The sequence below is a fragment of the Achromobacter sp. ACM03 genome (assembly GCF_014851665.1).
Classification (GTDB): Bacteria; Pseudomonadota; Gammaproteobacteria; order Burkholderiales; family Burkholderiaceae_B; genus Achromobacter; species Achromobacter aegrifaciens.
Genome location: NZ_JACVAD010000009.1, coordinates 1 through 111290, shown reverse-complemented (window position 1 = coordinate 111290; position 111290 = coordinate 1). Strand labels below are relative to the sequence as shown.

105 protein-coding genes, 1 pseudogene and 2 riboswitches (1 of these 108 running past the window's edge) are annotated in these 111290 nt (G+C 67.2%); of the genes and pseudogenes, 59 read left to right on the top strand and 47 right to left on the bottom strand.

All coding sequences use genetic code 11. The features are described from left to right. The 4 genes from uvrC to IB257_RS28125 form a co-directional block, all read left to right on the top strand. Positions 1-1751 carry the 3' portion of an excinuclease ABC subunit UvrC gene (uvrC, locus tag IB257_RS28140; RefSeq protein ID WP_054452880.1) on the top strand. Its footprint begins 76 nt before the window's first position, so 1751 of the gene's 1827 nt are visible here — the last part of the coding sequence; its start codon lies off the left edge, out of view; the stop codon is at positions 1749-1751. 177 nt (positions 1752-1928) lie between these two features. After that, positions 1929-2501, top strand: a complete 573-nt coding sequence (pgsA, locus tag IB257_RS28135; protein ID WP_119449989.1) for a CDP-diacylglycerol--glycerol-3-phosphate 3-phosphatidyltransferase — start codon at positions 1929-1931, stop codon at positions 2499-2501. 201 nt (positions 2502-2702) lie between these two features. Then, the gene (locus IB257_RS28130; RefSeq protein WP_054452878.1) at positions 2703-4007 is read left to right on the top strand and encodes an MFS transporter; all 1305 of its coding nucleotides are present in this window, start codon (positions 2703-2705) and stop codon (positions 4005-4007) included. A gap of 111 nt (positions 4008-4118) precedes the next feature. After that, positions 4119-5120 carry a cytochrome-c peroxidase gene (locus IB257_RS28125; RefSeq protein ID WP_054452876.1) on the top strand — a complete coding sequence of 334 codons (1002 nt, stop codon included), beginning with the start codon at positions 4119-4121 and terminating at the stop codon, positions 5118-5120. 15 nt (positions 5121-5135) lie between these two features. Here the strand turns inward: IB257_RS28125 and queF are convergent, their stop codons facing one another. Then, the gene (gene queF, locus IB257_RS28120; protein WP_192493161.1) at positions 5136-5960 is read right to left on the bottom strand and encodes an NADPH-dependent 7-cyano-7-deazaguanine reductase QueF; all 825 of its coding nucleotides are present in this window, start codon (positions 5958-5960) and stop codon (positions 5136-5138) included. A gap of 324 nt (positions 5961-6284) precedes the next feature. Between queF and aceA the strand changes: the two genes are divergently transcribed. Further along, complete coding sequence (aceA, locus tag IB257_RS28115; RefSeq protein ID WP_042794353.1) at positions 6285-7604, top strand: isocitrate lyase; 1320 nt, start codon at positions 6285-6287, stop codon at positions 7602-7604. A gap of 73 nt (positions 7605-7677) precedes the next feature. Here aceA and IB257_RS28110 read toward each other — a convergent pair whose 3' ends face one another. The 5 genes from IB257_RS28110 to IB257_RS28090 all read right to left on the bottom strand — a co-directional run bounded on the left by IB257_RS28110 (position 7678) and on the right by IB257_RS28090 (position 20189). Then, on the bottom strand, positions 7678-12327 hold the full coding sequence (locus IB257_RS28110) for a hypothetical protein (protein ID WP_192493160.1): 4650 nt from the start codon (positions 12325-12327) through the stop codon (positions 7678-7680). A 9-nt stretch (positions 12328-12336) separates the two neighbouring features. Next, positions 12337-16509, bottom strand: a complete 4173-nt coding sequence (locus tag IB257_RS28105) for a hypothetical protein (RefSeq protein ID WP_192493159.1) — start codon at positions 16507-16509, stop codon at positions 12337-12339. A 376-nt stretch (positions 16510-16885) separates the two neighbouring features. Continuing rightward, entirely contained in the window at positions 16886-18322 is a 1437-nt protein-coding gene (gene bioD / locus IB257_RS28100) for a dethiobiotin synthase (RefSeq protein WP_192493158.1), read from the bottom strand. Further along, complete coding sequence (locus tag IB257_RS28095; RefSeq protein ID WP_225589269.1) at positions 18319-18975, bottom strand: alpha/beta fold hydrolase; 657 nt, start codon at positions 18973-18975, stop codon at positions 18319-18321. Before IB257_RS28095 ends, bioD begins: the two co-directional genes overlap by 4 nt. Positions 18976-19001: 26 nt before the next feature. Further along, positions 19002-20189 (bottom strand): aminotransferase class I/II-fold pyridoxal phosphate-dependent enzyme, encoded by a 1188-nt coding sequence (locus tag IB257_RS28090; RefSeq protein WP_192493157.1) that lies wholly within the window; start codon positions 20187-20189, stop codon positions 19002-19004. Between the two features lie 146 nt (positions 20190-20335). Between IB257_RS28090 and IB257_RS28085 the strand changes: the two genes are divergently transcribed. The 10 genes from IB257_RS28085 (at position 20336) to IB257_RS28040 (ending at position 28392) form a co-directional block, all read left to right on the top strand. Beyond that, positions 20336-21604, top strand: a complete 1269-nt coding sequence (locus IB257_RS28085) for an adenosylmethionine--8-amino-7-oxononanoate transaminase (protein ID WP_175163155.1) — start codon at positions 20336-20338, stop codon at positions 21602-21604. A 98-nt stretch (positions 21605-21702) separates the two neighbouring features. Continuing rightward, the gene (locus IB257_RS28080) at positions 21703-22677 is read left to right on the top strand and encodes a hypothetical protein (protein WP_119449982.1); all 975 of its coding nucleotides are present in this window, start codon (positions 21703-21705) and stop codon (positions 22675-22677) included. Beyond that, entirely contained in the window at positions 22674-22835 is a 162-nt protein-coding gene (gene ccoS, locus IB257_RS28075; RefSeq protein WP_042794347.1) for a cbb3-type cytochrome oxidase assembly protein CcoS, read from the top strand. Before IB257_RS28080 ends, ccoS begins: the two co-directional genes overlap by 4 nt. Positions 22836-22984: 149 nt before the next feature. Further along, the gene (gene ccoN / locus IB257_RS28070) at positions 22985-24472 is read left to right on the top strand and encodes a cytochrome-c oxidase, cbb3-type subunit I (protein ID WP_054452861.1); all 1488 of its coding nucleotides are present in this window, start codon (positions 22985-22987) and stop codon (positions 24470-24472) included. A gap of 10 nt (positions 24473-24482) precedes the next feature. Then, positions 24483-25217 (top strand): cytochrome-c oxidase, cbb3-type subunit II, encoded by a 735-nt coding sequence (gene ccoO, locus IB257_RS28065; RefSeq protein WP_054453668.1) that lies wholly within the window; start codon positions 24483-24485, stop codon positions 25215-25217. Between the two features lie 2 nt (positions 25218-25219). Further along, the gene (locus IB257_RS28060; RefSeq protein ID WP_054452859.1) at positions 25220-25396 is read left to right on the top strand and encodes a cytochrome oxidase; all 177 of its coding nucleotides are present in this window, start codon (positions 25220-25222) and stop codon (positions 25394-25396) included. Then, positions 25393-26343: a cytochrome-c oxidase, cbb3-type subunit III gene (ccoP, locus tag IB257_RS28055; RefSeq protein WP_054452857.1), complete on the top strand. Its 951-nt coding sequence runs from the start codon at positions 25393-25395 to the stop codon at positions 26341-26343. Before IB257_RS28060 ends, ccoP begins: the two co-directional genes overlap by 4 nt. Before the next feature lie 76 nt (positions 26344-26419). After that, positions 26420-27910 (top strand): cytochrome c oxidase accessory protein CcoG, encoded by a 1491-nt coding sequence (ccoG, locus tag IB257_RS28050; RefSeq protein WP_054452855.1) that lies wholly within the window; start codon positions 26420-26422, stop codon positions 27908-27910. A 20-nt stretch (positions 27911-27930) separates the two neighbouring features. After that, the gene (locus IB257_RS28045; protein WP_054452853.1) at positions 27931-28140 is read left to right on the top strand and encodes a FixH family protein; all 210 of its coding nucleotides are present in this window, start codon (positions 27931-27933) and stop codon (positions 28138-28140) included. Positions 28141-28155: 15 nt separating this feature from the next. Then, positions 28156-28392 carry a hypothetical protein gene (locus IB257_RS28040; RefSeq protein ID WP_054452851.1) on the top strand — a complete coding sequence of 79 codons (237 nt, stop codon included), beginning with the start codon at positions 28156-28158 and terminating at the stop codon, positions 28390-28392. A 46-nt stretch (positions 28393-28438) separates the two neighbouring features. On the opposite strand, the gene IB257_RS28035 is transcribed toward IB257_RS28040, so the two are convergent. Both IB257_RS28035 and IB257_RS28030 read right to left on the bottom strand, forming a co-directional pair. After that, positions 28439-28780 (bottom strand): zinc ribbon domain-containing protein YjdM, encoded by a 342-nt coding sequence (locus IB257_RS28035; protein ID WP_119449981.1) that lies wholly within the window; start codon positions 28778-28780, stop codon positions 28439-28441. Between the two features lie 109 nt (positions 28781-28889). Then, complete coding sequence (locus IB257_RS28030) at positions 28890-29822, bottom strand: LysR family transcriptional regulator (protein ID WP_192493156.1); 933 nt, start codon at positions 29820-29822, stop codon at positions 28890-28892. Positions 29823-29948: 126 nt separating this feature from the next. On the opposite strand from IB257_RS28030, the gene IB257_RS28025 reads away from it, so the two are divergent. From IB257_RS28025 to IB257_RS28000, 6 genes are all read left to right on the top strand, one after another. Further along, complete coding sequence (locus IB257_RS28025) at positions 29949-30923, top strand: tripartite tricarboxylate transporter substrate binding protein (protein WP_119449980.1); 975 nt, start codon at positions 29949-29951, stop codon at positions 30921-30923. A 7-nt stretch (positions 30924-30930) separates the two neighbouring features. Further along, complete coding sequence (locus IB257_RS28020; protein ID WP_192493155.1) at positions 30931-31965, top strand: 4-hydroxythreonine-4-phosphate dehydrogenase PdxA; 1035 nt, start codon at positions 30931-30933, stop codon at positions 31963-31965. Between the two features lie 45 nt (positions 31966-32010). After that, complete coding sequence (locus IB257_RS28015; protein WP_118932506.1) at positions 32011-33183, top strand: L-rhamnonate dehydratase; 1173 nt, start codon at positions 32011-32013, stop codon at positions 33181-33183. Positions 33184-33185: 2 nt separating this feature from the next. Continuing rightward, positions 33186-34115: a dihydrodipicolinate synthase family protein gene (locus tag IB257_RS28010; RefSeq protein WP_054453666.1), complete on the top strand. Its 930-nt coding sequence runs from the start codon at positions 33186-33188 to the stop codon at positions 34113-34115. A 104-nt stretch (positions 34116-34219) separates the two neighbouring features. Next, positions 34220-35143 carry an ABC transporter ATP-binding protein gene (locus tag IB257_RS28005; protein ID WP_054452839.1) on the top strand — a complete coding sequence of 308 codons (924 nt, stop codon included), beginning with the start codon at positions 34220-34222 and terminating at the stop codon, positions 35141-35143. After that, a complete protein-coding gene (locus IB257_RS28000) occupies positions 35140-35901 on the top strand; it encodes an ABC transporter permease (protein WP_042794334.1) in 762 nt (253 codons plus the stop codon). The genes IB257_RS28005 and IB257_RS28000 overlap by 4 nt, the downstream gene beginning before the upstream one ends. Positions 35902-35926: 25 nt before the next feature. On the opposite strand, the gene IB257_RS27995 is transcribed toward IB257_RS28000, so the two are convergent. The 3 genes from IB257_RS27995 to IB257_RS27985 all read right to left on the bottom strand — a co-directional run bounded on the left by IB257_RS27995 (position 35927) and on the right by IB257_RS27985 (position 37843). Beyond that, on the bottom strand, positions 35927-36625 hold the full coding sequence (locus IB257_RS27995; RefSeq protein WP_054452837.1) for a glutathione S-transferase family protein: 699 nt from the start codon (positions 36623-36625) through the stop codon (positions 35927-35929). An 89-nt stretch (positions 36626-36714) separates the two neighbouring features. Then, entirely contained in the window at positions 36715-37266 is a 552-nt protein-coding gene (locus IB257_RS27990; protein ID WP_370540135.1) for an N-acetyltransferase family protein, read from the bottom strand. A gap of 82 nt (positions 37267-37348) precedes the next feature. Further along, positions 37349-37843: a DUF2938 domain-containing protein gene (locus IB257_RS27985; protein WP_175214104.1), complete on the bottom strand. Its 495-nt coding sequence runs from the start codon at positions 37841-37843 to the stop codon at positions 37349-37351. Between the two features lie 80 nt (positions 37844-37923). Here IB257_RS27985 and IB257_RS27980 point away from each other — a divergent pair, with 80 nt between their 5' ends. Next, positions 37924-38364 carry a helix-turn-helix domain-containing protein gene (locus IB257_RS27980; protein ID WP_192493154.1) on the top strand — a complete coding sequence of 147 codons (441 nt, stop codon included), beginning with the start codon at positions 37924-37926 and terminating at the stop codon, positions 38362-38364. Between the two features lie 40 nt (positions 38365-38404). Here the strand turns inward: IB257_RS27980 and IB257_RS27975 are convergent, their stop codons facing one another. Together IB257_RS27975 and IB257_RS27970 are read right to left on the bottom strand one after the other, a co-directional pair. Then, positions 38405-38818: a DUF4168 domain-containing protein gene (locus IB257_RS27975; protein WP_119449975.1), complete on the bottom strand. Its 414-nt coding sequence runs from the start codon at positions 38816-38818 to the stop codon at positions 38405-38407. Positions 38819-39027: 209 nt separating this feature from the next. Next, the gene (locus IB257_RS27970) at positions 39028-39840 is read right to left on the bottom strand and encodes a sulfite exporter TauE/SafE family protein (protein ID WP_175163143.1); all 813 of its coding nucleotides are present in this window, start codon (positions 39838-39840) and stop codon (positions 39028-39030) included. Between the two features lie 151 nt (positions 39841-39991). Between IB257_RS27970 and IB257_RS27965 the strand changes: the two genes are divergently transcribed. Next, positions 39992-40759 carry a helix-turn-helix domain-containing protein gene (locus tag IB257_RS27965; RefSeq protein ID WP_119449973.1) on the top strand — a complete coding sequence of 256 codons (768 nt, stop codon included), beginning with the start codon at positions 39992-39994 and terminating at the stop codon, positions 40757-40759. Between the two features lie 63 nt (positions 40760-40822). Further along, complete coding sequence (locus IB257_RS27960) at positions 40823-42010, top strand: NAD(P)/FAD-dependent oxidoreductase (RefSeq protein WP_054452821.1); 1188 nt, start codon at positions 40823-40825, stop codon at positions 42008-42010. Positions 42011-42028: 18 nt separating this feature from the next. On the opposite strand, the gene IB257_RS27955 is transcribed toward IB257_RS27960, so the two are convergent. After that, on the bottom strand, positions 42029-42673 hold the full coding sequence (locus tag IB257_RS27955) for a hemolysin III family protein (protein ID WP_119449971.1): 645 nt from the start codon (positions 42671-42673) through the stop codon (positions 42029-42031). Positions 42674-42882: 209 nt separating this feature from the next. Here IB257_RS27955 and IB257_RS27950 point away from each other — a divergent pair, with 209 nt between their 5' ends. Next, positions 42883-43965, top strand: coding sequence for a PHB depolymerase family esterase (locus IB257_RS27950; protein WP_192493153.1), 1083 nt, complete (start codon positions 42883-42885; stop codon positions 43963-43965). A 113-nt stretch (positions 43966-44078) separates the two neighbouring features. Beyond that, a complete protein-coding gene (locus tag IB257_RS27945) occupies positions 44079-44600 on the top strand; it encodes a DUF1993 family protein (protein WP_119449970.1) in 522 nt (173 codons plus the stop codon). Here IB257_RS27945 and IB257_RS27940 read toward each other — a convergent pair. Both IB257_RS27940 and IB257_RS27935 read right to left on the bottom strand, forming a co-directional pair. Continuing rightward, a complete protein-coding gene (locus tag IB257_RS27940) occupies positions 44597-45100 on the bottom strand; it encodes a VOC family protein (RefSeq protein ID WP_125470560.1) in 504 nt (167 codons plus the stop codon). The two genes, IB257_RS27945 and IB257_RS27940, sit on opposite strands and share 4 nt — an antisense overlap. A 51-nt stretch (positions 45101-45151) precedes the next feature. Next, complete coding sequence (locus tag IB257_RS27935) at positions 45152-45508, bottom strand: DUF1428 domain-containing protein (protein WP_175214102.1); 357 nt, start codon at positions 45506-45508, stop codon at positions 45152-45154. Between the two features lie 170 nt (positions 45509-45678). Here IB257_RS27935 and IB257_RS27930 point away from each other — a divergent pair, with 170 nt between their 5' ends. Then, the gene (locus tag IB257_RS27930; RefSeq protein WP_054452809.1) at positions 45679-46659 is read left to right on the top strand and encodes a GlxA family transcriptional regulator; all 981 of its coding nucleotides are present in this window, start codon (positions 45679-45681) and stop codon (positions 46657-46659) included. A gap of 64 nt (positions 46660-46723) precedes the next feature. Here the strand turns inward: IB257_RS27930 and IB257_RS27925 are convergent, their stop codons facing one another. Further along, a complete protein-coding gene (locus IB257_RS27925) occupies positions 46724-47278 on the bottom strand; it encodes a hypothetical protein (RefSeq protein ID WP_054452807.1) in 555 nt (184 codons plus the stop codon). Between the two features lie 360 nt (positions 47279-47638). Here IB257_RS27925 and IB257_RS27920 point away from each other — a divergent pair, with 360 nt between their 5' ends. After that, entirely contained in the window at positions 47639-48118 is a 480-nt protein-coding gene (locus IB257_RS27920) for a thioesterase family protein (protein WP_119449968.1), read from the top strand. Positions 48119-48145: 27 nt separating this feature from the next. Here IB257_RS27920 and IB257_RS27915 read toward each other — a convergent pair whose 3' ends face one another. Both IB257_RS27915 and IB257_RS27910 read right to left on the bottom strand, forming a co-directional pair. Then, positions 48146-49021: a TauD/TfdA family dioxygenase gene (locus tag IB257_RS27915; RefSeq protein ID WP_192493152.1), complete on the bottom strand. Its 876-nt coding sequence runs from the start codon at positions 49019-49021 to the stop codon at positions 48146-48148. 14 nt (positions 49022-49035) lie between these two features. Beyond that, complete coding sequence (locus IB257_RS27910; protein WP_192493151.1) at positions 49036-50004, bottom strand: tripartite tricarboxylate transporter substrate binding protein; 969 nt, start codon at positions 50002-50004, stop codon at positions 49036-49038. 94 nt (positions 50005-50098) lie between these two features. Between IB257_RS27910 and IB257_RS27905 the strand changes: the two genes are divergently transcribed. Continuing rightward, positions 50099-50746 (top strand): IclR family transcriptional regulator, encoded by a 648-nt coding sequence (locus IB257_RS27905; RefSeq protein WP_225589268.1) that lies wholly within the window; start codon positions 50099-50101, stop codon positions 50744-50746. Positions 50747-50761: 15 nt separating this feature from the next. Here IB257_RS27905 and IB257_RS27900 read toward each other — a convergent pair whose 3' ends face one another. Continuing rightward, positions 50762-51166, bottom strand: coding sequence for a RidA family protein (locus IB257_RS27900; protein ID WP_054452797.1), 405 nt, complete (start codon positions 51164-51166; stop codon positions 50762-50764). A 140-nt stretch (positions 51167-51306) separates the two neighbouring features. Here IB257_RS27900 and IB257_RS27895 point away from each other — a divergent pair, with 140 nt between their 5' ends. Beyond that, positions 51307-52227, top strand: coding sequence for a LysR family transcriptional regulator (locus IB257_RS27895; protein WP_192493150.1), 921 nt, complete (start codon positions 51307-51309; stop codon positions 52225-52227). Positions 52228-52261: 34 nt separating this feature from the next. On the opposite strand, the gene IB257_RS27890 is transcribed toward IB257_RS27895, so the two are convergent. Next, complete coding sequence (locus IB257_RS27890; protein WP_192493149.1) at positions 52262-53977, bottom strand: amidohydrolase family protein; 1716 nt, start codon at positions 53975-53977, stop codon at positions 52262-52264. Positions 53978-54005: 28 nt separating this feature from the next. Further along, the gene (locus IB257_RS27885) at positions 54006-55016 is read right to left on the bottom strand and encodes a tripartite tricarboxylate transporter substrate binding protein (protein ID WP_192493148.1); all 1011 of its coding nucleotides are present in this window, start codon (positions 55014-55016) and stop codon (positions 54006-54008) included. Between the two features lie 160 nt (positions 55017-55176). Here IB257_RS27885 and IB257_RS27880 point away from each other — a divergent pair, with 160 nt between their 5' ends. Next, positions 55177-56133 carry a LysR family transcriptional regulator gene (locus IB257_RS27880; RefSeq protein WP_054452788.1) on the top strand — a complete coding sequence of 319 codons (957 nt, stop codon included), beginning with the start codon at positions 55177-55179 and terminating at the stop codon, positions 56131-56133. Between the two features lie 38 nt (positions 56134-56171). Here IB257_RS27880 and IB257_RS27875 read toward each other — a convergent pair whose 3' ends face one another. Further along, positions 56172-56627, bottom strand: a complete 456-nt coding sequence (locus tag IB257_RS27875; RefSeq protein ID WP_192493147.1) for a DUF1801 domain-containing protein — start codon at positions 56625-56627, stop codon at positions 56172-56174. A 125-nt stretch (positions 56628-56752) separates the two neighbouring features. On the opposite strand from IB257_RS27875, the gene IB257_RS27870 reads away from it, so the two are divergent. Continuing rightward, the gene (locus IB257_RS27870; protein WP_119449963.1) at positions 56753-57337 is read left to right on the top strand and encodes a cyclopropane-fatty-acyl-phospholipid synthase family protein; all 585 of its coding nucleotides are present in this window, start codon (positions 56753-56755) and stop codon (positions 57335-57337) included. A gap of 19 nt (positions 57338-57356) precedes the next feature. Here IB257_RS27870 and IB257_RS27865 read toward each other — a convergent pair whose 3' ends face one another. From IB257_RS27865 to ppk2 (IB257_RS27855), 3 genes are all read right to left on the bottom strand, one after another. Continuing rightward, on the bottom strand, positions 57357-57803 hold the full coding sequence (locus tag IB257_RS27865; protein WP_054452782.1) for an SRPBCC family protein: 447 nt from the start codon (positions 57801-57803) through the stop codon (positions 57357-57359). Between the two features lie 133 nt (positions 57804-57936). Then, positions 57937-58191 (bottom strand): hypothetical protein, encoded by a 255-nt coding sequence (locus IB257_RS27860; RefSeq protein ID WP_054452780.1) that lies wholly within the window; start codon positions 58189-58191, stop codon positions 57937-57939. A gap of 43 nt (positions 58192-58234) precedes the next feature. Continuing rightward, positions 58235-59056, bottom strand: a complete 822-nt coding sequence (ppk2, locus tag IB257_RS27855) for a polyphosphate kinase 2 (protein WP_119449962.1) — start codon at positions 59054-59056, stop codon at positions 58235-58237. A gap of 246 nt (positions 59057-59302) precedes the next feature. Here ppk2 (IB257_RS27855) and IB257_RS27850 point away from each other — a divergent pair, with 246 nt between their 5' ends. From IB257_RS27850 to nadB, 7 genes are all read left to right on the top strand, one after another. Continuing rightward, positions 59303-60850 carry an efflux transporter outer membrane subunit gene (locus IB257_RS27850; RefSeq protein WP_054452776.1) on the top strand — a complete coding sequence of 516 codons (1548 nt, stop codon included), beginning with the start codon at positions 59303-59305 and terminating at the stop codon, positions 60848-60850. Further along, entirely contained in the window at positions 60843-61952 is a 1110-nt protein-coding gene (locus IB257_RS27845) for an HlyD family secretion protein (protein WP_175181812.1), read from the top strand. The genes IB257_RS27850 and IB257_RS27845 overlap by 8 nt, the downstream gene beginning before the upstream one ends. Continuing rightward, the gene (locus IB257_RS27840; RefSeq protein ID WP_054452772.1) at positions 61942-63000 is read left to right on the top strand and encodes a DUF2955 domain-containing protein; all 1059 of its coding nucleotides are present in this window, start codon (positions 61942-61944) and stop codon (positions 62998-63000) included. The genes IB257_RS27845 and IB257_RS27840 overlap by 11 nt, the downstream gene beginning before the upstream one ends. 13 nt (positions 63001-63013) lie before the next feature. Beyond that, entirely contained in the window at positions 63014-63511 is a 498-nt protein-coding gene (locus IB257_RS27835; protein WP_119449960.1) for a transporter suffix domain-containing protein, read from the top strand. A gap of 93 nt (positions 63512-63604) precedes the next feature. Beyond that, positions 63605-64393 (top strand): PhzF family phenazine biosynthesis protein, encoded by a 789-nt coding sequence (locus IB257_RS27830; RefSeq protein WP_175163126.1) that lies wholly within the window; start codon positions 63605-63607, stop codon positions 64391-64393. 144 nt (positions 64394-64537) lie between these two features. Beyond that, positions 64538-65677, top strand: a complete 1140-nt coding sequence (gene nadA, locus IB257_RS27825) for a quinolinate synthase NadA (RefSeq protein ID WP_125470548.1) — start codon at positions 64538-64540, stop codon at positions 65675-65677. 20 nt (positions 65678-65697) lie between these two features. After that, the gene (nadB, locus tag IB257_RS27820) at positions 65698-67260 is read left to right on the top strand and encodes an L-aspartate oxidase (protein WP_175163122.1); all 1563 of its coding nucleotides are present in this window, start codon (positions 65698-65700) and stop codon (positions 67258-67260) included. A 34-nt stretch (positions 67261-67294) separates the two neighbouring features. Here nadB and IB257_RS27815 read toward each other — a convergent pair whose 3' ends face one another. Next, positions 67295-68149, bottom strand: coding sequence for a helix-turn-helix domain-containing protein (locus tag IB257_RS27815; protein ID WP_054452761.1), 855 nt, complete (start codon positions 68147-68149; stop codon positions 67295-67297). Positions 68150-68406: 257 nt separating this feature from the next. On the opposite strand from IB257_RS27815, the gene IB257_RS27810 reads away from it, so the two are divergent. Further along, entirely contained in the window at positions 68407-69189 is a 783-nt protein-coding gene (locus IB257_RS27810; protein ID WP_192493146.1) for an alpha/beta fold hydrolase, read from the top strand. 66 nt (positions 69190-69255) lie between these two features. Next, positions 69256-70566 carry an amidohydrolase family protein gene (locus IB257_RS27805; RefSeq protein ID WP_192493145.1) on the top strand — a complete coding sequence of 437 codons (1311 nt, stop codon included), beginning with the start codon at positions 69256-69258 and terminating at the stop codon, positions 70564-70566. A gap of 37 nt (positions 70567-70603) precedes the next feature. Here IB257_RS27805 and IB257_RS27800 read toward each other — a convergent pair whose 3' ends face one another. Then, positions 70604-71833, bottom strand: coding sequence for a D-amino acid dehydrogenase (locus IB257_RS27800; protein WP_192493144.1), 1230 nt, complete (start codon positions 71831-71833; stop codon positions 70604-70606). Between the two features lie 44 nt (positions 71834-71877). Then, a riboswitch (glycine riboswitch) is annotated at positions 71878-71969 on the bottom strand. A 1-nt stretch (position 71970) separates the two neighbouring features. After that, a riboswitch (glycine riboswitch) is annotated at positions 71971-72062 on the bottom strand. A gap of 128 nt (positions 72063-72190) precedes the next feature. On the opposite strand from IB257_RS27800, the gene ampC reads away from it, so the two are divergent. After that, entirely contained in the window at positions 72191-73351 is a 1161-nt protein-coding gene (ampC, locus tag IB257_RS27795) for a class C beta-lactamase (RefSeq protein WP_370540134.1), read from the top strand. A 5-nt stretch (positions 73352-73356) separates the two neighbouring features. Here ampC and IB257_RS27790 read toward each other — a convergent pair whose 3' ends face one another. The 3 genes from IB257_RS27790 to IB257_RS27780 all read right to left on the bottom strand — a co-directional run bounded on the left by IB257_RS27790 (position 73357) and on the right by IB257_RS27780 (position 76593). Continuing rightward, positions 73357-74352: a 3-hydroxybutyryl-CoA dehydrogenase gene (locus tag IB257_RS27790; protein ID WP_370540133.1), complete on the bottom strand. Its 996-nt coding sequence runs from the start codon at positions 74350-74352 to the stop codon at positions 73357-73359. A gap of 16 nt (positions 74353-74368) precedes the next feature. Next, complete coding sequence (locus IB257_RS27785; RefSeq protein WP_192493142.1) at positions 74369-75466, bottom strand: NAD/NADP-dependent octopine/nopaline dehydrogenase family protein; 1098 nt, start codon at positions 75464-75466, stop codon at positions 74369-74371. Between the two features lie 116 nt (positions 75467-75582). After that, positions 75583-76593 (bottom strand): AraC family transcriptional regulator, encoded by a 1011-nt coding sequence (locus IB257_RS27780; RefSeq protein WP_225589267.1) that lies wholly within the window; start codon positions 76591-76593, stop codon positions 75583-75585. Between the two features lie 122 nt (positions 76594-76715). On the opposite strand from IB257_RS27780, the gene IB257_RS27775 reads away from it, so the two are divergent. The 7 genes from IB257_RS27775 (at position 76716) to IB257_RS27745 (ending at position 83539) form a co-directional block, all read left to right on the top strand. Beyond that, on the top strand, positions 76716-78092 hold the full coding sequence (locus IB257_RS27775; protein ID WP_082400869.1) for an MFS transporter: 1377 nt from the start codon (positions 76716-76718) through the stop codon (positions 78090-78092). Positions 78093-78229: 137 nt separating this feature from the next. Further along, complete coding sequence (locus tag IB257_RS27770; protein WP_192493141.1) at positions 78230-79045, top strand: DUF2242 domain-containing protein; 816 nt, start codon at positions 78230-78232, stop codon at positions 79043-79045. A gap of 93 nt (positions 79046-79138) precedes the next feature. Further along, positions 79139-79564 carry a CopD family protein gene (locus IB257_RS27765; protein ID WP_054453660.1) on the top strand — a complete coding sequence of 142 codons (426 nt, stop codon included), beginning with the start codon at positions 79139-79141 and terminating at the stop codon, positions 79562-79564. A gap of 155 nt (positions 79565-79719) precedes the next feature. Continuing rightward, the gene (locus IB257_RS27760; protein WP_054452716.1) at positions 79720-80535 is read left to right on the top strand and encodes a MetQ/NlpA family ABC transporter substrate-binding protein; all 816 of its coding nucleotides are present in this window, start codon (positions 79720-79722) and stop codon (positions 80533-80535) included. 15 nt (positions 80536-80550) lie between these two features. Next, the gene (locus tag IB257_RS27755) at positions 80551-81657 is read left to right on the top strand and encodes a methionine ABC transporter ATP-binding protein (protein WP_054452714.1); all 1107 of its coding nucleotides are present in this window, start codon (positions 80551-80553) and stop codon (positions 81655-81657) included. Then, positions 81638-82294, top strand: coding sequence for a methionine ABC transporter permease (locus IB257_RS27750; protein ID WP_054452712.1), 657 nt, complete (start codon positions 81638-81640; stop codon positions 82292-82294). The genes IB257_RS27755 and IB257_RS27750 overlap by 20 nt, the downstream gene beginning before the upstream one ends. 54 nt (positions 82295-82348) lie before the next feature. Further along, the gene (locus IB257_RS27745; protein WP_119449947.1) at positions 82349-83539 is read left to right on the top strand and encodes a PLP-dependent aspartate aminotransferase family protein; all 1191 of its coding nucleotides are present in this window, start codon (positions 82349-82351) and stop codon (positions 83537-83539) included. On the opposite strand, the gene IB257_RS27740 is transcribed toward IB257_RS27745, so the two are convergent. After that, positions 83514-83975, bottom strand: coding sequence for a hypothetical protein (locus IB257_RS27740; RefSeq protein ID WP_054452708.1), 462 nt, complete (start codon positions 83973-83975; stop codon positions 83514-83516). The genes IB257_RS27745 and IB257_RS27740 overlap by 26 nt on opposite strands. Positions 83976-84162: 187 nt before the next feature. On the opposite strand from IB257_RS27740, the gene ppk2 (IB257_RS27735) reads away from it, so the two are divergent. Next, the gene (gene ppk2, locus IB257_RS27735; RefSeq protein ID WP_054452704.1) at positions 84163-85395 is read left to right on the top strand and encodes a polyphosphate kinase 2; all 1233 of its coding nucleotides are present in this window, start codon (positions 84163-84165) and stop codon (positions 85393-85395) included. Between the two features lie 4 nt (positions 85396-85399). On the opposite strand, the gene IB257_RS27730 is transcribed toward ppk2 (IB257_RS27735), so the two are convergent. From IB257_RS27730 to IB257_RS27715, 4 genes are read right to left on the bottom strand one after another with little or no spacing between them, the layout of a single operon-like run. Further along, positions 85400-85753: a DOPA 4,5-dioxygenase family protein gene (locus tag IB257_RS27730; RefSeq protein ID WP_119449945.1), complete on the bottom strand. Its 354-nt coding sequence runs from the start codon at positions 85751-85753 to the stop codon at positions 85400-85402. Between the two features lie 19 nt (positions 85754-85772). Then, positions 85773-86132, bottom strand: a complete 360-nt coding sequence (locus tag IB257_RS27725) for a translation initiation factor Sui1 (protein WP_054453658.1) — start codon at positions 86130-86132, stop codon at positions 85773-85775. 57 nt (positions 86133-86189) lie between these two features. Continuing rightward, entirely contained in the window at positions 86190-86738 is a 549-nt protein-coding gene (locus IB257_RS27720; RefSeq protein ID WP_192493140.1) for a LuxR C-terminal-related transcriptional regulator, read from the bottom strand. Continuing rightward, positions 86629-88887 carry an AAA family ATPase gene (locus IB257_RS27715; protein WP_192493139.1) on the bottom strand — a complete coding sequence of 753 codons (2259 nt, stop codon included), beginning with the start codon at positions 88885-88887 and terminating at the stop codon, positions 86629-86631. The genes IB257_RS27720 and IB257_RS27715 overlap by 110 nt, the downstream gene beginning before the upstream one ends. Positions 88888-89066: 179 nt before the next feature. Between IB257_RS27715 and IB257_RS27710 the strand changes: the two genes are divergently transcribed. Genes IB257_RS27710 through IB257_RS27700 form a run of 3 tightly spaced genes read left to right on the top strand, consistent with a single transcriptional unit; the run spans position 89067 to position 92801 of the window. Further along, a complete protein-coding gene (locus IB257_RS27710; RefSeq protein ID WP_192493138.1) occupies positions 89067-90290 on the top strand; it encodes an ABC transporter substrate-binding protein in 1224 nt (407 codons plus the stop codon). Further along, entirely contained in the window at positions 90287-91363 is a 1077-nt protein-coding gene (locus IB257_RS27705) for an alcohol dehydrogenase catalytic domain-containing protein (RefSeq protein WP_192493137.1), read from the top strand. The genes IB257_RS27710 and IB257_RS27705 overlap by 4 nt, the downstream gene beginning before the upstream one ends. A gap of 4 nt (positions 91364-91367) precedes the next feature. Continuing rightward, on the top strand, positions 91368-92801 hold the full coding sequence (locus tag IB257_RS27700) for an aldehyde dehydrogenase family protein (RefSeq protein ID WP_192493136.1): 1434 nt from the start codon (positions 91368-91370) through the stop codon (positions 92799-92801). Positions 92802-92826: 25 nt separating this feature from the next. Here IB257_RS27700 and IB257_RS27695 read toward each other — a convergent pair whose 3' ends face one another. Further along, positions 92827-94044 (bottom strand): hypothetical protein, encoded by a 1218-nt coding sequence (locus tag IB257_RS27695; protein WP_192493135.1) that lies wholly within the window; start codon positions 94042-94044, stop codon positions 92827-92829. Between the two features lie 21 nt (positions 94045-94065). Further along, complete coding sequence (locus IB257_RS27690; protein ID WP_054452689.1) at positions 94066-94446, bottom strand: RNA-binding S4 domain-containing protein; 381 nt, start codon at positions 94444-94446, stop codon at positions 94066-94068. A 184-nt stretch (positions 94447-94630) separates the two neighbouring features. Between IB257_RS27690 and IB257_RS27685 the strand changes: the two genes are divergently transcribed. Beyond that, entirely contained in the window at positions 94631-96487 is a 1857-nt protein-coding gene (locus IB257_RS27685; RefSeq protein ID WP_054452686.1) for an ABC transporter ATP-binding protein/permease, read from the top strand. Between the two features lie 18 nt (positions 96488-96505). Here IB257_RS27685 and IB257_RS27680 read toward each other — a convergent pair whose 3' ends face one another. Next, positions 96506-97309: an aspartate dehydrogenase gene (locus IB257_RS27680; RefSeq protein WP_192493134.1), complete on the bottom strand. Its 804-nt coding sequence runs from the start codon at positions 97307-97309 to the stop codon at positions 96506-96508. A gap of 176 nt (positions 97310-97485) precedes the next feature. Between IB257_RS27680 and IB257_RS27675 the strand changes: the two genes are divergently transcribed. Then, entirely contained in the window at positions 97486-97983 is a 498-nt protein-coding gene (locus IB257_RS27675; RefSeq protein WP_125472631.1) for a GNAT family N-acetyltransferase, read from the top strand. On the opposite strand, the gene IB257_RS27670 is transcribed toward IB257_RS27675, so the two are convergent. The 4 genes from IB257_RS27670 to IB257_RS27655 form a co-directional block, all read right to left on the bottom strand. After that, a complete protein-coding gene (locus IB257_RS27670) occupies positions 97956-98912 on the bottom strand; it encodes a BMP family ABC transporter substrate-binding protein (RefSeq protein WP_192493133.1) in 957 nt (318 codons plus the stop codon). The genes IB257_RS27675 and IB257_RS27670 overlap by 28 nt on opposite strands. Then, positions 98909-99886, bottom strand: coding sequence for a tripartite tricarboxylate transporter substrate binding protein (locus IB257_RS27665; RefSeq protein WP_192493132.1), 978 nt, complete (start codon positions 99884-99886; stop codon positions 98909-98911). Before IB257_RS27665 ends, IB257_RS27670 begins: the two co-directional genes overlap by 4 nt. 148 nt (positions 99887-100034) lie before the next feature. Beyond that, entirely contained in the window at positions 100035-101423 is a 1389-nt protein-coding gene (locus IB257_RS27660) for an amidohydrolase (RefSeq protein WP_088156934.1), read from the bottom strand. Between the two features lie 144 nt (positions 101424-101567). Then, on the bottom strand, positions 101568-103061 hold the full coding sequence (locus IB257_RS27655) for an MFS transporter (RefSeq protein ID WP_192493131.1): 1494 nt from the start codon (positions 103059-103061) through the stop codon (positions 101568-101570). Between the two features lie 145 nt (positions 103062-103206). Between IB257_RS27655 and IB257_RS27650 the strand changes: the two genes are divergently transcribed. Beyond that, positions 103207-103839, top strand: coding sequence for a TetR/AcrR family transcriptional regulator (locus IB257_RS27650; RefSeq protein ID WP_054452665.1), 633 nt, complete (start codon positions 103207-103209; stop codon positions 103837-103839). Positions 103840-103876: 37 nt separating this feature from the next. Here IB257_RS27650 and IB257_RS27645 read toward each other — a convergent pair whose 3' ends face one another. The 4 genes from IB257_RS27645 to IB257_RS27630 all read right to left on the bottom strand — a co-directional run bounded on the left by IB257_RS27645 (position 103877) and on the right by IB257_RS27630 (position 108259). Then, the gene (locus IB257_RS27645) at positions 103877-104827 is read right to left on the bottom strand and encodes a tripartite tricarboxylate transporter substrate binding protein (protein WP_192493130.1); all 951 of its coding nucleotides are present in this window, start codon (positions 104825-104827) and stop codon (positions 103877-103879) included. A gap of 73 nt (positions 104828-104900) precedes the next feature. Further along, on the bottom strand, positions 104901-106169 hold the full coding sequence (locus IB257_RS27640; RefSeq protein WP_192493129.1) for a carboxylesterase family protein: 1269 nt from the start codon (positions 106167-106169) through the stop codon (positions 104901-104903). A 145-nt stretch (positions 106170-106314) separates the two neighbouring features. Then, the gene (locus IB257_RS27635; protein ID WP_054452656.1) at positions 106315-107265 is read right to left on the bottom strand and encodes an adenosine deaminase; all 951 of its coding nucleotides are present in this window, start codon (positions 107263-107265) and stop codon (positions 106315-106317) included. 58 nt (positions 107266-107323) lie between these two features. Next, positions 107324-108259, bottom strand: a complete 936-nt coding sequence (locus tag IB257_RS27630) for a LysR family transcriptional regulator (RefSeq protein WP_054452654.1) — start codon at positions 108257-108259, stop codon at positions 107324-107326. 207 nt (positions 108260-108466) lie between these two features. Between IB257_RS27630 and IB257_RS27625 the strand changes: the two genes are divergently transcribed. The 3 genes and pseudogenes from IB257_RS27625 to IB257_RS27615 form a co-directional block, all read left to right on the top strand. After that, entirely contained in the window at positions 108467-109144 is a 678-nt protein-coding gene (locus IB257_RS27625; RefSeq protein ID WP_082400867.1) for a hypothetical protein, read from the top strand. Between the two features lie 54 nt (positions 109145-109198). Continuing rightward, positions 109199-110584, top strand: a complete 1386-nt coding sequence (locus tag IB257_RS27620) for an MATE family efflux transporter (protein ID WP_054452648.1) — start codon at positions 109199-109201, stop codon at positions 110582-110584. Between the two features lie 415 nt (positions 110585-110999). After that, positions 111000-111290: pseudogene (locus tag IB257_RS27615) on the top strand (lytic murein transglycosylase); the annotation flags it as partial.

The window sequence follows — 111290 nt, the reverse complement described above, 5'->3', positions numbered from 1 at the left end:
CGGCCGGAGAGGTCATGTATGTCGGCAAGGCGCGCGACCTGAAGAAGCGCGTCTCGTCGTATTTCCAGAAAAACCTGGCCAGCCCCCGCATCGCCCAGATGGTGGCGAAGGTGGCGCGGCTGGAGGTGACGGTGACGCGCTCCGAAGCGGAAGCGCTGATCCTCGAAAACAACCTCATCAAGACCCTGAAGCCGCGCTACAACATCCTGTTCCGCGACGACAAGTCTTATCCCTACCTGCTGATCACCGGCCACGAATGGCCGCGCATTGCCTATTACCGCGGCGCTACCAACAAGCGCGGCCAGTACTTCGGGCCGTTCCCCAATGCCTGGGCCGTGCGCGAGACCATCCAGATCCTGCAGAAGGTATTCCGCCTGCGGACCTGTGAGGACTCGGTCTTCGCCAACCGTTCGCGACCCTGTCTGCTGCATCAGATCGGGCGCTGCTCGGCGCCCTGCGTCGGCGCGATCGAAGCCGCCGACTACGAGCGCGACGTGCAGCGCGCCGTGCGCTTCCTCAACGGGGAAGCCAAGGAGGTGATGGGCGAAATCGAAAGCCGGATGCAGCAGGCGGCCAGCGAACTGCGCTTCGAGGAAGCGGCGGCGCTGCGCGACCAGATGGGGTCGCTGGCGCGCGTATTGCACCAGCAGACCATGGAAAACGTCAGCGGCGAGGACACCGACATCATTGCGGTGGCGATCGCGGGCGGCAAGGTCTGCGTCAATCTGGCCATGGTGCGGGGCGGCCGCCATCTGGGCGACAAGCCGTTCTTTCCCACGCATGCCGAGGGCGAGGCCGCGCCGCAGGTGCTGGAAGCCTTCGTGGCCCAGCACTACACCGACAATGCCATGCCGCCGGTGCTGGTCTGTTCGCACGCCTTGCCGGATCCTGACCTGATCGGCCTGTTGGTGGAACAGGCGGGCGGACGCCCGTCGCGGGTGCTGACGCGTCCGCAAGGCGCGCGCCGCGCCTGGCTGGAGCAGGCGGCCAAGAACGCCGAAATGGCCTTGGCCCGCGCCTTGACCGAGTCCGGTGCCCGCGCCGCCCGGACACTGGCGCTGGCCGAGGCGCTGGACCTGGACACGGACGAAGCCGCGCTCGACGCGTTGCGCATCGAATGCTTCGACATCAGCCACACGGCGGGCGAAGCAACCCAGGCGTCCTGCGTGGTGTTCGAACACCACGACATGCAGCCGTCGCTGTACCGCCGCTACAACATCGCCGGCATCACGCCGGGCGACGATTACGCCGCGATGCGCCAGGTACTGAGCCGCCGCTTCGCCAAGGTGGCGGACGGCGAGGCGCCCATGCCCGGCCTGGTGCTGATCGACGGCGGCAAGGGCCAGGTGGAAGTCGCCCGCCAGGTGTTCGTGGAACTGGGCCTGGATATCCAGACGTTGGTAGGCGTGGCCAAGGGGGAAGGGCGCAAGGTCGGCCTGGAGACCCTGGTGTTCGCCGACGCCCGCCCGCCGGTGGCGCTGGGCGGCGAATCCGCCGCGCTGATGCTGATCGCCCAAGTGCGCGACGAGGCGCACCGCTTCGCCATCACCGGCATGCGCGCCCGCCGCGCCAAGGCCCGCAACGTTTCTCGCCTGGAAGAAATCGAAGGCATCGGCGCCCGCCGCCGCCAGCGCCTGCTGGCCCGTTTCGGCGGCTTCTCCGGCGTGGCTTCGGCCAGCATCGAAGACCTGGCCTCGGTCGACGGCATCTCCCAAGACCTGGCGATCCGCATCTATGAAGCCCTGCGGTAGCCGCCATGCATAAATGCCGGCGGTTACTCACCCTCTGCTCGGTTACAGACGCAGCAACCGGCGTAGCGCCCGCCGGGCCGCGCGGATCCGGCTCCGCCGGTCCGCAGCGGCGCCCCCCTGGGGGGGAAGCGCCTCCGGCGCTTCGGGGGGGCGTCTTACTGTTAGCATACGGACACTATGCCAATTAATGTACCCATTATCCTGACATGGCTGCGCATCGCCATGATTCCGCTGGTGGTCGGGCTGTTCTACCTGCCCGAAAGCTGGATGTCGGTCCCTGTGCGCGACACTTTCGCCGCCTGGGCTTTTATTATTGCGGCGCTGACCGACTGGTTCGATGGCTGGCTGGCCCGCCGCTGGAACCAGACCTCGGCGTTCGGGGCCTTCCTGGATCCGGTCGCCGACAAGCTGATGGTCTGCGCGGCCCTGATCGTCCTGCTGGACCTCAGCCGCGTCGACGCCTTTATTTCCCTGATCATCATCGGCCGTGAAATCACGATTTCCGCGCTGCGCGAATGGATGGCCAAGATCGGCGCCAGCGCCAGCGTGGCGGTGCACCGGCTGGGCAAGTTCAAGACGGCCGCGCAAATGGTGGCGATTCCGTGCCTGCTGTACAACCAGCCGATCTACGGCGTCAGCTCGCGCCTGCTGGGCGATGTGCTGATCATCGTGGCGGCGGTACTGACGGTGTGGTCGATGCTGTATTACCTGCAGCGCGCGTGGCCTGCCATCCGCGAAAAGGCCATGTAGTCCAGAGTCCGTATTTTTGTTTGGCAGAGCGGCGGCACGGCTCGCGCAAGGCGGCCGCCGTTACATACCAAGAGCGATCCACCGGCGTGTCCGGGACGGCGCCTACAGTCCAACGCCCGGAACATCCGGACGTTGCCGGAGACAACCCGCGCACCGCCGCATCGGCGCCGCGCCACCTGCCGCTGACCGCGGCCGCCTGCAATGAACACCGCTGCGAATACCCTGGCCCTGGACGCCGCCGCCCGCCGGCGCGACTGGAAGATCATTCTGCTGATCGGGGTGGCCCACGCTTCCTCCCACTTCTTCCAACTGGTCCTGCCCTCGCTCTATGTCTCGCTGGGCAACGAGTTCGGCCTGGACTTCGCCCGCCTTGGGCTGCTGGTGTCCACGTTCTATGTGGTTTCCGGCATCGGCCAGGCGTCCTCGGGCTTCGTGGTGGACCGCATCGGCGCGCGGCCGGTGCTGTGGTTCGGGCTGGCGTGCTTCGTGTTGTCCGGCGTGCTGATCGGATCGGCCAACGGCTACGCCATGCTGATCGTGGCGGCCGTCGTGGGCGGCATCGGCAACTCCGTGTTCCATCCCGCCGACTATTCCATCATCAACCATCGCATTTCCGCGCCGCGCCTGGGACATGCCTTCTCCACGCACGGGCTGACGGGCAATCTGGGCTGGGCGCTTACCCCGGTTTTCATGACCAGCATCACCTTGCTCGCAGACTGGCGCGTAGCGGCCTATAGCGCCGCCGGGCTGGTGGCCTTGGTGCTGTTGTTGACGATTCTGGGTCGCGATCTGATCGGCGGCCCGTCGCCGCTGGAAGGCCACGCGGACGTGGAAGCCGGCAAGGCCGCTCCCAAGCCCGCGGCAAAGCCGCAGGAAAGCGTGCTGACGACGCTGACCACGCTCTTGTCCAAGCCGGCGCTGTGGGGCGCGTTCCTGTTCTTCGCCTGCACCTCCATTGCGCTGTCCTCGGTGCAGAACTACACCATCCCCTTGCTGGGCCAGCTGTACGACCTGTCCAAGGTCGCGGCCAGTTCGGCGCTGTCTGGCTACATGGTGGCTTCGGCCGTCGGCATGGCCGCGGGCGGCTTTCTGGTGTCGGCCAATCCGCGCACCGAACGCACCGTGATGGTGGCCCTGATCCTGGCGGGCCTGACGCTGGTGGTGCTGGCGCTGGGTTTGGTGCCGGCCGTGATGGCCGCACCGGTGGTGGCCCTGGCGGGCTTCTGCTCCGGCGTCGCGGCGCCGTCGCGCGACATGCTGATCCGCCGCGTCACGCCCAAGGGTTCCACCGGCTCGGTCTACGGACTGGTGTACTCCGGCATGGACGTGGGCTCGGCCCTGGGGCCGCTGGCCTTCGGCCTGCTGCTGGACGCCGGGCTGCGGCAGGGCCCCTGGGTGGGCGCGGGCGTGGCATTCGCTGCCGCCGCCTTCCTGGCGCAATGGATCGCGGTGCAGGCGCGGCGTGCGGAACCCGCCGCTGCGGCTTCGGCGGCTGTGCGTTCCTGATCATGGCGGGCCCTGCACGGGCCCGGCCGTTTGACCCGGCGCAAGGTTCGACCCGTTTCCCTCTGATGTAATGACCTTTATGGGACAAAGGTTATTCACAGGAGAAGCGAAATGAGAAGGGCAAGCGCGTTGCTGGCGGCCGGGGTCGCCTTGGGCAGTTGGATGGGTCTGGCCCAGGCGGCTTCGCAGGAACCGATACAGCCGGTGGAGCCGGCGGTCATCAAGGAGCCGGCCAAGGTCGAACTGGGCAAAAAGCTCTTCTTCGATCCGCGCCTGTCCCGTTCCGGCGCGATTTCCTGTAATTCCTGCCACAACCTGGGCATGGGCGGTTCGGACAATCTCAAGGCCTCGATCGGGCACAAGTGGCAGCAGGGCTCGATCAATTCGCCGACGGTGCTCAACTCCAGCCTGAACATCGCCCAGTTCTGGGACGGCCGGGCCAAGGACTTGCGCGAGCAGGCGGGCGGCCCCATCGCCAATCCCATGGAGATGGCGTCCACTCACGAACTAGCGGTGCAGGTGCTGAATTCCATTCCCGGCTACCGGGCGGAATTCAAGCAGGTCTTCGGCAAGGACGACATCACCATCGACGAGGTCACCGGCGCCCTGGCCGCGTTCGAGGAAACGCTGGTGACGCCCAATTCGCGTTTCGACCAGTGGCTGCGCGGCGACCAGAAGGCGCTGACGGTGCGCGAGCTGGCCGGCTACGAACTCTTCAAGAACAGCGGTTGCGTGGCCTGCCACAACGGCGTGGCGGTGGGCGGCAATTCGTTCCAGAAGATGGGCCTGGTTACGCCCTACGTCACCGAGAACAAGGCCGAGGGCCGCGCGGCGGTGACGGGCAAGGACGCCGACCGCTTCAACTTCAAGGTGCCGACGCTGCGCAACGTGGCGCTGACCTATCCGTACTTCCATGATGGCGAGGCAGCTACCTTGACGCAGGCCGTGGACGTGATGGGCCGGTTGCAGCTGGGCCGGACCTTCACGCCCGACGAGAACGCGCAGATCGTGGCGTTCCTGAAGACCCTGACGGGCGATCAGCCGGCGATCCAGTACCCGGTGTTGCCGCCGTCGGCGGACGATACGCCGCGGCCCGAGCCTTTTGTGAAGTAACGCGGTTTCCGGCGCCTACTGGCGGACGGTACGCACGTCCGCCGGCGGCCCGGCTTCGAAATTGCTGCGCCAGGGGTTGATGTCCAGCCCGCCGCGGCGCGTATAGCGCGCGTAGACCGTCAGTTGCTCCGGCCGGCAGGCCTGCATGATGTCGCTGAAGATGCGTTCCACGCAATGCTCGTGGAATTCCGCATGCTGGCGGAACGAGATCACGTAGCGCAGCAGCGACTCGCGGTCTATGGGCGCGCCACGGTAGCGGATCTGCACGCTGGCCCAGTCGGGCTGGCCCGTGACGGGGCAGTTCGATTTCAACAGGCGCGACGCCAGCGTTTCCTCGACCACGTCGCCCGCGCGGGTGCGCAGCACTTCGGGGGCGGGCTCGTAGGTATCGATTTCGATATCCAGCTTGTCTATATAGATGCCATCCATCTCGCCCATCTGCAATTCGGAGAAGCGCTGCGGCAGGAAGAAATCCAGCCCCACCGGCGCGCCGGCGGCGGCGCTCAGGTCGCGCTCCAGGCGGCCGCGCAGGGCGGCCGAATTGACCAGGCGGGTCTGGTTGAACGAGTTCAGATAGAGCTTGAAGGACTTGGACTCGATGATGTTGGGGCTGTCGGCCGGCACCGAGAAGGTGGCCATGGCCACGCGCGGCTTGCCCTTGGCGTCCAGCCAGGACAGCTCATAGGCATTCCACAGGTCCACGCCGGTAAAGGGCAGCTTGCCGGCTTCCAGGTTCAGCGCCGCGCGATTGTGCGAACGCGCGATGGGGAAGAGCAGGGAGGGGTCGTATTGCGAGGCGTAGGCCACGCTCTGGCCCAGCGGGCCGTGGGACAGCGTCATAGCGGAGTCATCGGAAACTTGAAGAATGAACGCATTGTAGGCGGTCGTAAAAAAGGCTGATTTTCCACATTGTGAAATGTAACCTTCGTCATGTGAAAGCCACTGCTGCGCAGCAGCGGGAGCCCATTTCACAGATGATAATTGCGTTCCGCAATACGAAATAAAGTTTGCAATTAGTTGATTTATAAGAATAATATTTTTCGTCTTCTATAAGACATCAGTCCACATTGCTCCGCAGCAGAGGCATAGACTTTGTCCAACGATTCACGCAACGCAGGACGCGAATCTTTTGAAGTCTTCCCATCACTGACCAGGAGCATCAACATGAGCAACCGCGAAACCGAAATCCGCAATCTGCAGAAGGACTGGGCTGAAAACGCCCGTTGGCAAGGCATCAAGCGCGACTACAGCGCCGAGGACGTCATCCGCCTGCGCGGCTCCATCGGCGTGGAACACACGCTGGCGCGCCGCGGCGCCACCCGCCTGTGGGAATTGCTGCATAGCGAGCCTTTCGTGAATTCGCTGGGCGCCCTGACCGGCAACCAGGCCATGCAGCAGGTCAAGGCCGGCTTGAAGGCGATCTACCTGTCCGGCTGGCAAGTTGCCGGCGACGCCAACCTGGCCGGCGAGATGTATCCCGACCAGTCGCTGTACCCCGCCAATTCGGTGCCGCAAGTGGTCCGCCGCATCAACAATTCGCTGACCCGCTGCGACCAGATCCAGTGGATGGAAGGCAAGAATCCGGGCGACGAAGGCTACATCGATTTCTTCGCCCCGATCGTGGCGGACGCCGAAGCCGGCTTCGGCGGCGTGCTGAATGCGTTCGAACTGATGAAGGCGATGATCGAGGCCGGTGCTTCGGGCGTGCACTTCGAAGACCAGCTGGCTTCGGTCAAGAAGTGCGGCCACATGGGCGGCAAGGTGCTGGTCCCGACCCGCGAGGCCGTCGCCAAGCTGGTGTCGGCGCGCCTGGCGGCCGACACGATGGGCACGCCCACCGTGCTGCTGGCCCGCACCGACGCTGACGCGGCCGACCTGGTGACCAGCGACGTCGACGAGAACGACCGTCCCTTCATCACCGGCGAGCGCACCGTCGAAGGCTTCTTCCGCACCAAGGCCGGCATCGACCAGGCCATCTCGCGCGGCCTGGCCTATGCGCCGTACGCCGACCTGATCTGGTGCGAAACGTCCACGCCCAACCTGGAATACGCCCGCAAGTTCGCCGAGGCCATCCATCGCCAGTTCCCGGGCAAGCTGCTGGCCTACAACTGCTCGCCCTCGTTCAACTGGAAGAAGAACCTGGACGACGGCACCATCGCCAAGTTCCAGCGCGAGCTGGGCGCCATGGGCTACAAGTTCCAGTTCATCACGCTGGCCGGCTTCCACGCGCTGAACTACGGCATGTTCGAACTGGCCCACGGCTACGCCCGCCGCCAGATGAGCGCCTTCGTCGAACTGCAGCAGAAGGAGTTCGCCGCCGCTGAAATGGGCTTCACCGCCGTGAAGCACCAGCGCGAGGTCGGCACCGGCTACTTCGACGCCGTGACGCAGACCATCGAAGGCGGCCAGTCCTCGACCACCGCGCTGACCGGTTCGACGGAGGAAGCGCAGTTCGAACACGGCAAGGAACAGAAGGCCGCGTAAGCACCGCAGGAGAGTTATGCAGTTGTAGTTGCTGTTGTAGGGTGGATTCGGGTGCCTTCGGGCACCCTTTTTTTTAGAGCCCGAAGAACGCCGAATACACCAGCCTTTCCTCCACCACGCGACGCTGCTGGATGGCGCCGGCGCGCCGTTCGGGCACGGCGTTGTCGGTGTAATAGCGTTCATACTCGCGCACCGCGATGCGCGCGGGCTTGCCGCCGCGGTCGGGCAGCGTGACGCTGGCGGACCAGATGACCGGGTCCAACAGTTCGCCCAGCAGAGGCCCCTCCAGTACCGGAGGAAAACGCACCACCGGGCCGACCGCCACGTTGCCCAGGCGCGATAGATCGGCCAGCGTCGCGGGCGTGGCGGTTTCCAGGATGGGCAGTTCGCGCATGCGGTCTATGAGTATGGGACCAGGTATCGGGCCGGGCGGCTGGGGCGCCGGCCCGGACGGGTCCAGCAGGCCCGACGCCAGCACGGCGGCGTCGCTCCAGGCCAGGTCGCTGTCCAGCGCCGGGTCGCGCGTCTGCAGCACCAGCTCTACGCGGTTGCGGCCGCTTTCGGCGGTCTGGCCTATGCCAGGGATGAAGGAGATGTTCAGGTACTCGGAGTCCAGCGGGAACTTCATGGGTCCATGCTTGGGCACCACGCCGCGCAGGCTGAACGCCAGCCGGCCGCGCTTGACCTCGAACACCGCGCGGCGGCGCGGCAGCACCTGGGAGAACTCGGCCTGCACCACCCGCGACAGCTTGGCCGAACCGATGGCGTTGGGCTGATAGCGCGCCAGCGCCAGGCGCACGAAGGGCATGTAGGTCCGGCCGGGATCGAGCTCGATGTCGCAATACCAGCGCGCGCGTTCCTCGCTCCAGCGCACGCGGTGTCCGACCACGTGGACCAGCTGGGCCGGGATTTCCTGCAGATAGACCTGCTCGTCGGTGACGCGCGCCGAGAAGTCCGACACGCGCGCCTTGTGCTTGGGCGGGGGCGTCTCCCAGAGCGGATCCATGCCCCATTGCGTCACCAACGGCGTCAGCGGGTTGGTGATGTCGGTGAAGTTCTGGCCGTCGCCCGCGATCACCACGCCCAGCAGCTCGCCGTCGCCGGAGGAGAACCAGGGCCGCTCCAGCCAGACCCGCAGGCCGTTGCCCAGTCGCGTCACGTCCAGCTTGCCGTTGCTCGCCGTTTCCTCCCAGCGGAAGGTCGGCACGACGTAGGTCAGGACGGGGGCGTCCGGCGGCGCGCTGGCGCGCACGATGGTGTTCTGCGCCGTGCCGTCGCGCCTGAGCACCGGAGCGCCCGGGTCATCGTCCGCGCCTGTTTCCACCAGCGGGCCGTCGGCAACGGGCCCCAGCCGCGTGACCTTGTCCGTCTGCGCGTACAGCGAGGGCGGCAGGTATTCGCGGAACCGCGTGGCCGCGCGCAGGCGGTAGCGGATGAGGCGAAAGCGGGTGTCGCCGAATTCATGGCGGTCGCCGCGCGTGCGCAGCTTGCCGTCCGCGTTCAGTTGTTCCTTCACCGCATTGCTCAGGGTGAAGAGGTTTGCGTAGTTCTCGGACAAGGGAACCTCCGCCAGCACGCCATGGCCGGCCTGGCGTTCCGGACGCGGCTTCTGCAGGTCATCCACCCATTCGTGCCAGTCGGCCTCGATCTCGACCTTGCCGGTGGTGGGGCCGTGCAACCGCACGCGGGCATACAGGTTTGCATGGGCATCGCCAGGTCCGCGCTGCGGTTCCTCGGCCATCAGCAGCAGGGGCTCGCAGATCGGCTGCTGGGTCGCATGGACCAGCACCAGCGAGCGGTACGGCGTGACCATCCAGCAGCCGCCCAGCACGGACGACAGGCGCAGCGTCGCGCGCTCGCCTTCGTTGCTCGCCCAGGCGGGGATGCCGAAGGTGTTGGCCAGGCCGGGATTCACAAAACTGGAATAGCGCAAGCGGGCAATGCGTCCTTTGGGCAGGTAGAAGGTCAGGACCCGCTTGGCCTCGTCCCAGCTTGGGAGTCCGTCGTCGAGGAAATCCTCCGAGCAGGGCGGGTCGGCCAGGGTGGCGCGGCGCTCTTCCAGCACGATGCGCAAGCCCAGCGTGTCCGGCCACTTGGACGCATGCGCCACCAGCAGCACAAGTTCTTGCGCGGGCGTCAGCGCGATCACCGCGCTGGGTCCCAGCACCTTCGGTCCCGTGACGCCGGGCAGGGCATGGCCGGGCTGGGCGCGCAGCGCGATGCCGCCCGCAGCGGGGTCCGGCAAATAGGGCGTGAGCACCTGGGCTTCGCGGTGGATGACATATTGCCCGGCGGCCAGGCGCTCGCCGGTGGGGTGCTCGGGCGAGGGCTCTTTCGGCGGCACCTGTGCGGTGGTGGCGACCTGGTCCAACGCCTGCGGCGTCACGAGTTCTATGTCCGTGCCTGGCCCCTGGTCGTAGAGCGTGCCCGCGTCGCGGGCTGCGATTTCATAGGCCTGCTTGATGTTGGCGGGGTTGCCCATCATGCCGTCGAACAGGCCATGTGTTTCGCATTGCAGCTGCGAGGCCTTGGGCGGCACCACGTGGCGTTCATTGATGGCGGTATACGCGTAGTCCTTGGATGCGTCTTCCTGGCGTGCAGCCTTGAAATCGGGGCTGTCGAGGTAGGCCGCCGGGTCCATGCCGGTATTGCTGCGGATCACCATGCGTTCCAGCGATTCGCCTTCGCTCAGGCGGGCGCGCTGCACCAGCGCGGGCGGATCCACCGGTTCGAAGCGCCAGTAGACGACCGGCTGGGTGGCGTTGTCGTCGCGCTCAAGCGATGGATCGTCATGCGCCAGGCTGTTGCCGGCCAGGTCCACCAGGCGCGCGCGGAAGCGGTAGGGCATGCCGAAGCGCAGGCGCGGCAGGCTGCCCTTGGCCGCCGCGAAGCTGACCGCCAGGCCGTTGCCTTTTTCCGTGGCCGTGTCCTGCACGTCTTCCGGCGTTTCGCCCTGCACGCCGCTGTCCGGATCCACGCGGTCGCGCAGGGTGCGTCCCGGACGCGGCGCCACCAGGCTCCAGCCAGTCCAGCGGAACAGGGATTCATGCAGGTATTGGTCGTCCGGATTCTCACCGCCGCTGGTGGAGGCGCCTTTCACATAGCCCTCGTCATCAGGAAATTGCAGCGGCGCGCCGCCGTCCGTGCAGCGGTAGGTGCCGGCGCGCTGGCACAACGAGCGCCATTTCGGGGAATCGCCTGGAGCCTGCGCTTGCGCATCCACGCGATAGCCGCGCAGCAGATCCTCGGCATAGAGCACGATGCTGCCCGGCGCGCCCGACAGGGCGGCATTCTTCAGGGCCGCGGCCGCCGCGTTCTGCGCCACTTCCCAGGCGCGGCCGCGCCGCGCCACGCCCAGGCCGCCCGAGCGCAGCGCGGCCACGCCCTGTTTGTCGCCGGTGGTGTAGGTCACCGCGCCGTCGGCGCCCAGCGCCAGGCTCCTGGCGATCAGATTTTGTGCGCTGAGCACGAAGTCCACAGTCTTGAGCGCCGCGCCGTCGGCGTCGACCTGGTAGACGTCGAACGGCGTGCGGGGTTCGTACAGGTTCCAGCTGTCGTCGGCGCGGCGCAGCTTCAGCATGCCACGCTCATGGTCGGCGGGGTTTCGCGGACGCGTGGTGAAGCGTTCCGCGTCGCCCGTCCAGGCGGTGGCGGGACAGGCGTCATCGCCGGCGTCGTGCCCGTCCTCCCAGCGCAGGGTCAGGAAGAAATAGCCCTGCGCGGCGGGCGCCGCCGCCAACTGCTGTTCCAAGGCCGAGCCCGGCGGGACCAGGCAATCAATGACCAATCCGAGCTGGCGCAGCAGCGCCGGGTAATCGCCGTAGGACGCCACGATGGCGTGGAAATCCATTTCCGGCTGGACGGGCGGCGCGGGTACGTTCTCGCCGTCCGGCCGCCGGATGCTGCGTTGTTGCGCCGTGGGCGGATCGCGGCGATAGAAGCGGTTGGCCTGGAACAGGGTGTACTCGGCCTGCGAGTTCCATAGCTTCATCAGGTTCTGGTCGGGGCCGGCGAGCCCGCCGTCGTTCCAGCGGGTGGGCAGGGCGCGCAGCGGAAAGCTCACCCCGGGCTGGGGATTGCCTTCAGCGTTCACGCCCGGCGCGGCGGCGTGGCCTTCGTAGACGCTGTGCGGGCCGTAGACCTGCGAGCGCAGCACGCGCTCGGCGCCGTCGCCGCCGTCGTCGAAGAAGCGGTCGAAGCCAGGCAGCGGCATTTCGACGCGCCGGTCGCCCAGCGAGATGAAGGTCGTGCGCGTGCCGCAGTCGCCCAGCATGTCCTTCAGGCCCGGATGCGCGTCGCGCCAGGGCAGCAGGGTGGGCGGCGTGCCGGTGGCCTGCACCGCCAGCCTGCCGTAGTGCTTGCGCGCCAGGCCCAGCACACCCGCCACCGAATACGAGAACAGGTTGACCTTGCTCATGTCGCGGAACACGAAGCCGGCGACCGGCGTGGTCTTGGGCAGCAGCCGTTCCCAGAGCGCCGCGTCGGCCTGCGCCTGCGGCTCCAGTTCGATCTCCGCCGCGCCGGTGTTCAGCGCAAAGCGCACGCGCTCCAGCGTGCGCGGCCAGTTGACCCAGTCGGCGAACGCGTGCAACTGCTGCTCGTTGACGGCCTGCGGCGTCAGGCGCGGCGAGGCCACGATGGAGATGCGCAGCCGGCCGGCGTCGGGGCCGGCGGGCACGCGGCCGTTGGGGATCGCGGTCCAGACTATCGTTTGCTTGGCCATGGACGTTCCTCAGGCAAAGGCTTCGGCGTATTCGCGCCAGGCGTACTCGCTGCTGTCGTCGATCTGCGCCAGTTCCTGCGCCAGCGGCAGGTCGGGATGCGGCCCCATCAGGTCGCGGAAGCCGGGGTCGCCATTGGACCCGGCGAACTTGCGTTCGCATGACAGCGACACGCTCATCGAGAACATGAAGACTTCGATCTCGACGGTGATGGTGGCGCGCCCCGCGCATTTGCCGCTTTCGAACTCGTAGCGCAGTTCCAGGTAGATCTCGATGGAAATGCTGACGATGCCGAGCACGCTGACGCAGCCGCCCATGCGGAAGTAGCCGGCCAGCGAGCAGGCGTTCTTTTCCATGCGGAAGTAGATGCCGGCCATGACGTGCACGCCGCCGGAGGCCACGCCCAGATTCACCGACACGCTGGCGCCGAACTCGAAGGCCGCTTCCATCAACTGGATGCCGCTGGGATCCAGGGTGATGCCGAAAAACCCGCCGCCGCCGAACATGCATACCGACAGGTTGAAAGGCTGTTCGCGCGTGCAGAAATTGAAGCGCACGGACAGGGGCTGGCCGATGAAGGGCACGGTGAAGCCCGCGCCCAGACTGAGGTTGGACAGATTGAAGACGCCGATGGCGACGGCCGGCAGCGCCAGGTCGAAACCGGCGTCCACGCCCTTGGCCGAGATATCCAGATAAGGCGGATCGGAGAATCCGTCCAGCGGGATCAGGTCGCGCAGCGTTTCGACGAAGGATAGCGGGCCCACGAACTTGATGTCTGTCAGCAGCACGTCCACGTCCATCTTCGCGGCCGTGTCGATGCGGAACTCGATCTTCTCGAAGTTCAGCTCCATGAAGCTGGCAGGCGCGATCAGGACCAGGTCGAAGTCCTTCAGCGAGCAGACCACCGACATCTTGGGCGCGCTCTGCCCGTTCTTGCGCACACGCGCTTCCACCGCCACGCGAAAGCCATGCGTATCGTTGACGCGGAACAGCGGCGGGTCGCCAGGCTTGATCGACCAGCTCCTGATCACCGGATTCCAGTCGAAGCGGAGGGTGAGCTCATCGCCGGTCAGCAGTTCCAGCAGCTCCGCGCTGGCCAGCACCGCATCGACCGCCAGCTTGACCGCCTGCAGCGCTGTCTGCGCGATCTGGCGCGGCGCGCCTTCCAGCAGGCGTGCGCCGCCTATGGTGCCGGACAGCGGATCGACCGCGGCCGTGATGGCCTGCAGACGCGGCCTGAGCGTCGCGGCGTCGGCGAACAGGTCGTCCAGCTGGTCGGGGTGGCCCACAACCGCGTCGAGCGCGTCGTACAGCGCCTTGCCCTGCACCAGCAGCGCCGGCACGACGCCGACGCTGTCCAGGAGCGTCTGGGCGGTGTTGGCGGCCTGGCGCAGCGATTGCCGCAGGCCATCAGGCAAGTGCGCGCCGTTCACCTGCGCGTCCGCCGCCGTGCTCAACGCCCGCGCGGCATCGCGCGCGGCGGTGAGCACGGCAGGCAATCCCGGCAGCGCGGGCGCGGCGTCGAAGGACAGTCCGGCCAGCAGCGCGACCTGCGCGCGCACGGCGTCCAGCGCGGCGATCAGATCGTTGACGCGGGCCTTTGCGTCCTGCACCAGGTTCTGCGCGTAGGCCTGCGCCTGGCCGAGCAGATCCTGCAAGGTGTCTTTCAACACCTGCAACGCGGCCTCGGCGATGCGGCCTGGTTGCTGCGCCAGGTCCGCCACCAGGGCGTAGAGCCGGCCCATTTCGTTGACCAGGCTTTCCAGCTGGGAGCAGGCTTCCGATACGAAGCGCGGCACCCGCTCCGGCGTGCCGGCGGCGTTGGACACCGCTTCAATCACGTCACCCAGCGGTATGCAGCCGAACAGCAGCGGAAAGGGCAGGTCCGAGGACATGACCTTGGGGAAGATGTCCGGGCCGCTCATCTTGCCGGCGACGAAGTCCGAGACCTTGCCGCTGACCGGACCCGCCATGCGCGACAGCGCCGTGGGGCGCAGATTCGGCTGGACGAAGCCGCCCGCGCGGTCGCCCTGCGCGGAGAAGTTCAGCACCGCGTCGCCGCGATAGCCGGGCTCGGCGTCTATGTTGCCGAAGACCTGGCCGACGTTGCCGGAATCGAATCCGAACCGGAGGTAATGGTCGTTCCAGCTCAGCACGCTGTTGCTGTCGCTGCCGGTCAGTTCAGCCAGCGCGGCGATGCGGATCTCGGCGCGCTTGATGCCGGGATAGAACAGCGGGCCGTTTAAGGAGTCGCTGTAGGCGCGCAGCTGGGTATTGCCCGGATCGACCAAACCGTCGAACTCGATCGTCTCCGCTTGCGCGGCGGTATCGCCGGGCTTGAGCGGGGAGGCGAACGTGACGCGCTGCTGCTTGAACTGCGCGGTGCGGCGGCCGGATTCGGCATCGCGCCAGGCCTTGCGCGTCTGCTTCGCGAAAATCTCCGCGTTCACGTAGTCCGGCGTCAGCCATTGGCCGCTGAGCTTGCGCGGGCAGGCATGGCCGCCGTCCATGAAGATCATGGGCAGGTCGAACTGCACGATGCGGCCATCGATGTCGGTGGCCGAACAGGCGAAGCGGAAGGGGGTTCCGCCTATGCACGGCCAGAACAGCAATTGTCCCAGGCCATCGATGTTGCTGGCCTGGGAGGTAGGGGCATCCAAACTTGGCGTGACGGTGGTCAGGATGCGCACGCTGGAGAATGGCATCTGCCGATGCAGGAAGATCATGTTCCCCGAGTCGTCCCGCGCCTGCAGCTGCGGATCGGCATACACGCGTTCGCGCTGGCGCACGATGATGAACAGGCGTTGGCGCAGGTAGGCCGGGTTACCCGCCCTGGCCGTATGGAACTTGCGTTCGCTGACCTTCACCAGCGAAGCGCGGTGGCCGAAGGGGAACAGCAGGCCCTTGTAGACCACGCGGACGTAGTGGTCGCGGCCCATGGCGCCGCGATGCGTCCATTCTTCCAGCGACAGCCCGGGCGCGTCCCAGTTGCCGCGCGAGTCCAGCCAGGCGCCCAGCGCGGACAGCATCAGCAGCTTGGCGTCCACCGGCTGCGGCGTGTAGTTGGCGACGGAAAAATTCGACGACAGGTGCGCAATCTGGAACCGGTCGAAATCGTCCATCGGCATGCGGAAGGGCGAGGTGTTCGGTTGCGGCAGATAGGTCGTCGCCGGCACGGGAAACGCTGGCTGCATGGGCTTGGTCGTGCCTTCGCCGCCCAGCGCCCAGATAGCGCGCAGGGTCGGCTTGGGATCGTCCGCCTGCGGCGCCGTTGCGCTGTTCTGCGGCTGCGCGGCCAGCAGCTGGGTATGCCAGAGCTCGGTGTGCTGCGTGGCGGCGGAAGTCGCTGGCGCCTTGGCGTGGCGCCAGCGTTCGTCCGCATGCGGGCTGAGGATCAGCCGCCACGGCAGTTCTATCGCCGTCTGCTGCGCGGCGGGCAGCGCGGGCTTGGGGCCGCGCCTGAGGATTTCGATCAGGGCGCTGGTGCGCTGAACCTCACGGACCGGCGCGCCGCCGCCCAGGCGCAATGCGCGCAGGCCTGGCGCGCCGCCGGCCTGCCGCAGCAACAGCGCACCGGGCGCGTTCTGCTGCGTGGCGATGCGTGCGCTGCGCAGCGCGAAGCTCGATAGCGCGGCGCGTTGCACCGGCGAGAGCTTGTCGATGCGGGTGTCGAACAGATCGCGCAGGTTCAGGCGCGGCGCGCTGGGCCCGGGCGGGCGCGCATTGGCGGCCACGGTCAACGGCAGCGACTCCATCGCGGCCAGCACGCCTTCCAGCGTGTAGGGCACGTCGAAGCCGTCGGGAACGTCAAAGGCCAGCCGCGATTCGCCGGCGATGCGCGCGCGCACCGGCGGACCGGTGGGATCTTCCACGCCGCCTGGTTCCGGCTTGCCCGGCGTAGGACGGGGCGGCGGCTGGTTGGCGGTGCCGGGAGGCGGACGTTCGAAGAACGTCTCTTCGCTGATCGACTGCGGCGGGAAGTGGACGATGAGCGTGGCGGCCCCGTCGCCAGCCTTTTTCAGGCGAGGAGGTTGGCCCGGCGTGACCGTCAGGTTGCGCAGCTCCAGCCGCAAGGCCAGCAGATCGGCCGGGCGCAGCACGGCATGGCCGGGGCGGGTGCCGTCGAAGAAATTACGGTTGGGATTGGGGGCCAAAACAGGAATGTTCAGCCTTCTGGTGACCATGCCAGTTCTCCTGCAAATAAGGAAACCCAGGAACGAAATCCTGCACGTCCAGCTACCTGCGAATCGAACTGCCAATGTGGCGAAAATTATCGTTGTGTTGCGTTAGTAGTCAACAACGCACGAGCATGCGGCCGCTGTCGCCGCGGCCGCGCCGGCTTGAGAATCCGGATGTGGCTGAAAGATGTAGGAGAGGCATGCTTACGCGGGGGAAGTTCATGCTTTGCATGAGACTTTTGCCGCCATCCTCAGCCACGCGAAGTGCTGCGGCGGTACCTGTCCGCGTGGGGGACGGGTGGCCGTCAGCGGAATTTATTTTGTACGAATGCGTAACGGCTACGGCCCCGGAAATCACGCCATCCGCGGCCGCGCCAGGATCTCAACTGGCGACCGCGGGCGCACCGCCCAGCGCCTGCAGGCATTCCGCCAGCGGAGGAATGGCGCTGGCCAGGGCCTGGACGGTTTGCGCGTCGACCCGGGCCAAGGGCGGAATCTCGGCCAGCACGCGGACGTCGCCAAAGCGCTCGATGGCTTCCTTGTTGCCCGCCGAAAGCGGTCCGCTCATGATCACGCCCAGAACCGGAATGCCGCGGCGCTTGAGGGCCTCCAGGCTGAGCAGGGTGTGGTTGATGGTGCCCAGTCCGCTGCGGGCGGCCAGCACCACCGGCATATCCAGCCTGGCGATCAGGTCGATCATCATGTGGGTGTCGTCGATCGGCACGTAGAGGCCGCCCGCGCCTTCCACGATCAGCGGCGCCTGCGTGGCCGGCGGGACGATGCTGGTGGCGTCGACGATGGTGTCTTCCAGCGTGGCCGCGGCCCAGGGCGACAGCGGCGCCTGCAGCACGTAGGCGGGCAGGTGCAGGCGTTCGGGCGGCAGCCCGGCCAGTTGCGCCACGGTCTCGGTGTCGCCGGGTTCTTCCGCCACGCCCGTCTGCACGGGCTTCCAGTAGTCGGCGTTCCAGGCGCGCGCCAGGATCGCGGACACCAGGGTCTTGCCGATGCCGGTATCAGTGCCGGTCACGAAAACGCCGGCGGGGGACTGGTTCGATTTTTTCCACATACCGTAGGCCAGGTGATAGGTCACCCCGGCTCCTTGTTCGTCAAACGCCGCCAGCACCCGCCGCAGTTGCGCCGCGCCCAGCGGCGCGCGTCCTGGAGCGGGCGTGGTGGCGCCTATGCCTTTCAGGGCGCGCAGGAAATGCAGCCCGTCAGGATGATTTTGTATCAGCCGTTCGCTGCGCACGCCACCCGCCAGATTGCCCCTGTCCGGATGGATGGAGGCGGCGGCCGGGTAACGCGGCGTGGCGGCGGCAAGCCCTGCCGCAGCATGGGCGGCCTGCCATTCCTGGAATGTGCCGTCCGCCAGCGTCGCCACGGCCAGGCAGCCGCCCGGGGCGAGCAGCGCGGCCAGCCGGCCCAGCCCGCCATTCAGGTCGGAAAACCATTGCACCGCCAGGCTGGAGCAGATCAGGTCGTAGCCGCCTTCGAGCCCCGCGGGGTGCTCGCCGTCCAGCAATTGATAGCGGGCCTGGCCTGGCAATGCGGGGCCGCGCTGCGCGGCCGCGAGCATGCCGGCAGCGATGTCGGTGACGGTCCAGTCGGCGGGACCGATGCGGCGCGCCAGCGCCTGGGTCAGCAGGCCGGTGCCGCAGCCGATCTCCAGGATGCGCGGGCGGGATGGCAGGGGCAGCAGCGCGATATCGCCGGCCAGCCGCTCGGCTGCCTGGCGCTGGACGGACGCGTGGTTTTCATAGGCGGGGGCGGCGGCGCCAAAGCGCGCGCCGATGCCAGCGTTGCGGGGGGCTTGCGTCATGCGGCGTGCACCAGTCCGGCAAAGAAGGCGCGGATCCGCTCCGCGCACCAGGGCGCATCCGACACCGGCAGCAGGTGGCCGCCGCCAGTCCGCTCATGGATCTCCATGTCGGCCTTGCCGGCAAAAACTGCCTGCGTCATGGCCGGGGGCACGATGGGATCGTCGGCGCCAGCCAGGACCAACAGCGGCACGGGCAGCGCCGCCAGGGCCTCGCGCCGGTCCTCGTCGCGCAGGGCTTGCAGGTCGCGCGCCAGCGGCGCCAGCTGCGGCTCGCTGAAATCGGTCGCGTCGCCGCAGCGCTGGCGGAAGTCGCCCAGCACCGCCGCGGGGTCGGAGGACAGGCGCCTGGACATGCGATCCAGCACGCGCGGCGCCACGCCGGCCTCGAAGTCGGGGCCGGCGGAAAAGCGGGCGAAGCCGTTGATCGACACCAGGCCGAGGCAGTCTTGCGGCAGTTCGCGCAACAGGCGCAACACGCCCAGCGAATGGCCGATGGCGATCACCGGGCCGGCCATGGCAGGCCCCTGCGCCGGCCCGAAGTAGCCCGCGTCGAAGACGGCTTGCGGCCAGTCTGCGAGTTCGGCGCGCAGCGGCGTCCAGACCGAGGCGTCGAAGGCCCAGCCGTGTACGAACAGCAGGGTGGGGCGGGGCATGCCGGCTTGCATGGGAACGGCGGCCGTCACGCCAGCGCGGCGGCGAAACCGTCGATCAGCCGCGCCACGTCCACGTCGCGGTGCGCGGCGCTCAGCGTGACGCGCAGGCGGCTGGTGTCGGCGGGGACGGTGGGCGGGCGGATCGCCACGGCCAGCAAGCCGCGCTGTTCCAGTCCCGAGGCCAGCGCCAGGGCGCGGGCTTCGTCGCCCACGATGGCCGGCACGATCTGGGTGGAGGATGCCCCCGTGTCCAGCCCCATGCCGCGCAGCGCGGCGCGCAGGTTGTCGCCCGCGGCCGCCAGGCGGGCGCGTTCGGCGTCCAGCGTGGGCACCAGGTCCAGCGCCGCGTCCATGGCGCCCAGCACCGCGGGCGGCAGCGCCGTCGTGTAGATGAAGCCCGAGCAGGCGTTGACCAGGTAGTCGCACAGCGCGCGCGAACCGGCGACGTAGGCGCCGAATCCGCCCAGCGCCTTGCTGAACGTGCCCATGGCCAGGTCGATGCGGCCGGGCGCCAGCCCTGCCAGCCCCATGCCGCGGGGGCCCAGGACGCCGGTGGCGTGCGCTTCGTCCAGGTAGACGAAGGCGCGGTAGCGGTCGGCCAGGGTTGCCAGCCGTTCCACGTCGGTCCGGTCGCCGTCCATGCTGAACACGCTTTCGGTGACGATGAATCGCGATACGGGCTGGCCGGCCGCGCTGTCCGCCCTGGCGGCCAGCAGGCTTTCCAGATGGTCCAGGTCGTTGTGCCGGAAGCGGATCTGCTTCACGCCCGCCGCCTGGCAGCCATGGTGCAGGCTGGCGTGGTTGAGCTTGTCGGCATACAGCTCGACCTCGCCCTGGCTGGCGGCCGCGCGCAGCAGGGCGGGCAGCACGGCGGCGTTGGCCTGCCAGCCCGAGGCCAGCAGCAGCGCGGCTTCGGTGCCTTTCAGCCGGGCCAGCTTGGCTTCCACCTGTTCGTGCAGGTCCAGGTTGCCGGTCACCAGGCGCGACGCCTGGGCGCCCGCGCCGTGGCGGGCTGCCCATTCGCGCGACCGCTCGACCAGCAGCGGATGCCGCGACAGGCCGAGGTAATCGTTGCTGGAGAAGTTCAGGACCGGCTCGCCCTCGAGGACGAGGCGTCCCGGGGCGGCGGCGGAGGCCGTGCGCAGGCGGCGGCGCACGCGGCGCGCTTCCGCGCGCGCCAGCTCGGAGGAGAAAAGCGGATCCAGCTTGGACATCTATATTTCCGGCAGCGGCCGGGCAGGGGGGAGGCCGCGCCAGGCCGTAGAATGCGGGCCATTGTAGTGGAGGCGGACGCTGCCCCCGTTCCGGCCGGATGCGCCGGGCGGACCCGGGTCGCGCCGCCGGTATCGAGAGGTGAATCATGCACACGCCCGACTGGGTGGCCCAGGGCCAGCCCCATATCTGGCTACCCTATGCCCAAATGAAGACGGCCACGCCGCCGCTGCCCGTGGTGCGCAGCCATGGCAGCCGGCTTGAGCTGGCCGACGGCCGCAGCCTGATCGACGGCGTCGCGTCCTGGTGGACGGCCTGCCACGGCTACAACCATCCGCACATCGCCCAGGCGGTGCGCGCGCAACTGGACGCCATGCCGCACGTCATGTTCGGCGGACTGACCCATGAACCCGCACTGACCCTGGCCCGCCGCCTGGCCGGCATGCTGGGGCCGGGACTGGACCGCGTCTTCTATACCGATTCCGGCTCGGTGGCGGTGGAAGTCGCCATGAAGATGGCGTTGCAGTTCTGGCTCAACCAGGGTGAACGCGGCCGCAGCCGTTTCCTGGCGTTCCGCGGCGGCTATCACGGCGACACCTTCGGCACCATGGCGGTGTGCGATCCGGACGAGGGCATGCACAGCCTGTACCGCGGCATGCTGGCCGAACACGACATCGTCGACCTGCCGCGCGGCGAAGCGGAGCTGGTTGCGCTGGAGGCCCACCTGGAATCCCATGGCTCGCGGCTGGCCGGCATCCTGGTCGAGCCGCTGGTTCAGGGCGCGGGCGGCATGCTGCTGCACGACCCGGAAGTACTGCGCCGTCTGCGCCGTTTGGCCGACCGGCACGGCCTGCTGCTGATCTTCGACGAGATCTTCACCGGCTTCGGCCGCACTGGCACCATGTTCGCCTTCGAGCAGGCCGGCATCCGGCCGGACATCGTGACCTTGTCCAAGGCGCTGACCGGAGGCACCCTGCCGCTGGCCGCCACGGTGGCCAGCAGCCGGGTATTCGAGGCGTTCTGGTCCGACGATCCTTCGCACGCGCTGATGCACGGCCCCACCTTCATGGGCAATGCGCTGGCCTGCGCCGCAGCCAACGCCTCGCTGGATCTCTTTGAGACCGAACCGCGGCTGGCCCAGGCGCAAGCGATCTCCGCGAGCCTGACGGCCGGCCTGGAACCGTGCCGCGAGCTGCCCTGGGTGCGCGACGTGCGCGTGCTGGGCGCGATCGGCGTGGTGGAACTGGACGGCATCGCCGACCGCGAGGGCCTGAAGCGGCGCCTGGTCGAAGCCGGCGTGTGGGTGCGGCCGTTCGGCAATGTGGTCTACCTGACGCCGGCGTTGACGATCGCCGACGGCGAACTCGCCAGCCTGATGCGGGCGGTAGTGGACGTGCTGCGCCGCCAGCGTCCCTGAGCCGGATCGTGCCCGGTCGGCGTTGCCGGGGCAAACCCGCCAGATCCGCCTTGATCCAGATCAAGGCGGCTTTGTAACGCGCTGAGTAACATCGGCGCATGCGAGCAAAATCGATCTTCGCCGTCCCGGCCGGCCTGTCCGACGCCGACCGCCAGCAGCGCCGCCATGCGCTCGTGCGCCTGTCGCTGGCGTGGCTGGCGATGATGCAGGTGATGATGTTCGCCTGGCCCGGCTACCTGCGGCATGAAAGCATGCCCGCCGATGCGCTGGAAACGCTGGACTGGGCCATCGTGCTGATGAACTGGGCCAGCTTTGCGCTGACCGTGCCGGTCGTGGTGTATTCGGCCTGGCCGATCTGGCGCCACGCCGGCGACAACCTGCGCCATGGCCGCGCCGGCATGGATGTGCCGGTGGCCCTGGGCATCGTCGCCGCCTTCATTCCCAGCGTCCACGCCACCTACACGGGGCGCGGCGAGGTCTACTTCGATTCGGTCACGATGTTCGTGGCCTTCCTGTTGACCGCGCGCTACCTGGAGCTGTGCGCCCGCCAGTCCTTCGGCGGCGCGGCAGGCGGCTTGCGCCACGAGCGCGTGGAGGCGCAGCGCCTGGAACTGGGCGCGCGCGCCGACCGGCTGGCCTCGCGCTTCGTCATGGTCCAGGTCGCGCTGGCGCTGGCCGCCGCGGCCGCCTGGGCCTACATCGATCCGGCGCACAGTATCCCGGTGATGGTGGCGCTCCTGGTGATGAGCTGTCCCTGCGCCATGTCGATGGCGGTGCCCACCGCCATGGCCTCCGCCCATTCGGCGCTGGCCGCCCATCCCAACATGTCCGATGCGGCGCTGGACGAGCTGCTGGGCGAGGCGCGCCGCCGCGCTCGCCAGAACCTGAACGGATCGGTGGTCTGGCACCTGCTGATGACCCCGCTGGCGTTGGTCGGCTGGGTCACGCCATGGCTGGCCGCGATCACCATGCTGGTGTCCTCGCTGGCGGTCGCCTACAACTCGTGGCGCCTGTGCCGCCGCGACTGGGCTGGCGCGCCCGCGCCCGCCGCCGCGCTGGAAGCGGCGCAATGACCATCCTCTATCTGCTCCTGCCCCTGTCCCTGCTGTTCGTGCTGGCCATCGGGGTGTCGTTGTGGTGGGCCGTGTTCAACGGCCAGTATGACGACACCGATGACGCCGGCCGCGCCATCCTGCTCGATGACGACAGCGGCCCCGCCAGCCGCGGCTGAGCGGCGCGCTTGATTTCGCGCCTGGACCCGTTGCGCCGGCGCCGCGTTCCCCACCGTGTAACCAGATGCTTGATCCAGATCAACGCTGCCTTGTTTGACTAGTCCCATCATTGCAGCCTGGAGCTATCTGTAACTTTAGGGGAAGGGCGATGAACGATTGCGCCGCAATCGCAAGCAAGGCCGATACCTTCAACTACAAGATCGTGAGGCAATTCGCGCTCATGACGGTAGTGTGGGGCATCGTCGGCATGGCTGTGGGCGTTTTTCTCGCTGCGCAGCTTATCTGGCCGCAGCTGAACTTTGACACCGCATGGCTGAGCTACGGCCGCCTGCGCCCGCTGCACACCAACGCGGTGATCTTCGCCTTCGGCGGCAGCGCGTTGTTTACGACGTCGTACTACGTGGTCCAGCGCACCTGTCAGGCGCGCCTGTTCTGCGGCCCGTTGGCCGCCTTCACGTTCTGGGGCTGGCAGATCGTCATCGTCGCCGCCGCCATCACCTTGCCCATGGGCTTCACCAGCAGCAAGGAATACGCCGAACTCGAATGGCCCATCGACATCCTGATCACCCTGGTCTGGGTGGCCTACGCCATCGTGTTCTTCGGCACCATCATCAAGCGCCGTTCCAAGCACATCTACGTGGCCAACTGGTTCTTCGGCTCGTACATCCTGACCATCGCCATCCTGCACATCTTCAACAACATTGAAATGCCGGTGTCGATGTGGAAGTCCTATTCCGCCTACTCGGGCGTGCAGGACGCCATGGTGCAGTGGTGGTACGGCCATAACGCCGTGGGCTTCTTCCTGACCACCAGCTTCCTGGGCATGATGTATTACTTCGTGCCCAAGCAGGCCGGCCGTCCCATCTATTCCTACCGCCTGTCCATCGTCCACTTCTGGGCGCTGGCCTTCACCTACATGTGGGCGGGCCCGCACCACCTGCTGTACACCTCGCTGCCCGACTGGACCCAGTCGCTGGGCATGACCTTCTCGCTGATCCTGCTGGCGCCGTCCTGGGGCGGCATGATCAACGGCATCATGACCCTGCAGGGCGCCTGGTACAAGCTGCGCACCGATCCGATCCTGAAGTTCATGGTGACGGCGCTGTCGTTCTACGGCATGTCGACCTTCGAAGGCTCGATGATGTCGATCCGCACGGTCAACGCGCTGTCGCACTACACGGACTGGACCATCGGCCACGTGCACTCCGGCGCGCTGGGCTGGGTCGCCATGATCTCCTTCGGTTCGCTCTACTACCTGATCCCGCGCCTGTACGGCCGCGAGAAGATGTACAGCGTCAAGGCCATCGAACTGCATTTCTGGATCGCGACCATCGGCGTGGTGCTGTACATCGCCGCCATGTGGATCGCCGGCGTGCAGCAGGGCCTGATGTGGCGCGACACCGCCAGCGACGGCACGCTGGTCTACAGCTTCGTGGAAGAGCTGAAGACGCGCGTCCCGTACTACCTGATCCGTTTGCTGGGCGGCACCTTGTTCCTGTCGGGTGTGTTCGTCATGGCCTGGAACGTGTGGATGACGGTGCGCGGGGCGCAGCCGGTCAACCCCGCCATTCCGCAAGACGATCCCCATGCCGCACGCCAGCCGGTTCCCGCGACCGCTGTGCCGGCCACTGTTTGACGAGGACATCATGGCCAACAATAAATCTGGTTTCTTTTCGCACCAGACGCTCGAGAAGAACATCGGCTGGATGATCATCGCCAGCATCCTGGTGGTGTCCTTCGCGGGCCTGGTCCAGATCGTGCCGCTGTTCTTCCAGCACAGCACGACCCAGCCCATCGCGGGCGTGGAACCCTACAGCCCGCTGCGCCTGATGGGCCGCGACGTCTACATCCGCGAAGGCTGCGTCGGCTGCCATTCGCAGCAGGTGCGGGTGCTGGCGGCCGAAGTGCAGCGCTACGGTTCGTACTCGCTGGCCTCGGAATCGGTCTTTGACCATCCCTTCCTGTGGGGCTCCAAGCGCACCGGTCCCGACCTGGCGCGCGTGGGCGAACGTTATTCCGACGATTGGCACCGCATCCACCTGCGCGACCCGCGCAAGGTGGTGCCGGAGTCCAACATGCCCGCCTATCCCTGGCTGGAAAAGACCGTCATCACTGGCGAGAACGTGAGCGACCGCATGCGCGCCCTGCGCAAGCTGGGCGTGCCCTACACGGACGAGGAGATCGCCGAGGCGCCCAAGGCCATCGAAGGCAAGACCGAGGAAGACGCGCTGGTCGCCTACCTGCAAGGGCTGGGCGTGGGCGTGCGCAAGGCGAAGCAGGCCGAGCAGGCCAAGAAGGCGGAAGAGGCCAAGAAGGCCGCCGCACAACCTGCGGCGCAACCCGCCACCCAAGCCGCCGCGCCCGCGGCCGCGGGAGGCTGACCATGCTGGGCTATCTGAGCGCCGTCGTCACCGCCATTTCGATGGCAACTTTCTTCGGCATCGTCTGGTGGGCCTGCTCGCGCGGCCGCCAGAGCGCCAACCGCGAATCGGCCATGCTGCCGTTCGCACTGCCCGATGAGTTCGGGCAGGGACAACAAGATGGAGCGAATCGGTCATGAGCGATTTCGTTAGCGGCTTCTGGGGGTATTTCATCTCGATCGTCGCCGTGGGCGGCGTGGTCTGGTGCGTGTGGCTGCTGTACACGCAGCGCCGCTGGCTCAGCACCAAGCCGGCCAACGGCAAGGTCGAGGACACGGGCCACGTCTGGGACGGCGACCTGACCGAGCTGAACAACCCGGTGCCGGGCTGGTGGACCTGGATGTACCTGCTGGCCTGCGCCTTCGCGCTGGGCTATCTGTTCTTCATGCCGGGCCTGGGTGAGTACAAGGGCCAGCTGGGCTACAGCAGCACCGAGGAAGTGGCCAGGCAGCAGGCCAAGATGGCTGAAGCCGTGCGTCCGATCTACGCGCGCTTCGAGACCATGGACATTCCGCAGATCGCCCAGGATCCAGGCGCTCGCGAAATCGGCCAGCGCCTGTTCCTGAACACCTGCGCGCAATGCCATGGCTCGGACGCCAAGGGCGGCCCCAGCTTTCCCAACCTGGCCGACGGCGACTGGCTGCACGGCGGCTCGCCTGAAGCCATCATGCAGACCATCACGCAGGGCCGCGTGGGCGTGATGCCGCCCTGGAAGGCCGCGATCGACGCCAAGACGGCTGCCGATATCGCCCAGTACGTGCGCTCGCTGTCGGGCCTGACGGCGGATCCGGTCCGCGTGTTCCGCGGCAAGCGCGAGTTCGCCAATTACTGCGTGGCCTGTCACGGCGTCGACGGCAAGGGCAACCAGGCGCTGGGCGCGCCCAACCTGACGGACGACGTCTGGCTCTACGGCAGCTCTGAAGCGACCATCGTCAAGACCATCCTGGATGGCCGCGACAATCGCATGCCGGCGCATGGCGACATCCTGACGCCGGAGCAGATCAAGATCCTGACGGCCTGGGTCTGGGGCTTGTCGAACAAGCCCGAAGCGACGGCCAGCGCCGCGCCGGGCACGGCAACGAAGTAAAGGCTTTACAGCGCGTTTTTGGGGGCCGCGCCTGGCGTGGCCCCCATATCACTGGACATACAGCAGGGAGCAGGAAATGGAAGATGGGTCAGCCGCAAGGGTCGGCACTACGCCTGACGGTGACCCGCCGCCCTGGCGGCCGCATGTGAGGCCGCCGCGTCCGGGGACGGAAACCCTGGAGCAGACGCTGGCGGGCGTGCGCAGCAAGATCTACCCGCGGTCCGTCAGCGGCATCTTCGCGCGCTGGCGCATCGCGTTCGTCTTTCTGACCCAGCTGATTTTCTACGGCCTGCCATGGCTGCAATGGAACGGCCGCCAGGCCGTGCTGTTCGACCTGGGCGCGCGCAAGTTCTATCTCTTCGGCCTGGTGCTGTGGCCGCAGGACGTGGTCTACCTGGCGGTGCTGCTGGTGATTTCGGCGCTGGCGCTGTTCCTGTTCACGGCGGTGGCGGGGCGGCTGTTCTGCGGCTACGCCTGTCCGCAGACCGTGTACACCGAGATCTTCATGTGGATCGAGCGCAAGGTCGAAGGCGACCGCGTCGCGCGCATCCGCCTGGACGAATCGCCCTGGACCTGGCGCAAGGTGCGCCTGAAACTCACCAAGCATTTCCTGTGGATCGCGCTGGCCTGGTGGACGGGCTCCACCTTCATCGGCTATTTCGCACCCATCCGCGAACTGGGCCATGAGCTGTTCGCGCTGCAACTCGGCCCCTGGCAGTGGTTCTGGATGCTGTTCTACGGCTTCGCCACCTGGGGCAACGCCGGCTTCATGCGCGAATCCGTGTGCAAGTACATGTGCCCGTACGCGCGCTTCCAGAGCGTGATGGTGGACCCCGACACCTTCGTGGTCACCTACGACAAGCGCCGCGGCGATCCGCGCGGCGGCCGCTCGCGCAAGGTGGACCACAAGGCCGCCGGGCTGGGCGACTGCGTCGATTGCAGCCTGTGCGTGCAGGTCTGTCCTACCGGCATCGACATACGCGACGGCCTGCAATACATGTGCATAGGCTGCGGCGCCTGTATCGACGCCTGCGAACAGGTCATGGACAAGATGCAGTACGAGCCCGGCCTGATCCGCTATACCTCGGAACGCGCCATGTTGGACGGGCTGTCCGCCAAGAGCGCCCGCTCCCATCTGCTGCGTCCGCGCGTGCTGATCTACGGCACGCTGATCCTGGCGCTGGCCATCGCTTTCGTGGCGTCGCTGGCCATGCGCAACCCCTTGCGGGTGGACGTGATCCGCGACCGCGGCGCGCTGGGGCGCGAAGTGGCCGGCGGCATGATCGAAAACGTGTACCGCCTGCAGATCATCAATACTTCCGACCAGCCGATGCGCCTGCAGCTCTCGGTCGAGGGCATGCCCGGCCTGAAGGTGATGATGGGACAGCAGGGCTCGGACACGGTCGACGTCGAGGCGGCGGCCAACAAGCTGGTGCCCATGGTGATCCGTGCGCCGGCTGGCGCCGAGCCGGGCGCCCATGCCATCACGCTGCGCGCGCGCGGCCAGGACGGCGAGAGCCGTCCGGTCGAGACCGACGAGCCCGCCAGCTTCTACGTACCCGATTGAATACTGAAAAGGACAAGCCCATGACCGCCGCCCAACCCGCCAAGACCGCCAAGCCCTGGTACCGCGAGCCCTGGCCCTGGATCCTGATGGCCGGCCCGTTCGTGGCCATGATAGGCTGCTTCGTCACGATCTATTTCGCTTTCACCAACTTCAGCAATCAGCCGATCCAGGAGGGCGTGGTCAAGCGCGGCCTGGTCATCGAGCAGGCGGCGTCCAGCGCCAATCCGTAATCGGGGAGAACACAGATGGGCTTGCGATCATTGATGTGGATCCTGTGGCCGTCCTTCATGGCGGCCGCGGCGGGGAGCGCGCTGATCTTCGCCCTGATCGACCCCCTGGATGTGGCGATCTTCGGGCATGTGCCTACCGGACGCACCGGCTTCTACACCGTGTCTTTCTTCGTGCTGTGGGTGATGGCGGGGTTGTCCAGCACGCTGACCGCTTACCTGATGCCCAAGGCCGAGGAACCCGAGGACCTGTAGCCGGGGCGCGGCGTGGCCGCGGCCCGGGGCCGTCGCAAGCGGCGGCCTATACCTTCTTCACGAACTCCGACTTCAGGCTCATCGCCCCGAAGCCGTCGATCTTGCAATCGATGTCGTGGTCGCTATCGACCAGGCGGATGCCCTTGACCTTGGTGCCCATCTTGACCACGCCGCCGGAACCCTTGAGTTTCAGGTCCTTGATGACAGTGACGGTGTCGCCGTCCTGCAGCACATTGCCGGCCGAGTCGCGGTAGACGCGCGCGGCTTCATCGGCAGATTCCGCGGCCTGCGCCGGCCATTCATGCGCGCATTCCGGGCAGACGTAGAGGGCGCCGTCTTCATAGGTGTATTCGGACTGGCATTTGGGACAGGCGGGCAGTGCGCTCACGTGTGGACCTCAGTGTAAAAAACGCGCGATGCGCAACACGCGATTGTACTGCGCGGCATGCTGTTTTCCCCTGCGCCGCGAGAGTTTTCCCCCTTTGTATTGCGCGCTCTCAAGCTGTTGCGTCGCCATGCAGCAAGCCCACGAAATGCCGCGCGGCGGCGCTCAGCGGACGGTCGCGCGGCACGATGCTGCCGAAGGCCGTCAGGCTTTGCCGGATCTGGTAGGGCAGTATCGCCAGCAGGCCATGCGCCGCGTAACGGCTGGCCACCGATTCCGGAATCACGCCCAGCATCGTCGATTTCATCGCCAGGTTCGTCGTGGTCAGGATGGACGCCGATTCGATCAGGCCCCTGGGCGTGGAGGCGTTGTGCGAACGGAACTCCTGTTCGATGACGTCGCGCATCGGACTGCCATTCGGCTGCAGCACCCAGGGATAGTCCAGCATGGCGTCAAAGCTCACGCGCTTGCGGCCGGCCAGCGGATGGTCCACCGACGCGATCACCGACAGCGCCTCGTCGCCGATCGGGCGAAAGACGTACTGGCTGTCCGACAGGGTCAGCATGCGGCCGATCACCACGTCCAGCTTGCCTTCGTTCATGCGGCCGATCAGCAGGTCGCTGGTGCCGGTGGAGATTTCGACCGCCAGCAGCGGATAGGTCTGTTTCAGGCGCAGCAGGGCGTCGGTCAGATGGCCGGGCGATGCGGCCATGATGCTGCCGATGAACAGCTTGCCCGCGCTGCCCAGGCGCAGCTCCTCCAGTTCGCGCGCCAGCGACGAGACCGTGCCGCGCATGCCCCGGAAGTACCCCATCACGCATTCGCCCGCCGCGGTCAGCGCCAGCCCGCGGCCGACCCGTCCGTATAGAGGCTGGCCGATGGCCAGTTCCAGCTCGTGCAGCATCTTGCTGGCCGCGGACTGGGTCATGTTGAGCTGGCTGGCGGCGGCGCGCAGCGTGCCGCGTTCCTCGATCGCCAGCAACAGGACGATCTGCCGCATGCGCAGCCGGGCCAGCAGGGAAGGGACGTGGATCGCGCGTTCCATGATTGATCGCCTCAGGTGAACGATTAGTGCAAAAGTTTCATTTTACGGAAACAGCGCTTCTTTCTAAGATGGACTCACAAAAGATTGCCTCTTCAACGGGCAAAAAAACCAACCAAGGAGACAACCATGAAGACTAGGCTATTGGCCGCGATGGCGGCCGGCGCCCTGTGCCTGTCGGCCCTGGCGCCCGTCCAGGCGCAGACCGCCGACTGGCCCAACAAGCCCCTGCGCCTGCTGGTGGGATCCGCGCCGGGCGGCGGCACCGACGCCATGGCGCGCGCCGTGGCCGACAAGCTGGGGCCCTTGCTCAAGCAGACCGTGGTGGTCGAGAACAAGCCGGGCGCGTCCAATACGCTGGCGGCCGACCTGGCGGCCAAGTCCACGGACGGCCACACCATGGTGATGGGGGTCTCTACCGCCCATGCCATCGCGCCGCACCTGCTGAAGCTGGGCTATGACAACGACCGCGACCTGACGCCGGTGGTGTTCGTGGGCGCCGTTCCCAACATCCTGGTGGTCAACAACGACGTGCCGGCCAAGTCGGTGCAGGAACTGATCGCTCTGCTCAAGAGCAAGCCTGGCACCTACAACTTTGCCAGCAGTGGCTCGGGCAGCACCCAGCACATCGCCGCCGAGCTGTTCAAGGACGCCACCGGAGTGCAGATGATCCACATCCCGTACCGCGGCAGCGGCCCGGCGCTGGTGGACCTGATGGGCGGGCAAGTGCAGATCGCGTTCGAGACCGCGTCTTCCGTGATCCCCCACATCAAGAGCGGCAAGGTGCGCGCGCTGGCCGTGCTGAGCGCCAAGCGCAACGCCCAGTTGCCCGACGTGCCGACGATGGCCGAGGCCGGCGTCCCAGGCGTGGAAATGAGCGCCTGGTACGGCATCTACATGCCCAGCGCCACGCCCGCCGCCAATCAGAAGCGCATCCATGACGCCGTCAACGGCATCCTGGCCCTGCCCGACACGCAGGCCCGCCTGCAGGCGATCGGCGCCGACATCAACCCGATGAGCCAGGAGCAGTTCGCGCAGTTCCATAAGAGCGAAAACCAGCGCTACGCCGGCGTCATCAAGAAGAACAACATTTCCGTGGAATGACCCAGACATGAGCAAGCAGCAGAAACCCGTCATCGCCCTGACCCTGGGCGACCCCGCAGGCATCGGCGCCGAACTGATCGCCCGCCTGCTGGCCAGACCCGAAGCCATGCAACAGGCGAACATCGTGCTGGTGGGCGACGAGTGGCTGTGGCGCGAAGGCCAGCGGGTGGCAGGCGTGCAGGTCGCCATCCAGCCCGTGGACAGCATCGAGGCGGTGCGCGGCCGGCCGGACACCGGCGCGCCCGCCTGGCTGGGGATGGATACCATCGACCCCGGCCAGGTGCATGTCGGCCAGGCCGAGGCCGCGGGCGGCGCGTCGGTGCTGCGGGTGCTCAACGCCTGCATGGACGCCGCGCGCGACGGCCACGTCGACGCCATCTGTTTCGCGCCCCTGAACAAGTACGCCATGAAGCTGGGCGGCCTGGGGCACGACGACGAACTGCACCACTTTGCGCAGTACCTGGGCGTGACCGGCTACTTCTGCGAGTTCAATACCCTGGGCGACCTGTGGACTTCGCGCGTGTCCTCGCATATTCCGTTGAAGGACGCGGCGGCGGCGCTAAGCATCGACGGCATCAAGGACGCTACCCGGCTGATCTACCGTTCGTTGCAGGCCAACGGCATTGCCGAGCCGCGCGTGGCGGTGGCGGCCTTCAATCCGCATGGCGGCGACGGCGGCACCTGCGGCCGCGAAGAGGTGGACATCATCGCGCCCGCCGTGCGGCAACTGAACGATGAGGGGCTGCCGGTGCAGGGCCCGTTCCCCGCCGACACCATCTTCCTGAAGGCCCAGGCCGGCGAGTTCCAGGCCATCGTCACCATGTACCACGACCAGGGCCAGATCGCGATCAAGCTGCTGGGCTTTTCGCGTGGAGTGACGGTGCAGGGCGGCCTGCCCATTCCCATCACCACGCCGGCCCACGGTACCGCCTACGACATCGCCGGCCAGGGCCGCGCCAATCTGGACGCCACCTGGCAGGCCTTTCTCATCGCCTGCCGCATGGGCCTGTCGCACCGCGCATCGCGCACGCGGGCGGGCTGATCCGCCGCTTTCATTCCATACCCTTATTCCAAGCAGGATATCCTCATGAAGATCAAATCCGTCCGCGCCCGCGTCTACGAGTGGACCGGCAAGACCGTGCCGCCGCAGGGCAATTTCTGCTCCAACGCCATGGACCTGCTGTATTCCAAGCAGGAAACCATGAGCACCTTCCGCTTCCACGGCTGGACCGTGGTCGAGGTGGAGACGGACGACGGCATCGTGGGCCTGGGCAACGTGGCGCTGGCGCCGCGCGTGGCCAAGGCCATCATCGACCAGTACCTGGCCCCGCTGGTGATCGGGCAGGATCCCTGGGATTACGAATACCTGTGGCAGCGCATGTACCGCTCCACCCACGCCTGGGGCCGCAAGGGCGTGACCATGGCCGCGATTTCGGCGGTGGACCTGGCCATCTGGGACATCCTGGGCAAGTCGGTGAACAAGCCCGTCTTCAAGCTGCTGGGCGGCCGAACCAAGGAAAAGATCCCGGTCTACTACTCCAAGCTCTACCGCACCGACCTGAAGGCCATGCAGGAAGAGGCCCAGACCTATCTGGACCAGGGCTTCACCGCCTTCAAGATGCGCTTCGGCTACGGTCCGGCGCACCTGCAGAAGGGCGTGTCGGAGAACCTGAAGTCGGTGGAGGCGGTGCGCGAGGTGATCGGCTACGACACCGACCTGATGCTGGAGTGCTATATGGGCTGGAACCTGGAGTACGCCAAGCGCATCCTGCCCAAGCTGGAAAAGTTCGAGCCGCGCTGGCTGGAAGAGCCCGTCATCGCCGACGACATCGACGGCTACGCGGAACTGAACCAGCTGACCTCGATCCCGATCTCCGGCGGCGAACACGAATTCTCGCTCTATGGCTTCAAACAGTTGCTGGACCGCAAGGCGGTGTCGGTGGTGCAGTACGACACCAACCGCGTGGGCGGTATCACGGCGGCGCACAAGATCAACGCGCTGTGCGAGGCCTACAGCGTGCCGGTGGTGCCGCATGCCGGCCAGATGCACAATTACCACCTGACCATGAGCACGCTGGCCTCGCCCATGAGCGAGTACTTCCCCATGTTCGACGTGGAAGTCGGCAACGAGCTGTTCTATTACATCTTCGACGGCGAGCCGGTGGCCAAGGAAGGTTTCATCGACCTGGACGACGACAAGCCCGGCCTGGGCCTGACGTTGAAGACGGAATACCTCAAAGACTTCAACATCATCGAATGAACATGGCTACCTACCAGAACCCGCGTTATCGCGGCATATTCCCGGTCGTGCCCACCACCTTCACCGAATCCGGCGAGCTGGATCTGCCCAGCCAGAAGCGCGCGGTGGATTTCATGATCGACTCGGGCGTGGACGGCCTTTGCATCCTGGCCAATTTCTCCGAGCAGTTCGTGCTGTCGGACGACGAGCGCGAAATCCTGACGCGGACCATCCTGGAGCACGTCGCCGGCCGCGTGCCGGTGATCGTGACCACCACGCACTTCAGCACCCAGGTCTGCGCCGCGCGCAGCCGGCGCGCGCAGGAGCAGGGCGCCGCCATGCTGATGATCATGCCGCCTTACCACGGCGCGACGATCCGGGTGTCCGAGGAACAGGTGGCGGGATTCTTCCAGCGCGTGTCGGACGCGGTGGATATCCCCATCATGATCCAGGATGCGCCGGTCGCAGGCACGCCGTTGTCGGCGGCGGCGCTGGCGCGGATGGCGCGCGAGATCGAGCACGTCGCCTACTTCAAGATCGAAACCGCGGGCGCGGCCAGCAAGCTGCGCGACCTGATCGCGCTGGGCGGCGAGGCCGTGGAAGGGCCCTGGGACGGCGAGGAAGCCATCACCCTGCTGCCCGACCTGGATGCCGGCGCCACCGGCTCCATGACCGGCGGCGGCTTCGCCGATGGCCTGCGGCCCATCATCGAGGCCCATCGCGCAGGCAGGCGCGACGAGGCCTACCGCCTGTACGAGCGCTGGTTGCCCCTGATCAATTACGAGAACCGGCAGGGCGGCATCCTCACGGCCAAGGCCTTGATGAAGGCCGGCGGCGTGATCGCGTGTGATGCGCCGCGCCACCCTTGGCCGGCCATGCGCGCGGAGGTCCGGCAGGGCCTGCTGGAGACCGCGAGCCGCCTTGATCCGCTGGTCCTGCGCTGGGCACGCTGAGCAGGGATTGATCAGCCTGCCAAACACACTGTTCCGTCACGGCGAACAAGCCTGTCACGCGTGACGGTTAAAATCCCTGGCTATCCATCCAGTCGGGGGCGCGTGTGCAGCCGGTCATTTCAGTTCAGGATCTATCCAAACGGTACGCATCCGGATTCCAGGCGCTCAAGAGCGTGAACCTGGATATCCGGCGCGGCGAGATCTTCGCCCTGCTCGGGCCCAACGGCGCGGGCAAGACCACGCTGATCAGCATCATCTGCGGCATCGTCAATCCCACCGCCGGCCGCGTGCTGGCAGACGGCCACGACATACTCACGGAGTTCCGCGCGGCCCGCGCCAAGATCGGCCTGGTGCCCCAGGAAATTTCCACCGACGCGTTCGAAAGCGTCTGGAACACCGTCAACTTCAGCCGCGGCCTGTTCGGCAAGCCGACCGACCACGCCTACATCGAAAAGGTGCTGCGCGACCTGTCCCTGTGGGACAAGAAGGACAGCCGCATCATGGCGCTGTCGGGCGGCATGAAGCGCCGCGTCATGATCGCCAAGGCGCTGTCGCACGAACCCGCGATCCTGTTCCTGGACGAGCCCACCGCCGGCGTGGACGTCGAGTTGCGGCGCGGCATGTGGGAAATGGTGCGGCGCCTGCGCGAAAGCGGCGTCACCATCATCCTCACCACGCACTACATCGAGGAAGCCCAGGAAATGGCCGACCGCATCGGCGTGATCCGCAAGGGCGAGATCATCCTGGTCGAAGAGAAGCACGCGCTGATGGCCAAGCTGGGCAAGCGCCAGCTGGCGCTGACGCTGAAGGCGCCGCTGCCGGGCATCCCCACGGCGCTGGACGCCTTCCAGCTGGACCTGTCCGACAACGGCCACAAGCTGGTCTACACCTACGACAACCAGGGCGGCGGGGAAATCTCCCGGCTGCTGCATGAGCTCTCGCGCCTGGAGATCGAATTCACCGACCTGAATTCGTCGGAAAGCTCGCTCGAGGATATCTTTGTCAGCCTGGTGCACGGTCAATCATGAACTTCTACGCCATCCGCGCTATCTACCTGTTTGAAATGGCCCGCGCGTGGCGCACGCTGATGCAGAGCGTGCTGTCGCCCGTGATCTCCACCTCGCTGTATTTCGTGGTGTTCGGTTCCGCCATCGGTTCGCACATGGTCGAGATCGACGGCGTGAGCTACGGCGCCTTCATCGTGCCCGGCATGATCATGCTGTCGCTGCTGACGCAAAGCATCGCCAACGCGTCCTTCGGCATCTACATGCCGCGCTTCTCGGGCACCATCTACGAAATCCACTCGGCGCCCATCTCCTACGTGGAGATCGTCATGGGCTATGTGGGCGCTGCCGCCAGCAAGTCCATCATCCTGGGGCTCATCATGCTGGCCACGGCGCGCCTGTTCGTGTCGTTCGAGGTCGCGCATCCGTTCTGGATGCTGGGTTTCCTGGTGCTGACGGCCGTGACCTTCAGCCTGTTCGGCTTCATCATCGGCATCTGGGCCGACGGCTTCGAGAAACTGCAGATCATCCCGCTGATGATCATCACGCCGCTGACCTTCCTGGGCGGCACCTTCTATTCCATCAAGATGCTGCCGCCGTTCTGGCAGACCGCCACGCTGTTCAATCCGGTGGTGTATCTGGTCAGCGGCTTTCGCTGGGCCTTCTATGGCGTGGCGGACGTCAGCGTCGGCGTCAGCGTGGGCATGACGCTGGTGTTCCTGCTGGCCTGCCTGATCGGCGTGCGCTGGATCTTCAAGACCGGCTACCGGCTGAAGACCTAGCGCAGACGGACAGGGGGACGGTGGCTCAGGCTTGGGCCGCCGGCGCGCGGCGGGCCAGGCCGTCATGGGCATCGAGCAGGCGCTCGCGCCAGGCGTGGACCGGATCGTCCTGGGCCAGCAGTTCCAGCGTGCTGGTGCAGCGCGCCCACATGAACATGCCAAACACCGCGTAGTCGGCATAGGCCGGCTGCGCGCCCGCCAGATAGGGCTGCTTGCCCAGCATCTGCCGCAAGGGCAGCAGCGCCGCGCGCAGCGCGGCGATCTGGTCTTCATAGCCCGCCGGCAGGTCTTCCAGCCGGCCGAAGCGCTTCTCCCGCGTGGCGCGGAAATAGTCCCGGTCCTTTTCATGGATCAGGCCGTGGATGCTGGGCAGCAGCAGCCGCGCCAGCGTCGGCACCAGGGTTGTGTCCGACCATGAATTCACGAAAAGGCTCAGCGCACGGCCGCTGGCGCCGCCGAACAACGAGGGCCGCTCGGGGAAGGTGTCTTCCAGGTAGCACGCGATCTGCCAGGAATCGCTGACGACATGGTCGCCGTGCACCAGCACCGGCACCAGCTTCTGGCCGGAAAAGTCTATGGCTTCCTTTTCGGTGAAGCGCCAGGGCACGGTCGCCGCGGTCAGGCCCTTGTGGGCCAGGGCCATGTGGGTCTTCCAGCAGTGCGGGCTGAAGCGCAGCGAGGCGTCGGCGCCCGCCAGGTCATAGAGAGTGAGATCCGGGGTCAAGATACTGCGCTCCTTCTACGTGTCGGTGACGGAATCCGGAACAGGATAACCGGTTGCGCAGGGCGGGTGGCTCAGGCTTGCCGGACCCGCTATTTGCCGGCGTCGGGCCGGGCCAGCGTGCGGCCTAGCAATTGGCCGGGCCAGCCATTCACGTCGAAGGTCGAAATCCGTTCGTAGCCGCAGGATTCGTAGAAGCGCACCAGAGCGCCGCTGCCGCCGCCGTAGCAGTCCACCAGCATGCGTTCCACGCCGGCGGCGCGCGCCTGCTCATCGGCAAATGCCAACAGGCGCCGGCCCAGGCCGCGCGCCCGGTCGTCGCGCGAGGCCACCAGCAACCTTACGTAGATTTCTGGTGCGGTCGCCGCAGGCACATAGGGCATGGATGCGCCCAGCACCAGCGCGCCATGGATGCCCCCGCCCGGTTCCTCGGCGACCCACGCCCCGGGCAGCGCGCAGGCTTCGGTCACGTTGGCGATGCGCTTGGGCAAGGCCGACCAGGGCTCGCTGCCCCATTGCCCCTCATTGCCCATGTCCACGAACCAGGCGATCACTTCGTCGAAGACCCGCAATACTGCGGGGGCATCTTCCACGCGTGCGCGGCGGATCGTCAGCTGGTTTGTCTCGTTTGCCGTCAAGGTCACAACGCCTCCTGGTTCCTTTCGCTCGGGTATCCCGAACTGGCGTCATCATAGTTGCGCCGCCAGGAGCCTGGGCGATTCGCGCTCAGTTCCACAGCAGCCTGAGCGCCGCCGCCGACAGATAGAGGCCGCAGCCGAACACCGCATGCGTCGCCAGGCTGCGCAGGCGGTTCCTCCAGGGCGTGGGCGTGCGGGACGCTGCAATCCCCGCGCCCATGGCGGGCTGCATGACGAAAAACGGCATGACGACGGTTGCCACGCCCACGGCCAGCGCGGGCAGCCATGTGGGATCACGCAACCATGCCGCGCCCTGGACGCCGACGAGCAGCGCGGCGAAGGCTACGCCCACGGCGTAGTGGATCGTCCACCCCAGCGCCGATTCGCCCGCGATGGGCTCGGCCCGGCCGATATTGGCGTGGGCGAGCTTGCCCCGGCACAGGTGGCCGGCCCACCGGCCGACCAGCGCGTAGCCCAGCGTGGGCATGCCCAGCGCTTTCTGGAGCATGCCCCACAGGTCCATCACGACCGTCGCGCCGATCCCGATCAAAACCACTTTCGCCGCCAATTCCATCGATTCCATGTCCTGTTCCTTCCGTTGATGACCGCATCGTTTGCAGGCATGATAGAAGTTGAAGTCAACTTCAAGTCAAGGAGGATGCCATGGATATCTCGGAAGTCGCCCGGCGCACGGGCCTGCCGGCCTCCACGCTGCGCTTCTATGAAAACAGGGGCTTGATCGTGGCGGTCAGCGCCGCCGGCGAGCGCCGGCGCTTTGCGCCCGGCGTGCTGGATCAACTGGCGCTGATTGCGCTGGGGCAGGCCGGCGGCCTGTCGCTGGACGAGATCCAGGCCATGCTTGCGCCCGACGGCGCGTTGCGGGTGGACAGGCAGTTGTTGCTGGACAAGGCCGACAGCATAGATGCGACCATCAAGCGCCTGCGGGCGATGAGTCAGGGCCTGCGCCATGCGGCGGTATGTCCTGCCGCCAACCATGCGCAATGCCCGACTTTCCAGCGCTTGCTGAAGGCGGCTTCCGGCAGGGTGAAGCAAAGCAGAACGGCTCCGGCCGCCGCAAAGAAAAAAAACGCCATCCGTTCCTGAGGACGGATGGCGCCAACACTAGCTCTCGGAGAGCCTTACCCTACTTCGCGGCGGGCGCGCCCTTGCCCATGCTCATCAAACGTTGCTTGAGCTGGGGGTCCTGCTGGATGGCCTGGCCGATGCCGTTGAATTCCTCGACGCTCAGGCCGTCGGCCTGCACCAGCTTCACCATCTTGGCGTCGGCTTCCTCGACGACCTTCTGCTTGGCGGCATCTGTCTTGGCGGCGTCGACCTTGGGACGGTATTCGTCGACGACGCCGGAAATCTTCTGCGAAGCCGAAGCGAAACGCTGCAATTGCTGGTCGGTCGGCTGGATCGCGGGTGGGGGCGCCATGCGCGGTTGAGCCTGGGCCTGGCCTTGCGCCTGGCTGGCTTGCTGCGCAAGGGCGGGAGCACCGGACAGCGCCGTCGCCAGCACGGCGGCGGACAGGAATGCATAAGTGGAACGCTGCATGAAACCTCCTTGTTCCGGTTGAATGTCGGGCCATGATGACGACCGGGGCGGTGCGGGGGCAAGTTTCGCGATGTGTTTTCCTGTTTCGGCAGGCCACGGGATCGGCGCGCGCCCCGGGAGGGAGTCCCCCGGGGCGCGGCGGAAACGTTTTGCGCGGTTTCGTAGTCGCTGCTGGCCGCGATGTTTCCTTAAATTTATGCGGGACGGGTCTACACGATCAGCATGCTCAGCATTACCAGCGCCAGCAGCAGCACGTAGACGCGGGCGTGCAGGCGGTCGGGGATGCGCGGGATCAGCGGCGCGGCCAACCGGATGCCGACCAGCGAGCCCAGCGCCAGCGCGGCGAAGGCCAGCAGGTCCACATAGCCCACGATCCAGGGCGCCAGCGGTTCGGCCAGGCCGCCGGCCGCAGCCATGTAGGCCAGCGTTCCCACCACCGCCACCGGCAGCGTCAGCGGGTTGGCCATTGCCGCCGCCTTGGCCATGGGCAGGCCGCGACGGCGCAGCAACGGCACCGTCATGACGCTGCCGCCCACGCCCAGGAAGGCCGCCACCGCACCGATGATCACGCCGCCGCCGACCAGGACGCCACGGTCCAGGGGCTGGGGAGACGCGTCCTGCTGCGCCATGAAACCATGGCGCAGCAGGCAATCCAGGATGGTCACGCCCAGGTAGGCGATGAAGGCGTAGCGCACGAAGTCGCCGCTGGCGCGCGTGGCGGCGAGCGCGCCTAGCGCCGCGCCTGCGGCGATGAAGCCGGCCAGGGGCCAGACATAGGCCCGCAGGATGTTGCCGGCGCGCTGGTGCTTGCGCGTGGCCGCCACCGAATTCACGATCATGACGCAGGTGGAAGTGGCCACCGCGATGTGCATGGCCGCCAGGCCGATGGCGTCGTGCGCGCCGTGCGCGGCCGTCAACACCGCATACAGCACAGGCACCACGACAAAGCCGCCGCCAAAGCCGAACAGCACGGTCGTCACGCCGCTCAAGCAGCCGAACAGGGCCAGAACCAGATAAAGCATTGCTGCGTCCTTCCAGGGGAAAACGCCACGATACGGCGGCCGGCCTTGGCCCGCTTTCGAGGATGAGACAATAATGTTCGAGTTTCGGCCAATCGACCCGCCGTGAAGGCGCTTGAACGGGCCATGATTCCCAGGCTATGCGCCCCAGGCTATGCGCAATACCCACATCGACCGCTACGACCATCTGAACCGCGCCGTCGTCGCCATCGGCAACGACTATCCGCCTGGCCGGCTGCTGCCGGCCCACGCGCACCGCCGCGCGCAACTGCTGTATGGCGCCACCGGCGTCATGCACGTGGTCACGCGCGACGGCAACTGGGTGGTGCCGCCGCAGCGCGCGGTATGGATCCCGGCGGGCGTGACGCACCAGGTCCGCATGCTGGACGTCAGCACGCGCAGCGCCTACATCGAGCCGGGAGCGGCGCGCGCGGACCGCGAGGCCTGCGAAGTGATCGAGGTGTCGCCGCTGCTGCGGCAGCTGCTGCTGGACGCGGTCGACATGCCACCCGCCTACGATCTGGCGGGGCGTGACGGCGCGCTTGCAGCGCTGCTGCTGCACGAGGTCGAGCGCGCGCCGGTGCTGCCGCTGCATATCCCGCTGCCGCGCGACAGGCGCCTGGCGCCCTTGTGCAAGGCCTTCATCGCCGCGCCTGACGCGCGCGCGGCGCCGCAGGCCTGGGCCGAGCGCCTGCACATGAGTCCGCGCACCTTCAGCCGCCATTTCCGACAGCAGACGGGCATGGCGTTTTCGGAATGGCGGCAGCGCGCCTGCGTGGTGCTGGCCCTGGCCCGCCTGGCCTCGGGCGAGTCGGTGACCGCCATTGCGCTGGATTTCGGCTACCAGAGCCCGGCGTCGTTTTCGACGATGTTCCGGCGGGTGCTGGGCCGTCCGCCCACGGAGTATCTGCGCGAGGGCTGAGGGCAGTTGGTACTATGCCGGCTCCCGTGGCGGCCCCTTCGGGCCGCCGGGCCACGCCATTCCATGACCATTACACATACGCCGCTATCCATCGGCATCGCCGGCGCGGGCAGCGCCGGACTGGCCGCCGCGCTGGCGCTGGCGCAAGCTGGCCATCAGGTGCGCGTCTTTGAAAAGCACCAGGGGTTCACCACCCTGGGCGCGGGGCTGCTGCTGCAGCCGCCCGGCGTGCGCGCGCTCAAATCGCTGGGCGTCGACGTCGCGGCGCTGAACGTAGGCGCGCCGATCGATCGCCTGCTGGGCCTGTCGCATCGCGGCTGGCGGGTCGTGGACATCGATTACGTGGGCGACGGCGCGCGGGCCGTGACGCGGGCGGCGCTGGGCGGGGTGCTGTTCGAGGCCGCGCGGCGCGCGGGCGCCGAGTTCTCGTTCGGCTGTCCGGTCGAGACGCTTGCGACCCGCGAGGGCAGGGCGCACGTGACGCATGGCGCGGGCGCAGCCCGGGCCGAGTCCAGTTTCGATGTGTTCGTGGTGGCCGACGGCGCCGCGTCCGCGCTGCGCGAGCAGGTCGGATTGGCGGCAAGTTCGCGCGCCTACGCCTGGGGCGCGTTGTGGGGCCAGTTCTGGACGCCCGGATGGCACGGCGCGACGCAGCTGTTGCAGCGCTTTCGCGGCACCCGCGAAATGATGGGCTTGCTGCCCACCGAGATCGGCCCGCAGGGCGTGCGGCTGTCGCTGTTCTGGAGCATCCGGCACGACGCCTTGCCGGCCTGGCGCGCCGCGCCCATCGGCGCCTGGAAGGACCGCATGCTGTCCCTGTGGCCGGAGGCCGCGCCCGTGGTCGATCAGATTTCGCGGCACGACGACCTGGCGGTGGCCACCTACCGGCACACCTGGCCGCGCGGATTGGCGGCGGGCCCGTACTGCGCCGTGGGCGATGCGGGCCACGCGATGAGTCCTCAGCTGGGATTGGGAACGACGCTGGCGGTGCTGGATGCGATGGCGCTGGCGCGGGCCCTGGGACAGCATGGCGCCGCCGCGGGACCCGCGCGCTACGCCCGCAGCCGCTTATTGCCTTCGCGCTTGTACCAGAGCCTCAGCCGGGCGCTGACACCGTGCTTCCAGGCTTCAGGGCCGGGGTTGTGGCGCGACCTGCTGTTCGGCGGCGGGCTGCTCGTGCCGGGGATGAAGTCATTGATGAAGCGCGGCCTGCTCGCCATGCCGCAGCCGGGGGAATCGGGCCGCGGCTGAGCCGCCGCGCGGCGGCCCTCAGGCCGCGTACCAGAGCACGGCGAAGAAGTGGCACACGGTGCCGGCGAGCACGAACAGATGCCAGATGAAATGGCTGTAGCGCCAACGGTTGTCGAGCACGAAGAAGGCCACGCCGCCGGTGTAGGCCAGTCCCCCCGCCACCAGCCACCACAGGCCGCCCGTGGGGACGCGCTCGATCAGCGGATTGACTGCGATGATCACCAGCCAGCCCATCGCCAGATACAGGCCCGTGGAGATGGCCGGGCGGTTGAGCCGCTTGCTGGCTTTCAGCCCGACTCCCAGCAGGGCCATGCCCCAGACCAGGCCGAACAGGGTCCAGCCCCAGGGGCCGCGCAGGGCGCCCAGGGCGAAGGGCGTGTAGGTGCCCGCGATCAGCAGATAGATGGCGGAATGGTCCAGCACGTTGAAAAGCTGCTTGGCGCGGCTTCTGGGCAGCGCGTGATAGATGGTGGACGCCAGGTACAGCAGGCACATCGTCGCGGCGAAGACCGCGGCGCCCGCGATGAAGGCGGCATCGCCCTGGCGCACGGCGGCCAGGATCAGGATGGGGGCAGAGGCCACGGCGCCGGCGGCGCCGACGCCGTGGCTGATGGCGTTGGCGATTTCCTCGCCCAGGGTCTGGGGTCTGTCGTTGGGAAACATGAATGCGTCTAGGTTGGTTTAGCCTACACCTTAGGCGCTTTGGGGCGGCGGCTCAAGGCGGCGTGCCGGTTGGCCGCGGTCGAGGCGGTATCCGTTTGATCTACTGCAAATCGACCTGCGCGTCGGCGTCCCGAAAGCGCTGCCTGGAAGTTACTCTGTGATACATTCAGCGCGCAAGCAAACGCAGGTTTACTGGCCGAGGCCCAGCAATGGCGCGCAGTTTCACCAACTTGTTTTTCAAGGCCGCGAAAAAGATCGGCAAGCTGCAGCGCGCCGCCATGCGCATGGCCACGCCCAAGGCCGCCAAGAAGCGCAGCGCGCCCAAGCGCCGGGCCGCCAAGCCCGCTGCGGCCTCCGCTTCCCGCAGCGCCGCCGCGCCTTCGCTGGGGACGGGCCGCTGGGAAGCCTCCCGGCAATTCTCCGACGCCCAGGGCCGCCGTCTCACCTTTGCGCGCTACACGCCCGCCGCGGCGCCGCGCGCCGGCATGCCGCTGGTGGTGATGCTGCACGGCTGCAGGCAGACGGCGCTGTCGTTCGCCCGCGGTTCGCGCATGAATCAATGGGCCGACGCGGGCGGCTTCATGGTGCTGTATCCGCAGCAATCCATGACCCGTCAGGTGCAGCGTTGCTGGCGCTGGTTCCAGCCCGACGACGCGCACGGCGGGGCGGAAGCCGACCTGATTGCCGCCCTGATCCGCGCGGAGTGCGCCAGGCATGCGCTGGACCCCGAACGCGTCTACATCGCGGGGCTTTCGGCCGGGGCCGGCATGGCCGCGCTGGTGGCATTGCGGCATCCGCGCCTGATTGCCGCCGTGGCCATGCATTCCGGGCCGGTCGCGGGGGACGCCCACAGCGCCACCGGGGGCATAGGCACCATGCGGCGCGGCGCGCTCAAGCCGTTATTGCCCTTGCTGGAAAAGGTCGCGGACCCGGCGGTGTTCCGCCTGGGCATGCCCGCCATGATTCTGCAGGGGCAGCTGGATCCTACGGTGGCGCCGCGCAACGCGCGGCAGTTGTTCGAACAGTTTCGCGCCGTGAACGATCTGCCGCCCGAAAGCGTACCGGTCGAGCGCGTGCTGGGGTTGGGCACGGATAAGTCCTACCGCCGCGTCGACATGCTGCGCGGCAGCCGCACGCTGCTGCGGCTATGCGAAATCACGCTCGTGGAGCACGCCTGGAGCGGCGGCGACCCCTCGGTGCGCTATCACGCGCGCAGCGGGCCGGATGCCTCGGCGCTGATCTGGCGCTTCTTCCAGACGCACCGTCGCGTGGCGCGCGGGCAGGCGGAATAGGCCTGGGGCAGCCCGCGCAGCGGACGGCGGCCCCGTCACCGCCTCGGCAGTAAGATCAGCGTGTTCCCGGCGTATTCCGCGCCAACCGCCTCGTCCCTGTAGGGAGCTCCGACATGTCACTATCCATGTATCAGGCCAGCGTGCCTGCCTTCGTCCGCGGCCTGAAGGTGCTGGCCGCGCTACTGCAAAAGGCCGCCGACCACGCGGCCGCCGCCGGCATGGATCCGGCCGAACTGATCAATGCCCGGCTGGCGCCGGACATGTATCCGTTGAGCGGCCAGATCCAGCGCGCCAGCGACGCGTCCAAATTCGCGGTGCAGCGCCTGTCGCGGGTGGAAGCGCCCAAGTTTCCGGATGAGGAAACCACGTTCGAGCAATTGCAGCAGCGCATCGCCGCCACGCTCGCGTATCTGCAGGACGTGCCGGCGGACCGGCTGGATGGCGCCGAAGGCCGCAAGGTTTCGCTGGCGTTCGGCGACTTCAAGCAGGAGTTCCGCGGCGACGACTACCTGCTGACGTTCGCGCTGCCGAACTTCTACTTCCATGTCACGACGGCCTACGCCATCCTGCGCCACGCGGGCGTGAAGATCGGCAAGCTGGATTTCCTGGGGCCGTATCCGCAGCCGGCCGCTTAACTCTGTTTCTTGGTCGCGTCGCCGCAGCCTTCCATCGGCCCCATCTTCGCCATGTTCTCCTGGACTTCTTGCGGCGTCAGGTCGAACTTGTGCGTGGCGATGGACCAGCGGTGTCCGCAAGGGTCCACCACCTGGCCGTAGCGGTCGCCCCAGAACATGTCCGCCACGGGCATGGTCACCTGGGCGCCGGCCGCCACCGCCTGTTTCATCGCCGCGTCCACGTCGGCCACGTACAGGTGCAGGGTGACGGGCGTGCCTTTGAGCGCCTTCGGGCCCAGGCTGCCCCATTCGGGGAAGTCGTCCATCAGCATCATGACGGAATCGCCGATGCGTATGGCGGCATGCATGATCTTGCCGTTGGGGCCGGGCAGCCGGGCCAGCTCCTCGGCGTTGAAGGCTTTCTTGTAGAAGTCGATGGCCTGCGCCGCGCCTTCGCACACGATGTGCGGGGTGAGCGTATGCATGCCTTCGGGTATGGGTTTGCTTGCAGGGTTAGCCATGAGGTATCTCCAGATTGTTGCGTTTGAACGGGCGGGAAAGATCCTGCCGCCTCAGTTGCCTACCAGTGTGGCGAAGCCGCCCCAGCACATGCGCTTGAAATCGAACACGCCTTCGCAGCAGTGCTCGGCCAGGCGCGGGTCCGACATGACCTTGGCGTTGATCCGGTCGCGCTCCGCCTTGTTGGCGTAGGTGATCCAGGCGAACACCACCGTCTCGTCCTCGCGCGCGCCGGCAGCGGCGCTGAATGCGGCGAAACCTTCCTTGTCGATCTCTTCGGCCACGCATTCCCGGTAGTCGAGGGCGCCGTGCTCCAGCCACACTGTCTGCGCCTGCTGCGCCATCTTCCGGTAGGTTTCGAGGTTGGCCTTGGGCACGGGCAGCAGGAAGCCGTCTACATACTTTTCCATCAGTAACTCCTTGATCCACGTTGTTCTGTTCCGCGCCAGGACGCCCCGCAAGCCGCCCCTGGCGCTGCCCGGATCTCATTCCGGTAAGTGTCACTGTATCGGGATCGGCGGCGATCTCAGATAGGCGATTGCGACAATCTTGAGGGTGGATTGCGACAGCTGGCAGGCGTATGCTTTGCAGGATGAAAAACGTCGCCTTCCTACTGCCCCTGGGGGCGAACATCGCCTCGCTGGAAACCGCCAGGCATGGCTTCCTGGTCGCCAACGAATACCTGGCTGCGCACGGGCGCGAACCCCGGTTCACGGTGCGCACCCTGGCCGTGAACCGCGAAGTCCGCCTGGACCAAGGCCGCATCACGGTGCAGGCCGACATGGTCCTGGCCGATGCCCACGACATCGACATCTGCATCGCGCCGCCGCTGCTGGGCTCGGTGTCCGACGCGGTGTTGTCCAACCGCGAACTGATCGAATGGCTGTCACGCCATCACCGCGATGGCGGCGAAGTCGCCAGCCTGTGCATGGGCGCCGCGTTGCTGGCGGCGGGCGGCGTCCTGGACGGCCAGCAGGCGGTGGTCCACTGGGTGGCGCAGAACCTCTACGCCAGCCTGTTTCCCAACGTGCAATGGGTCAGCGACCGCGTCGTCATGGCGGACAACGGTATCTACACCAGCGGCGGCGCGTTCTCAGCCGCGCACCTGGTGCTGCATCTGATCGAAAAATACACCGACCGCGACACCGCCATCTGGTGCGCCAAGTACTTCCAGCTGGACTGGAGCCGCCAGAGCCAGTTGCCATTCGCGGTGTTCGTGGGGCAGAAGGCCCATGCCGACGAGGTCGTGCGCGCGGTGCAGGATTACATCGAAGGCCGCTACACGGAAAAAATCACCGTCGAGGAACTGGCGGACCGCCACGCCATGGGACGCCGGACGCTGGAGCGCCGCTTTCGCCAGGCAACCGGCAACAGCATCGTCGAGTATGTGCAGCGGGTGCGGGTGGAAGCGGCCAAGAAGCGCCTGGAGACCTCGCGCAAGAGCGTGGCCGAAGTCATGTACGAAGTCGGCTACAACGACACCAAGGCCTTCCGCGATATTTTCAACAAGTACTGCGGCATGTCGCCGGTGGGCTATCGCGAGCGCTACCACTTCCAGTAGCGGCTTTAGCGCAATGCGGTGCGACCGCGTATCGCGCGCCGCGACATCCGCGGGTTCGGGCGCGCTACCTTAGCGTGGTCGCCGACACCCTGTCCGGATACCAAGCGGTGAATTTCATTGCGCCGGCCAGCGCCGCCACCGTCACTGCGATGGCGACCGCCTGCGGCAATTGGGGCTTGTACAGCAGCAGCGCGTCGGCCGCCACCATGCTCGCAAACGCCAGCGCCCAGGCCGTGGCCACGGCATAGTTCATGCGGGCATAGCGGCGGTTCTTCCAGACGTATTCCGGCTCTTTTTCCCGCGCATATTCCAGTGTGAACGGCCGGCGCAGCGCCAGGGTCAGCAACACCAGGACCAGTATCCCGGCGTCGACCCGCAGGCGCGCCTGGGCGATCGTCCAGGAATCCCCGTCCGCCATCGGGGCATACAGGGTCAGTCCTGTGAACAGCAGCAGCGTGCCGGTTTCCAGGATCTTGATGCGCCTTTCGGGGCTGAGCCAGTCGCGAAGCACCAGCCCGGCGGATACGAAGGTGCCGGCAGCAAGCCCTTCCAGCACACCGACGGTTCTTTCAATGATGACAAACACGATGAACGGCGCGAACGCCAACAGGATATTCATCTTGGTTCCCCGACCTCGAGCGCGCGCCCCCGCGCGTTGTCAGCGTCGCCTTGAGAATCAAGACGCGAACTTGTCTATTTACGCCTGTCCGCCAGGGTGCGGGATACGACGCCGTTCGCCTATCGGCAAGGTGGCCGTGCACGTATGGACGATTGTTCCGGCGGCGCAGCGATGCATCGGCCGTCTGGCCGGCGCCGGCTGGCGCAAAGAAGTAGTTCGACGGGCGATGGCCGGCTGACGCGCGGCACGCAGGACGGACCACCTTCGGCGGACCTCCCGCCGCGACGACGCAGACGTTGATCCGCCAGCGGACGTCGGCTAAGGTCATGGGCTGATTACAACCCCGCCGCCGAGGAAACCATGACATCAGCCCTTCCGTCCACGACCCTGAGCGTGGATCCCGCCTGGATCGACGAGTACGGCCACATGAATGCCGCCCATTACGTGGGCATCTTCGACCGCGTCGGCTTCCAGTTGCTGCGCGAGGTCGGGGTGGGGCTGGACTACACCGAGGCCACGCGCTGCGGCATCTACACGATGAACGTGCACGTGGCTTATCTGCGTGAAGTGCTGGCGGGCGATCCGCTCGCGTTGCGCATCCGGCTGCTGGAAGCGGACGACAAGCGCCTGCTGTGCCTGATGGAGCTGATGCAGACCCGCGACGGTTACGTCGCGGCCACCATGGAGCAGCTGTCGCTGCATGTGGATCTGGAAACGCGGCGCGCCAAGCCGTTTCCGCCGGAGTTGGCGCAGCGGCTGGCGCGCACCGTCACGGAGCACGCCGCACAGCCGCTGCCGGCGGGCTACCGGCGGCTCTTGCCGCTGAAGCCGCCGCGTTGAGTCATCCCGCCTGACCGGCCCGACCGTTCAGCGCGCGACCGCGATCGGCCGGTCGCCCGAGATCGTGGTGCGGTGCATCTCGCGGTCGAAGCCGTCATAGTCGTTCATGGCCAGGTGCTGGGTGCAGCGGTTGTCCCAAAGCGCCAGCGAGCCCGGCGCCCAGCGGAAGCGGCAGGTGAACTCCGGCCGCGCCGCGTGGCGGTACAGGAACTGCAGCAGGGGTTCGCTTTCTTCCTGGGTCATGCCGTCAAAGCGCAATGTATAGGTGCTGTTCACATACAGCGCCTTTTTGCCGGTGGTCGGGTGCACGCGCACCACGGGGTGGACCACTTCGCTGGCGGCGCGGTCGTCGGTGCGCACGTCCATCTTGTGGGCCGGGTCGCCGTTGTTCACCACCGCGCCACCCGCGCCATAGGAGCGCACCGCGCTGTGCACAGCGCCCAGCCCGTCCAGTATCTGCTTCAGCCGGTCCGACAGCGCGTCGTAGGCGCGGTACATGTTCGCCCACATGGTGTCGCCGCCGTAGGGCGGAATGACGCGGCCGTATAGCGCCGAGCCCAGCGGCGGCTCTTCGGCATAGCTCATGTCCGTGTGCCACAGGCCGCCGAACAGGCGCCGGGTGGTTTCCGCGCGGCCTTTCATCACGGGCAGGATGGTCGGGTGTCCTTCCAGCGCCCGCACGAAGGGCACTTCCAGCAGCTCGCCGAAGCGCGAGCTGAAATCGATGTGCTGCTGCGGCGTCAACTGCTGGTCGCGGAAGAACACCACCAGGTGCTCGTGCAGTGCGTTGCGCACTTCGTCGAACTGATCGTCCGATAGCGGCCGCGACAGGTCGATGCCGCGGATCTCGGCGCCCAGCGCGCCGGCTATCGGTTGGGTTTCCAGATGGCGATACGTGGTCATGCTTGTCTCCTTGCCTATTGAAGCTTGATCTGCGCCTTGCTCACCAGCGCGCCCCACTTGTCGGTTTCCGCCGCGATGTAGCGGCAGAAGTCCGCCGGCCCTTCGGCCGAAATGATGCCGCCCATGGCGCCTATCTGTTCGCGAACGTCGGGCATGGCCAGCACGGCCAGCAGTTCCTTGTTCAGGCGTTCGATGATGGGCTTGGGCGTGGCGGCAGGCGCCAGCACGCCGAACCATCCGGCGATCTCGTAGCCCGGCAGGCCTGCCTCGGCCATCGTCGGCACGTCGGGCAGCTGCGGCGAGCGCGCCGTGCTGGTGATCGCCAGCGCGCGCAGCTTGCCGGCCTTCACCAGTTGCAGCGCCGAGGGCATGTTGTCGAACATCATCGGCACGTGGCCCGCCACGGTGTCGTTCAGGCCCGGCGCGCTGCCGCGGTAGGGCACGTGGGTCAGGCGCACGCCCGCCGACGCGGCGAACAATTCGCCCGCCAGGTGCAGCGAGGTGCCCGCGCCGGGGGTGGCGTAGTCCAGCGGCGCTTTCGATTTCTTCGCGTAGGCGATCAGTTCCTGCACCGAACGCACCGGCAACGCGGGATTGACCACCAGCAGGTTGGGCACGCTCATCAGCATCGTGACGGGCGCCAGGTCCCGCTGCGGCTTGTAGGGCAGGTCCGGGTAGAGGGCGGGGTTGATGGAAATGGGGCCGATATTGCCCATCACGATGGTGTAGCCGTCGGCCGGCTGCTTGACCGCGAAATCGGTGCCTATGTTGCCGCCGGCCCCCGCCTTGTTCTCGACGATGACTGGCTGGCCCAACCGTTCGCCGAGCTTGTGGCTGACCAAGCGGGCCAGCATGTCGGTCGATCCGCCCGGCGGGTAGGGCACGATCCATTTGACCGGCTGCGCGGGCCAGCTTGCCTGCGCTGCGGCGGATCCCGTACAGAACACGAGACCCGCCGCCAAGGCGAGTGCGATGCGTTTCATAGCTATGTCTCCTTCCCGGGCTCGCCGGACTTGCCGGGAGCATCGTTTATGTGTATTGTTCACCTAGTGATCAATACGTTTATTAGGTGAACGATTGAAGAATAATAGATCGATTCAGCGGTGTCTATCCATCATGCGGGCCTTCCGCGGCAACGGCCGACCCACGCTGGCCGAACTTGCGCGCGCGGTCGACCTGCCGCACGCGACCGTGCTGCGGTTTCTGCAGACGCTGGAAGAAGAGGGCTACGCGGCGCGCGAAGACAGCCGCTGGCGGCTTACGCCGCTGGTTTTCGAGCTGGGGTTCGCGGCCATGGAGAGCCTGGGAGTGACGGACGCCGTGCAGGAGATCCTGCAGAACCTGGCCGACGCCTATTCAGGCACGTCCAACCTGGGCGAGGCCAACCCCGAAGGCGTGATCATCATCGGCCGCGCCATGGCGCCGGCCGAGCGCCGCCGCCTGGTGGTGATGAACCTGCGCGTGGGCAGCGTGCTGCCGCCGGCGAGCGCGCTGGCCGGCGGCTTGCGCCTGGGGCCGGGGGAGTGGACCCGGTTCGACTACCCGGACAGCAACCAGGTGTCGGTGGCCGTGCCCGTGCCGCAGGCCGGCTCGCGCCTGTTGTCGGTGGGGATTTCGGTGGCCGCCCCGGAAGTGGCAGGGAACCGGCTGGAAGCGGACATGGTGCCCGCCTTGCAACAGGCGGCGCAGACCATCGCTGGTGTGATCCGGGTCGGCGTGGTGTGAGCGCGACGGCCCGGATCAGTCCTGGGCCGTCTGCGGCAGTTTCGCGATCACCTTGATCTCGAAGTCGAAACCATTGAGCCAGGTCACGCCCACCGCGGTCAGGGCCGGGTACGGCGCCACGCCCCAGAATTCCGGCACCACCTGCCAGATCGTCTCGAACCGGGATGCCGGGTCGACCATGAACACCGTCACGTCGACCACGTCGTCGAAGCTGCTGCCGGCCGCCGCCAGGATGGCTTGCAGATTGCGGAACGCAAGCCGCACATGCTCCTGCAGGTCGGGCTCGGGCGTGCCGTCCTCGCGGCTGCCCACCTGTCCCGAGACGAACAGGAATCCATTGGAACGAATTGCGGGTGAATAGCGGTCGCGCTCATACAAGGCGTGACGCCCCGGGGGAAAAACAACGTCGCGTTGGGTCATGGCTATCTCCATCTATGGGCCGCATCCGGCCCGGGATTGACGATGTAGGCACTTTAGGTGCCCCCGTTGCCGCGATAAACGGGCAAGTCCGTCCATCACTGTTTGTAGAATCCAAATAATCAGGAAGAGCGGGAGCAGAGATGGACCGTTTCGACGCGATGCAGGCCTTCGCCCGCGTGGTGGAATCCGGCAGCTTCACCAAGGCGGCGGAGACCTTGCACATGAGCAAGACCAGCGTGACGCAACTGGTGCAGCAGTTGGAGGCGCGCTTGCGCGTCAAGCTGCTGAACCGCACCACCCGCAAGGTCAACGTGACCGCCGACGGCGCCGCCTACTATGAGCGCGTGTTGAGGCTGCTGGCCGACATGGACGATGCCGAGACCAGCCTGTCCGGGGCGTCGGCGGTGCCGCGGGGGCGTTTGCGCGTGGACGTGCCCAGCCCGCTGGCGCGCATGATCCTGGTGCCGGCCTTGCCGGCGTTCCATGCGCAATATCCCGACATCCAGCTGGACATGGGCGTGAGCGACCGGATCGTCGATCTGATCGGCGAGAACGTCGACTGCGTGGTGCGCGGCGGCGAACTCACTGACCAGTCGCTGATGGCACGGCGCGTGGGCGACTTGCTGCTTGGCGTGTACGCGGCGCCGGAGTACCTGAAGCGCGCAGGCACGCCCGCGCATCCGCGCGAGCTGGAGGACACGCATCACCGTATCGTGGGCTTTCTGTGGGCGCGCAACGGCAAGGCTTTGCCCTACGCCATGCGCCGCGGCGGCGAAAGCCTCAAGGTGCACGGGCGCTATGTGCTGGCGGTCGACGAGGGCAACGCCTATCTGGCGGCCGGCCTGGCCGGGCTGGGCGTGCTGTGGTTGCCGGACTACATGTCACGCGCCCACGTCGACAGCGGCGAGCTGGTGCCGCTGTTCCAGGACTGGCGCCTGGATTCCATGCCGATGTACGTGGCGTTTCCGCCCAACCGGCACGTGAGCGCCAAGCTGCGCGTGTTCATCGATTGGGTCGCCGGGCTGTTGGGGCAGTACACGCCGGACCGACCGCGCGCCTGAGACTGGCGCGCGGCGCGGGCCGGCTTCGCGTCTTTCAAGCCTGCTGGCTGCGCGCGCCGCGCAGCAGCTTGCCCGGCAGCGCGCCGGTGGCCGCGCCGCCTTCGAAGATGGGCTGGCCGTTGACCAGCGTCGCCACATAGCCGTCGGCGCGCTGGATCAGGCGCCGGCCCCCGCCCGGCAGGTCGAACACCATTTCCGGGCAATGCACGCGCACGGCATCCGGATCGATGATGTTGACGTCGGCCTTGTAGCCCGGCTGCAGCAGGCCGCGGTCCAGCAACCTGTACACGCTGGCGGTGTCGCGCGTCTGGCGCTTGACCACATGCTCCAGTTCCAGCAGCGGGCCGCGGCGGCGGTCGCGGGTCCAGTGGCTGAGCATGAAGGTGGGCATGCTCACGTCGCAGATATAGCCGCAATGCGCACCGCCGTCGGACAGGCTGTTGACCGTGTAGGGCTGCTGCATCAGCTGGTGCAGGTGGTCCAGGTTCTCGTACGAATAGTTGAAGGACGGGTAGTAGAGGATCGCCTGGCCCTCGTTTTCCAGCATCAGGTCATAGACGATCTCCAGCGGCGCGCGGCCGCTGCGTTGCGCCATTGCGGCCACGCTTTCCTCGGGCAGCGGTTCGTAGTCGGGATCGCTGCCCAGGCGGAAGATCTTGTGGAAGCTGCTGAACAGCGTTTCAGCGCGGCGGTCCAGAAGGCCGCGCTGTTCGTTCATGATGCGGCTGCGCGTGGCGGGGTCGCGCAGGCGGGCCAGCTTTTCCGCCAGCGGCAGGGCATGCAGCGCCTGATAGCTGGGATGCGCGATGAACGGGTGCAGCGTGCTCTGCCACGAAAACAGGATGCCCAGCGGACGTCCGCTGATGCCTGCCAGCAGCGGCACGCCTGCGCGGTGCGCGCGGTCCAGGCTGCCGGCGATCTGCTTCCAGACGTCGGGCGCGGCGTCGGTCTGCTGCAGGTTGAACAGCACGGGCAGGCGGTTGTGGCGCGCCAGCTGCTCCAGCCACGGCATTTCGCCTTCCATGGCGGGATGGTTGGCGGTCATCTGGAACACGCCATGCCCGACTTCGCCCATGACCGAGCCCAGGGCGGTGATCTCCTCGCCGGTGGCGAAGGTGCCGGGCGGATACTTGCGTTCGTCGTACTTGTGCAGGAAGGTGCGCGACGTGGAGAAGCCCACCGCGCCGGCGGTCAGCGCTTCGCGCACCACTTCGCGCATGGCGATCAGGTCGCTGGGCGAGGCCTCGTCGTGGTGGATGGCGCGTTCGCCCATCACGTAGGCGCGCACCGCGCTGTGCGGGATCTGCGCGCCCACGTCCAGGGCCTTGGGGCGGCGGTCCAGCGCGTCCAGGTATTCGGGAAAGGTCTCCCAATCCCACTGGATGCCTTCGGAAAGCACCGAGCCGGGTATGTCCTCGACGCCCTCCATGACCTTGATCAGCCATTCGCGCCGTTCGGGTTTGACGGGGGCGAAGCCCACGCCGCAGTTGCCCATGATGGCCGTGGTGACGCCGTGCCAGGTGGAAGGGCTGAGATACGGGTCCCAGGTGGCCTGGCCGTCGTAGTGGGTGTGGATGTCCACCCAGCCCGGGGCCACCAGGCAGCCGTCGGCGCGGATCTCGCGGCGCGCCGCGCCGGCCCGGCCTTCGGCCTGGACCACGCGTCCGTCCTCGATCGCCAGGTCCGCCTGGTAGCGGGGCCGTCCCGATCCATCGACGATCGTGCCGCCGCGTATGACCAGATCATGCATTGCGCTCTCCTTTCGATACGTGCCGCGGTTACTGGAGGACCAGGCCGATGCGCTTGATCACCGCGCCCCAGCGTTCGCTGTCCTGCTGGACGATCTGCGCGAACTCCTTGGGACCCGCGCCACTGACTTCATTGCCCTGGGACACGATGCTCTGGGTTACGTCGGGCGAGTCCAGCGCCTCGCGGAACACCTGGGCCACGCGCTCGGCCAGCGCGGGCGGCATGTCGCCGGGGCCGAAGATGCCTTGCCAGCCGACGATGTCCAGCCCGGGTATGCCTTGCTCCTTCAGGGTGGGCAGGTCCGGCAGCACGCTCAGGCGGCGGTCGGTGGCCGGGCCCAGCAGCTTGACCTTGCCGGCGCGCGCGTTTTCCACGGCGGTGGCCGTGCCGTCGAAGTAGACCTGGACCTCGCCCGCCAGCAGCGCGCGGCTGGCGTCGGCCGTGCCCTTGTAGGGGACGTGCACGATGTCGATGCCGGTCTGCTGCTTGAGTATTTCGCCGTTCAGATGCGAGGTGGACCCCGGGCTGTAGGAAGCGAAGTTCAGCTTGCCAGGATTGGCCCGCGCGTAGTCGATCATCTGCGCCGTGGTCGAAAAGGGCGCGTCCTTGTTGGCGACCAGCACGGTGGCCGAGCGCACCACCTGGATGACCGGAGTGAAGTCCTTGACAGGGTCGTAGGGCAGCTTCTTGTACAGATGCGGATTCTGCGTGTGCGTGACGACGATGGTGTAGAGCAGGGTGTAGCCATCGGGGTTGGCGCGGGCCACTTCCTGCGCGCCTATCATCGTGCCCGCGCCGGGCTTGTTGTCGACGATGACCGGCGCCCCGGTGCGTTGCGTGACCTTCATCGCCAGCATGCGCGCCAGCGCGTCGGACCCGGACCCGGCCGGAAACGGCACTACCAGGCGGATGGGCTTGCCGCCGCCAGGCCAGGGCGGCGCCTGGGTGACGGGGGCGGCGGCCGCCGAAAGACAGGCCAGGGCGCCCAGCATGGCAGCCCCGCCTCTACCCAACAGCTTCAAGAACGACTTGCGGTTCATCTTGTCTCCTCCTGGGGGTAGGCAATGTCTGGCATTGCTCTGGAATGAGGTTCACCACAGGGCGCCGGCGCTGCAATCTTCCGTCGCTGCAAGTCTTTTGTAGTCTTGCCTTTGCGCTCAATCAAATGCATATTTGGCGCAATATTGATGAGAAAAATACATGAGCCTCACAATACGGTCGCTCCAGCACTACGCCGTGCTCGTCGAGGAAAAGCACTACTCCCGCGCGGCGCAGCGGCTGCATCTGACGCAGTCCGCGCTGACGCGCAGCATCCAGTCGCTGGAGGACTCGCTGGGCCTGGTGCTGGTGGACCGGGCGTCCACGGGCGTCACGCCCACGCAGGCCGGGTGCATGGTGCTGGAGCGCGCGCAGCGCATCCTGGCAGAAACCCGCGACCTGCGGCGCGAAGCCGAATTGATCCGCGGCCACGACACAGGCCGGGTGAACCTGGGCGTGGGGGCGTTTCCGGCGGCCGGATTCCTGTCGCCGCTGCTGGTGCGCATCGCGCGCGAGCATCCGGGCCTGAGCGTGCACGTCGAGATCGAAAGCTGGCAGCGCCTGCTGGACAAGCTGCTGCAGGACAAGCTGGATTTCGCGGTGGCCGTGACGCACAGCCTGCCGCCGCCCGACGACTTTTCGGTGCGGCCCTTGCCTCCGCAGCATGGCGGCCTGTTCACGCGCGCCGGCCATCCGCTGCAGGGCCTGGGCAAGCCGCGCCTGCGCGCCGCGCTGGCGCAGTACCGGCTGGCCGCCACCGACCTGCCGCTGCGGGCGCGCGAGTACCTGGCCCGGCTGTATCAGGTGGCACGGCCGGAAGACCTGCCCATCGCCTTCGAATGCGATAGCGTCGCGACGTTGCGCGAGGTGGCGCTGGGCAGCGACGTGGTGCTGTTCTGCACGCGCGAGGCTATCGCGTCCGAACTTGCGCAGGGTGTGCTGGAGCCCTTGCCGCTGTCCTATCCCGCCGCCGGCCCGCTGACCTACAGCGTCATCCACCGCGCGCGCCGTACCCTGTCCCCGACCGCCGAGCGGGTCATCGAGCTGGTGCAGGACCTGCTGTCGGGCGCGGCCGCGCCGCAGGCCGTCTCCGGGAAAACGCGCCGGGCGCGGCGCTAGCGTCGCGGCCCAAGGGGGCTGAATGCCAGGGGCCGCGCCTACATCCGCTCGCCGGGCAGCGCGCAGGCCTGCTGCACCCAGTCCATGAACTGCGCTTCGTCCAGCTCATCGTCCTCACGGATATCCAGATAGCGCGTGTCCTGGCTCTTGGACGGTCCCGGCGGCACGGGCCGCAGCTGCGCGCCGCGAAAGAACGCCACCTTCACGTACTTGGTAAAGCAATGGATGCTCAGGAACCAGGCCTGGCCGTCCATGCCATACAGCGGCGAATTCCACTTGACCGCCTTCTGCACGCCGGGCGCTGCGCGCTCGATCAAGGCGTCCAGGCGGCGTCCGAGATCGCTCTTCCAGCCAGGCATGGCCGCGATATAGGCCTGCACCGGCGCGTCGCCCGCGCCCTTGGCGATCTGCGGATTGCCGCCGGACAGCAGGACGGGTTGCGAATCTGCTTTCTTGGTGGCCTTCACGGGTTTCGCCGTGGATTTTTCTGCCATGCGTGGGCTCCTTTCGCTTGACCTCAAGTCGACTTGAAGTGAAAGACTATCTGCATTCCGGCACGAGACGGACGGGAGTGTTCCCTTGCCCTGAGCCGTGACCAACAACCTGGGAGTTCAAGCATATGTGGGATGAACGCTACGCCGTCGACGAATACGTGTATGGAACCGAGCCGAACGCTTTCCTGGCGGAAAACGCCGGCCTGCTGTCCGGGCCGGTGCTCAGCCTGGCCGAGGGAGAGGGGCGCAACGCCGTCTTCCTGGCCTCGCTGGGCCTGGACGTGCTTGGTGTGGACGGTTCCGCCGTTGGACTCGCCAAGGCGCGCAGGCTGGCGGGGGCGAAGGGCGTATCGATCCGCACCGAAACGGCGGACTTCGCCGGGTACGAGCCGCCGCCGGCATCCTTCGGCGCGGTGGTGTCGATCTTCGCCCACATGCCCAGCCACGTGCGCAGGAGGCTGCACCGCCTGGCGGAACGCTCCCTGCGGCCAGGCGGCATCATCCTGCTGGAGGCATACCGGAAAGCGCAGTTGGGTCGCGGCACGGGCGGGCCTCCAGATGCGGACATGCTCATGGCGCGCGAGGACCTGGAGCAGGACTTCCCGAATTGCCAGGTGCTGCTTTCCCAGGAAATCGAACGCGACGTGGTCGAAGGCATATTCCACACGGGTCCGGCATGCGTGGTGCAGTTCATCGCCAGAAAGACGTGAGGGCGGCCAGGCCCACTCCTCAATCGGGAATTTCCGGTTCGACCAGCCGCATCAGCTGCGCCAGCGACTCCTGCCAGCCCAGGTAGCACATCTCCGGCGGTATCGCCGCCGGTATGCCTTCCTGCACGATGCTTACCTCCGTGCCGCAGGCGACCTGCCGCAGCGTAACGGTGGTCTGCATGCGGCCGGGCAGGTTCGGATCGTCGAACTGGTCCGAGTACCGGATCTTCTGGCCCGGCGACAATTCCAGGTACTCGCCGCCGAAGTCATGGCTGTGGCCCGTGCCGAAGTTGCGGAACGACATCTTGTGCATGCCGCCGACCTTTGCATCCAGTTGATGGACCTGGCAGGTGTAGCCGTAAGGGGGGAGCCAGCGCGCGATCGCGTCGGGTTCCAGGAAGGCCCGATAGATGCGTTCGGCCGGCGCGCGCATGACGCGATGCAGGGTTACGGTTCCGGTAGTCATGGTAAGTCCGCCTTTCAGGAAAGTTGTGCGTACTGACACGACGTACGAGTTGACCGGAAATCGACAACCGAAATCCTGGGGGAAACCCTTAAACGGCACATCTGGTCACGATTGGCCGGGCCGATGCGGACCTTTATTCGATGGGCTCGCGCATCACCAGCACGGCGATCGTATGGTTCTTCCAGAACACCTGGTGTATGCGGGGCGCCAGCGCGCGCAGCTCCTCGGGCCCGGCGCCATCGAACGTCACCAGGACCGCGGGCCGTTCGCCCTCGCTAGGCACCCGCTGGATGCGGTCGCAGGATGGAAAGCCGTATTTCATGAGAAAACCGCGGATGTCCTCGTCGGAGGTGCTTTCTTCCACATGGTTGATCAGCAGGGCGGCCATGAGCGTTCTCCTTGGAAGCCTGCGGGCGTCAGAGGCGCACCGCTCAGAATTTGGCGGGGACCATGCGCAAGGGATGTCCCGGGTCGCGGTAGCCGCCGGCTTTCTGCCGCTTGGGCAGCTTCACCTTGGCCCGCGGCATGCGCTTGTACGGGATGCGGGCGAGCAGGTGGCTGATGATGTTCAGGCGCACCTTTTTCTTGTCGTCGGATTGCGCAACATACCAGGGCGCCACGCCGGTATCGGTGGCCGCGAACATGTCGTCGCGGGCGCGCGAGTAGTCGTACCAGCGGCTGTACGAATCCAGGTCCATTTTGGTCAGCTTCCAGATCTTGCGCTCGTCGTTGATGCGGGCCTGGAGCCGGCGGGTCTGTTCTTCTTCGCTGACTTCCAGCCAATACTTGAGCAGGATGATGCCCGAGCCCACGATGGCCCGTTCGACCAGCGGCACGCCTTTCAGGAAGATCTTGACGTCGTCCTTGGAGCAGAACCCCATTACTCGTTCGACGCCGGCCCGGTTGTACCAACTGCGGTCGAAGATCACGACCTCGCCCGCCGCCGGCAGGTAAGGCAGGTAGCGCTGCATGTACATCTGGGTTTTCTCGCGGTCCGAAGGGGCGGGCAGGGCGATCACGCGGAAGACGCGTGGGCTGACCCGCTCCGTGATCGCCTTGATCGTTCCGCCTTTGCCGGCGCCGTCGCGTCCTTCGAAAATGATGCAGACCTTGGCGCCCGTCTGGCTGACCCATTCCTGGAGCTTGACCAGCTCCACGTGCAGCCGGGCCAGTTCCTCGGCGTATTGCTTTCCCGAAAGCTTGGCTTGCGCCGGCTGCTTGTCCTCTGCTGCTGCCTTCTTCTGAGCGTTCATGATGGCACTCCAGAATATGCTGCGGGGAAACGGTCGGAACGTTGGAATTTTTCACTTTAGCGCCGACCGTTGCCCCTTGTACACAGGCAGGTAGGAGCAGTTCGTTTTATTTAGTGCTTGCGTCGAAACTATCCTCTGGCGAGAAGCGGAAAAGGCCAATAGAATCAATTCGCGCACAGCGCTCCGGCAAGGTCGGAGCTGCGTCGTGGACCATGGCGGTCAGGCTCTACACGGACCCGATAACCGATGTCGCCGCTGATCTGTTTGAATCGGCTGTTGCTGATCGGCATGCTCTGCCTGGGCGGCTGCATGCGTGTGGGGCCGGACTTCGAGCCCCAGCGCACCAGCTGGGTCGCGGACTGGAGCACTCCCGCGCTGCAGCAGGCCAGCCTCCAGCAACAGCAGCCGGACGCCCGGCAGTGGTGGCAGATTTTCGGCGACCCCGTCCTGGAAGCCCTGATCGCCCAGGCCGATGCCAACAACGCGGGCCTGCGCATCGCCGGCCTGCGCATCATGGAAGCGCGCGCGCAGTTGGGCATCGCCCAAAGCGGACGCTACCCGCAATCCCAAGTGATCGGGGCCAATGCCCTGTATCAGCACCGGTCCTCGCGCTCGGCCGAAGGCAATCCGCGCCCCAGCAGCTTCTGGCAATACAGCGCCGGATTCGACATAGGCTGGGAGCTGGACTTCTGGGGCCGGTTCAGCCGCGCCATCGAGTCGGCCGACGCCCTGTACTTCGAGGCCCAGGCCAATCGCGACGATGTGCTGGTGCTGCTGCACGCCCAGGTGGCCGAAAGCTACTACGCGCTGCGCACCGCCGAGGCGCGGCTGCGGATCGCCCGCGACAATGCCGCCATCCAGAAGCGCAGCTACGAGATCACGCAAAAGCTGTTCCGCAGCGGCGAGACCGACGAACTGGACTTGCAGCAGGCCCGCACGCAGTACCTGAGCACGCTGGGCACCATTCCCGAATTCGAAAGCCAGATCATGCGGACCCGCAACGCCCTGGCGGTCCTGGTCGGCCGGCCGCCCGGACCCATGCCGGAACTGGACAACAAGACGGCGGAGGTGCCGCTGATCGACCGCGCCGTGCTGCAGGACGTGCCCGCCAACCTGCTGCTGCGCCGTCCCGACATCCGCGCGGCCGAACTGCGTATCGCCGCGCAGTCGGCGCAGGTGGGGGTGGCCGCGGCGGACCTCTATCCTTCGCTGACCCTGCTGGGCAGCATCGCCTGGTCCGCCACCTCGCTGGCGGGCACGGCGGGCGGCGCGGCGCTGCTGGCCGGCCCGGTCCTCAGCTGGAACGTATTCGACCACGGCCGCCTGCAGAACAATGTGCGGGTGCAGGATGCCCGCCTGCAGCAACTGATCGTGGCCTACCAGGACGACGTCCGGCAGGCGGCGCGCGAAGCCGACGACGCGGCCAGCGGCCTGATCAAGGCGCTGGAGCGCGACGGCATCCTGCAACAGTCGGCGCAGGCCGCGGGGCGTTCGCTCACGCTGGCCAACGCGCTCTACCGCGAAGGCTATACCGATTTCCAGCGGGTGCTGGACGCGCAGCAGGCACTGGCCGTCCAGCAGGACGCCTACGTCGTGAACCGGGGCGGCGCCGTAAGCGATCTCATCGCGCTGTACAAGGCGATGGGTGGCGGCTGGTATAGCGCGGAACCGGTGCTCGACCCGGCGACCCGCGAACAGATGCGGCAGCGTACCGATTGGGGCGATCTGCTATCCGAGCCGGCGCCTGCTTCCCCAACTGCCCTGTCCGCGCAAAAGGTGCGACCCGATGAGTGACTCGCCGTCCCAGCCCGCCGCAGCCCCCGCGCCGGATCCCGCGAAAAAGGGCGTCCGATGGACGGTTCTGTTCATCGTGCTGAGCCTGGCCTGGTATCTGCTGGCCGACCGCTATACGCCTTACACGCAGCAGGCGCGGGTGCAGGCCTTTGTCGTGCCGGTGGCTTCCGAGGTATCGGGGCGCGTGACGCGGGTGTACGTGCGCAACAACCAGGATGTCGAGGCCGGCGCGACGCTGTTCGACGTCGACCCGGAGCACTACCGCATCGCCGTGGATCGCGCCCGCGCCGATCTGGAGTCCACGCGCCGGCAGATCGGCGCCGGCACGGCGGGCATCGATTCGGCACAGGCTTCCTTGCGCGCGGCGCAGGCCAATGAGCTGAAGGCCCGCCAGGACAGCACGCGGCTCGAACGGCTGTACCGCGAGGACCAGGGCACCGTATCGCTGCGGCGGCTGGAAATCGCGCGGGCGAATCTGACGCAGGCCATCAGCCAGGTCGCGGCCGCGCGCGCCGAGGTGCAGCGCGCGCGCGAACAGGAAGGTGGCAGCGAGGAAGACAACGCCAAGCTGCGCAGCGCCGCCGCTGCCCTGGAAAAGGCCGAGCTGGACCTGGCCAACACGCAGGTGCGGGCGCGTTCGGCGGGCCTGATCACTGACCTGCGCACCGACACCGGGCAGTTCGCGGCCGCCGGCAACCCCGTCATGACGCTGATCGCGATCCACGACGTCTGGATCAGCGCTGAAATGACCGAGAACAACCTGGGCCACGTAGAGCCCGGCACGCCGGTGTCCATCATCCTGGACGCGCTGCCCGGGCAGATCTTCAAGGGCCGCGTGCGCAGCGTCGGGTATGGCGTCAATGTGGGACCGGGCACGCCGCCCGGCGCCTTGCCCACGGTGCAGAACAGCCGCGACTGGCTGCGGCCCGCGCAGCGCTTCCCCGTGATCGTGGAATTCGATCGCGACGACCTGCCGGCCTTGAGCGGCGTGCGCGTGGGCGGCCAGGCCGAGGTCATGGCGTTTCCCAGTTCCGGCAATCCGCTCAACCTGCTGGGCCGCGCGTACATGCGGCTGATGAGCTGGCTTTCCTATGCGTACTGATCCCGATCCTCGCGGACGCCGCGCGCTGCGTGTGGGCGCGGGCGCGGCTTTCTGCACGGCCATCAGCTATGGCCTGGACCTGCCCATCGCCATGGTCGCGCCGGTGCTGGGCGTCATGTTGCTGGCGTCGATGAACCGACCCCTCTCGTTCAAGAGCGGGCTGGGCCTGATGCTGATGGCGCTTCTTACCACCGCGATCGGATTGCTGCTGAGTCCCTTGCTGCGCTACTACCCCTTGAGCGGCGTGCTGCTCATCGCCCTTTGCCTTTTTTTCGCTTTTCGCCACGGGCTGCGCGGCGGCAATGGCTTGTTGTCGACCTTCCTCATCATCGGGCTGACCATGATCTCCGCCGCCGGCACTGTCGACTTCGCCTTGGCTTCCCTGGTGATCGAGGCGCTGGGCAAAGGGTTGCTGGTCGCGGTCCTGGTGTTGGGCGGCTGCCACCTGCTGTTTCCCGAGCCGGCGGCCGCGCCCGCGCCGCCGGCGGCGCCCGTGCTGCCGCCCGACCAGGCCAGCCGCCTGGCCTTGCGCGCCTCGCTCGTTGTGATGCCGGCGTTCCTGCTGGCGCTGACCGACCCGCTGGGCTACATGCCCATCATCCTGAAATCGGTCAGCCTGGGGCGGCAGAGCTGCGTCACCGCCGCGCAGGGCGCGGCCCGCGAACTGCTGGGCTCGACCCTGCTGGGCGGCGCGCTGGCAGTGGCTTTCTGGTGCGCCCTCAGCCTGTTCGTGAATCTCTGGATGTTCTTTCTCTGGATGCTGCTGTTCGGCCTCATCGCCGCGCGCAAGCTCTACCGGCTGAGTCCGACCCGCCATCCCCCCAGCTTCTGGCTGAACACGCTGGTGACGCTCATCATCCTGCTGGGCCAGTCGGTGCAGGACAGCGCCGCCGGCAAGGACGTCTATACCGCGTTCGCGGTGCGCATGGGCTTGTTCATCGGCGTCACGCTCTACGCCTGCCTGATGCTGCGCCTGCTCGAATCGCGGGCGTCGGGCAGCCCGAAGCCTGGAGCGAATCCTTCAACCGCAGTCCCCTCAAACGCTTGACCAGGAGGCAGCCATGCCATTGCCAGACGAACCGGTCCAACCCGCGCCCGCAGCGGGCTGGCGCTTCAAATGCGGGATAGGTTTGTTCATCATCGCCTTCGCCCTGTGGTTCCTCATCCCGGTGGCAGGCTACCTGGACGTGCCAGGCCCGCGCATCGCTGCGCTGACCGGCACCATCTTCATCGCCAACAAGGTGCTGCTGCTGAGCTGCATCGCCGTCATGGGCAAGGAAGGCTTTCAGCGGCTGAAGTCCATCGTGTTCGGCCATGCCAAGAAGCTGGCGCCCGTGCAGAAGGTCGGCCCCGTGCGCCATGCCATCGGCCTGGTCATGTTCTTCCTGCCCATCCTGACCTCGGTGCTGGAACCCTACATCGACGAAATGTGGCCGGGCCTGCGGCCCAATCTGTGGCAGGCCCAGCTGGTCGGAGACATCATGCTGATCGCCAGCTTCTTCGTGCTGGGCGGGGATTTCTGGAGCAAGCTGCGCGGCCTGTTCGTGCGGACGGTTTAGCGGGCGGGCCGCCACGGCCGGAGCCGGCGTTTTCATAGGAAAATGCCGGCTTGCGTTCCGACGCGTAACCTCAGCCATCAACCAGGATCCGCCATGCCGCAACTCGACATCTATCAGGTAGACGCTTTCACCGCCGCGCCCTTTGGCGGCAATCCGGCGGCGGTCGTGCCGCTGCAGGCATGGCTGCCGGACGAAACGCTGCAACGCATCGCGGAAGAAAACAACCTGTCCGAAACCGCCTACTTCGTGCGCAAGGGCGATGTCTACGAGCTGCGCTGGTTCACGCCCGCGGTGGAGGTGGACCTGTGCGGCCATGCCACGCTGGCGTCGGCCTGGGTGCTGTTCGAACAGCTGGGCGCAACGGAAGACGTGCTGCGCTTTGCCACGCGCAGCGGCGAACTGCAGGTGCGCCGCGCGGGCGACCGGCTGGCGATGGATTTTCCGGCCAAGCGGCCCGAAGCGCAGGAGATCCCGCCGGGTCTGCTGCAGGCGCTGGGCCTGCCGGGCGCGCAGGCGTTCTACAAGACGGACGACTATCTGGTGGTGATCGACGATGAAACGCGGATCGATGCCTTGAAGCCGGACTTCGCCGCGCTGGCGGCTTTCGAGACGCGCGGCGTGGCGGTGACGGCGCCGTCGGCGCAATTCGATTTCGTGACGCGCTGGTTCGGGCCGCGGGTGGGCGTGAACGAGGATCCGGTGACCGGATCGGCGCACACCTCGCTGGCGCCGTACTGGGCCCAGCGCCTGGGCAAGCGCAGCCTGAGCGCGCAGCAGGGCGGGGCGCGCAAGGGCCAGTTGCAATGCGAGGTGCTGGATAACGGCCGGGTGATCATCAGCGGCCAGGCGGCGTTGTACCTGCGCGGCTCGATCTTCATCTGAAGCCTGGCGGGCCGCGGCGCAGGCGCGGCGGCGTAACAAAAGAGACGTTGACACGGTTTATGCTCAACACTAGCATAAACCGTGCTCTTTTTTTGACCATTAAATGCTCAACATGAGCATAATATTTCGCGAGGAGACGCGTCCATGGACACCCCCAACCGCCGGTACGTCGAATTCGATCTGCCTGCCACGACTAGCTGCCCCAGCGCCGTCGGCCAGGCCTGGGCCCGCGTGCCCGAACCCTTGCCAGCCAATGAACGCGCCGCCTGCGTGGCGCGCATACGCGAACTGCTGGCGCGTGAACGCGCCGTGCTGGTCGCCCACTATTACGTCGATGCGGAGTTGCAGGAGCTGGCCGAACAGACCGGCGGCTGCGTCGGCGACTCGCTGGAAATGGCTCGCTTCGGCCGCGACCACGAGGCCCGCACGCTGGTGGTGGCCGGCGTGCGCTTCATGGGCGAGACCGCCAAGATCCTGAGCCCGGACAAGCGCATCCTGATGCCGGACCTGGACGCCACCTGCTCGCTGGACCTGGGCTGTCCGGCCGCCGATTTCGCCGCCTGGTGCGATGCCCATCCGGACCGGACGGTGGTGGTCTACGCCAATACCAGCGCAGAGGTGAAGGCGCGCGCGGACTGGGTCGTCACCTCGTCGATCGCGCTCGACGTGATCGCCGACCTGCATGCGCGCGGCGAGAAAATCCTTTGGGCGCCGGACCGCCATCTGGGCGACTACGTGCAACGCCAGACCGGCGCCGACATGCTGCTGTGGCAGGGGTCCTGCCTGGTGCATGACGAGTTCAAGGGCACCGAACTGGAGCTGCTGCGCGCCGAGCATCCCCAGGCCAAGGTGCTGGCGCATCCGGAATCTCCCGCGGCGGTGCTGGCGCAGGCGGACGTGGTGGGCTCGACCACCCAGCTGATCGAGGCCGCGCGCAAATTCGACGCCGGGCTGCTGATCGTCGCGACCGACCAGGGCATCCTGCACAAGATGCGCGCGCAGGCGCCCGGCAAGACCTTCCTGGCCGCGCCCACCGCGGGCAACAGCGCCAGCTGCAAGAGCTGCGCGCATTGCCCCTGGATGGCGATGAACGCCTTGGGCAACCTTGCCGAGACACTGGAGCACGGCCGCAACGAGATCACACTGGACCCCGCGCTGGGCCTGCGCGCCAAGGCGCCGATCGACCGCATGCTGGACTTCGCGGAACAACGCAAGCGCCGCGTGCAGGCCAGCGGCGACTTCGCACGCGACACGGCGCTATACGCCAGCGTCGGGCCGGCCTAAGGACTACCGGAGGTCCGCTCATGGAATTCGACGTCATCATCATCGGCAGCGGGCTGGCCGGCATGGCTGCGGCGCTGGAACTGGCCCCGCGCAGGCGGGTCGCCCTCGTGTCGAAGGGCGAGTTGCGCGACAGCGCCAGCAACCGCGCCCAGGGCGGCATCGCCGCGCCGCTGGGCGCGGACGACAGCATCGAGGCGCATGTCAGCGACACCCTGGTCGCGGGAGCAGGCCTGTGCGACTTGCCGGCCACGCGGCACATCATCTCCCGGGCCTGCGGCGCGATCGCCTGGCTGCAGGAGCAGGGCGTCGCGTTCACGCTGGAGCAAGGCGGCTTGCATCTGACGCGCGAAGGCGGGCACGGCCTGCGCCGCATCGCGCACGCGGCGGACGCGACCGGCAGCGCCATCGTCGCGGCGCTGGGGGACAGAGTGCGGCGGCAATCCGGCATCACGCTGCTGCAGGCGCATTGCGCCGTGGACCTGATTCTGGACGGCGCCGCGGGTACGGCCGCGGCGCGCTGCCGCGGCGTGCGCCTGCTGGACCTGCGCAGCGGGCGGATCTTCGACGCAACGGCCGGCCATGTCGTGCTGGCCACGGGCGGCGCGGGACAGGCATACCAGACGACGACCGCGCCGCCGGCCGCGACCGGCGACGGCATCGCCATGGCCTGGCGCGCGGGCTGCCAGATCGCCAACATGGAGTTCACGCAATTCCATCCTACCGGCCTGCACCACGCGCAGGCGGGCGGATTCCTCATCTCCGAGGCCGTGCGCGGCGAGGGCGGTGTGCTACGCCTGCCCAACGGCGCGCGCTTCATGCTGGCGCACGATGCGCGCGCCGAGCTGGCGCCGCGCGACATCGTGGCCCGCGCGATCCAGGGCGAGATGGAACGCCATGGGTTGGAATGCGTGCAGCTGGACATCAGCCACCAATCGCCGCAATTCCTGCGGGAACACTTTCCCACCATCCGGGCGCGCTGCCTGGCGCTGGGCATCGACATCACGACGGCTTCCATCCCGGTTGCGCCCGCCGCGCATTACACCTGCGGCGGCATCGCCGCCGACATGGCCGGGCGCAGCAACCTGCCCGGCCTGTACGCGGTGGGCGAGGCCGCCTGCACCGGGCTGCATGGCGCCAACCGCCTGGCCAGCAATTCGTTGCTGGAATGTGTGGTGACGGGGCGGGCTGCGGCGCAAGACATACTCGGGCAGAAGCGGGCCGATGTTTCCCGCAGAACTCCGGCACCCGACGCAATCGCCGTGCCGGCGTCGCCCGATCTGGCGCGGCTGCGGCGCGACCTGCGACAACTGATGAGCCGGGACGTGGGCGTGCTGCGCAGCGATGCATCGCTGGCGCGTGCGGCGGCCTTCATTGGTCCGCTGCGAGCACAGACGGAAGCGCGGCTGTTGCGCGAGGGCTTGAGCCTGGAACTGCTGGAGCTGCGCAACCTGGCTCTGGCGGCTGATCTCATCGTGCGGGCGGCGAGTGCGCGGGGTGAAAGCCGCGGGGCGCATTTCAACCGCGATCGTCCGGGCCAGGACGCCGTGGATTTGCGGCTGCGCGCGCCTGCCGCAACCGCCTAGGCGCGGGCAGGGCAGTGTCCGGCCGGCCAGCGGCTCAGGAAACCCCGGTCAGCAGATGCTGCGCCGCGCCCGTCGCCGCGCGCCTGAAACGCGACGGCGACACGCCCATGTGCTCGCGGAAGAAGCGGGAGAAATTGCCGGGCGTGGAGAAGCCCAGGTCCAGCGCTACGGAGGTCAGGGGCTGCTCCTGGTGTACCAGCAGGCGCACGGCTTCTTCGACGCGCACGGCGCTCCAGAAAACTTGCGGCGTGGTGTTGAGCTGATCGCGGAACAGCGCGAAGAAATGGCCGCGCGACAGGCCCACGCGGCTGGCGACTTCTTCGGCCGTGATGGGTTCATGGGCGTGCTCGCGCATGTAGGCGATCGCCGCGCGCAGCCGGCGGTCCAGCGCCGGCGTCGCGGGCATCTGGTTGCGTGGGCGCTCCGGTTCGATCGACGATTCGATTGCCGCTTGCAGCAAGGCCTCGACTTCGGCATCCAGGTCCGCGCCGGGGTGGTCCTGCGGCGCCACGATCTTGTCCAGCAAGCGCCAACAGCCCTGGCGCACCGCCGCGTCGATGGGCACGCCCGGCGCGGCGAAGTGGAATGGCCGCCCCGTGGCGGCCCGCCGTTCGTCCAGCCAGGGCTTGGCGATGTAGAGCACCAGGAAGATGGCCGGGCCCGACCGTTCGAGCAGCCTGGCGTCGTGCGATTCGTACGTATTGGTGCCTAGCGCCAGGTGTTCGCTGTAGGGGACCGGAGTCTGGCCGACATGCCCCAGCACGCGCGCGCCGCCCAGCCACAGGGCCAACTGCACTTCCGCATGCGCGTGCGCGATCAGGTCGTCGCGCAGTTCCAGCACGACGGCGCGGCCGAACGCGCCTTCGTGCAAGGCGTAGGTCTCCTGCATCTCTGTCTCCCGTTTTTCTTATCGCCTCGTCGCGCAAGCCTGGGCCTGCGTGCGGGCGGGTGCGGCGCTCAGGGAATTTTATGGGCGTTTACGCGTTTGTCCGCGCTAGGTGTATTCACTAGGCACAAAATCTGACTCTGCGATAAGTCCGCGCACCCGGCGATAAGCGCGCCGTCGTCCGCGCCGATACAGTCCTGAAAAATTGCCGGCGCAATGCCGATGCAGACAGCGACTGTTCAGATAAAGGAGACGGCAGCATGAGTACGCAACACGTCAACGGCATGGCCGTGGAAATCGACGGCGAAGGGCCGGCACTGTTGTGCATACACGGCCTGGGCGGTTCATCGAATACCTGGACGCCCGTCATGGGCGCCTTCGACGGTTTCCGCGTGATCCGTCCTGATCTACCGGGCAGCGCTCGTTCGCCGCTGGGCGAAAAGCGCCTGTCCATCGCTACCTACGTGGACGCGTTGGTCGGACTGCTGGACGCATTGGATATCGATGTGGCGCATGTCGCCGCCCATTCGCTCGGAACCGTCGTGGCCCAGCATCTTGCCGTGGCGCATCCGGGCAGGGTCAAGTCGCTGGCCCTGTTCGGCCCGCTGGCCGCTCCGCCCGACGCGGGCCGGCCCGGCATCCGCGCGCGTGCGGAGCTGGCGCGCGGCGGCGACGCGGCCATGCAGGAGATCGCCGACGCCATCGTCAAGGGCGCGACCAGCGCCCAGACCAAGCAGGATCAACCCGCCGTGCTGGCGCTCGTGCGCGAGAGCGTGATGCGCCAAGCGCCGCAAGGCTATGCGCAGAGCTGCGAGGCGCTGGCGGATGCGCAGCCGGCCGCCGTCGAGACTATCGGCGCGCCGGCCCTGCTGATCACCGGCGATCAGGACGGCGTGGCGCCGCCCGGCAATGTCGAAGCCCTGGCCGCGCGCATGGCAGGCAGCCGCCGCATCGTGCTGGACGGATGCGGCCACTGGACCACTTACGAAAAGCCCCAGGCCTGCACCGAGGCCCTGCGGGAGTTCCACGCGGCGCTGCGCTAAGCCACGTTTTCCTGGCGTTTCAACATAAGAAATCGGCCCCCAAACGCGGGCCGGAGGAGACCTGTCATGTCCAGAATTGCCATTACCAACGTCGTCATCTTCGATGGCAGCGGCAAGCTGCCTTTTCAAGGCGAGGTGCTGATCGACGGCGCGCGCATTTCGCAGGTCGCGCGCACGCCCGAGCAGGTGAGCCGGGAGGGCGCGCGCATCATCGATGGGCGCGGCCGCTTCCTGATGCCGGGCATGACGGAAGCGCATACGCATTTTTCCTGGAACGACCAGCCCACGCTGGCCGCGATCCAGTTCATGCCGCCGGAAGAGCACATACTCTGGTGCGTGCGCGTGGCCAAACGCTATCTGGAAATGGGCTGGACCTCGGCCATCGGCGCGGCCGCGGCCAAGCCGCGCCTGGACGTGGTGCTGCGCAATGCCATCAATGCCGGCGAATGCCCGGGGCCGCGCTACCTGGCGGGCAGCCAGGAGATCACCACCATAGGCGCGCTGGGCGACAACTCGCTGCCGCACATGCCGTTCGACGAACTGAGCTTCGGCAGCGTGTGCTGTGGCCCCGAAGAGATCCGGCGCTCGGCGCGCACCTTCATCAAGTACGGCGTCGACCACCTGAAGATCAACCTGTCGGGCGAGTACATCGCCGGCCTGCCGGCCGAGATGTCGCCCTTCGCCGAAGACGAAATCGCCATGCTGGCGAACGAGGCCAAGCGCTATGGCAAGCGGGTCGCGGCGCACGCGCGCTCCAGCGAGTCAGTCAAGCAATGCGTGCGCCATGGCATCGAGATGATCTACCACGCCAGCTTCGCCGACGAAGAGGCGCTCGACATGCTGGAAGCCAACAAGGACCGCCATTTCGTTGCGCCCGGCATAGGCTGGCTGATCCGCACCGCCTTCAACGCTTCCGAATACGGCATCACGCCCGCCATCGCCGAACAGATGGGCTACAAGCGCGAGCTGGAAATCGCCTCGGAGTCGCTGCGCAAGATGCACAAGCGCGGCATCCGCATCCTGCCCGGCGGCGACTACGGTTTTGCCTGGATGCCCCACGGCACCAACGCCCGCGACCTCCAGTACTTCGTGGACTACATCGGCATGACCCCGACCGAAGCGCTCGTGTCCGCCACCCGGCTGGGCGGCGAGATCATGCAACGTCCGCACGAATTGGGCATGCTGCGCCCTGGCTATCTGGCGGACGTGGTCATGGTCGATGGGGACCCGCTGAAGGATCTGTCGTTGCTGGTGGATCCGGAGCGGATCTTGCTGGTGGTGAAGGATGGGGAGGTGTGCAAGGACATTTCCCGGCAGGGGTTGGATGCGGAGCCGCTGCGTGCCGAGGCGGGCAGGGAAGCTGCGCTGGTGTTGTGAGTCTGGCGGCGCCTTTCCAGGCGCCGCGTTCACCCGCTCAAGCCTCTCCCACCCCCTCCCTCACGCTCGCCGCCAGCATCTGCGCCGTCGCCGCCGACAAGGTCCAGCCCAGGTGCCCATGTCCCGTGTTGTAGAACACGCCGGGCCGCCTGCCCGGGCCCACGCGGGGCATCATGCTTGGAGTCATGGGGCGCAGCCCGCACCACGGCACCACGCGCGAGGTGCGGATGCTGGGGAAGTGCTTGCGGGTCCAGTCCACCAGGGGCTGCACGCGCTCCGCGCGGATGTCCATGTTGAAGCCATTGAACTCCGCCGTGCCGGCCACGCGGAAGCGGTCGCCCAGGCGGCTGGTGACGATCTTGGCGGCTTCGTCCAGCAGGCTGACGCGCGGCGCGGCCGCCTGGCTGGCGGCGTCGTCCAGATGCACGCTGATGGAGTAGCCCTTGACCGGGTAGATGTTGAGCGTGTCGCCCAGCTGCCTGGCGAACTGCCGGCTGACGGCGCCGGCGCAGACGACGATGGCGTCGGCCTCGTGCTGTTCGCGGCGCGTGCCGCCTTCGCGTACGACGTCGAGCACGTAGGGCGCGCCGTCCAGGCTGATGTTGCGGATGTCCGCGTCCTGCGCGAAGCGCACGCCGCGGCGTTCGCAGGCGCGAGCCAGGCCGCTGGTGAACTTGTGGATGTCGCCGGTGGCGTCCGAAGGCGTGTAGAAGCCGCCATGGCAGGCGGTTTGCAGCGTGGGCTCGATGCTGCGCGCTTCCTCGGGCGACACCGCGTAGCGCTCCAGCCCGCCTTCCTGCAGCAGGGCATTGGCGCGGCGCGCGGTCTCGAAGCTGGCGGCGTCGTGGTAGATGTGCAGGATGCCGCGGCGCTCCAGGTCGAAATCTATGCCTTCTTCTTCCGCCATGGCGTACAGATGCTGGCGCGCGGCGATGGCCAGCCGGGTGGTCTCGATCGTGTTGCGGCGGTAGTTGCGGATCTGTCCGATGAACTGCGCCAGCCAGGAGTACTTGTGCCAGCTGAAGCGGGGATTGAGCAGCAGCGGCGCGTTGTGGCGGCCGAGCCAGCGCAGGCCTTTCATGATGGTGGCGGTGCTGTTCCAGACCTCGGCGTTGCTGGCCGACAACTGGCCGCCGTTGGCGTAGGAGGTCTCCATGGCCGGATAGCGCTGGCGGTCATAGACAGTGACGTGATATCCCAGTTTGCTCAAGGCATAGGCGGACGTGACGCCGGTGATACCGGCGCCAATGATGGCGATGCGGGGCATGATGGCTCCAGATTGAGTGGCCGCGGCCACCCGGCCGCAGCACCCCATCTGTCTCTGTACCTGAGAGCTTCACCCGCGGCGCAGACGGCGGCGGGTTCCCCTTCGGTGGGCGCGCTTGGCGCCTCTCTCCAGATTGTCTAGACCGCGCAGTCCTGTTTGCCTGAGAGTTTCCGGGGCGGTTGCTCCGTCGGCGCCTGCCGCGGGGGCAGGTCTCTTCTGCGGGGTTTTGGATCGACGAGGCGAGAATAGCCAAATTCCCCTGGGATGAGACCAAGGGTTAGTACCAATAAGGCGTCGCATCGCGCTACGATGCATGCGCGCCGCCGTCGCGGCGCCACGGATCCGACACGACAGGGAATGACGAGAATGCGCTTGAACAGCATGCTGCGCACGGGATTGTTTGCGCTGATGGCCGCAGGCTGCGCGCTGGCGCAGGCCGGCCAGGCAGAGACGGACCGCAAGGTCGACGAGGCGGTCCAGGCCGTCATGCGCGAACACGGCATTGCGGGCATGTCGATCGCCGTGACCCGCAACGGGACACAGCATTTCTACAACTATGGCGTGGCGTCCAGGCAGACCCGCAGGCCGGCCGGCAGCGATACGCTGTACGAGATCGGCTCCATCAGCAAGACCTACACGGCAACCCTGGCAGCCTATGCACAGGTGCGCGGCCGCCTGGCCTTGAGCGACAGTCCGGCCAAGTACCTGCCGGAGCTCGCCGGCAGCGACTTCGCCAAGCTGAGCCTGATCAACCTGGGGACGCACACGACCGGCGGCTTCCCCTTGCAGGTGCCCGACGCGATCAAGAACCAGGCGCAGCTGATGGCCTATCTCAAGGCCTGGAAGCCCGAGCATGCCGCTGGCACGTATCGCACCTACGCCAACCCCAGTATTGGCATGCTGGGCATGGTGGCGGCCAAGAGCCTGAACCGGCCGTTCAAGGCGGCCATGGAGCAGGACCTGTTTCCCAAGCTGGGCCTGACCAGCACCTACATCGACGTGCCCGCCGCCAGGATGGCGGACTACGCGCAGGGCTACAACAAGCAGAATGCGCCCGTGCGCGTGAATCCGGGCGTGCTGGCCGGCGAAGCCTACGGCGTGAAGACCAGCGCACGCGACCTGATCCGTTTCGTCGACGCGAACATGGGCTTGAACCTTGCGGATGCCGAACTGCGCGGCGCAATCGCGCAGACGCACGTCGGTTATTACCAGCTGGGCGACATGACCCAGGATCTGGTCTGGGAGCAATTGCGCTATCCGGCAACGCTGGACGCGCTGTTGACGGCCAATGCCGGCAACTACAACAGCCAGAGCCAGCCCGTGGCGGCGTTGAGCCCGCCGCTGCCGCCGCAGGAGACCGTGTGGATCAACAAGACGGGTTCGACCAATGGCTTCGGCGGCTATGTGGCGTTCGTGCCGTCGAAGAAGCTGGGCATCGTGATACTGGCCAACCGGAATTATCCCAACGAGGCCAGGGTCCGGCTGGCGTACCGGATCCTGGGCGAGCTGGAGCAATAGACCCGCTATCGCGCGGGCGGCTGCCTCGCCGCGTCGTAGCGGGGCAGCAGGTCCATCACTTCCAGGCGCTTGCACAATTGCGCCAGCCGCTCCATCTTGTAGGCATTCACGTCCATGCCGGCGTAGTCATAGAAGCCCTGGCCGTCGCGCAGCCCGTTGCGCCCTTGTTCCATATTGCGGGCGATGACCGCAGGCGAGGCGAAGCGCGGATCGATGGCATCGGCGAGGTAGCGCGAGGCGTAGTAGAGAATGTCGCCGCCGCCCCAGTCGATGAACTCCAGCAGCCCCAGAACCGAAAAACGCAGGCCGAAGCCCAGGCGCACGGCCGTGTCGATGTCTTCGGCGCTGGCCACGCCTTCCTCCACCATGCGGGCCGCTTCGTTCATGGCCAGGGCCTGGATGCGGGGCACGATGTAGCCCGCGGCGGGGGCGCACTGCACGGGCTTCTTGCCCGCCAGGCGCAGCGCTGCCAGCAGCCCTTGCGTCGCGGCCTCGCTGGTCTGCGGGCCGCGGCTCACTTCCACCAGCGGTATCAGGTAGGCGGGGTTGAGCCAGTGCGCGTTCAGGAAGCGCTGCGGGTTTTGCACCAGTTCCGCCAGCTCGGTGACCAGAAAGGTGGACGTGGTGGACGCGATGATGCTGTCCGGCGCGCAGGCCGCTCCCAGCCATACAAAGGCATCGCGCTTGGCGTCCAGGCGTTCAGGCACGGCTTCGAACACCACGCGCGCCTGCCGCAGGTCTGCCTCCGCATCCTCGCGCGTGCATAGGCGCACGCGCGCCAGCGCAACCTCCGCCTGCGCGGCGTCGAGCAAGCCCAGGCTGCACAGGATGCCGAGCTCGCGGCGCAGATCGTCCCGCACGCGGGCGAAGTACCCGGCTTGCTCGGCGGGCGTGCGCGATTTGATGTCTATCAGCGTGACGTCCAGTCCGGCATGGATATATGACAGCGTGATGCCCACGCCCATGCGGCCGGCGCCGACTACGCACATTTTTTCATTCATGGCTTGCATCTCCGTGTCAGCAGCCTTCGGCCAGAAGCAGGCGCATGTCCGCGTGCGACAGGCGGTCCAGGCCCAGGCGTTCGAATGTGCGTCCTTCCGCGTAGAGGTCGCGGCCGGTGACCGCGCTGGCCAGGCTCAGCAGGCCTTGCGCGACCGGCGTCGGCACGCCCGCCCAGCGGCCGGCGGACACCAGGAATGACAGGCCGAGCCGCGTGTCTTCGAGCATGTAGCGGTGCGTGTGCAGGTCTATGTCCTCGCGCCAGTCGCCGCTGTCGGTGAGCTTGCCATGGGCGCCGCGGCCGTACATCCATTCATCGCCTTCGGCGGCATAGTGGTCGGCCAACGGGAAGTGGGGCGCGGCATAGCCCAGGGCCACACGGATGGCGATGCGCTCCGCGTCCAGCGCGTCGGTCACGCGCCGTATGGAGGCCTGGGTGCCTTCGTTGTGGATGTCCCATTTGTCGAAGTGTTCCAGCGGCCCTGCATTCATCATGATGAGCGGCGGATGGATGATGGGGCCGGCGTTCATCAGTGCGCCCGAAAGTCCGTCCTCTATCGGTTCGATGCTGGGGTAGGCGCGCTGGACCACGGCCAGCGCCTGCTTCGACAGCCGCCGCGGAAAGACGCCGGTGGGCAGACGGGTGGCGTAGCCGCTGATCACGACCTTTTCGCCATGCTTGCGGGCCAGATAGGGCAGGGTGCCGGTTTCGGCGAAGGCCGTATCCGCGACGTTTCCCGCGTCTTTCATGGCGCGGGCGAAGACGTAGCAGCCGAAGGTGCCAGGCGGCAGGAACACGACCTGGCCGTCGCGCAGCAGCGGCGCCAATTCCCGCGCCAGCGCTTCGTGGGTGGTGGAAGGCAGGGGAATGACCAGCAGCTCCGCATGCTCCACGGCCGTGGCCAGGTCGCGCACCAGCTGCAACTGCCGCGGTCCGTCGCCCAGCGGAACCTGGCGGCTGCCGCGATAGTCGGTGACCGTCAGCGCGCCCGCATCCCGCAAGCCCTGGAAGGCCGACCAGTCCCTGCGCCACCAATGCACGTGATGGCCTTTCTCAAACAGCTCGGCCGCTGCCGCGTAGCAGCCGTGGCCGCCGCCTATGACGCTGATTCTCATGGTCAAGCTCCGTCAGATGGAGCCTTGATCCTAGCGGCGGCGTGCAGGCGTGGCTGCGCCGAACGCGCAAGCGGCGTTCCGATCCGGCAAGCGAATCCGGCGCTGCCGTGCGACGCCTAATGCCTGCTTTGGCGCAGGGTGTCCGACGGCAGGCAGCCGTAGCGCTTGCGGTAGTGGGTGGCGAAATGCCCGAAGCTGGAAATGCCGTGCCGCAGCAGGATGTCGGTGACGCTATCGCCTTCGCCGGCTTGCGCAAGCGCCGCGTGCACCTGGGCCAGCCGCTGGTTGCGCACGTAGTCGCTGGGACTCTGCTTCAGGAACTGCGAAAAGCCGTTTTGCAGCGTGCGCACGGAGACGCCGCAGTAGGCCGCCAGGTCCATCAGCGATAGCGGCTGGTCCAGATGGCTTTCTATGTAATCGCGCGCGCGCCGCACGTGCAGCGGCAACGGCTGGCGGCGGTCTGCCTGCAAAGCCTCGGAGTAGTTGTGCGGCAGCTGGGTCAGCAGCAGCGTCAGCAGGTAGTCTGAAAAGCCGGCGGCCAGCGTTTGCGTGACGCCTTCAATGGCGGGATGGCGGTACAGCCGGCACAGATAGTCCAGCGTTTCGCGCACCGCCACCGGTCCGGGAGCGTCGGCATCCATTTGCAGGTCGAACACCAGCGCCTGCTTGATAGGGCGTTCAAGCAGCCGCTGCAGCTGGCGCTCCAGCGCCTCGCGCTCGATGCGCAGGATCAGGTTGCGGCAGTCGCGGCCGATGCGGATCACGCTGCGCTCGGACGGCGAGGAAATGGTCAGGCTGCCCGCGCTCATCGACGCGCTGCGCTTGCCCAGCGTGATCAGCCCGGAGCCTTGCAGCGTGATTCGGATCAGGTAGTAGCTGGCGATATCGCCGGCGTCGATCTCGACTTCCGCGCCATAGTGCAGATCGAACAAGGCCGCATTGCCGAAGAAGACGCCGTACAGGCGGGATTGCAGGGGTTTTCCCGGGGGGACGCACATGCGGTGCGACCAGAGGTGCTGGCTGACCTGGTCCTTGATCTCGGCGATGTTGCCCGAGTCCAGCAAGCAATGGCGGTCCAGCGGATTGGTGTCGTTGAACATGCTTTCCTGCGCAGCGGGAACAGTCATTGCGTCAGGCGTATAGAGGCTGGCTGCGCAAAGACCTACAAAAGATGGGCCTGCAAGCAAGTGAGACGCGACCCGGTCCTTGGGCATGGGCAGATCTCACCACCATACAAGGGAAACAAACCATGACTGACGGCAGCCCGCGGCACGGATCAAAACCTAGCTACGCCTACGAGTGGTACGTCGTGGTGATATGCATGCTAGCGTACATATTTTCCTTCGTCGACAGGCAGATCCTGGCGCTGATGATCGAGCCCATCAAGCATGACCTGCAGCTGTCCGACACGCAATTCAGCTTGCTGCACGGGCTGGCGTTTTCCTTGTTCTACGCCTTCATGGGCATACCGATCGCCTTGCTGGCGGATCGCTATTCGCGGCCCAAGATCATCGCGATCGGCGTCGCATTCTGGAGCCTGGCCACGGCGGCCTGTGGCCTGTCGCGCAATTTCGCGCAGATGTTTCTTGCGCGGATCGGTGTGGGCGTGGGCGAGGCGGCGCTGTCGCCTGCCACGTACTCCATGCTCAGCGACATGTTTCCGCGTGAAAAGCTGGGGCGCGCAGTCGGGATATATTCGATCGGCTCGTTCATCGGCGGCGGCATGGCATTCCTGATCGGCGGCTACGTCATCAACCTGCTCAAGAGCGTGGATACCGTTGCCTTGCCCTGGATAGGCGCGATGCGGCCCTGGCAGGTGACCTTCTTCATTGTGGGATTGCCAGGCCTGCTGATCGCGCTGCTGATCCTGCTGACGGTGCGAGATCCGCAGCGGCTGGGCTTGCGGCGCAATGCGTCGGGGCAGGTGCAGAAGCCCGCCATGAAAGATACTTTCCGCTTCCTGGGCCGCCACCGCAGCACCTTTTTCTGCCACTACCTGGGCTTCTCGTTCTATGCGATGGTGCTGTTCGCGCTGCTGGGCTGGACGCCCGCGTTCTACATGCGCAAGTTCGGCATGTCGCCTTCGGAAGCCGGCTACATGCTGGGCGTGGTGGTGCTCGTCGCCAACACCGCCGGGGTGTTCTGCGGCGGCTGGCTGATGGACTGGCTGGCCAAGCGCGGCTACAGCGATGCGCCGCTGCGCGCCGGCGTGATCGGGGCGGCCGGCATGGCCTTGCCGGCGGTGATCTTCACCCAGGTCGATTCCCTGTGGTGGTCGGTGGGCTTGCTGCTGCCGGCCATGTTCTTCGCCTCGTTCCCCATGCCGACCTCGACGGCTGCGATGCAGATCCTGCCCCCCAATCAGCTGCGCGCCCAGGTGTCGGCGCTATTCCTGCTGATCTCGAACCTGATCGGGCTGGGCCTGGGCACCACCGCCGTGGCCATGCTGACTGATCGGTTGTTCAAGAACCCGGCGGCAGTCGGGCAATCCATCTCGGTCCTGATTGGCGTGGCCGCGGTATTGTGCATCGGCCTGCTCGCCGCTGGCTGCAAGCACTACCGGCGCAGCCTGAACCTGGAGGCGCAGGAGGCGCCGCCGCTTGCGCCGGCGCGCGTGTCGCCCTGAACGCGGCTGCCCGGGTCGCGATGCGGCCCTTTTTTGAACTCTGTTACCTCTCCGTTGAACTGCACATTCCTCGTAAAAGAAATGGTGCCGGGGATGCGCTATAACGGACGCTTGACGCATTACTGTTCCTCCAATTCATGCCCCGTTTTTCCCGCAGTTCGTCGCTGGCCCTGTCCGTTGCCCTGGTGGGCGTCCTGGCGGGATGCTCATCCCCCAAGCCAGAGTTCGAAAAAGAAGACTTCACCCAGAACAACACCTACTCGCGCACCGTCGAAGCGAGTAACGTCGCCGCCTGCGACGCGGGCCGCCGCGCCTTGCTGAGCCAGGGCTACAACATCGACAAGTTCGAGGGTTCGCGGGTCACGGGGCACAAGAATTTCCAGGACGAGAACGGCCAGCATACCCAGATCGCCTTCAACATCGAATGCGCCTCCGACGGCAGCGCGAACGAGCGCGCCACGGTGTTCGCCAACGCGGTACAGGACCGTTATTCGATCAAGCGAACCAACAGCTCGGCCAGTGTGGGGGTGAGCGTGCTGGGGCAGGTGTCCATGCCGTTCGGCTCCAGCGACGATTCGCTGGTGAAGACGGGCAGCCAGACGGTTGCGCGACCCAAGTTCTACGAAGGTTTCTTCCAGTTGCTGCAGCGTTTCCTGCCGGACGCGCAGGCGGCCGCCGCGCCTCATCCGCCCGCGAGCCGTGCCAAGGCGCAGCCCAAGGCCGCGCCGGCCGAGCCCGCGGAATCTCCGGACAAGCCAGCCGATACCCTGAATCCGGCCGCGGCCAACGGCGGTAGCGAATCTCCAAAAGCGCCTGCACCTGGTGGGCCCGCGTCCGCCGCTCCGGCAAGCGCCGCGCCGACACCCGCCGCGCCCGCTTCGACCGCGCCCGCTCCGGCGTCGGCCCCTGCATCCGGCGCGGCCGCCCCGGCCAGCCCCGAGGCGGCCAAGTAAGGCAGCCTTGCCGGGCACCGCTTGCCGTAGCGCAAACGGATGCGCCGCGCCGACTCGCGGCGCGGTCCGCATCCGGCGATAATCGCGGGCATCATGACCTATCAACTCCTGAAAATGCTCCACGTGGCGGCCGTGGTCGCCTGGCTGGGCGGATCGCTGTTCGTGTCCTTGTTCCTGTTGTCCTCGCAGCCGCAGGACAGCGAAGAAGCGCCCAAAGAACGCAAGATGCTGGGCGCCTTGCGCCGTTGGACGCTCTACGTGACCACGCCGGCCATGGTGCTGACCTGGCTGGTCGGCCTGCACCTGGCCATGACTTTCGGCTGGTTCGCGATGACCTGGATCTGGGTCAAGGTTGGCTTCGCGCTGGCGCTGTCGGCGCTGCTCGGCATCCAGAGCGCGGCATTGCGGCGCATGGCCAATGGCAGCGCCAAGCGTCCGCCGCTGGTGGACCTGTACGCGCCTTTCACCGTCATCGCTTCCGCGGCCATCGTGACGCTGGTGGTCGTCAAACCCTTCTGATCTGCGCGGCGGCGCATGTGCCGGGACCATATGCCCAGCCGCCATAACCAAACGCCCCTGTAATAAGGACTCAACGAACTATTCGTTCGCGGGGTCCGTCCCCCTCCCTAGAATCGTTTCTCTCATAACCGCATAGCCTGAGAGGCGATTCCAACATGACTTCCCGTTTCTTCAAGCGCCTGCTGGGCGCGGTGCTGGCTTCGGCGGCAATGTTCCATGGCCCGGCTTTCTCGGCCGATCCCAAACCCCTGAAGGTGGGCGTGCGCGGTGGCGTCGACGAGCAGATCTGGGAGGTGGTGGCCCAGGTCGCCAAGAAGAACGGCCTGGCCGTGGAGCCCGTGGTGATCACAGGCACCGCCAGTCCGAACGAGGCGCTCAACAACGGCGACCTGAACGCCAACGCCTTCCAGCACATCCCCTTCCTGAACGACCAGATCAAGCAGCGCGGCTACAAGCTCGTATCCGTGGCCAACACGCTGATCTCGCCCATCGCGTTCTACTCCAGGAAGTACAAGTCGCTCAATGAGCTGCCGGAAGGCGCCCGCGTCGGCATTCCCAACGACCCCAGCAACCAGACGCGCGCGCTGGTCATCCTGCGCGACCAGGGCCTGATCACGTTGAAGGACGGTTTCGATCCGGCCACCGGCACGGCGACCTTGGCGGACGTGACCTCCAACCCCAAGAAGCTCAATTTCGTGGAAAGCGCCTCCGTGGTGCTGGCGCGCTCGCTGCCGGACGTGGACACCGCGGCCATCGTCAACAGCTTCGCCTATCAGGCCGGGCTGATCGCCACGCGCGACGGCATCGCGGTGGAGAAGAAGGAAAACAACCCCTACGTGAACATCATCGCGGTTCGCGAACAGGACAAGAACGCGCCCTGGGTGCCTGAACTGGTCAAGGCCTATCACTCCGAGGAAGTGCGCCAGTTCATCCTGAGCAAGTACGAAGGCTCGGTGATTCCGGTTTTCTGAGATCGGAATCGGGCAATGATGCAACACGAATTCTCCATGGCCGAGCTGGCCGACGCCGCACCGCGACCGCAGGCCGTTGATGCGCACGTCGTGTTCGAAGGGCTGCAGAAGCGCTACGAGGGCGCGCAGGGGCCGGTGGCCGCGCTGTCCGACGTGTCGTTTTCCATCGCCCGCGGCGAGGTCTTCGGCATCATCGGACGCAGCGGCGCAGGCAAGTCCACGCTGCTGCGTTCCATCAACATGCTGGAGCGGCCCAGCGCCGGCCGGGTGCGGGTGGACGGCGTGGATGTGGGCGGCCTGGACGAGAACGCGCTGGTGGGGCTGCGCCGTCGCATCGGCATGATCTTCCAGCACTTCAACCTGCTGTCGGCCAAGACCGTGGCCGAGAACGTGGCCTTGCCTTTGCGCGTGGCGGGCGTCAGGCCCGCCGCGGCGCGGGCTCGGGTGGAGGAACTGCTGGAACTGGTGGGGCTGCGCGACAAGGCCGATGTCTATCCGGCCAAGCTGTCCGGCGGCCAGAAGCAGCGGGTGGGCATCGCCCGCGCGCTGGTGCATGAACCGGAGATCCTGCTGTGCGACGAAGCCACGTCGGCGCTGGACCCGGAAACCACGCAGTCGATCCTGGCCTTGTTGCTGGACATCAACCGCAAGCTGGGCCTGACGGTGGTGCTGATCACGCACGACATGGCGGTGATCCGCGAGGTCTGCCACAGGGTGCTGGTGCTGGATGGCGGCCGCAAGGTCGAGGAAGGCGAGGTCTGGCGCGTGTTCGGCAATCCCCAGGCCGATGCCACGCGGGCCTTGCTGCGGCCCTTGCAGCACGACTTGCCCGCCGATCTTGCCGGCAGGCTGGTGCCCGACCTGCAGGGCCGCGCGGGCATAGCGGTGCTGCGGCTGCGCTTTACGGGGCAGGGGCGTCCGGATGGCGTGTCCCTGCAGGCGTTGGCCGCGCTCGGCGCCGGTGCGACGCTGCTGCATGGCGGACTGGACCGCTTGCGCGGCCATGCGCAGGGCAGCCTGCTGGTGTCCGTGCCTGCGGACGCATTACAGGAAGAGGCCGCGCGCGCCGCGCTGGTGGCCGATCAGATCAAGGTGCTGGGTTATGTCGCTGCCGATGCTTGATAAATACCTGCAGGCATTCCTGCAGACCCTGGCGATGGTGAGCGTCTCTGCCGTCATCGCCATCGTTTTGGGCCTGACGCTGGCTGTGGTGCTGACCGTCACCGCGCCGGGCAATCTCTATCCCAGGCCGCGCTTCAACAAGGTCCTGTCGGTGACGGTCAATACCTTCCGCGCCATCCCCTTCATCATCCTGCTGGTGGCGATGCTGCCGTTCACGCGCTTCCTGGTGGGTACCACGCTGGGCACGTGGGCCGCCATCGTGCCGCTGTCGGCCAATCTGGTGCCGTTCTTCGCGCGCATCGCCCAGGTCAGCCTGAACGACGTGGACCACGGGTTGGTGGAGGCCGCCAGGGCCATGGGGTGCCGTCGCTGGCACATCGTGCGCCACGTGCTATTGCCGGAAGCCTTGCCGGGCATCATCGGCGGCATGACCGTCAGCGTCATCGCAATGATCAACGCCTCGGCCATGGCAGGCGCCGTAGGCGCCGGCGGCCTGGGCGATCTGGCGATCCGCTATGGCTACGAACGCTATGAGACGCGCGTGATGTTCGAGGTGATCGTGATCCTGATCGCGCTGGTTTCCATCGTGCAATTCACCGGTGAATGGCTGTCGCGCCGCGCCGACCACAAACGCTGATTCCGCGCCGGGGCTGTGCGCCCCGGCCTTACCCGAACATACAGGAACGCTGAAATGTCCGAGTCCCCGCAACACGGTTTTGCCACGCGCGCGATCCACCTGGGCTATGACCCGCTGGACGAGCAGGGCGCCTTGGCTCCGCCCCTCTACCTGACTTCCACATACACCCAGGACAGCATCGAATCCTTCGACCAGATCCGCCTGGGCGAAAAGCAGGGCTACGTCTACGGCCGCACCCGCAATCCGACGCAGGCGCTGCTGGAAGAGCGCCTGGCTTCGCTGGAAGGCGCCGAAGCCGGCGTGGTGACCGCGTCCGGCATGGCGGCGATTTCGGCGACCCTGTTCTCGCTATTGCAAAGCGGCGATGAAATCGTCGTGGACCAGATTGTGTACGGCACCGCCTTCACCCTGTTCACGCAGGGACTGGCGCGCTTTGGCGTGCGCGCGGTATTCGCCGACTTCACCCGCCCCGAGACCGTAGCCGCGGCCATCGGTCCCAAGACACGCGCGGTCTATTTCGAGACGCCGGCCAATCCCAACCTGCGCCTGGTGGATATCGCGGCGGTGTCCGCCATTGCCCGCGGCAAGGGGCTGCTGACCATCGTCGACAACACCTTCGCGACGCCGGTGCTGCAGCGTCCGCTGGAGCATGGCGCCGACATTGTGCTGCATTCGGCCACCAAGTACCTGGGCGGCCACGGCGACCTGCTGGCCGGCGCCGTGCTGGGGCGCAAGGAACACATCGACGCCATCCGGCTGCAAGGGCTGCGCTACTTCACGGGCGCCACCTTGTCGCCGTTCACCGCCTTCCTGGTGCTGCGCGGCATCAAGACGCTGGAGCTGCGCGTGGCGCGCCACAGCGAATCCGCCTTGAAGGTGGCCAGGCTGTTGCGCGAGCATTCCGCGGTGGCCGACGTGTTCTATCCCGGCTTGGCGGATACGGCGGGCGCGGAGATCGCGCGTCGCCAGCAATCGGCCGGCGGCGGCCTGGTCGCGTTCGAACTCAAGGGCGGACTGGCGGCGGGGCGCGCGCTGCTCAACAACCTGAAGCTCGCGCGCATCGCGGTCAGCCTGGGCGATCCCGAAACCCTGATCCAGCATCCCGCGTCCATGACGCATGCCAGCTACTCGGCCGAGGATCGCGAACGCTACGGGCTGTCGGAGGGCTTGCTGCGGCTGTCGGTGGGCCTGGAGACGCCCGAGGACATCCTGGCCGATCTCAAGCAGGGCCTGGACCGGGTGTAGCGGCTGCGCGCCGCCACGCCACCCATTCCCCACTGTCCTCGAAGTTGCGTGGCCCGCGCGCGGCGGCGGCCAGCCCCGCGCGCAGCGCGCCCATGTCCAGCCCGGGCATGTTCCGTTGCAGGGCGGGAGGCAGCCGTTCGGCGTCCAGCGTGGCCTCGTCGAACTCCATGGCCATCAGCCCGCCGCCGTCGCTGGGCACGCGCAGGAACCACAGGCCTTCCATGTAGTCGCCCGACCAGGGGTCGGGAAAGACGGCCTGCGTATAGCGGAAGCCGAATTCATGGATCTCGCTCCAGGGCCAGAATTCCCGCTGGCCCAGCGCGCGCGCCAGTTCGCTGCTGCGCGTGAAGCCGGCTTCATCGAAGCTCAGGGTTTCGCGCAGGGGATCTTCGGGCGGCGTCGGGCCGGCTAATAGCCGTTTGATGAATGACCACATGGCGCAGGGGCGGGTGACGGGAGACCAGTGTAGCGGCCGTGCGCTCTGCAAAAATGTTACAACGTTTGATCGAAGTCAAATCCGCAGGGCAGGGCTCGGAGTAGCGTTTGCGCTTTTCCCGACAGCGGCCCCAGGCGCAAGCCTGACAGGCGCGGACAGGACGATCAGCGTAGCGAGGACAGGATCGATGACAGACAAGACAACGCCAGCCACCGAACAAGCCGTAGCCGAGACGCCGCGCAAGCGCGCGGCCAAGCGGACCGCAGGCGCTGACACCAGGGCGGTCACCAAGCCGGCCGTCAAGACGGTAGTCAAGACCGTCGTCACGCCAGTGACCACCAGCCGCAAGCCGCGCGCGGCCAAGACGCCCGCGGCGGGCGACGCCGTGTCGGCCGCGGCCGCCGCCGAGCCGGCTCTCGATGTGCGCAAGCGCGTCGTCGCGCGCCAGGACGCCGCGCGTCAGGAGACGGTGGCCGTGCTGGCCGATATCGCCCGTCGCTACAACGTCAGCGCACCGGCCCAGGCGCGCGAGGCGCTGCGCTCGGTCATCGAGGAACTGTCGCCGGACGACGCGCAGGCCGTGCATCGCGCGCTGCTGGAAGCCAATTCGGCAGCGCCGCGCACGCGCCGCAATCCCGACGATGAGCTGGCCGCGGACTGGCGCGAAGGCATCTATCCCTATCGCCACCGCATGCTGCGCCGTAACTACGAAAAGCAGAAGTACAACCTGCAGGTCGAACTGCTGAAGCTGCAGGCCTGGGTCAAGGCCACCGGCCAGCGCGTCGTGATCCTGTTCGAAGGCCGCGACGCCGCCGGCAAGGGCGGCACCATCAAGCGCATGATGGAACACCTGAACCCGCGCGGCGCGCGGGTGGTCGCATTGGAGAAGCCCTCCGATACGGAAAAGGGCCAGTGGTACTTCCAGCGTTACGTGCAGCATCTGCCCACCGCGGGCGAGATCGTCATGTTCGACCGCTCCTGGTACAACCGCGCCGGCGTGGAGCGCGTGATGGGCTTCTGCACCCAGAACGAATACCTGGACTTCCTGCGCCAGGTGCCGGACTTCGAGCGCCATCTGGTCAGCAGCGGCATTCACCTGATCAAGTTCTGGTTCTCGGTCAGCCAGGAAGAGCAGCGCCGCCGTTTCCTGCAGCGCAAGGTGCATCCGCTCAAGCAGTGGAAGCTCAGCCCGGTGGACCTGGCCTCGCTGGACAAATGGGACGACTACACCCGGGCCAAGGAGGCGATGTTCGCGCACACCGACACGGCCGATGCGCCCTGGGTGGTGGTCAAGTCCGACTGCAAGAAGCGCGCGCGTATCAACGCGATGCGCTACGTGCTCAGCCGCCTGCCGTACGAAGGCAAGAGCAGCGATCCCATGATGGCGCTGGATTCGCTGATCGTGGGCCGCGCGCTGTAGCTGCTCAGGCGCCCAGCGCCTGCAGGTTCAGCGTGTAGCTGCGTCCGATCCACACCGCGCAGTCGCGGTGGTCGCGCAGGGAGTCGCCTGTGTTGGGATGCATGAAGACATCCAGCGCCCCGTGGTGCAGCGTCAGCCAGGTGGCGATCTCCGCGAAGCGCTCGGGCGTGAAGGCAATCTGGTAGCTCCACTGGGGATGCGGGCCGACGGGGCGCTCATGGAAGCGCCCCAGTTCCATCTGGCCGGCAAAGCGCGCGGCGATCCGTTCGCGCAGGGCGTGGGCGGCGTCGCGGCTGGCGGCGTCGAAATAGACATGGGCGTGCCAACTGGCGACGGCGCTGGTTTGGGGTTCGGTCATTGCTGGTGCTCCGTCGGTGTCAGCCGCCCGCGCGCTTGGCGCGGATGCCTTGTTTTTGCAGGGATTCCATGACGCGCTCGCAGTGGTCGCCCTGGATTTCGATCACGCCGTCCTTTACCGTTCCGCCGGAGCCGCAGGCGTTGCGCAGCTGTTTGCCCAGCGCATTCAGCGCCGCGCCGTCCAGCGCCAGGCCCTTGATCACGGTGACGCTCTTGCCGCCGCGCCCCTTGGTTTCGCGCGACACGCGGGCCACGCCATCGCCGGCGGGAATCGTCTGTGCCTGTTTGCACAGGCACTGCGCCAGCGGCTTGCGGCATTCGGGGCACATGCGGCCGCCGTCGGTGGAATAGACCAGGCCGCCTGTAGAACTGCTTTTCATGATGGACACGCGCAAAAGTCCCTATCTTAATCGCCGGCAGGCCAGCCAGTCCCGGCCTTACAGCAGACCGGCTTCGCGCGCCAGGGCCACGGCGCGGGTGCGGCTGTCGGCGCACAGTTTTACGTTCAGGTTGCGCAGATGGGTGCGCACGGTGCTTTCGGATACGAACAGGCGCTGGGCGATGGCGTTGTTGGAATGGCCGTCCGCGACCAGGCGCAGCACGTTCAGTTCCTTGGCCGTCAAGGCGTCGGCCGGCGCGCGCTCGGCGGCTGGCGCGGCCGGGCTGGCGTCCACGGGCATCCAGGCATGGCGTTGGAAACGGTTGAACCAGGCCTGGGCTGACGCGCAGCCATTCAACCATGCGCAGCCGACTGGCGAGGAGAAAAAGCGCGGCAATAGCGAGAGGAAGGCGCTGCCTTCGTCAGCCAGCACGCGGCATAGTCCCTCGCGCTGCGCCGTGTCCAGCAAGGTTGTCAGCTGCTGGTGGGCTTGCGCTTCATCGCCCGCGCGCGCCAGGGCGACGGCGCGGAATATCCCCAACTTGTAGGCGCGCCGGACGCGGCGGGCCGATACGGCGCGCGCAATGTCCGCATCCAGCTGGCGCAACGCATCCCCGGGGCCTGCCCGTGTAGGACTGCACGCGCAGCATCCCCAGCCGCGGGTACAGCAAGTCGTTGGAAGGCAGGCGCAGCGTTTCGATGCGAGCCCACAGATCGTCGTCTTCCGCGCGCCTGAGCTCGTCGTGCGCGGCCTGCGGGTGTCCTTGCAGCAGCAGCACGCGCGCGCGCTCCACGCGGGCGCTGCCTGCAATCCGGGGCAGGCGGCGTTGATGGCCGAGGTACTCCAGTTCGCCCAGCAGATAAAAGGTCTGCACGATGTCGCCCGACAGAAAGGCGATGCGCGCCAGCATCACATAACCGAGTATCAGATGGTCCGGGTGTCCCGTGTCCCGCCCCAGCGGCACGTAGACGCGCAACAGCCGGGCAGCCTGCTCCAGATCGCCGGCTTCGTAGACCCCGGCCGCGTACAGCGCGCCGGCCCAGGCGTTGCCGTTGGCCTGGCCGTACGCGCCTTTGCGGGTGGAGTGGACCGCCATGCGGAAATGCGCGCCAGCCTGACGCATGCGGCCCTCCTGCAAGTCGATGATGCCCTCCACCGCTTCGGAGTACATCTGATTGAAGGCGCTGGCGGCCAGGCTCTGCGCGCGGCGGGCGGCATCCAGCAGTTGTTGCGCTTCCTGGTAGCGGCCAAGCACGGCTGCGACGTTGGCCATGGCGTTGGCCAAGGCAGTCGCGGCGAAGGTGGATGCGTTTGCCGCGGCGGCGATGCCGGGCATGCCGAGCGCGTAGGCCTCTTCGTGGCGATCGGTCATGGAGAGCAGCAAGGGCCGCAGGGCCTGCACATGCGCGCGGACGTCGGGATCGGGGCTGCAAGCCAGCCTCAGCTCGTCCATTTGCAGCGAAGCCTCGCTGGCGCCCCGCGTAAAACAGGTTGCCCACACCTGCACCGCCTGCAGCGCCGGGCGGCGGGCCAGGACGGCCGCGGGCAATTGCGTGAACCAGCGGGAGAGCAGCCGCATGCGCCCCTCGGCCAGCAGCGCTTCCGCGTGTGTCGCCAGCAAGGCGAGGGCCTGATCGAAGTCGCCGCCTTCGATGGCATGATCGATGGCAGGAACGGGACGGCCCTGCTCGGCGTACCAGCGGGAGGCCGCCAGATGCAGCGCGGGAATGTCCGCTGGATCCTGCTGCCGCAGTCTGGATTGCAGATAGCTCGCGAACAGGCCGTGGTAACGGTATTGAGCCGCATCCGCGGAGGAGCGCGACAGCAGGATCTGCCCGTCTTCGAGTTCGCGCAGGATGCTGCCGCAGTCCAGGTCCGGCAGCAAAGCCTGGCATAGCGCCGCGTTCAGTTGCTTCAGGATGCTGGTGCGCAACAGAAAGCGCCGCAACTCGGGCGTCTGTCCGGCGAGCACATCCTGGGCCAGATAGTCGGAGACGGACTGGTCGCTGCCCGAAAAGCGTTCGATGAACGCCGAGGCGGAGTCCTGTCGCGCCAGCGAGGCGCAGGCCAGCCAGAGCGCGGCGATCCAGCCTTCGGTCTTGTGATGAAGCTGGCCGATTTCGGCGCGCGTGATCGCAGGGTTGCGCCGGGCGAAGAACAGGGTGGTCTCGTCCAGCGAAAAGCAAAGCTGGGCGGCGTCGATTTCCAGCAGCCGGCCGTCGGCCCGCAAGCGTCCCAGTTCCAGGCCGGTGGCGTGACGCGACCCGATCAGCAGCCGGCCCTGTGGCGGCAGGCGGTTGATCAGGTTCTGCACGAAGTCCAGCACGCCTGGCGCGACGATGGACTCGAACTCGTCCAGCACCAGCGCAAAGGGGGCGGTTTGCGTAGCGATGGCTTCGATGAGGGCGAGCGCCAGCGCGTCGTCGGCCTCCATGTTCGCCAGCGCCCCGGGCGGTGCGGCCAAGGGTTCCAGCGCGGCGGTCAGGCATCGCAGAAAGCGCGGCAGATCGTTATCGCCGCGGTCCAGCGTCAGCCACGCACCGCGCACGGATTGCGCGCTCAAGCGGGCCAGGCACTGGGCTAGCAGCGTGGTCTTGCCATAGCCGGCGGGGCCGCGCGCGAGGACGATCTTGGGACTGCCGGGCGCACAGACCAGTGCACACAGCGATTCACGCGGGATGTGGTCGGCGTGGGCAGCGGGGATGCCGAGCTTGCCGCTGGCCAGCGCATGTCCGGGCGAAAACAGAGGGCGCATGATCTGCCTGTTGGGTGAGGAACGACTGCGCGCCGGCTCGGGGGAAACCCGCAAGCAACACGAAAATCGTCGCTTTGGACGAAGCTGAAAAATGCGTGCCTACGATACAAAAGGACTCGGGCCGGGGCAATAGGCCAGTTGCTGCGCAAATGGCGTTTACTCATAACGGAGACATATCGATGGCAATCGTGAAAACGGTGTACGCGTTGGCGGGCGCCGCTATCGTTGCGGCAGGCGCACAAGCGCAGCCAGCCGGCGGCCCAGTGAAGATCGGCGTAATGGCGGACATGAGCTCGGCGTATTCCGACATCGGCGGCAAGGGCCTGGTAGAGGCCGCGCGCATGGCGGTGCAGGATTTCGGCGGCAGCGTGTTGGGCCAGCCGGTCGAGCTGGTGTACACCGATGGCCAGAACAAGGTCGACGTCGCCAGCGCGGCGACGCGGCGCTGGTTCGACCAGGATGGCGTGGACATGGTCACCGACTTGCCCACGTCGGCGCTGGCGCTGGCCATCAGCGAACTCGGCCGCGAAAAGAAAAAGATCGTCATGGTGACGAGCGCGTCGCCCTCGGAATTGACCGCCAAGGCGTGTTCGCCCTACACCGTCCATTGGACCTACGATACCTACGCGCTGGCCAACGGCACGGGCGCGGCGGTGTCCGCTCAGGGCGGCAAGGAATGGTATTTCATGACCGCGGATTACTCGTTCGGCTACGCGTTGCAGGCCGACGCCTCCGCGGTCATCGAGAAGAACGGCGGCAAGGTGCTGGGGGCTGTGCGTTCGCCCCTGAATACGCCGGACTTCAGTTCCTATCTGCTGCAGGCGCAGACTTCCAAAGCGGGCATCATCGGCCTGGCGCTGGGCGGCAACGACGTGATCAGCGCGATCAAGCAGGCGGCGGACTTCGGTATCGGCCGGCCGGGCGGCCAGCAGAAGCTGGTGGCGCTGCTGGCGTTCCTCTCGGACGTGAAGTCCATCGGACTGCCCCTGGGCCAGGGGCTGCTGTTGACCGAGGCGTTCTATTGGGACCAGAACGACGCCACGCGGGCCTGGTCGCAACGCTTCCAGGACAAGGTCGGGCGCAAGCCGACCATGACCCAGGCCGGTACCTACGGCGCGGTGCTGCATTATTTGAACGCGGTCAAGGCGGCCGGCACCAAGGACGCCGACGCCGTGATGGCCAAGATGCGGGAGACGCCCATCAACGATTTCATGACGCGCAACGGACGGCTGCGCACGGACGGGCGGGTGGTGCGCGACATGTATCTGTTCGAAGTGAAGAAGCCGGAGGAGTCCCGCGGCGAGTGGGATCTGTACAAACAGGTGGCGGTCATCCCGGGCGACGTCGCATTCCGGCCCGAAGACCGCGGCGGCTGCCCATTGATCAAGCAGGCGATGCGATGATCAGCTATGACGTAACCGAATTTGGTCAGCCGCTGGTTCCCATCGAGCGCCCGGCGCCCGAACCGCAAGGCGCGCAGGTGTTGCTGCGGGTGCTTGCCGCGGGCGTATGCCATACCGACGTGCATACGTGGGAGGGCTACTACGATCTGGGCGGCGACAAGCGCCTGCGCGTGGAGCAGCGCGGCGTCACGCTGCCGTTGACTCTGGGCCATGAGACAGCGGGCGTGGTGGTCGCCGCCGGGCCAGACGCAAATGGGGTTGTCGCGGGACAGCGCTTTCTGGTGTATCCATGGATCGGTTGCGGCGACTGCAAGGTCTGCCGGCGCGGTCGCGAAAACCTGTGCGCCTCACCGCGCTTCCTGGGGATCTTTCGGCCGGGCGGCTATAGCGACCATATCCTGGTGCCGGACGCCCGCTACCTGATCGATATCGGCGACCTGCGACCAGAGCAGGCCGCGCCCTACGCATGCTCGGGCCTGACGTCCTACAGCGCCATCCGCAAGATTGCGCCGGAGGTGCTGCAGGCGGAAACGGTCGTAGTGGTCGGCGCAGGCGGCCTGGGCCTCATGTGCGTGAGCTTGCTGCGCGCCTTGGGGTGTCCGCAGGTGATCGTGCTGGAACCCGATGGCGCGCGCCGGGGCGCCGCGCTGGCCGCCGGCGCCAGCCTTGCCGTGGACGCGCATGCCGCAAACGCGCTGGACGAGGTTCGACGCGCCGCTGGCGAGATCTGGGCGGTGATCGATTGCGTGGGCGCGGCGGGCACGGTGAAGCAGGGCATGGATCTGCTGGCCAAAGGCGGGCAATTGATTTTGATCGGGCTGTTCGGCGGGGAATTGCCGCTGTCGCCGGCCTTGGTGCCCATGCGCGCCATCAGCATCGAAGGATCCTACATCGGCACGCTGGCCGAATTGCAGGAACTCATGACCTTGGTGCGGGAACGCGGGCCGCGCGCCATTCCGATTTCCTGCCGCTGCCTGCAGGACGCCCAGGCAGCGCTACTCGATCTGGCGGCTGGCCGCGTGGTGGGGCGCCAGGTCCTTTGTCCCGAACAACCCAACGCGAAACAGGCATAGAACCATGCAGCTGAATCTGGATTCCGGTTACTCCATGACGGTGGATGGCCGCGCGGAAACGTCGGTGCAAACCTTCGATGTGCTCAATCCCGCCACGGAGGAACGCATTGCCACCGTGCCGGACGCGTCGCTGGCGCAGTTGAACGAAGCAGTCGCGGCCGCGACGCGCGCATTTGCGCAATGGAGCGAGACGCCCTTGGAACGGCGCCAGGCAGCGCTTCTTGCCATGGCTGACAGACTGGAGGAATACACCGAAGGCTTCATGCGCCTGCTCACGCGCGAGCAGGGCAAGCCTCACGCCGACGCGCGTGCCGAGGTCGGCCGTTGCGTCGCCTGGCTGCGCGCGACCGCAGCGCGCGATCTGCCCGCCACGCGGCTGGACGACGGCGCCGGCCGCGTGTTCGAGACTCGCCATGTGCCTATCGGCGTGGTGGCGGCGATCGCGCCTTGGAATTTTCCGATGACGCTGGCCATCTGGAAGATCGCCCCGGCCTTGCTGGCGGGCAATACCGTCGTGTTGAAGCCGTCGCCATTCACGCCGCTGACTTCGCTCAAGATGGGCGAACTGTTTCGCGACCTGCTGCCGCCAGGCGTGCTGAACGTGGTGTGCGGCGGAGACCGGCTGGGGCCCTGGCTGACCGAGCATCCGGGCATCGACAAGATCGCCTTTACCGGCTCGACCGCGACGGGCAGGCGCGTCATGCAGAGCGCATCCGGCAGGCTCAAACGCATCACGCTGGAACTGGGCGGCAACGATGCCGCCATCGTGCTGCCGGACGTGGACGTGCGCGAGACGGCCGCCAAGCTGTTCTGGGGAGCGTTCCGAAATTCCTCGCAGTTTTGCCTGGCCACCAAACGGCTGTATGTGCATGAATCCATCTATGACGAGTTCGCCGCGGCGTTGGTGGAACACGCCCGGGGCGTGGTCATGGGAGATGGCGCGCAGCCGGGGACTGGCCTGGGGCCAATCCAGAACCGCCCGCAGTACGAGCGGGTCAAGGATCTCATCGCGGATGCGCATCGCAACGGCGTGCGCTTTCTGGCCGGTGGCGACATTCCGCAAGGCAAGGGTTATTTCGTGCCGGTCGCCATCCTGGACAATCCGCCGGACGATGCGCGCAGCGTGGTGGAAGAGGCGTTCGGACCGGTGCTGCCCTTGCTGAAATACCGGGACATCGACGAGGTCGTCCAACGCGCCAATGACACAGACTATGGACTGGGCGGGTCGGTATGGTCCAAGGACCTGGCGCTGGCGCGGTCCATCGCGCGGCGCCTGGAAACCGGCACGGTATGGATCAACCATATCCACGCCATGTCGCCGGACGTGCCGTTCGGCGGGCGCAAGCAGTCCGGGTTGGGCGTGGAGAATGGGCTGGAAGGGCTGCTGGAGTACACCAGCGTGCAGACAGTGGCGGTGTTGGGGGCAGATGCGGCCTGAGCTGTGCGGCGTTGGCCTGAGCGTGTCAATTCAGCTTCGCCAGCGCTTCTTTTGCAGAATCAATGACCTCGTCCGAAAGCAGGATGCGAAGTTGATCATTCATATAGGAGATCGTTGCGGGAACTCCGATCTCTCCTTTCCTGCGACTGATGGACCGCATGATCGCACCGCTACTGCGGGATACGATGAGCCGCAAGCGCCGCACTTCAAGTGGAACGCCGTACAGCTTGGTAAGCAACGCAGAAGACCCGGGGCCGTGGGCGCGGCCTGTACCGCCGTGAGCGTCGTAAAGCTTGAAGGTGGATTCGATGGCGGTTCCGCAGCTCTCGCGGGGCGCAAGCAACCAGCCATCGGTGGAATGCTCCATGGGAGTTGGCGATAGCCCAAGGTTGAGCAAGACAACCTTGTACTCCCGCGCGGGAACGGGGAGATACGGGGCGTTGTTTTCTTCGAAAAGATCGGAGTGGTAAATACGGGTAGCGAGGAGTCTGCCGTCAGCTGCTTCCACAAGGTGGAGGTCCAGGCGTGGCTGCAAATGGAGGACGCCCTTCTGCTTGACCTGATACCACTCGTAGAAGCCTCCGCAACGAAAGTCGATTGAGGTACCCGCATGGCCGTTGTCGGCGGAGCCCTCGGCGTACATCAGTTGCGCGGCAATGCCCTCTGCCAGATCTTCCGTCGGCCCCATTCTGTAGACTTTGTCGTCGGTTCGTTTCGCCGGTAGGAGGTCGTCGAACTTCCTGATCAGTTCGTGAACGATCGACGTCCCGGAACCTGCTACGTAACAGGTACCCAGATTCTTCGTCTGCACAGTGATGGTCGCATTGTGAACGAATGGGCGGTGTTTGCCATTCTCATCGATCAATACGCCCAGCAGGGATATGTGTTGTCCGCCTATGGATGCTAGGGCCTGATTGACCATGACTTCGTCAACACGCTGTTCCGAACAATAGCCCGCAGCATTGATGATCTTGGCTGACAATTCCGACCAGAACTCGAAAGCGTCGCGGCAGTTTCCTGCAAAGGCGAGCATCCCGCTTCCATTGGGCAAAGCAAATGTTTTTCTGCCCAGACGCGCGATGTACCAGGGGTTTGCTTCAGTGCCATATTGAGATGGCCATGCGCCAACGGCGGGTAGCCAGATGCGCTGGTTGACATTCGGATCCTTGCCGTCGGCGGTAATCAGCGTGTCCGCGACGATATGAGGTTCTTGCTCGGCATTCAACAGGGCTATGACGGTCATGGCGTTCGCGGAAAGGGTAAATTACTTGCCCCGCATCTGGTCTATCAGCCGCCGGTCGCGCTTGGTCGGGCGTCCGGCTTCTATGCCCAGCGCGGGCTCGGGCGCCAGGCGGCGCATTTCCGCTGCGCGCTCACGCGCCGCCACGCTTTCGGGCGTTTCCTCGTAGAGCTGGCGCGCGACGGGGGCGGGGCCGCGCACGCCGCTGACGGCCATCACCCGTACATGCAGCGCCGGGTCCTCCTTGCGCACTGTGACCAGATCGCCTGGCGCGACTTCGCGCGCGGGCTTGGCGGGCTGGTCGTTCACCAACACCCGGCCCTTGCCGATTTCCTGCACGGCCAGGCTGCGCGTCTTGTAGAAGCGCGCGGCCCATAGCCACTTGTCTAGCCGGATCTTGTCCATGGTTCCTTACCTGCCGGTATTGCTGCTCAGGCGCTCATGATAGCCGCCGTGGCCCGTCTTGCTGTTAGACGGCTTTCGATCGCCCCGCCGGAACGCTTAAGCCAGGCTTAAAACGGCTCCTGCGCCGGAACTCGATGCGTGCGTCTCGTCTAACCAGAAACGCGTATCGGAGGGCAATCGACTCATGGACCTGAACTGGCAGCAGCAACTGGCGGAAAGCGGGCTCTGGTTGGCGCGCGCGTTCGGCATTTCGGCCGTCGCGCTGGTGCTGGTCGGGGGCTTGCTTGCGCGCTACACGGACTGGGGACGCAAGTTCTGGCGGTTGGCGCGTCCGTATCTCGACCCCAGGCGCAGCTGGCGGCCATTGTTGACGCTGGCGCTGCTGTTGTTCCTGGCGATGTTCGCCGTGCGCATGACGGTGCTGTTTTCGTTTTGGTACAACGGCTTCTACAGCGCGTTGCAGGCATTGGATCAGAGCGCCTTCTGGCGCTTTTTGGGCATCTTCTCGGTGCTGGCCTGTGTGCACGTGATGCGCACCCTGGCCGACAGTTATGCCGGGCAGGCTTTCGACATCCGCTGGCGCGTGTGGCTCAACGACAGGCTGACCCGCGACTGGCTGGGCGCGGGCGCCTACTACCGCGGCCATTTTGTCGACTCTCCGGTCGACAACCCCGATCAGCGCATCGAACAGGACATCGCCATGTTCGTGACGGGGTCGCGCACGCTGGCGATCGGCGCGCTGAGCGCGGTCGTCTCGCTGGTGGCGTTCACGTCCATCCTGTGGGGCCTGTCCGGCGCCTTGACGGTGGCGGGCGTGGAGATCCCGCGCGCCATGGTGTTCATGGTGTACCTGTACGTGATCGTGGCGACGCTGTTCGCGTTCAAGATCGGGCGTCCGCTGATCAAGCTGAATTTCCTGTCCGAGCGCCTGACGGCGAACTTCCGCTACGCGCTGGTGCGCCTGCGCGAGAACGCCGAGAACGTGGCGTTCTATCAGGGTGAGAACGTGGAGCGTGCCACCTTGTGGACGCGTTTCTCGGCCTACATCGCCAACTTGTGGGCGCGCGTGTACCGGGGGCTGAAGTTCGACGGCTTCAACCTGTCGGTGAGCCAGGTGGCCGTGGTGTTCCCATTCATCCTGCAGGCGCCGCGCTTTTTCAGCGGCGCGATCAAGCTGGGCGACGTGATCCAGACTTCGCAGGCCTTCGGGCAGGTGCAGGATTCCTTGTCGTTCTTCCGCACCTCCTACGACACCTTCGCGCAGTACCGCGCGACGCTGGACCGGTTGAACGGTTTTCTGGACGCCAACGAAGCTGCGCGCGTGTTGCCTTCGGTGCGGACGGAGAGCCTGCCGGACGGCCTGGATATCGAATCCGTCCAAGTGTCGCGCCCCGACGGCACGGTGCTGTTGCGCGACCTGAACCTGAACTTGCGGCCGGGCCAGGCCCTGCTGATCAAGGGACCGTCGGGCAGCGGCAAGACCACCTTGCTGCGCGCGCTGGCGGGCCTGTGGCCCTATGCGCAGGGTGCGGTGCGCCGGCCGCAGGGCGCCTCTGCCTTGTTCCTGTCGCAGCGGCCCTATCTGCCCCTGGGCGACTTGCGCGGCGCGGTCGCGTATCCGGGATTGGCGCAGCCCGAGGACGATGCGCGCCTGGCCGACGCGCTGCGGCTGGTCAACCTTGGACATCTGGCCGGGCGCCTGGATGAAGTCGCGGATTGGTCGCGCATGCTTTCCATCGGCGAACAGCAGCGCGTGGCGTTCGCGCGCGTGCTCTACAACCGGCCCGCCATCGTGTTCCTGGACGAGGCCACGTCCGCTACCGACGAAGGGTTGGAGCATGCGCTGTACAGTCTGCTGCGCGAGGCGCTGCCCTCATGCATGCTGGTCAGCGTGGGACATCGCAGCACGTTGGACGTGTTCCATACGCACAGGCTGGACCTGGATGGCGCCGGGAACTGGCGGGCGGGACCGATGGCGCGGGCGGGCGCTCCGGTAGAGCGCTTGCGCCCGGTGGACGGGCCGCGGCGGGCGGCGGCCTAGCGCGGCGCCCGCCGCGATTCAGGTACCCACGCGCAGCGGACCGGTCAGCTTGCGCAGCGCGGCGACCACGCTTTGCGCGGTGATGCGGCCGGTCTTGGGATTGGCCGAGGGAATGTTCTGGATTTCCATCGAGAACGAGGCCGAGTCGGACACGACCTCGACGCGGTGCAGATTGCGTTCCAGCGAGGGATCGGCCCAGATTTCCAGCGTGGTCTTGTCCGGGCCGATGCCGGCCAGCGACACGCTGACCGCCACGTTCAGGTTGGCCGGAAAGCCCACCGCCGCTTCCCGTGGCGAGCCGCGGAAGATCAGGCGTGGCTCGGTGATGTCCGCGATATCGATGTTGTTGTCCGTCAGGTAGGGCGCGCCCAGCAGGCCGCGCACCGGCTTGCGCGTGATCATGGTGACGGAATGGATGACGCCCTCGGCGGCGGCCGTGATGGCGTCCAGGCCCAGGATGGCGCCCGAGGGCACCAGGATCTGGCCGTGGTGCTGGCGGGCCAGTTCGATCAGGTCGTCATGGCTCAGCAGCGCGCCCGAGCTCAGCACCACCATCTTCTTGCCGGCGCGCAGCACGGGTTCGGCGATGTCCCGGAACACCGCGGCGGGGGCGCATTCCACGACCACGTCGCAGTGTTCGTGCAGCGCATCGATGGTGGTGTAGGCGGGCGTGGTCTGAGTCCAGGCAAAGGCCGGCGGAGCCTTGGGATCGCGCACCGCGACGGCGGTGAGCGTCAGGCCGGGCACGCCGGCATCCAGGGATTGCGCCACGGCCTGGCCGATGGCGCCGAAGCCGGCGATGCCGACACGGTAGCTGTTCATAGGGGTCCAGAGTAGGGCCGCGGCGCGCCGCGGGCGGTTCGGAAAGGGGCTGGGCGCCGATGCGATGACGCGGCGCCGGGCTGCCGGCCACTGTAGCCACCGTGCCGGCAGGCGTCAATGCGGAATGGCGACTATGCCCGGCTACACTTTGCGCTTGAGCCTACAGGAGTCGAGGCATGCACATCCTTCCCGAAACACCGGACGACCGCGAGGCGATCTTCACGCTGACGCAGGCCGCCTTCAAAGACAATCCCCACAGCCAGCAGACCGAGGGCCACATCACCAACGCGTTGCGCGAGGCCGGCGCGCTGACGCTGTCGCTGGTGGCGCGGGTGGACGGGCGTGTCGCGGGCCATGTCGCGTTTTCTCCGGTGAAGATCAGCGACGGTTCGGCGGACTGGTACGGCCTGGGGCCGGTCGCGGTGCTGCCGGAACTGCAAGGCCGGGGCATAGGCGCGGCCTTGATCCGGGACGGTCTGGCGCGCTTGAAGGCATTGGGTGCGGCGGGCTGCGTGGTGATGGGCGATCCGGCGTACTACACGCGATTCGGTTTTGCGCAGACGCCCGCGCTGACGTATCCCGGCGTGCCGCCGGAGTACTTCATGGCGCAGGTCTACACGGGTGCGGCGCATGGGGACGTTTCCTATCACCAGGCGTTCGAAGCGACCGCGTAGCCGGCGCGGGCAGGGGGCGGCAGCGTGAATTCCGGCCCCGCGTAGTCGGATGCAATGTCCAGGGTTCCCGCTGCGAGCCGGCCCGCCCACTCATCCAAAATACGGCGTTCTTCCGCGCCGACTTTCGTGCCCAGCACCAGCCGCAGCGACGCGGCTTCCTCCAGGCCGTAACGGGTCACGCGGCTCACCGCCAGCGCGCCCGCGGCATGGTCGGCGGCGGCGCGCTGCACGCACAGTCCCGAATCGGCCAGCGCCGATGCCAGATAGACCTGCGGGTCGCGCGCCACCCAGTCCAGCACATTGCCGATCTGCCACACGCCCGTTTCGCGGCACACGCGCGTCACGCCATCGCGGCCGCCGTCCATCATGGCAAACAGTACGCGGGCGTCGCGTGCGGACAGCGCGCGTGCCCAGGCCGCGCCCAGCGCCGGATCGTGCTGGTTGCCGCAGAAGGCGGTCAGCGGATCCTGGCCCGTGACGCGCCGCACGCCATCGGCATAGGCGGCGCGGCCCTTCAGGCCGGCCCGCACTTTTTCGCCGGACAGATGGGCGGCCCGCCCGTTGGCCACGCGCAGGCCCGCCAACACCCCGGCAAGAAAAGCCGAGTGCTCTTGCAGGATCTCGTATGACGCGACGTTGGCGGCGGTGTGGTGCCCCTGCGTGATGGCGAACTGCGTGCGCGGATAGCGTGGCGCCACCTCGGCCACGGGCGCATCGCCCTGGCCGCCATGCACGATGACCAGGTCGGGAGCGGTGGCGCAAAGCTGTGCGAGGCGCTCGGCGCGCGCAGCGGCGTCGTGGTCGGCGATCCATTCCAGCTGCAAGGGCTGGCCCGCCTGCGCGGCGCGTTCCGCGCCACGCACGGCCGCTTCGTTGAAGCCGCCGCGGCCCGGATGGCCGAACAGCACAAGCATGCGGCGGGCGCTCACAGGCTGGCTCCCGTGGCGCGCACCACCGGTCCCCAGGCTGCGGCCTGGCGGCGGACGAAGTCGGTGAACTCGGCGGGGGATTTTTGCGCCAGCACGAAGCCCTGTCCCTCCAGCCTGGCGCGGATGTCCGCGCTGGCCAGCGTCTGCGCGATGGCGTCGTTCAAGCGCTGCGAGACCGCGGCCGGCAAGCCGGCGGGACCGGACAGGCCGACGAAGTTCTCGGCGATCAGGCCCGGATACCCCAGCTCGCCCACTGCGGGGATGTCGGGCGCCTGCGGCACCGGCTTGCTTGTGGTGACCGCCAACAGGCGCAGTTGGCCGGATCGCAGGAAGGGCAGGTTCTGCGGCAGCGCGTCCACCGCGAAGCGGATCTGGCCGCCCAGCAGATCGTTGCGCATGGCGCCAGATCCCTTGTACGGAATGTGCTGCAGGCGCGCGCCGGTATGCCGGGCATAAAGCTCGCCCACGATCTGGCCCACCGACGCCAGTCCGCCGCTGCCGTACTGCACCGGCTGGTCCTGCGCGCGGATCCAGGCGGTCAGCTCCGCGAAGCTGGACACCGGCACGGAAGGGTGGACCACGAACACGGTGGGCACCGCGCCCAGATAGGCGATATGGTCGAAGCTGGCGAGCGCATCGTATCCGCCTTGCGGCATCAGGGCGGGAGAGATGGACAGCGGCGCCGAGTTCGACATCAGCAGCGTGTAGCCGTCGTTGGGCGCCTGCGCGACCAGGCTCGCGCCTATGGTCGAGCCCGCGCCGGGCTTGTTCTCGATGACGATGGGCTGGCCCAAGCGTTCGGCCAACGCGGGCGCGACGAGGCGTGCGGCGATGTCGCTCGCGCCGCCGGGCGGGAAGGTGACGATGAGCCGGATCGGACGCTCGGGCCAGGCGGAGGCGCGCGCGATGCGCGGCCGCGCCAGCGGCAGCGCCAGTGCGCCGGCAAGCATGAAGGTTCGACGGGAGATCGGCATGGCGTGGCTTCTACGTGACTGCCGCGGGGGCGGCAAAGGGGCGTACTGTAGAAAGCCAGGCCGGGCCTGACAAAGAATTTGTAGCCGTTTGCTTATGCCCGCCGCATTGCGCGGCGGGCATTTTTCAAACGCACGCGGGGCGCGCGGATCAGCTGCCTTTCTGCGCCTGCGCCATGTAGTCCACGGTCAGGTTCGACAGCGCGCGCACGCCGTTGATGAGGCCGGACTCATCGACGTAGAAGCGCGGCGAATGGTTCGGCGCAGCCTTCTCGACGTCGGTGCCCTTGGGCGTCACGCCCAGGTAGAAGAACATGCCCGGCACCTTCTCCTGATAGAACGAGAAGTCCTCCGACGCGGTGGATTTGGGCTGCAGGCCGTAGTTGCCTTCGCCTGCCACGCGCCGCAGCGTCGGCCCCATCTGCTCGGTCAGCGCGGGATTGTTGACGGTGGCGTTGTACAGCTCCACCACGCGCACGTCCGCCTTGGCGCCCGCGCTCTGCGCGATCATGTCGGCGGTGCGCGCGATGCGTTGGTGGATGTCCTTCTTCATGCCTTCGTCATACGTGCGGATGGTGCCGGTCATGGCCACGTTGTCCGGCACGATGTTCATGCGGTTGCCGCCGTGGATGGCGCCCACGGTGATGACCGCCGGCTCCAGCATGCTGTTGATCTGGCGGCTGGGGATGGTCTGCAGGCCCAGGATGATCTGCGAGCTGACCACGATGGGGTCGATGCCGGACCAGGGCCGCGCGCCGTGCGTCTGCTTGCCGGTGACGTCGATCCAGAACTGGTCGGCGGCGGCCATGGCGGGGCCGCTGCGCCAGCTGAGCTTGCCCGCGGGATAGGCGCTGGACACGTGCAGGCCGAAGATGGCGTCCACCTTGGGATTCTCCAGCACGCCTTCCTGCACCATCATCTTGGCGCCCCAGATCTTCTTGCCGTCGGGCTCGAAGTCGGCGGGGCTTTCCTCGGCGGGCTGGAAGATGAACTTCACGCTGCCGGGGAGCTGGTCCTTCATGCCGGCCAGGACTTCGGCCGTGGCCATCAGGATGGCGGTGTGGGTGTCGTGGCCGCAGGCATGCATCACGTCCACTTCCTTGCCCAGGTAGGTGCCCTTGGCCTTGGACGCGAAGGGCAGGTCCACTTGCTCCTTGACGGGCAGCGCGTCCATGTCGGCGCGCAGCGCCACCACCGGCCCGGGCTTGCCGCCCTTGAGCACGGCGACCACGCCAGTGCCGGCAACGCCGGTTTTCACTTCCATGCCAAGCGCGCGCAGGTGATCGGCGACCAGCTTGGCGGTGCGGTTTTCCTGGTTGCCCAGTTCGGGGTGTTCGTGGATATCTCGGCGCCAGGCGATGAGCTTGTCTTCGATGGCCTTGGCGCGTTGATCGATCTGCGCGGCCAATGCCGGATTCGGCGCGGGGACCAGCGGGCCTTGCGTGCCTGGCGCGCTTTGCGCGGCGGCCGGACCCGCCATCAGCAGATGTGCGGCGAGCGCCAGCGGGGCCAGGCGGAACAGGGGTTTGCGGTAAGGCATGCTTTGCTCTCCTCGTGGTTGTTAACCTGTTATTGGACGAGGATCTTACCGAAGCGCAAGGCGGCGCGAGCGTTTGTTACCAACGCTTAAAAACAGGCTGTTTTGATTCCGGCCGATGGAATTCCGCGCGCCGGAATCCGCGAGTCATGCGGCGTGCAGGACGTTCTTTGCGCCGCGCGCGAGGAACAGCAGCAACAGTGCCGCCAGCAACGATGCGGCGCCCGCGAAAAGCATGGCGGCATGGAAGCCGCCGGCCAGCGCGGCGGCGGCCAGTTCGGCCGCATTGGCGGGTTGCGCCGGCAGTTCATGCAAGGTGATGGCGGCCCGCGCCAGCGCCCGCGCGTCGGGCGCGCCCCGTTGCGCGAGCGAGGCCGTCAGCGCTTCGATGGCACGCCCGCTCATCAGCGCGCCCAGGAGCGCGATGCCTATCGTCATGCCGGTCTGGCGCAGCGCGTTCATGGTGGCGGAGGCCATGCCGGAACGCTCGCGCGGCACCGTGGCCATCACGGCCATGCTGGTCGATGGCACGGCCAGGCCGGTGCCCAGGCCCAACAGGACCAGCAGGGAGCCGGACACGAGGTAAGGCGTGTGCGCTTCGAAGCGCGTCATGCCCAGCATGGCCAGGCCGATGAAGGCGAAGCCCGCGATCATCAGGCGCGGCAGGCCAAAGCGCAGGTTGAGCCGGCCGAATACCAGCGACACCAGCCCGGCCGCGGCGAACTGCGGCGCCAACTGCCAGCCAGTGGCCAGTGGCGACAGTCCTTGCACGTGCTGCAGGTAGAGCGAAAAGAAGAACAGGCTGCTGTAGGCGGAGAAGCCCAGCACGAAGGAGGCGAAGTTGGTGATGGCGAAGCCGGCATCGCGGAACAATCCCAACGGCAGGATGGGCCGCGCGGCGCGGTGCTCAGCCCACAGAAAGGCGAGCAGCCCGGCGGCGGCGATGGCGAGCGCGACCGTGGCTTGCGGCGCAGCCCAGCCGTGTTCGCCGGCGGCGATCAGCCCATAGGTCAGCGCGCCCAGCCACAGCACGCTAAGCGCCTGGCCCGCGGGATCGAAGGCTGCGTGTTCGGGATGGGCGCTTTCCGTGATGCTCCAGGCGCCCAGCGCGATGGCCAGCGCGCCCACCGGCAGGTTGATGAGGAAGATGCTTTGCCAGTTGAAGTGGGCGACCAGCACGCCGCCCAGCATGGGCCCCACGATGAGCGAAATTGCGTTGCACGAGGCCCAGATGCCGATGGCCTGGGCGCGTTCCTTGGGATCGGGAAAGGCCTGGGTCAGGAGCGACAGCGCGCCTGGAACCAGCAGGGCGCCGGCCACGCCCTGCACGGCGCGGCCGATCAGCAGCGCCGTAAGGTTGTCCGCCAGCCCGCAAAGCGCGGAGCCCGCCGTGAACAGCAGCACGCCCGCCAGCCAGGAACGCTTGCGGCCATAGCGGTCGCCCAGAGGTCCCGCCGACAGCATGAAGGCCGACAGGAACAGGGCGTAGGCGTCCACCACCCATTGCAGCCCCGCCATGTCGATGCGCAGGGCCGCCTGCATGGTGGGCAGCGCCACGTTGACGATGCTGATGTCCAGGATGGTGATGAAGCTGCCCAGGTTGACGGCAAGGACCAGGGCGCGGCGGCGTGCGGGATGCATGGCGGGACGCAGAGTGGGGGGAAGGGGTATTCTATGCATCGACCGACCGTCGGTCAATGAAAAGAAGAACGATTCTCAGCTTTTGATTCCGGCCCAGTGCCTCCTCTACACTGGCGCCTTGCTGCTGACCTGACCCCTGGACGATATGCCCGCTGCTCCCGCCGACCCGCTTTCCCTGCCTGGCCCGGACGCCGCTCCCAAGCCCCGCACCAAGCCGGCCGCCGTGCGGCTGGACGAGTTGATGGCGGCCGCGCAAGCGCTCTTTATCCAGAAGGGCGTCGAGGCCACGACCATCAACGAGATCGTGGAACGCGCCGGCGTGGCCAAGGGCACCTTCTATCACTACTTCACGTCCAAGAACGACATGCTGGCGGCGCTGCGGGCCAAGTTCTCGCAAGGGTTCCTGGACCATATCGACCGCGAAGTGCAGGCCTGTGCGCCGGAGGACGGCGTGGCGCGGCTGCGCGCCTGGACTCGCGCCGGCGTCGAGGCTTACTTCGACGGCTACGAACTGCATGATGTGGTGTTCCACGACGCCCAGCATCCCGACCGCGGCGTGGCCGAAAAGAGCGCCGTGCTGGAACAGCTGGAAGCCATACTCGAGGCCGGCGCGCGCGCCGGCTGCTGGAAGCTGGACGACGCGGCGCTGGCCGCCATCGTCCTGTACCACGGCATGCATGGCGCGGTGGACGCTTCCATCGCTCAGGGCCGGCGGGACGCGCAAGCGCTGTCCGGCCCCTTGTCGGCGATGTTCCTGCGCACGCTGGGCGCGGGCTGAGGGGCGCGGCTTCAGACCCGCGCCGCCGCATGCGCCGCTATTGCAGCTTGATGCCCAGCTCCTTGATCAGCGGTCCCATGTCGGCGCGGTCGGCTTCGATGGTCGCGGCCAGTTCCTCTGGCGTGCTGCCGATGGGAATCATGCCCAGGGTTTCCATCTGCGCGCGCATCGCGGGTTCCTTCAGTATGTCCGCCACTGATTTCTGGATCAGCGCCACGCGGTCGTCCGGAATGCCGGCGGGCGCCATCAGTCCGATCCAGGGCTGCGGCGCGTAGTCCTTCAATCCGGATTCCTTCAGCGTGGGCGTGTCGGGCAGGCCGCCGAAGCGCTCCGGGCTGGTGATCGCCAGCGCGCGCAGGCGGCCGCTGTCGATCAGGCCCTTGGAACTCGAAGGCGCGTCCAGGCCCACGTCGAGCTGGCCGCCGATCAGGTCGTTCTGCGTCTTGCCCGACGAAGACGAGGGCACGTACAAGGCCTTGATGCCGGCGCGCCGCGCCGTCTGTTCCCAGACCAGGTGGAACGCCGTGCCGATGGAGAACGAGCCCACGCTGAGGTTGCGCGTCTTGCTTTCGCGCACGAAGTCTTCCCAGGTCTTGAGCGGACTGTCCTTGGGCACGATGAAGATGAAGGGCGTGCGCGCCACCAGCGAGATCGGCTTGAGGTCCTTCTGCGTATCGAATGGCAGGCTGTCCACCGCGAAGGGCACGATGGTGACGGACGAGGCCACGACCATGCCCAAGGTGTAGCCGTCGGGCGCGGACTTGACCAATGCGCCGGTGCTGATGATGCCGGACGCGCCCGGCTTGTTCTCCACCACCACGGGCTGGCCCCAGGCAGCGCCCAGTTTGCTGGCCAGCACGCGCAGCATGACGTCCACGGGACCGCCGGGCGGGTTGGAGACGATGATCTTGACGGGTTTGTCGGGATAGGCGGCGGTAGCCGCCAGCGGCGCCAGCAGCGCCAGCGCGAGCGCGGTTTGCTTGAACATGGAATTCCCCTTGTTTTGATGTGTTGGATGCGCGGGCGGCGTCCGCTCGCGCCAGCGCGCAGGCCGTCCCGGCTCAGGCCAGGATCTGCATGTGCGGGGCCGACGGCCAGCCTGGCGCGTCGCCGCGGATGAACGCGATCCACGCCTGCTGCGTGGCGCGTGCAAGCTGCCGCGCCTGTTCCGCCGGCAGGCCGGCAAGCATGGGCGCGCCGGTGTACGCAGACAGTGTGTCGAAGACGAAGGGCAGCTCGATGCAATGGCAGGCGCCGAAAGTCGCCGTGGGCGCCACGTCGAAGCGCGCCAGCCAGGCTTGGCGGCCTTGGGCCGCGGCGTCGGCGGCCCACTGGCGCGAGGGCGCACCGAATACCGCGTCGCCCAGATCCTGGTCGGAGGCAGTGCGGCCATTGCCGGGAAAGGCGGCCATTTCGTCGCGCGTGTAGCAGACCAGCACGTCGGCGCGGGACGAGGCCCGCTTGAGCGCGGGGGCGATGTCCTGTGGCAGCACCTGGCCGTCGAGCACCGGCGCGAACTGGCTGCGGCTGCTGCCTTCGGCGCGCAGGGTTTCGGCGACGGCGGGCGCCTGCTGCGCCGCCAGCAATGCCGCCACGGGCAGTTCGCGCGCGGCTTCCAGGGAAGCGGCTCCCGCGGCGCGCAGGAAGGCCTGTCCCAGCGCATCGGCCTGCTTTGCGCTGCGAAACCCCCGGCCCAGCGCCGCGCTTTGCAGGATGGCGCGGGAGAAGCGCGGCTGGCGCGCCAGCATGGCGCAGATCGAGGATGCGCCCGCCGACTGGCCCATGACGGTGACTTGCTCGGGATCGCCGCCCAGGTCCTGGATGTTGTCCAGCACCCAATCGATGGCGGCTTCCTGGTCCAGCAGGCCCGCGTTGGCCGTCTGGCCAGGCACGTACAGCCAGCCCAGCGCGGCCAGCCGGTAGTTGACCGCGACCACCACCATGTCGCCGCGCTGCGCGAGGTTCGCGCCGTCATACCAGTCCAGCGCGCCGCCGCCGCTTTGCCAGGCGCCGCCATGCAGCCACACGACGACCGGCCGCCGCCTGCCGTCGGCGGCGGGCGTCCATACGGTCAGGTGCAGGCAGTCCTCGGATTGTTCGGCGTCGAAGTCGCCCATGGCACCGCGCAGGCGCGAGGGCAGTTGCGGCGCGACCGGTCCCGGCCGGGTGGCGTCAAGCTTGCCGCGCCATGCTGCGGGCTGCGGCGGTGCAAAGCGCAGGCGGCCAACGGGCGCCTGCGCGTAGGGAATGGCGCTGTAGCGGCACACGCCGCTCTCCTGCATGCCGGTCAGCGTGCCTGCCTGCAGCGACGCTTCCACGAACTGACTCATATCCTGCCCCTTGTTTCTGGTCTGTAGCCCGGCCGCGGCAGGCGCCGCGGCGGTCGGACTATGGTAGGGAGGAATGGGCCGCGCCAGGCATGCAGGTTTTGAACATTGCCATGCGCAATCCGCATGGCTGGGGCCGGAGCGCCGGCTACTTGAGGATGCGCGCGTCCAGGCTGTTGTCCGCCAGGGCCTGGGCCTGCGCCCGCGACATGCCCAGATGCTCGTACAGCGCGTGGAAGTTCTCGTTGACGTAGCCGCCGAAATACGCGGGATCGTCGGAGTTGACGGTGACCTTCACGCCCGCGTCCAGCAGCGACAGGATGTTGTGGTCGCGCATGTGCTGGAACACGCGCAGCCGGGTGTTGGATAGCGGACAGACCGTCAGCGGGATCTGCTCGTCGATCAGGCGCGCAATCAATTTCGGGTCTTCGGCGGCGCGCACGCCGTGGTCGATGCGCAGCACCTTCAGCAGGTCCAGCGCTTCCCAGATGTATTCCGGCGGGCCTTCCTCGCCGGCGTGCGCAACGCCCGGCAGTCCCTCGGCGCGGGCGCGGTCGAACACGCGCTGGAACAGACGCGGCGGAAAGCCCATTTCGCTGCTGTCCAGGCCGACGGCGATGAACGCGTCGCGGTGGGGCAGGGCGGCTTCCAGGGTGCGCATGGCCTGCTCTTCGGGCAGATGACGCAGAAAGCTCAGGATCAGTCCGCTGCTTACGCCCAGCTGCTTGCGGCCGTCTTCGAGGGCCTGGTTGATGCCGGTCAGCACTACGTCGAACGGCACGCCGCGATCGGTATGGGTCTGCGGGTCGAAGAAGGGTTCGGTATGAACGACGTTCTGCTCGCGGCACTTGAGCAGATAGGCCCAGGTCAGGTCGTAGAAATCCTGCTCGGTGCGCAGCACGTCCGCGCCGCGGTAATAGAGGTCCAGGAATTCCTGGAGATTGCCGTAGTCGTAGGCCGCGCGCAGGGACTCGATGTCCGGCCACGGCAGCGCCACGCCGTTGCGCTGCGCCAGCCGGAACAGCAGCTCGGGTTCGAGCGAACCTTCCAGGTGCAGGTGCAATTCCGCCTTGGGCAGTGCGTTGAGCCAGTCGTACATGGGTGCTCCGATCAAAAAGTGTTGCCTGTCCAGAATAACGCGCAACGCGCCGGCAGGCTCAGGCGGTCAATGCGACGGCGTCGGCCTGGATGGCGAGCTGGAGCTGGGCGGCGAAGGCGCGCGCCTGCCGCGTGCTGGGGCGGTCGCGGCGCCAGATGGCCGCCAGCGGCGACTTGCGCAGGACCGGCCGGTCGGCCAGGACCACCAGCTCGCCGCGCGCCTGCCGGATAGCGGCCACGCTGCCGGGCAGCATCCACAGATACAGGCCGTCCAGCAGCATTTCGCGGCCGAATTCCAGCGACAGGGCGCCGATCATATCCGGAATCGCCAGCCCCGCCTGGCGCAGCGACATTTCCAGTTCGCCGCGGATGCGGCTGCCGGGCAGGGCGGTGATCCAGGGATAGGCCACGTAGTCGGCCAGCGTGGCGCCGGGCTGGCCGGCCAGCGGATGATGCGTCGCGCAGGCCAGCACTACCGGATCTTCCAGCAGCGTGGTGGAGCGGTAGACCTGCGGATTGACGGTGGACGAGAAGCGGCTGATCAGCACGTCCAGCGCGCCGGCGTCCAGGTCTTCGATCAGCCGTTCATGCGTGCCGATTTCGATGGTGAGCGTGATGCGCGGATAAGCCTGGCGGTAGGCGCGCGCGGCCTCGGCCACCGGCCAGCCCGCGAACATCGAAAAACAGCCTACCGTCAGGCTGCCCTCGTCGCCGCGCGAGACCGCGGCGAGATCGATCTCGGCCTTGCGGAAGTCGGTGAGCAGCAGGCGGGCATGGCGGCACATGGTTTCGCCCAGCGGCGTGCAGGTGGTGCCGCGGGCGGTGCGTTCGAACAGCCGCGCGCCGACCAGCTCTTCGATCTCGGCGATGGCGCGCGACAGCCCCGACTGTGTGCTGTGCAATTGCGTGGCGGCCTTGGACAGGTTGCCCAATTCGGCGACGGTCAGCACGATTTCCAGATGCCGGATGCGGAGCTTGCCTCGGAACGGTGTCATGGCGCGGGTCGGAGGGGAGTAGCCGATTATTCTCTCCCGGCGCGCGCTTGGCAACGCGGTGCGGGATTCGGCCGGCCGGGATTCGGCCGGCCGGGATTCGGATATAGTTCGCGCCAGACCGATAGTCGGACGCGCGGCCTGGGCCAGCGCGGCGGCCGGCAAGAGCAGAGGGCAGGCATGAAGGCAGCGGTGTGCGGCGCGTGGAGAGTGAGCAGGCTTGCAGCGGCGGCGCTGGCTGCGCTGGCTTTGAGCGGCTGCGGCGCATCCCGGGTCGACGGGGTGTCGGTTGCCTGGCCTCCGTTTCGGGACGGGACGCTTGCGGCGCTGCCATCGGATCCGGCCGAATGCCCGGATCTGGCCGGCGTCTATCGGGCGCAAGGCGAGTTCGTGTCTGGCGACCGCGAGGCCGGCGCATCGATGGACCTGCGCAAGTTCCTGCAGTATCCCCTGGACCTTCCGGGCATGTCCGACAACCCGTTGCCGGAATGGCGTTCCGGACCCGAGGCCACTGTGGCTTTCACGGCCGCCGCGGACGGATGGGAGATATTGGCGCTGGACGGGCAGGGCGCGCGCGCCTTGGGCCGCCTGCCGCAGTTGAACGGCGAGCAGGATCCTGCCGCCCTGCCTGGCGCGGCCCAGCCTTCGAGGCCGGATGGCATCCGGCGCCTTGGCGGTTGCACGCAGGGCCGGCTGTGGATCAGCGTGCGGCACGACTGGCGCCAGTACGAGTCCATGGGTGTGCGGCGCCACGTGGCGCTGCTGCGGCCCGAGGCGGGAGGCCTGCTGGTGACGGTGGGCCGGGAATCCGACACCATCGGCCTGTTGCCCTGGTATTCGAATGAGGGCAGCGTGTACCAGTATTGGTTCGCGCCCGCGGGCCGCTGAACGCGGGCCTGGCAATTCACCGCGCGGTCTGACCGCGCTCCATCCACGAGCCTCATGACCTCTGAAAACCTGTCCTCCGCCGCATCCGACCCGCGCGCCCGCTTCGTCTCCGGGCCGATGGGCCCGCATGTGCTGGAAATGGTCCTGACCGGCTGGGCCAGCATGCTGGCCGTGTTCGCGGTGGAGTTCCTGTCGCTGCTGTACCTGGGCACGCTCAAGGACGAGGCGGTGCTGGGCGCGGTGGGCTTCGGATCGATGACGCAGTTCACCATCATCTCGGTCTGCATCGGCGTGAGCGTGGGCGGCACGGCCCTGGTGTCGCGCGCGCTGGGGGCGGGCGATGCGCCGCGCGCCCGCGCGCTGGCGGGCGCCTCGCTGGTGCTGATGGTTGCCGCCGCGCTCGTGTCCGGCGCGTTGTTCCTGGCCGTGATCGGTCCCTACACGGCAGCCATCGACCTGGCGGAGGACGTGCGCGCGCATCTGCTGTCCTATGTGCTCATCACGACCCCGTTCGCGGTCGTGATGGGCGTGGGCATGATGCTGTCCAACCTGTTGCGCGCCGCCGGCCATGGCCGCCAGTCCATGTGGGTGCTGCTGGCGGGGACGGCGGCGGTCGCGGCGCTGGATCCGCTGGTCATCTTCGTGCTGGACGGTGGCATGGAGGGCGTGGCCTGGGCCGGCGGCATGGGCCGCCTGGTCACAGTGGCGCTGGGCGCCTGGCTGGTGTTCGGCAAGCATCGCCTGGTGACTTGGCCCGCCGGCGCCGCGCTGCGTGCGCACCTGGCCGCAATTGGGCGGATCGCCTTGCCTGCCGCGCTGACCACGCTGGCCACGCCCGCGGCAGTCATCTTCACCCTGTCCACATACGCCGGCTTCGGCTCCAGCGTGATGGCGGGCGCCACCGTGGTGGACCGGGTGCTGCAACTGGCCTACGCGCTGTTCTTCGTACTGCCCGGCGCCATCGGGCCCATCCTGGGGCAGAACCTGGGCGCAGGGCAATGGGACCGCGTACAGGAGACGGCGCGCCTGACCGCGCGCTGGTCCTTGACGTATGGCTTCGGCGTGGCGGTCCTGCTGGCCTTGCTGGCGCCCTGGATGCCGGATCTGTTCCAGGTGACCGGACCTGGGCGCGACCTGATCGTTTTTTTCTGCCGCTACGGCAGTTTCGCCTGGGCGCTCAACAGCCTGTACTTCGTCGCCGTCGCGGTGTTCAACAACCTGGGCTATGCCACGTACTCCACCGCCATCGGCTGGCTGCGCGCCACTGTGGGCACCTTGCCCTTCGTCTGGCTGGGCGCGCATTACGGCGGCCCGGAAGGCGTGTTGGCGGGGCAGACCGTGGGCTTTGCCCTGTTCAGCCTGATCGCCATGCTGCTGTGCCGGCGCGTGCTGCGCGCGCCGCCCGCGAGCGCGGCGGCGCAAGCGCGGCAGGCTGCCTAATACACTGTTTTCGGATCCCCTTCATGGGTAGATGCCGTGAGCCGGTGACCGGGCGGAGGGATCCGAAGCGCAGCCCCACCGGGGCGAGCATCGGAATCCCGCAGTCCGGACGCCGGCGGCTCAAGAACCGTGCTTCCCAAAACCGAAGTGCGGGTGGCAGGGATTCGAGCTTGCGGATGTCAGAGTCCTTTAGCCGCCGAGGCCACCCTGCGCCATTCCGATGCTCGCCCCGGTGGGGCTGCGCTTCGGATGGCTCCGGGCAGCCTCGGCTGAGAGTCGCCTAGGGCGCCGCGAAGTCGCTTCCAGCCTGCAAGGCGTTTGGGTGGCAATGCGGGCGGGCCTGCCCAGGAGGCCGTTCGATTTTGACGGCCGGTCGCGGTACGATCCCGGCTGACTTCGATTTTTCAGGATTGCCATGCGTCAGCGTTCCGTACGCCTTCGAATCGACACCTTCTCCCGTGTGCTGCTGGCCGCGGCTTTTGCCGCCGCCGCAGCCGGCGCCGCTCAGGCGCAGGGGCCTGCTTCAGCCACTGGATCGCGCGCCCAGCCGTCGGTGCCGGTGCAGACCCTGCCGGCCCTGACGCCCAAACGCAGCTTCGACGACGCTCCCGCGCCAGCCGCCACCGCGCCGGCGGCTCCGGCCGATGACCGGGCCGGCCAGGTGTTGCCTCCCAGGTCGGCTGCGCCCGCGCCGGCAAGCTTGCCC

Bases quoted from the DNA above. Each gene is read 5' to 3' on its own strand.
- pgsA (WP_119449989.1), top strand. From the start codon at position 1,929: ATGCCAATTAATGTACCCATTATCCTGACATGGCTGCGCATCGCCATG.
- IB257_RS28130 (WP_054452878.1), top strand. From the start codon at position 2,703: ATGAACACCGCTGCGAATACCCTGGCCCTGGACGCCGCCGCCCGCCGG.
- IB257_RS28125 (WP_054452876.1), top strand. From the start codon at position 4,119: ATGAGAAGGGCAAGCGCGTTGCTGGCGGCCGGGGTCGCCTTGGGCAGT.
- queF (WP_192493161.1), bottom strand. From the start codon at position 5,960: ATGACGCTGTCCCACGGCCCGCTGGGCCAGAGCGTGGCCTACGCCTCG.
- aceA (WP_042794353.1), top strand. From the start codon at position 6,285: ATGAGCAACCGCGAAACCGAAATCCGCAATCTGCAGAAGGACTGGGCT.
- IB257_RS28110 (WP_192493160.1), bottom strand. From the start codon at position 12,327: ATGGCCAAGCAAACGATAGTCTGGACCGCGATCCCCAACGGCCGCGTG.
- IB257_RS28105 (WP_192493159.1), bottom strand. From the start codon at position 16,509: ATGGTCACCAGAAGGCTGAACATTCCTGTTTTGGCCCCCAATCCCAAC.
- bioD (WP_192493158.1), bottom strand. From the start codon at position 18,322: ATGACGCAAGCCCCCCGCAACGCTGGCATCGGCGCGCGCTTTGGCGCC.
- IB257_RS28095 (WP_225589269.1), bottom strand. From the start codon at position 18,975: ATGCCCCGCCCCACCCTGCTGTTCGTACACGGCTGGGCCTTCGACGCC.
- IB257_RS28090 (WP_192493157.1), bottom strand. From the start codon at position 20,189: ATGTCCAAGCTGGATCCGCTTTTCTCCTCCGAGCTGGCGCGCGCGGAA.
- IB257_RS28085 (WP_175163155.1), top strand. From the start codon at position 20,336: ATGCACACGCCCGACTGGGTGGCCCAGGGCCAGCCCCATATCTGGCTA.
- IB257_RS28080 (WP_119449982.1), top strand. From the start codon at position 21,703: ATGCGAGCAAAATCGATCTTCGCCGTCCCGGCCGGCCTGTCCGACGCC.
- ccoS (WP_042794347.1), top strand. From the start codon at position 22,674: ATGACCATCCTCTATCTGCTCCTGCCCCTGTCCCTGCTGTTCGTGCTG.
- ccoN (WP_054452861.1), top strand. From the start codon at position 22,985: ATGAACGATTGCGCCGCAATCGCAAGCAAGGCCGATACCTTCAACTAC.
- ccoO (WP_054453668.1), top strand. From the start codon at position 24,483: ATGGCCAACAATAAATCTGGTTTCTTTTCGCACCAGACGCTCGAGAAG.
- IB257_RS28060 (WP_054452859.1), top strand. From the start codon at position 25,220: ATGCTGGGCTATCTGAGCGCCGTCGTCACCGCCATTTCGATGGCAACT.
- ccoP (WP_054452857.1), top strand. From the start codon at position 25,393: ATGAGCGATTTCGTTAGCGGCTTCTGGGGGTATTTCATCTCGATCGTC.
- ccoG (WP_054452855.1), top strand. From the start codon at position 26,420: ATGGAAGATGGGTCAGCCGCAAGGGTCGGCACTACGCCTGACGGTGAC.
- IB257_RS28045 (WP_054452853.1), top strand. From the start codon at position 27,931: ATGACCGCCGCCCAACCCGCCAAGACCGCCAAGCCCTGGTACCGCGAG.
- IB257_RS28040 (WP_054452851.1), top strand. From the start codon at position 28,156: ATGGGCTTGCGATCATTGATGTGGATCCTGTGGCCGTCCTTCATGGCG.
- IB257_RS28030 (WP_192493156.1), bottom strand. From the start codon at position 29,822: ATGGAACGCGCGATCCACGTCCCTTCCCTGCTGGCCCGGCTGCGCATG.
- IB257_RS28025 (WP_119449980.1), top strand. From the start codon at position 29,949: ATGAAGACTAGGCTATTGGCCGCGATGGCGGCCGGCGCCCTGTGCCTG.
- IB257_RS28020 (WP_192493155.1), top strand. From the start codon at position 30,931: ATGAGCAAGCAGCAGAAACCCGTCATCGCCCTGACCCTGGGCGACCCC.
- IB257_RS28015 (WP_118932506.1), top strand. From the start codon at position 32,011: ATGAAGATCAAATCCGTCCGCGCCCGCGTCTACGAGTGGACCGGCAAG.
- IB257_RS28010 (WP_054453666.1), top strand. From the start codon at position 33,186: ATGGCTACCTACCAGAACCCGCGTTATCGCGGCATATTCCCGGTCGTG.
- IB257_RS28000 (WP_042794334.1), top strand. From the start codon at position 35,140: ATGAACTTCTACGCCATCCGCGCTATCTACCTGTTTGAAATGGCCCGC.
- IB257_RS27985 (WP_175214104.1), bottom strand. From the start codon at position 37,843: ATGGAATCGATGGAATTGGCGGCGAAAGTGGTTTTGATCGGGATCGGC.
- IB257_RS27980 (WP_192493154.1), top strand. From the start codon at position 37,924: ATGGATATCTCGGAAGTCGCCCGGCGCACGGGCCTGCCGGCCTCCACG.
- IB257_RS27975 (WP_119449975.1), bottom strand. From the start codon at position 38,818: ATGCAGCGTTCCACTTATGCATTCCTGTCCGCCGCCGTGCTGGCGACG.
- IB257_RS27970 (WP_175163143.1), bottom strand. From the start codon at position 39,840: ATGCTTTATCTGGTTCTGGCCCTGTTCGGCTGCTTGAGCGGCGTGACG.
- IB257_RS27965 (WP_119449973.1), top strand. From the start codon at position 39,992: ATGCGCAATACCCACATCGACCGCTACGACCATCTGAACCGCGCCGTC.
- IB257_RS27960 (WP_054452821.1), top strand. From the start codon at position 40,823: ATGACCATTACACATACGCCGCTATCCATCGGCATCGCCGGCGCGGGC.
- IB257_RS27955 (WP_119449971.1), bottom strand. From the start codon at position 42,673: ATGTTTCCCAACGACAGACCCCAGACCCTGGGCGAGGAAATCGCCAAC.
- IB257_RS27950 (WP_192493153.1), top strand. From the start codon at position 42,883: ATGGCGCGCAGTTTCACCAACTTGTTTTTCAAGGCCGCGAAAAAGATC.
- IB257_RS27945 (WP_119449970.1), top strand. From the start codon at position 44,079: ATGTCACTATCCATGTATCAGGCCAGCGTGCCTGCCTTCGTCCGCGGC.
- IB257_RS27940 (WP_125470560.1), bottom strand. From the start codon at position 45,100: ATGGCTAACCCTGCAAGCAAACCCATACCCGAAGGCATGCATACGCTC.
- IB257_RS27935 (WP_175214102.1), bottom strand. From the start codon at position 45,508: ATGGAAAAGTATGTAGACGGCTTCCTGCTGCCCGTGCCCAAGGCCAAC.
- IB257_RS27930 (WP_054452809.1), top strand. From the start codon at position 45,679: ATGCTTTGCAGGATGAAAAACGTCGCCTTCCTACTGCCCCTGGGGGCG.
- IB257_RS27925 (WP_054452807.1), bottom strand. From the start codon at position 47,278: ATGAATATCCTGTTGGCGTTCGCGCCGTTCATCGTGTTTGTCATCATT.
- IB257_RS27920 (WP_119449968.1), top strand. From the start codon at position 47,639: ATGACATCAGCCCTTCCGTCCACGACCCTGAGCGTGGATCCCGCCTGG.
- IB257_RS27915 (WP_192493152.1), bottom strand. From the start codon at position 49,021: ATGACCACGTATCGCCATCTGGAAACCCAACCGATAGCCGGCGCGCTG.
- IB257_RS27910 (WP_192493151.1), bottom strand. From the start codon at position 50,004: ATGAAACGCATCGCACTCGCCTTGGCGGCGGGTCTCGTGTTCTGTACG.
- IB257_RS27900 (WP_054452797.1), bottom strand. From the start codon at position 51,166: ATGACCCAACGCGACGTTGTTTTTCCCCCGGGGCGTCACGCCTTGTAT.
- IB257_RS27895 (WP_192493150.1), top strand. From the start codon at position 51,307: ATGGACCGTTTCGACGCGATGCAGGCCTTCGCCCGCGTGGTGGAATCC.
- IB257_RS27890 (WP_192493149.1), bottom strand. From the start codon at position 53,977: ATGCATGATCTGGTCATACGCGGCGGCACGATCGTCGATGGATCGGGA.
- IB257_RS27885 (WP_192493148.1), bottom strand. From the start codon at position 55,016: ATGAACCGCAAGTCGTTCTTGAAGCTGTTGGGTAGAGGCGGGGCTGCC.
- IB257_RS27880 (WP_054452788.1), top strand. From the start codon at position 55,177: ATGAGCCTCACAATACGGTCGCTCCAGCACTACGCCGTGCTCGTCGAG.
- IB257_RS27875 (WP_192493147.1), bottom strand. From the start codon at position 56,627: ATGGCAGAAAAATCCACGGCGAAACCCGTGAAGGCCACCAAGAAAGCA.
- IB257_RS27870 (WP_119449963.1), top strand. From the start codon at position 56,753: ATGTGGGATGAACGCTACGCCGTCGACGAATACGTGTATGGAACCGAG.
- IB257_RS27865 (WP_054452782.1), bottom strand. From the start codon at position 57,803: ATGACTACCGGAACCGTAACCCTGCATCGCGTCATGCGCGCGCCGGCC.
- IB257_RS27860 (WP_054452780.1), bottom strand. From the start codon at position 58,191: ATGGCCGCCCTGCTGATCAACCATGTGGAAGAAAGCACCTCCGACGAG.
- ppk2 (WP_119449962.1), bottom strand. From the start codon at position 59,056: ATGAACGCTCAGAAGAAGGCAGCAGCAGAGGACAAGCAGCCGGCGCAA.
- IB257_RS27850 (WP_054452776.1), top strand. From the start codon at position 59,303: ATGTCGCCGCTGATCTGTTTGAATCGGCTGTTGCTGATCGGCATGCTC.
- IB257_RS27845 (WP_175181812.1), top strand. From the start codon at position 60,843: ATGAGTGACTCGCCGTCCCAGCCCGCCGCAGCCCCCGCGCCGGATCCC.
- IB257_RS27840 (WP_054452772.1), top strand. From the start codon at position 61,942: ATGCGTACTGATCCCGATCCTCGCGGACGCCGCGCGCTGCGTGTGGGC.
- IB257_RS27835 (WP_119449960.1), top strand. From the start codon at position 63,014: ATGCCATTGCCAGACGAACCGGTCCAACCCGCGCCCGCAGCGGGCTGG.
- IB257_RS27830 (WP_175163126.1), top strand. From the start codon at position 63,605: ATGCCGCAACTCGACATCTATCAGGTAGACGCTTTCACCGCCGCGCCC.
- nadA (WP_125470548.1), top strand. From the start codon at position 64,538: ATGGACACCCCCAACCGCCGGTACGTCGAATTCGATCTGCCTGCCACG.
- nadB (WP_175163122.1), top strand. From the start codon at position 65,698: ATGGAATTCGACGTCATCATCATCGGCAGCGGGCTGGCCGGCATGGCT.
- IB257_RS27815 (WP_054452761.1), bottom strand. From the start codon at position 68,149: ATGCAGGAGACCTACGCCTTGCACGAAGGCGCGTTCGGCCGCGCCGTC.
- IB257_RS27810 (WP_192493146.1), top strand. From the start codon at position 68,407: ATGAGTACGCAACACGTCAACGGCATGGCCGTGGAAATCGACGGCGAA.
- IB257_RS27805 (WP_192493145.1), top strand. From the start codon at position 69,256: ATGTCCAGAATTGCCATTACCAACGTCGTCATCTTCGATGGCAGCGGC.
- IB257_RS27800 (WP_192493144.1), bottom strand. From the start codon at position 71,833: ATGCCCCGCATCGCCATCATTGGCGCCGGTATCACCGGCGTCACGTCC.
- ampC (WP_370540134.1), top strand. From the start codon at position 72,191: ATGACGAGAATGCGCTTGAACAGCATGCTGCGCACGGGATTGTTTGCG.
- IB257_RS27790 (WP_370540133.1), bottom strand. From the start codon at position 74,352: ATGAATGAAAAAATGTGCGTAGTCGGCGCCGGCCGCATGGGCGTGGGC.
- IB257_RS27785 (WP_192493142.1), bottom strand. From the start codon at position 75,466: ATGAGAATCAGCGTCATAGGCGGCGGCCACGGCTGCTACGCGGCAGCG.
- IB257_RS27780 (WP_225589267.1), bottom strand. From the start codon at position 76,593: ATGACTGTTCCCGCTGCGCAGGAAAGCATGTTCAACGACACCAATCCG.
- IB257_RS27775 (WP_082400869.1), top strand. From the start codon at position 76,716: ATGACTGACGGCAGCCCGCGGCACGGATCAAAACCTAGCTACGCCTAC.
- IB257_RS27770 (WP_192493141.1), top strand. From the start codon at position 78,230: ATGCCCCGTTTTTCCCGCAGTTCGTCGCTGGCCCTGTCCGTTGCCCTG.
- IB257_RS27765 (WP_054453660.1), top strand. From the start codon at position 79,139: ATGACCTATCAACTCCTGAAAATGCTCCACGTGGCGGCCGTGGTCGCC.
- IB257_RS27760 (WP_054452716.1), top strand. From the start codon at position 79,720: ATGACTTCCCGTTTCTTCAAGCGCCTGCTGGGCGCGGTGCTGGCTTCG.
- IB257_RS27755 (WP_054452714.1), top strand. From the start codon at position 80,551: ATGATGCAACACGAATTCTCCATGGCCGAGCTGGCCGACGCCGCACCG.
- IB257_RS27750 (WP_054452712.1), top strand. From the start codon at position 81,638: ATGTCGCTGCCGATGCTTGATAAATACCTGCAGGCATTCCTGCAGACC.
- IB257_RS27745 (WP_119449947.1), top strand. From the start codon at position 82,349: ATGTCCGAGTCCCCGCAACACGGTTTTGCCACGCGCGCGATCCACCTG.
- IB257_RS27740 (WP_054452708.1), bottom strand. From the start codon at position 83,975: ATGTGGTCATTCATCAAACGGCTATTAGCCGGCCCGACGCCGCCCGAA.
- ppk2 (WP_054452704.1), top strand. From the start codon at position 84,163: ATGACAGACAAGACAACGCCAGCCACCGAACAAGCCGTAGCCGAGACG.
- IB257_RS27730 (WP_119449945.1), bottom strand. From the start codon at position 85,753: ATGACCGAACCCCAAACCAGCGCCGTCGCCAGTTGGCACGCCCATGTC.
- IB257_RS27725 (WP_054453658.1), bottom strand. From the start codon at position 86,132: ATGAAAAGCAGTTCTACAGGCGGCCTGGTCTATTCCACCGACGGCGGC.
- IB257_RS27715 (WP_192493139.1), bottom strand. From the start codon at position 88,887: ATGCGCCCTCTGTTTTCGCCCGGACATGCGCTGGCCAGCGGCAAGCTC.
- IB257_RS27710 (WP_192493138.1), top strand. From the start codon at position 89,067: ATGGCAATCGTGAAAACGGTGTACGCGTTGGCGGGCGCCGCTATCGTT.
- IB257_RS27705 (WP_192493137.1), top strand. From the start codon at position 90,287: ATGATCAGCTATGACGTAACCGAATTTGGTCAGCCGCTGGTTCCCATC.
- IB257_RS27700 (WP_192493136.1), top strand. From the start codon at position 91,368: ATGCAGCTGAATCTGGATTCCGGTTACTCCATGACGGTGGATGGCCGC.
- IB257_RS27695 (WP_192493135.1), bottom strand. From the start codon at position 94,044: ATGACCGTCATAGCCCTGTTGAATGCCGAGCAAGAACCTCATATCGTC.
- IB257_RS27690 (WP_054452689.1), bottom strand. From the start codon at position 94,446: ATGGACAAGATCCGGCTAGACAAGTGGCTATGGGCCGCGCGCTTCTAC.
- IB257_RS27685 (WP_054452686.1), top strand. From the start codon at position 94,631: ATGGACCTGAACTGGCAGCAGCAACTGGCGGAAAGCGGGCTCTGGTTG.
- IB257_RS27680 (WP_192493134.1), bottom strand. From the start codon at position 97,309: ATGAACAGCTACCGTGTCGGCATCGCCGGCTTCGGCGCCATCGGCCAG.
- IB257_RS27675 (WP_125472631.1), top strand. From the start codon at position 97,486: ATGCACATCCTTCCCGAAACACCGGACGACCGCGAGGCGATCTTCACG.
- IB257_RS27665 (WP_192493132.1), bottom strand. From the start codon at position 99,886: ATGCCGATCTCCCGTCGAACCTTCATGCTTGCCGGCGCACTGGCGCTG.
- IB257_RS27660 (WP_088156934.1), bottom strand. From the start codon at position 101,423: ATGCCTTACCGCAAACCCCTGTTCCGCCTGGCCCCGCTGGCGCTCGCC.
- IB257_RS27655 (WP_192493131.1), bottom strand. From the start codon at position 103,061: ATGCATCCCGCACGCCGCCGCGCCCTGGTCCTTGCCGTCAACCTGGGC.
- IB257_RS27650 (WP_054452665.1), top strand. From the start codon at position 103,207: ATGCCCGCTGCTCCCGCCGACCCGCTTTCCCTGCCTGGCCCGGACGCC.
- IB257_RS27645 (WP_192493130.1), bottom strand. From the start codon at position 104,827: ATGTTCAAGCAAACCGCGCTCGCGCTGGCGCTGCTGGCGCCGCTGGCG.
- IB257_RS27640 (WP_192493129.1), bottom strand. From the start codon at position 106,169: ATGAGTCAGTTCGTGGAAGCGTCGCTGCAGGCAGGCACGCTGACCGGC.
- IB257_RS27635 (WP_054452656.1), bottom strand. From the start codon at position 107,265: ATGTACGACTGGCTCAACGCACTGCCCAAGGCGGAATTGCACCTGCAC.
- IB257_RS27630 (WP_054452654.1), bottom strand. From the start codon at position 108,259: ATGACACCGTTCCGAGGCAAGCTCCGCATCCGGCATCTGGAAATCGTG.
- IB257_RS27620 (WP_054452648.1), top strand. From the start codon at position 109,199: ATGACCTCTGAAAACCTGTCCTCCGCCGCATCCGACCCGCGCGCCCGC.